Source organism: Nocardioides conyzicola, assembly GCF_039543825.1.
Classification (GTDB): domain Bacteria; phylum Actinomycetota; class Actinomycetes; order Propionibacteriales; family Nocardioidaceae; genus Nocardioides; species Nocardioides conyzicola.
Window position 1 is genome coordinate 404,133 of record NZ_BAABKM010000002.1, and the last position, 108,926, is coordinate 513,058.

The following is a 108,926-nucleotide window of genomic DNA, read 5'->3' on the forward strand; positions in this document are numbered from 1 at the left end:
GTGAAAACTGGCGCCGACTGGACCGAAAACTGGCGCCGACTCGGCGTTTCAGTCGGCGTGCAGGGTCTCCGGCGCGCGGGCGTGGTCGGCGAGCATCTGGATGCCGTGACGGAGCCCGCCGACGAGGTCGCCCGAGGAGAAGTACGACTGCATCTGCAGCGTCGTCAGCTCGACCTCCTGGTCGGTGATGTTGCGGCGCACGGTGCCGCCGGTGACGATCTCGAGGACCCGTGAGGCGGGGTCGAGCATGATCAGCACGCTGCGCGAGGGTGCGACCAGGGAGTTGTGCAGCTGCGTGGCGAAGGCGCGGGCGTCCGTGCCCGAGCGACCGACGAAGACGCTGAACTCGAAGCGCGAGGTCTGCTCGGCCGCGCGGATCGCCTCGTCGATCTGGAACCGCTCGGCGCTGTTGAACTCACCAACGGCCACTTGCTCCACCAGCCTTCGACTCGTCGTTGTCCGGTGCGGGCAGCGCGGTGGTGCCCTTGCTCGGGCCGCCGAACCACTGGTCCTCGGTGGCCTGGCCGCCCGGCGTGAACCGCTCGCCCTTGATGACCCCGGGGATCACGACGAGCGCCGTGATGACCAGGAAGAGCAGGATCGGGATGCCGGCCAGGACCAGCACGGCCTCCCACGGGTCGACCGCGGACGGGTTGCTCCAGCCCTCCGGCACGTCCGCGCCGGCCGGGCCGCCGGCGGCGACGACGAGCGCCACCCCCACGAGCAGGACGACGGCGGTACGACGGGCGCGGCGGGCGAGCTTCGTGGTCACGGGGGAATCGTATCGGGTCGGATAGGTCACACGCCCCACGGGGACGGGCCGGTGCGGCTCGTGCGGCGTCGTCCGGTGCGGTAGACATGGGGCCCATGTTGGGCTTCGACGACACGTCCTGCGACACCTCCGATGCACTCTGCAAGACCGTCTTCAGCTGGACCGACAACCAGAAGCTCGCCAACGTCTCCGACATCGTCATCGGCAAGCCGCTGGCGCTCCTCTGGCTGCTGGTCCTCTTCTTCGTCGTCCGGTGGGTGCTCCACCGCCTGATCGACCGGCTCTCCTCGCGGGCCGAGGACGGCGTGCTGCCCGACCGGATGAGCAGGTTCGGGTCCCGCGGCAAGGCCGCCGAGGCCCGCGACCTCGCGACCGCGACCCGGCGGGTCCAGCGCGCGAAGACGATGGGCGACCTCCTCAAGAGCGTCATCACCGGTCTGCTGATCGCCGTCTTCGGGACCATGGCGCTCAGCGAGCTCGGCGTCAACATCGCCCCGATCATCGCGTCCGCCGGCATCATCGGCCTCGCCCTCGGCTTCGGCGCCCAGTCGCTGGTCAAGGACTTCCTGTCCGGCATCTTCATGATCTTCGAGGACCAGTACGGCGTGGGCGACGTCGTCGACGTCGGCGAGGCCAGCGGCACCGTGGAGGCGGTCAGCCTGCGGGTCACCCGACTGCGCGACCTCAACGGCACCGTCTGGTACGTCCCCAACGGCGAGATCCTCCGCGTCGGCAACATGAGCCAGAACTGGTCCCGCGCGGTCGTCGACATCACCGTCGGCTACCAGGAGGACCTCGCCCGCGCCGAGCGCGTGCTGCGCGAGGTCGCCCACGACCTGTGGGACGACGACGAGTACCGCGGGATCATCATCGAGGAGCCCGAGGTCACCGGCGTCGAGATGTTCACCGCCGACGGCGTGACGCTGCGGGTGCTGATCAAGACCGCCCCGATGGAGCAGTGGGGCGTCGCCCGCACCCTGCGGCAGCGGATCAAGGCCCGCCTCGACCACGAGGGCATCGAGATCGCGCTCCCCCAGCGGGTCGTCTGGCACCGCGAGGAGCCGACCCCGGACGCCCCGGAGACGCCGACGGGCTCCTCCCCCGAAGAGGAAGAGCCCGTCAGCGGTGGGTGAGCTCAGGCGAGCGACGCCTCGAGCTTGATCGGTACGGCGGCCAGCGCCTGGCTGACCGGGCACCCGACCTTCGCGGCCTCGGCGGCGGCGACGAAGTCCTCGTTGCTGAGGCCCTCGACGACGGCCTTGACCGTCAGGCGGATCTCGGTGATGCCGGTGCCGGGCACGAAGTCGACGGCGGCGTTGGTGTCCAGCGAGGTCGCCGGCGTGCCGGCCTTGGCGAGGCCGTTCGAGAGCGCCATGGAGAAGCACGACGAGTGGGCGGCCGCGATCAGCTCCTCGGGGCTGGTCTTGCCGTTGGCCTCCTCGGCCCGCGAGGCCCAGGAGACGTCGTACGTGCCGGTGCCGGATGACTCCAGCGTGACCTTGCCGGCGCCCTCGAAGAGGGTGCCTTCCCAGTGCGTGCTGGCGTTGCGGGTCGTAGCCATGTGCGGATCACTCCTCGTGCGTTGCTCGAAAAGATGCGGTGTCCGCGAGTCTGGCACGCCGGTGTCGGACGGTCACCGGGGCCTCGTCACAATGGGACGGTGACGACCTTCTACGACGAGATCGGTGGCTTCGAGACGTTCCGGCGGATCGTCGCGAAGTTCTACGAGGGCGTCGGTGAGGACCCGGTGCTGCGCCCGTTGTACCCCGAGGAGGACCTCGGCCCGGCTGAGGAGCGCTTCCTCCTCTTCCTGGTGCAGTACTGGGGCGGACCCACGACGTACTCCGATACCCGCGGCCACCCGCGCCTGCGGATGCGGCACGCGCCGTTCGCGGTCACGCCGGAGGCCAAGGAGCACTGGCTCAGCCACTTCCGCGCGGGGCTCGACGAGGTCGCCCTGACGCCGGAGCAGGACCAGCAGTTCTGGGACTACGTCACGCACGCCGCGCAGTTCATGGTCAACTCGTTCGAGTGAGCTCGAGCGTGCGCAGCCGGTCCAGGTAGACCTCCGGCGGCACCGTCGACCGCTGGGTCTCCTGGTCGAAGAAGACGATCGTCACCCGGGCGCGGGCGAGCGTGGTGTCGCCGTCGCAGATGACGGACTCGATGGTCGCGGACCGTTGGCCCACGCGGGCGACCCACGACCACGCGTCGTACGGCTCCGGGCGGAAGAGGATCGGCACGCGGTAGTCCACGTCCGTCTGCGCGACGACGAGGGCGGCCTGGTCGAGGCCCTCCCACAGCTGGGCGATGCCCGAGATGCGGGCCTCCTGGAAGTACTCGAAGTACTTGACGTTGTTGACGTGACCGTAGACGTCGACGTCGGAGAACCGCACGTGGACGGGGTAGTGCAGCGTCGCGGCCGGCCGCTCCCGGGGGAACGGCGCCGGGCGGACGACGTCCTCCGGCTCGAGGAAGAGGCCGAGCATCTCGCGCTCCTCGTCGGTGATCCGACGGGGCTGCTCGGTGGTGAAGACGTACGGCGTCAGGACGGTCTTGGCCCGCAGGTAGACCTGGCGCAGGCCGTCGGGGTCCTCGTGGAAGACCTCGTAGGCGACGGTGAACGACGCGGCGCGGACCTGGGTGACCCAGCACTCGATGCTGACGGGCCGGTAGCCGAAGTGGAGGGGGGCGGCGTAGGTCACCTCGTGGCGGACCACGACCGTGCCCTCGGCCAGCTGGCCCGTCCGGGCCGCGGCCGGGCCGTGCGTGCGAAGCATGTCCACGCGGGCCTCTTGGAGGTAGTCCACGTAGACGACGTTGTTGATGTGCCCGAGCAGGTCCATGTCGGCCCACCGCATCGGGCACTCGTAGAGGTGCCGCACTCCCCTGATGCTGCCAGACGCCGGTCGGTCGGGCGGACCGGCGTCCGCGTCAGGGATGGATCAGTGGGTGAGCACGAAGCCGCGGTAGTAGCTGCGGATCGACTCGTGGCGGGCCAGGCGGGCGCGGCGGTTGCTGACGACGAGCTCGCCGACGGTGGCGATCGAGGCGACGGCTGCGATGGCGGCGACGACCAGGAAGGCGATGGCGAGGGCGAAGATCGTGGTGCTGACGATGGTCATTACGACTCCTTCTACGTTTGTAGGATCTCTACTTCTGTAGAATCTACGCTTGTAGAAGCACCGCGGCAAGCCCTCGTTGTAGTGTCTCCAGTCACAGCCCATCGAAGGACTCCATGCCGCACGCCCCGACCGACGCAGCGCCCGACGCAGCGACCGCGACACCGCTCTCGCCGCGCCGCCGCACGCTCCTCGACGCGGCCCTGCACGTCATCGCCGACGAGGGCCTCAAGGGCCTCACCCACCGGGCGGTCGACCGTCGCGCGGGCCTGCCGGAGGGCAGCTGCTCGGCGTACTGGCGCACCCGCAACGCGCTCCAGGCCGCCCTGACGGAGTACGTCGCGGGTGCCCTGCTCACCGACGTCGACGAGCTCACGGCGCGGATCACGCAGTGCGACGGGGACGCCCGCAAGGTGGAGGAGACGCTGGCCCTCTTCCTGCGCTGGCTCGACCAGCGCGAGCTCCTCGTCGCCCGGCTCGAGCTGACCATGGCGGCGACCCGGGACGAGGAGCTCCGCCTGCTCCTGGTCGACCACCGCTCCCGGCTGGTCGACATCGTCGACGGCATCATGACCGCGGCCGGCAAGGAGCACGGGGGCGCGCGCGCGGAGGCGCTGGTGGCGTCGTACGACGGCATCCTGCTGGCCGGGCTGCTCCAGCCGGCCGAGGGCCGACGCGACTTCCTGATCCGCTCGCTCGAGCTGCTGAGCGCCTCCCTCACGGCGCCCGACGGAGAGTGACGTACGCCGCACCGACCGGCACTAGAACACGGTCTACTGTGGCTCTCGCAGCAGCACCGACCCCTTGAAACGGAGTTCCACCATGCCCGAGGCAGTCATCGTTTCCGCAGCCCGCACCCCGATCGGTCGGGCCAACAAGGGGTCCATGACCGAGTTCCGGCCCGATGACCTGACCGCGTTCATCGTGAGGACCGCCCTGGACAAGATCCCGGCGCTGGACCCGAGCACGATCGACGACCACTACCTCGGTTGTGGTCTGCCGGGCGGCGAGTCCGGCAACAACATGGCCCGCGTGGTCAACGTGCTCAACGGTCTCGACGACGTGCCCGGTGCGACCATCACCCGCTACTGCTCCTCCTCGGTCCAGACCACCCGGATGGCCTTCCACGCGATCAAGGCCGGCGAGGGCGACGTCTTCATCTCCTCGGGCGTCGAGACCGTGTCGCGGTTCGCCAAGGGCACCTCCGACCACTGGCCCGACACCCACAACCACGAGTTCGACGAGGCCAAGGCGCGCACCGACAAGACCGCGGAGGGCGGCCAGGGTTGGCACGACCCGCGCGAGGACGGGCAGCTGCCCGACGTCTACATCGCGATGGGCCAGACCGCCGAGAACGTCGCCAAGCTCCGCGGCCTGAGCCGCCAGGAGCTCGACGAGTTCGGCGTGCGCTCGCAGAACCTCGCCGAGAAGGCGATCAACGACGGCTTCTGGGCTCGGGAGATCACGCCCGTCACCACCCCGAGCGGCACGGTCGTCAGCACCGACGACGGTCCCCGCGCCGGCGTGACGTACGACGGGATCAAGGACCTCAAGCCGGTCTTCCGCCCCGACGGCGTGGTCACGGCCGGCAATTGCTGCGCGCTCAACGACGGCGCTGCCGCCGTCATCATCATGTCCGACACGAAGGCCGCTGAGCTGGGCCTGAAGCCGCTGGCGCGCATCGTCTCCACCGGCGTCTCCGGCCTGTCCCCCGAGATCATGGGCCTCGGCCCGGTCGAGGCGACCAAGAACGCCCTCAAGTACGCCGGCATGAGCATCGGCGACATCGACCTGGTCGAGATCAACGAGGCGTTCGCGGCGCAGGTCGTGCCGTCCTACCAGGACCTCGGCATCGACCTGGACCGCCTCAACGTCAACGGCGGCGCGATCGCGGTCGGCCACCCGTTCGGCATGACCGGCGCCCGGCTGCAGAACACGATGCTCAACTCCCTCGACTGGCACGACAAGACCACGGGCCTGATCACCATGTGTGTCGGTGGCGGCCAGGGCATGGCGCTGATCCTCGAGCGGCTCTGACCCTTACACTGCCCGGGTGACGGACTCGGGAGACGGCCAAACGGTGTGGCTGGACGCAGATGAGCAACGTTCGTGGCGCGCGCTCATCATGGGGATGACGCTCCTGCTCGACCGCCTGGACGACGACCTGCGCCGCAGCTGCGACCTCTCGCTCGTCGAGTACGAGATCCTCGTCCGGCTCTCCGAGAGCGAGGGCCGGCGGATGCGGATGGCGCAGCTGGCCGACGCGCTCGCCCACAGCCGCAGCCGGGTGACCCACACGATCACCCGGATGGAGCGCTCCGGCCTGGTGGTCCGGAGCAGCTCCCCCGAAGACGGTCGCGGGGTCATCGCGAGCATGACCGACAAGGGCTACGAGCTGCTGACGCGGATGGCGCCGATGCACGTCGCCGGGGTGCGCGAGCACCTCGTGGACCTGGCCAGCCGCGAGGACTTCGCCGCGGTCGGTCGGGTGATGGACGCCGTCTCGGACAACCTGATCGCCGGCCACCCCGAGATGGAGATCCGCCGGAGCTGAGACGCGTCAGCGGCTCAGTCTCTGGTGAGCCGCCGGTGGGTGACCCGGTGCGGGCGGGCGGCCTCGATGCCGAGACGCTCGACCTTGTTCTCCTCGTACGCGGCGAAGTTGCCCTCGAACCAGAACCACTTCGCGTCGTCCTCGTCGTCGCCCTCCCAGGCGAGGATGTGGGTGGCGACGCGGTCGAGGAACCACCGGTCGTGCGAGGTGACCACGGCGCAGCCCGGGAAGTCGAGGATCGCGTCCTCGAGCGAGGACAGGGTCTCGACGTCCAGGTCGTTGGTCGGCTCGTCGAGCAGCAGCAGGTTGCCGCCCATCTTCAGGGTCAGCGCCAGGTTGAGACGGTTGCGCTCACCACCGGAGAGCACGCCGGCCTTCTTCTGCTGGTCGGGACCCTTGAAGCCGAACGACGCGACGTACGCGCGTGAGTTCATCTCGAAGTTGGCGACCTTGATGAAGTCGAGCCCGTCGGAGACGACCTCCCACACGTTCTTGTTGGGGTCGATGCCGCCGCGGCTCTGGTCGACGTACGACAGCTTCACCGTCGTACCGACCTTGAGCTCCCCCGCGTCGGGCTGCTCGCCGCCGGTGATCATGCGGAAGAGCGTGGTCTTGCCGACGCCGTTGGGGCCGATGACGCCCACGATGCCGGCGCGGGGCAGGCTGAACGACAGGTCGTGCATGAGGGTGCGACCCTCGAAGCCCTTCGTCAGGCCGTTGGCCTCGAGGACGATGTCACCGAGTCGCGGACCGGCCGGGATGTTGATCTCGGAGGTGTCGATCTTGCGCATCCGGTCGGCCTCGGCCGCCATCTCCTCGTAGCGCGCGAGACGCGAGCGGCTCTTGGTCTGCCGGGCCTTGGCGTTGGAGCGGACCCACTCCAGCTCCTTCTCCAGCATCTTGGCGCGCTTGGCGTCCTTCTGCCCCTCGATCTTGAGGCGGTCCCGCTTGGTCTCGAGGTACGTCGAGTAGTTGCCCTCGTAGGGGTGGGTCTGGCCGCGGTCGAGCTCGAGGATCCACTCGGCGACGTTGTCGAGGAAGTACCGGTCGTGGGTGATCGCCAGGACGGCGCCCGGGTAGTCCTTGAGGTGGCCCTCGAGCCACTGCACCGACTCCGCATCGAGGTGGTTGGTGGGCTCGTCGAGCAGCAGCAGGTCGGGCTGCTGGAGCAGCAGCTTGCACAGCGCGACCCGGCGGCGCTCACCACCGGAGAGGTTGTCGACGATCGCGTCCGGCGGCGGGCAGCGCAGGGCGTCCATCGCCTGGTCGAGGCGGCTGTCCAGGTCCCAGACGTTGGCGGCGTCGAGCTCGGTCTGGAGATCGCCGGCCTCGGTCGCGACCTTGTCCTGGTCGGCGTCCGGGTCACCCATCAGCATGTAGAGCTCGTCGAGCCGGGCCATCTTGGCCTTGATCTCGGAGACGGCCTCCTCGACGTTCTCGAGGACCGTCTTGCCCTCGGTCAGCGGGGGCTCCTGCTGGAGCATCCCGACCGTGGCCTCCGGGTCAAGGATCGCGTCGCCGTTATTGGGCTTGTCGAGCCCGGCCATGATCTTGAAGAGCGAGGACTTGCCGGTGCCGTTGGGGCCCACGACACCGATCTTCGCCCCGTGCAGGAACGAGAGAGTCACGTTGTCGAGGACGACCTTGTCGCCGTGGGCCTTGCGCACATTGCGCAGGGTGAACACATATTCCGCCATGATCCGAGCCTAGTTGGCGAACGGGGTTGAGACCTGATCGGGGGCCGTCCGCGTCTGTAGGGTGACGGCCTCCACCGGGGAGTCCGGTGACGCGATGGAGGGCACGTGCGTCGATCCGACCGCACCGACGACGAGTTCGCGGAGTTCGTGGCCGCGCGCTCGGGCCAGCTGTACCGGAGCGCCTACCTGCTCACGACCTCCCCGCATGCCGCGGAGGACCTGGTGCAGACGGCGCTGGCCAAGACGTACGCCGCCTGGTGGCGGGTGCGCGCGACCGACGACCCGGTGGCCTACGTGCACGGCGTGCTCGTGAAGTCGTTCCTCTCGGAACGCCGTCGCAAGAGCTCGCGCGAGCTGCCGGTCCCCGAGACGCCCGACCTGGCCGTCACCGATGCGGACCCGACCGAACGAGCGGCACTGGTGGCGGCGCTCGCCGAACTGGCCCCGCTCGACCGTGCCGTCGTGGTGCTCCGGTTCTGGGAGGACCACAGCGTCAGCCACACCGCGAGCCAGCTCCACCTCACCGAGGCAGCCGTCAAGAACCGCAGCCTCCGGGCCCTGCGCTCGCTGCGCGGGCTCCTCTCCGAAACCTCCTCTCACTCGAACGGAAGCGCACGATGACCGACCTCGACTCCGGCGCCGACCTGCACGACCTGATGGACCGCGCTCTCACCGACCTGCCCACCCCCACCGCCCGCCTGCGGGAAGGCGCGTTGCGCCAGGGCCGACCGCTGCGCCGCCGCCGGCGGGTGGTCACCGGACTCGCGGGCTTCGCCGTCGTGGCCGCCACGGCCGCCGTGCTGGTCCCGATCGTGGGGAGTGACGGTCCGACAACCGGCGGCGTCGCCACGGAGACCCCGCCGACGCCCCAGCCGAAGCAGCCGGACGACTTCGTCGCACACCCCGGCTGGTGGGACATGCCGGTCGGCGAGATGCGCACGCGGCTGCTCGCCCTGCTCCCCAACGACGTGGAGATCTCGTCGTACGCCAAGATCAGCACCGACCACGCTCCGGGTGAGTCCTCGGTCTTGTCCGGCGTCTTCAGGGGCACCCTCCGGGACGCCTCCGGCGACGGGCCCGGCAGCATCGAGATCTTCCTCACCGAGCTGCCCCAGGACCCCACGGCGCTGGCCGACGTCCGCGCCCAGCACCTGAGCTGCGACCTGAGCGACTGGGAACTCGACGACCTGGCGGCCCCGGTGCAGTGCGAGCTCGGCGACCGGCACGACGGCAGCCCTCACCAGCGGACGATCACCTTCACGAACAACGGGATCACCTATACCGAGGTGCGGCGCTGGTCCGGTGCCGGCGAGATCTATGCGGCCACCGCCAACTCGACGCAGCGCAAGTGGGGACCGCCCGCGTCCGCGGCCCGACCGCCGTTGACGCTGTCGGAGCTGACCGCGGTCGTCGACAGCCCGTCCTGGGTCACCGAGTAGGTCACTGGGCAGCTAGGCCGCCTCCTCGGACGCCACCTCCTCGACCATCGGCGCCTGCGTCTCGCGCTGCCTGCGGGTGAATGCGCTCGTGCCGCGGCTGAGGTCGTGGCCGACGTGCAGCGCGTCGATCTCGAAGCTGAGCACCTCGACGTTGTTGCCGTTGACGTAGGTGCGGGTCTCGAGCCGGCCGTGCACCACGACGGGGTCGCCGCGGTGCAGCGAACCCGCGCAGTTCTCCGCCAGGGCCCGCCAGGCGGTCACGCTGTACCACTGCGTCATGCCGTCCGACCACGTGTCGGTCCGGCGGTTGTACTTCCGCGGGGTGCAGGCGAGCCGGAAGCTCGCGACCGGCACGTCGCCGGCCTCGCGCAGTGCGACGTCGCCGCCGAGGTAGCCGCGCACGGTGATGGTGCTGTCGGACATGTCTGTCTCCTTGTCTCGATCCGGTAGGACGAGACGAGACTCCGCGCCGGCACCGACAGCAGGACGGTGTGCCGAGGACGGCTGGGGACAACGCAGTGGGAGGCCGCCCTGTGGACGGAAGGTGGGCCGGAAGGGGTCAGGCCTGAGCGCGGGCCAGGCCGTCGCGCACGGCGGCGTACGCCGCGAGCTCGGCCTCCACGGGCTCGATGACGAGCTCGTGGGTCACCGTGTTCACGCCCTCGCGCAGCCGCTCGTCGGCGCGGGCGGCGCGCGTGCGCGCCGCGCTCCCCACCAGCAGCCGGCAGACGAGCGCGAGCACCAGGCCGCCCACGACCCCACCGACCAGCAGCACGACCGCGAGCGCGACGCCGCCGACCGAGATGGTGTCCGGGTCCGAGAGACGACCGAGGCCGGCCAGCGCAGCGGTCCACCCGAGGCCGACGACGGCCGCCAGCAGCAGGAGCCACTGGAGCACGCGCACGATGCCCACCCAGGCGGGCAGCCGGGCGACCCCGAGGTCGGTGTCGGCGAGCGCCTGGTCGAGGCGGTCGCCGAGCTGGTCGAGCCGAGAGCCAGCGGCTCGGCGTACGGCCGTGACCCAGCCCGGCGTCATGCCGCTCGTCAGCCTGTCCGCGAAGGACCGCACCTCGTCGTCCACCTGCGCGCGCTGCACCTGGGTGGCCTCGGGCAGGGCCGCACGGGTGCGCCCGCTCAGCCGGCGCCCGTCCTCCCCGAGGTCGAGGTCGAGCCGCTTCAGCGGGTCGGACTTGATGCCGGCGAGCAGGCCCAGGACGGGCCAGGTGGTGGCCCGGTTGCCCCGGACCCGGACGGAGCGTTCGAGCGCCTCGACGACGACCGGCACGCCGGCCGCCTCGGCGAAGGCCTCGTCGAGATCGGCCACCTGGGCCGGCTCGACGACGCGCGTCTGCACGTCGCCGTTGGCCTCGGCCAGCTTGTCCGTCACCTCGCGGATGTCGGCGTCGAGCCGCCCTCGCGTCGCCTGCTTCTCGGCCGACCTGCGCGCGATCTCCGCGCGCAGCTCGGGGATCCCGGTGCCGAGCCGGGCGCTGACGGCGAGCACCGGCACCCGGTCGAGGCCGTCCTCGTCGAGCAACCGGCGTACGTCGTCGAGCATCGACTGACGACGCTCCTCCGGCACCGTGTCGATGTGGTTGAGCACCACGAGCATGACGTCCTGCTGCTCCACGTACGGCTTCAGGTAGCGGTCGTGGATCGCGGCGTCGGCGTACTTCTGCGGGTCCACCACCCACACCAGCAGGTCGGCCAGCGACACCAGGCGGTCGACCTCGAGGTGGTGGGCGACCTCGGTGGAGTCGTGGTCGGGCAGGTCCAGGAGCACGACGCCGTCGAGCTCCGCCTGCTGGTCGCTGCGCCCGAGGTCGAGCATGGAGTCACGCGTCGTCTGGTGCCGGGGCGCGATGCCGAGCCACTCGAGGAGCTCTTCTGCTCCCTCGCGTCCCCACACGCAGGCGGTCGCCCACGACGTGGTCGGACGGCGTACGCCGACGGCCGAGAGCTCCAGGCCGGTCAGCGCGTTGAAGGTCGAGGACTTGCCGGACCCGGTCGCCCCGGCGATGCCGACGACGGTGTGGTCGGCGGACAGGCGGAGCCGCCCGGCGGCGCGCTCGACCACCGCGGCGGCAGCGTCGACCAGCCCGTCATCCAGGCGTCCACGGGCGGCCTGGGCAGCGCCGTCGAGGCCGTCGATGCGGGCACCGATCTCGGTACCGCGGGTGACCAACCGGTCAGTCCCCTCGAGCAAGGACGTCATCTTCTCCCTCGACTGCCCGGAGCAGGGCGCGTCTTCGTACAGTGCACCTCCCACCCTAGGGCCTGAGCCGGGCGAGGACGGGATCAGGGCAGGGGTGCGTCGTCGACGCGGCTCTGCTCGTAGCGCCGGTCGTCGACCCGGCGGGCCGCCGCGCGCACCTGACGCCCGACCTCGGCATCGAGCCCGAGACCGTCCAGGATCCCCAGCGCGCGGGCCCGCTCACCGCCCAGCAGCGTGCCGATGCGGCGCCGGAGGTCGGCCCGGCCGCGCGCGACGAGGGTGGCGGTGTGCTCGGCGCCGAAGACCGCGTCGAGCAGGGTGCGGCCGACCTCGGCGCCGCTCTCGGTGTCGTCGGGCGCCGCGTCCGCGAGCACGCACACCGCGAGGGTGACGGCGAGCCCGCGCGCGCCGTACGCCAGGTAGCGAGAGGTACGGCGCTCCGCGTCGTCGGCCTTCACCAGGTCGGTGAGCTGCTGCTGCCAGGCCCGGACCTCGCCCTCGACGCTGCGGCGCAGGCTGCCGGACGCGCGGCCGAGGTCGTCGGCGTCGCCGAGGAGGGGGCCGGCCGTGCCGAGCTCCGCCCACGCGGCGGCGGTGGCGGTGGCGGCGTCCTCCGCGTGGTCGACCACCATCAGCTCGACCGCCGACTCGATCGCCACCGAGACCCGCTCGGCCTGCTGGCCGGAGCCCTTGACGGCGTTGACGAGGCGGTCGCGGATCAGGCCGACGCGCCCCTCGAGCGAGCGCAGCAGCTCGCCGTTGCCCGCGAACTCGCGCCAGCGCACGGCGACCTCACCGCGCAGCAGGGACCCGTCGGTCGCCGCGACCACGGCCCGCTCCCCCGCGTCGGCGTACGCCGTGACGGCCGCCTGCCGGAGCGCGTCCGCGGCTTCGAGCTGCTGGGCGAGGGCGTCGGCGAGACCGTGCGCCTGGCGGGCCAGGGAGCGCACCGTGCCGTCGAGGGTCTGGCGGACGACGGCCGAGCGCGCGCCCGGGTCCTCGGCCAGCGAGACGAGCCAGGCACGCACGTCGGCGACCACGCGCGCATCGAGCAGGCCCTCCTCGGACACGGGCGCCTCGGCGACGGTGAAGAGCGGCGAGTCCTTCAGGCCGCGGCTCGCGAGCATCCGGGCGAGGTGCGCTGCCACGGTGCGTACGGCGTCGGCGGGGGTGCGGTCGAGGACGATCGCGACCGAGGTGGAGCGCTCGGCGGCCACCTTGAGGTGCTGCCACGGGACCTGGTCGGAGTAGCGCGCCGCGGAGGTGACGAACAGCCACAGGTCGGCGGCCGCGAGCAGCTGGGCCGCGAGGAGGCGGTTGCCCTCCTCCACCGAGTCGACGTCGGGGGCGTCCAGCAGGGCCAGGCCCGGCGGGATCGTGTCCGAGGGCACGAGCTGGAGCGAGTGCCGGTCGTCGGTCGCCTCGGTGACCCGGACCAGGTCGGGCAGCAGCCGGTCCTGGCCGAACCACTTCGCGTCGTCGGGGTGGTGGACCAGGACGGCCGACCGGGTCGTCGGGCGGAGCAGGCCGGGAGCGGTCACCCGGCGGCCGACGATCGAGTTGACCAGGGTCGACTTGCCCGAGCCGGTCGAGCCCCCGACCACCGCGAGCAGCGGCGCCTCCACCGTCATCTGACGGGGCAGCACGTAGTCCTCGAGCTGGCTGATCAGCTGCTGCCGGGCCGCACGGAGCTCGACCGCACCCGGGACGTCCAGCGTCAGCGGCGCGGCCCGCAGCGCGTCGTGCAGCTGCACGAGCGCCGTGAGCATCCGCGAGTCGTGGTCGGGAGCGACCGTCATCTTGTCGGAACCACCTGTCCGGGGAACGCGATCGACGGACGGAGCGCGTCGATCCTCTGGAGGAACTGTTGGCCGCGGGCCGCGTAGTCGGGCGGCGGCGTGCCTCGCAGGTAACGGTAGTGGAGGAACCCGAGCTCGATGGTCGCCTGCTGGTAGTCGCGCATGGCGCGTTCGCCGGCGCGGCCCCCGAGCTGGCGGGCGTAGGCACGGCTGCGCCGACGCGCGGAGAGGTCCACGACCCATCCGATGTCGGTCGCCGGGACCAGTCCGCGGGAGGCCGCGTCGGAGAGGGCGGAGGCCAGCATCCGGCGCTCGGAGCGCCGCGACCAGACCGCCAGGCTGACCACCGCGACGAGGGCGGGCGCCATGATCACGCCGTACGCGAGCGCGAAGTGCCCGAAGCCGTACGCCGTCGACGCGTTCCACACGGCGTGGGCGGTCACGGCGCAGGCGTAGCCCGCGAGCGGCCACAGCACGCGACCGAGCCCGCTGCGCGCACTGACCGCGAGTCCGACCCCGATGCCGGTGAACGTCGTGAAGAGCGGGTGCGCGAACGGGCTGATCAGGCAGCGCAGCACGAAGGTCGACGTCACGGCCTCGGTGCCGCCGGGGCCTAGACCGTCGGTGCCGTTGTACGCCGCGGCCAGGTAGAAGATGTTCTCGGTGAACGCGAAGCCGACGCCGACCATCCCGGCGTACACGATGCCGTCGAGGACGCCGTCGAGCTCGGCGCGGCGCCACCACAGGAGCAGCAGCAGGAAGAGCCCCTTGCAGGCCTCCTCCGTCACCGGGGCGACCACCTCGAGCGTCTGGCGCTCCGTGAAGCCCGCGACCACGCCGCCGATGCCCTGCAGCAGGATCGCCGCGGCGGTGGCGACGAAGCCGCCCCACAGCAGGCCGGACGCCAGCAGCATCCGTGGCTCCGGCTCGTAGCGGTCCAGCCACAGGTAGCACGCGACGATCGGGCCGACCGGTACGGCGGCGAGCAGGGTCGCCAGCGCGATGCTGGTGGGGGCGCCGGAGAAGGCGACGATCGCGAGGATGACGAGCGCTCCGACGAGCACCAGGACCGTCACCACGACCGTGAACGCGACCGACGATGCGGCGCTGACGCGGCGGGTTCCGGGCATGGGCGGCAGCCTATCGGGGCTCGCCGGGCAGGCCGGAAACGCGGCGTACAGTGGCCGTGTGAGCGAGAACGAGACCGGCACCGAGCCCAAGATCGAGTCGCACGACCCGGCCGTCCCGGCGGCGTACGCCGCTTTCATGCGCGAGGGCTGGGGCGAGCGGGAGCTCGACCTCCCCGTCGCCCCGGTCGCCGGTCCGGCCGCCCGGCGACGGGCCCGGCTCGCCGAGGCGTTCCCGGGCGAGCGGCTGGTGCTGCCGGCCGGCGGCTTCAAGGTCCGCGCCTACGACACCGACTACCGCTTCCGTCCCGACACCGCCCACACCTACTTCTCCGGCAACCAGACGAGCGACGCCGTCCTGGTCATCGACGACGGCGAGGCCGTCCTCTACGCACGGCCGCGCTCGTCGCGTGACACCGACGAGTTCTTCCGCGACCGGCAGTACGGCGAGCTCTGGGCCGGCCGCCGCCCGTCGCTGAAGGAGATGTCGGACTCGCTCGGCCTGGAGGTCCGCCACCTCGACGACCTCCCGTCCGCCGACGGTGACCGCAAGACCCGCGACCTCACCACCGACCCCGAGCTCGCGCGCGTCGCGTCCGAGCTCCGGCTGATCAAGGACCCGTGGGAGGTCGCGCAGCTGCAGGAGGCGTGCGACATCACCACGCTCGGCTTCGAGGACGTGGTCCGCGAGTGGGACCGCGCGCTGGAGTACGGCGAGCGCTGGGTCGAGGGCACCTTCTTCCGCCGGGCCCGCGCGATGGGCAACGACATCGGCTACGACTCGATCGTCGGCGGCGGCAAGCACGCCACCACGCTGCACTGGATCGACAACACCGGTCCGATCACCCCGGGCGAGCTCGTGCTGCTCGACATGGGCGTCGAGAACACCTCGCTCTACACCGCCGACGTCACCCGCACGCTGCCCGTCGACGGCACCTTCACCGCGCTGCAGCGTGAGCTCTACGACCTCGTGTACGCCGCCCAGCAGGCCGGCATCGAGGCGCTCAAGCCGGGCGAGATCTTCCGGGCGGGCCACAACGCGGCGATGGAGGTGCTCGCCCACGGGCTCGAGGACCTCAAGCTGCTGCCCGTCTCCGCCGAGGAGGCCCTCGACCCGGAGAGCCGCGTCTACGCGCGCTGGACCCTGCACGGCACCAGCCACATGCTCGGCATGGACGTGCACGACTGCGGCCAGGCCGCACCCGAGTCGTACGCCGAGGGCACGCTGGCCGAGGGCATGGTGCTCACGGTCGAGCCCGGCCTGTACTTCCAGGAGGACGACCTCCTGGTGCCGGAGGAGCTGCGCGGCATCGGCATCCGGATCGAGGACGACCTCCTCGTCACGGCCGACGGGTCGACCAACCTCTCGGCCGCGCTGCCCCGCACCTCCACCGAGGTGGAGGAGTGGATGGCCCGCCTGCGCGGTTGAGCGCAGGCGGACCGACCTCGCTCAGGCGCAGCTGGGCCAGGCGCCCCAGCCCTGGCCGTTCTTGATCCGCTCGGCGACGCGGATCTGCTCCCGCTTGGTCGCGCCGTGCGGGTAGCGGGCGAACTTCCGGCCGCCGTACGCGTTCCAGGTGCTCTTGCTGATCTGCAGGCCGCCGAAGTAGCCGTTGCCGGTGTTGATGTGCCAGCGGCCGCCGGACTCGCAGTGGGCGATCCGGTCCCACTTCCGCATGGGCGCCGCGTGGGCGGGACCGTCCATCGCGACGACCGGGACGAGGGTGGCCGCCGTCAGGGCAGCCGTGGACACGAGAGTGCGCATGCGCATGGTTTCTCCTCGACGCCTGCGGAGTTAGCTGTCGGGTTCGGGCGGAGACTGCCCGGCCGCACGTGGCGGCTGCACCCCGAGGGACGTCGTACGACGACCCGGAGACCTGGGTCCCCCGTCCCCGTCCTCGGTGTTCGTGTCACTCGCGACCGGACGGGGCTCGGCGTGGCCTGCGGGTGGCCCCGGGGTGCCGGGACCCGACGACCGTAGGCGGCGACGCGGCTCGACTCAAGCTCGCTCAGTCGGCTCTCAGACCGGGCTGGGACCCTGAGGCGTGACCGATCACTCTCTCTCGCCGCGTGCCCACGCTCTGCTGACCCGCATCGAGGCGTGGTCGGACGCCGGTCCCGTCCGGGCCGTTGTGGTGAAGGTCATGGTGACGGTGGGCGGTCCGCTGGTCATCGCCGCCGGCGTCGCGATGCTGGTGCTGCCCGGTCCCGGGCTCGTCGTGATCGCGCTCGGCTTCGCCCTGCTCGCGCTCGAGTACGACTGGGCGCGGCACGCGCTCGGCCTCCTGGGCCGCGGGCTCTCCCGGGTCCGCGCCGTGGTCTTCCCCCGCGACGGATCCCGCGCGCGCCGACTGGTCGGCCTCGTCGCCACCGCGGGCTTCATCGTCGCCACGACCGTGCTGACCTCGGCGGTCACCGCCCTGGTCGGGACGCAGGCCATCGCCTGAGTCGCGAGCTCAGGGCACCGTGATCAGCGGTCCCGGGTACGGCGTCGACCTGGCCATCGTGAGCGCCCGCTTCAGCACGAAGGGGTCCGCCTGGTTGTAGAGCCAGGGGCGCCCGAACCACACGAACCCGTCGACGTACCTCCTCGCCAGCGCCCGGTCGTCGGACGACAGCAGCCACTTCGGATCGGCCGTGCGGACGGTCGGCGGGATGCCGAGCGTGACGCAGCGGGTCTGGACCTGGGTCTTGCAGACCCGGGCGTTGTCCTTGAGGTCCTTCTTGGTCGCGGGGACCATGTCCTCCCACATCGTCGGACGGCCGCTCTTGGCGGTGTCGATGATGAAGTGCTTGACGCCGTACCCGTCACGCTGGAGGGCGGCCGCGATCCTCGCCCCGTGCTCGATGTTGTCGGCCGGCCCCGTGTAGTGGGTCGAGTCGAGCGCGAAGCCGCGGGCGTACTCGATGCCGGTCCGCTCGAGGATCTGGGCACAGCGCTCGGGGTCGGCGCCGGCGCCGTTCTCGCACCAGTCCGCGGCCCCGGCATCGATGTAGACGCTGGTGCGGGACAGCGCCGACAGCTTCTGCGTGGCCCACGTCAGCAGCTTCGACTTCGCCCCCTTGTCCGGCGTGCACCACAGGAACGGCCCGTCCGGCTGCATCACGACGAGCATCGGGGTGCCCGCGATCCCGGCGGCCAGCTGGTTGATCCAACGCCGGTAGCTGCGCTTCTCCGCCGGCGTCGAGCGCCGCTCGCACGCCTCCTGCTCCCACGGCTTCATCCGGAAGACCGCGATCTGGACGAGCTTGTCCGGGTCGCCCGCCTGAGACGTCGCGATGTAGCTCTGGACGGTGGAGCGGATCCTGTCGTCAGCGACGAACGCGCCGTACCACTTGGTCCTCGGCCGGAGCCCGATCTTGGAGAGCAGCGCCTGCCGGGTCCCGTGCGACGAGAGGAACGGCCCGGAGACCTGGTCCTGCGGGCCCTGGTAGACGCCCCACACGCGGTCGGCCAGCGGGTTCGACGGGTTCTCGTCGTACGCGTGCTCCGCCTTCTGCCACACCTCGGTGACCGACGTCAGCGGTCCCCGCGCGTGCGGTGTCGCGGACTGCGAGGCGCCGGCGAGCAGGCCGATGCAGGTGAGCGTGAGCGCGCAGGTCGCGGCACGTCGTACGCCGAGTCGCATGGTCCGTCCTCCCGAGACAGCGTGGTGAGGGCCGAGGGTTCCGTCACAGACTCCCTCCCGGACCCCGCCCGTGTTCACCGATCGGCAGAAGTCGGCTCCCTCGACCCGGCGACCAGGGACCAGCAACGCCGACGACTTCAAGCGGACCACGACCCTGCTCGGCCTCACTCTCACTTCACGACGAAGCGCACCGCCTTGGCCTTGTCACGGCTGACGGTCGAGCTGCCCAGGAAGGCGACGTGCACGCTGTGCTTGCCCGCCTTCAGCTTCGGGAGCTTGATGCTGATCCGGCCGTGCTCGAAGGCTCCGATGTGACGCGTGACCGTCTTGCCTCCAACGCGCACCTGCACCTTGCCGGTCACGTTGGTGACGAAGGGGCTCGTGACGCGTACGCGCAAGGTGCCGCGCTTGCCTGCCGCCACCCGTCGCTTCGCGGCCTTCGCGGTGATGGTCGAGGCGACCCGTCCCTGGCGAGCCAGCTGGACGGTGCCCAGCTCCAGGGTGCGTCCGGGGACCGCGAGCAGCGCCTGGCGGGAGCCGGTGCGCGCCATGATCGGCGCGCCGCCACCGATGGACGACATCCGGAACTGGTCGCCGTCCTCGCGACCACCGACGGTGGAGATGGTGATGCGGTACGCCCTGCCGGAGGGCACCTCGACCCTGAAGACGCCGCTCTGGTGGGCGACATCTGCCGGGGTGCCGGCGTAGCTGAGGTTCGACGCGACCGGCGTGGCGGCGTTCGGGTCGTTCGGCCACACCTCGACGTTGACGTTGTTGAGCGGGTTGCCGGCCTGGTCGGTGAGGACCCCCTGGATCCAGGAGGACCCGGCAGCCGGCTGGAGGGCGGTGAGCGCCCCTGCCCGCGCCGCGTGGGGAGAGGAGTCGGCGAAGGCCGGCAGCACCTCCGGCGCGAGCACGAGGCTGCCGATCGCGGCGCTGGCGATGACGATCGTGGTGCGGCGACGCCAGTGCCGGCGGGCTGCAGGGGCGGGACGGGGAGAGGGGGACATCAGACTTTCCTTTCGTGCTGACAACGAGCGGGTCAGCCGGCGACGGCCGACACGAGATGGCGGACAAGGGCGATCATCAGGAGCGCGGTGAGCGTGCTGACGGCCACGACGAAGCGCGTCTCAGGTGCGGTCAGCCGCTGCTTCGGCGTCCCCCGGTGACGGTGAACGGTTGAGGACACTTGCCTTCTCCTTGGGTTCTGCTTCGGTGTGTTCTGGTGAGGTCAACGGTGTCGCTGGACCCGACTCCCGGGCTACGCGGGTAGCGGCCATCCCGGCACCCGGCCAGCCACCATCAGCGGTGGCCGTCGGCCCCCGCCGTGACCCGACGGGCGGCGCCGACGAGCACGACGAGCTCGACCGCGAACGGCGCGAGCGGCGCAACGCCGTGCGCGTCGTCGATCACCTCGGCCCCGACGAGCGCACCGAGCACGACCGCCACGAGCACGAGGGCGAGACGTAGGGGCATTCCGGCCGGCTGGCGCTGCCCACCGGCGCGGCCGGCGAGCAACGCGAGCGTCGCGGTGAAGGCGGTCGTCGAGACGCCGGCCACGTCCAGCGCGCGTACGGCACTCATCTGGAGCCCCATCGACAGCGCACCCAGGGCGACCAGGACGCCGATGCGCTCGTCGGGCTGCGACGTCGTGGTCCAGGTCAGCACGAAGACCACCTGGACGGCGAGGCCCAGCGCGAGGGTCGTGACCACCCGCGTCGGCCAGCGGCGGCCCGCCGGGGCCGCACCGCGCAGAAGCGGTACGGCCACGACGCAGCCCACGACGAACCCGACCAGAGACACGAGCACGGTCTGGGGCTCGGGGCCGGCCGGGGGTCGGGTGCCGGCGGCACCCAGACCGAGGAAGACCAGGTTGCCGGTCTGGAAGGCCGTGAACACCTTGCCGAAGGTCAGGAACGCGATCGCCTCGTAGGCGCCGGCCGAGAAGGACAACCCGGCGAGCAGCCAGTCCGAGCCCGCCAGCGACCTGCCTGGCCGGCGTACGACGAGGTCGGCCGACCCCGGCGCGTCGGCGGTCATCGAGCCGTCGCGGCGCCGAACTCAGCCCGCAGCCGGTCGCTGTGCTCGCCGAGCGCGGGAGAGGGGAGCATGGTGCCCATCGAGTTCCAGGTGCCCCACTTCATCGGCGAGCCGGGCACGTCGAAGCCACCCACCTGCTTGACCATGCCGCGAGCCTTGATCTGGCCGAGCTTGCGGGTGTCGTCGATGTTGAGGACGAGGCTCGACGGGATGCCCGCGTCCTGCAGACGCTGGTGCCACGTCTCGGCGGGCTCGGTGCGCAGCTTTGCCTGGAGCTCGTCCTTCAGCTCGGCCTGGTTGTCGGTGCGGTCGACGTTGCTGGAGAAGCGTGGGTCGTCGGACAGCCCGGGCAGGTCGAGCGTCTTCGCGAGGATGCCGAAGAGGTGGTCGTTGCCGCAGCAGATCGCGATCGGCTGGTCCTGGCAGTCGAACGTGTCGAACGGTGCCATCGAGGGGTGTCGGTTGCCGATCCGGGTGGGCCGCTCCCCTGTGCCCAGTGCCTCCATCAGGCTCTGCTCCATGACCGAGAACGTCGCGTCGAGCATCGAGATGTCGACGGTGCTCCCCCGGCCGGTGCGCTCCCGCGCACAGAGGGCGGTGACCACGCCGCAGTAGCCGAAGATGCCACCCAGGATGTCGGCGATCGAGGTGCCGACCCGTGTGGGTCCGCGGTCCGGCTCCCCGGTGCCGTCCATCATCCCGGAGATCGCCTGGATGACGGTGTCGTACGCCGCCTCCTGGTGGAGCGGTCCGTACTGGCCGAAGCCGGAGACCGAGCAGACGACCAGGTGCGGGAACTCCTCGACGAGCTCGGCCGGGTCCAGGCCGAGCCGGGCCATCACGCCGGGCCGGAAGTTCTCGACGACCACATCGGCCCGCGCGATCACCTGCTTGACGAACGCGCGGTCGTCCGGGTCCTTGAGGTCCAGGCAGATGCTCTCCTTGCCGAGGTTGGCGAACCGGTAGTACTCGGACGACCCGTCCTGGGCGAACGGCCCCATCAGGCGCGTGTCGTCGCCGGTGTCAGGTCGCTCCACCTTGATCACCCGGGCCCCCGCATCCGCGAGCATCCGCCCGCAGGTGGGGCCGGCGAGGACCCGGCTGAAGTCGACCACGGTGATCCCCTCCAGCGGGTAGGGCTGGTCGGGGTTGAGGTGGTCGAGCTGCTCGGTCATGGCTTCTCCTCAGGGTGGGTGGGTCAGGACGCGGCGGACGCCGCGCGCTGGGGGTTGAGGCCGCCGATGTGGCCGCTCTCGGTGCCGGCGGTGGGATCGATGACGCAGTTGACGACGGCCGGACGCCCCTCGGCGTACGCCGCCTCGAGCGCCTTGGTGAGCTCCGTCGGGGTCTCGACGTGGTAGCCGCTCCCCCCGAACGCCTCGGCGAGCTGGTCGTAGCGCGCCGACGGGCTCAGCGCGGTGGGAGCCGGCTGCGGTGGCGCCTGGCTCGGGTCGTCCCCGCGGTAGATGCCGCCGTTGTTGAGGACGACAGTCGTGACGGGCAGGCCGTAGCGGCAGATCGTCTCGACCTCCATGCCGCTGAACCCGAAGGCGCTGTCGCCCTCGATCGCGAGGACCGGCAGCCCGGTCTCCACGGCGGCGGCGACCGCGTAGCCCAGTCCGACGCCCATCACGCCCCACGTCCCACAGTCCAGGCGACGTCGCGGCATCGTCATCGGCAGGATGTCGCGGGCGAAGTCGAGCGCGTTCGCGCCCTCGTTGACGAGGATGGTCCCCGGGTGCGCCGCCAGCACGTCGCGGACGGCACCGAGCGCCGTCGAGAAGTTCATGGGGCTCACGTCGGCCGCGAGCCGCGCTGCCATCTTCGCCGCGTTCCGCGCGGCGTGCTCCGACAGACGGTCGAGCCAGCCCTGGTCGATCCTGATGCCGCCGGGGCGCAGCGCCGTCGCCAGCTGGCCGACCACCGACACCAGGTCACCGACCAGGGGCGCGGCGATCGGCCGGTTGCTGTCCAGCTCCTCGGGCTCGACCTCGACCTGCACGAAGCGGGCGTCCTCGGCCCACTGCGGCGAGCGTCCGTGGCCGAGCAGCCAGTTGAGCCGAGCGCCGAGCAGGACCACGACGTCCGCCTCGGCGATCGCCATCGACCGCGCCGCCGCCACCGACTGCGGGTGGCCGTCGGGCAGCACGCCCTTGGCCATGGACATCGGCAGGAACGGCATGCCGGTGCGCTCCACGAGCTCGGTGACGACGTGCTCGGCGCGCGCCTGGGCGACGCCCTTGCCGATGACGACGAGAGGCCGACGGGCACTCTCGATGACCTCGACCGCCCGGTTCAACGCATCGAGCGAGACGAGCTGGCGTGGCGCCGGATCGACCACGGTGATGACGGAGCGGGCGGCCTCGTCGGCCGCGATCGCAGCGCCGAGGGTCGTCGACGGGAGGTCGAGGTAGACACCTCCGGGGCGACCGGACATCGCGGTGCGCACCGCGCGGGCGACCCCGAGACCGACGTCCTCGACCCGCTCGACGCGGAAGGCCGCCTTGACCAGGGGGCGCGCCGTCGCGAGCTGGTCCAGCTCCTCGTAGCCGCCCCGCTGGAGGTCGACCACGGCCCGGTCGCTCGATCCGCTGATCTGGATCATCGGGAAGCAGTTCGTCGTGGCGTTCGCCGTGGCCACCAGCCCGTTGAGGAAGCCGGGCGCCGAGACCGTGAGACACACACCCGGGCGGCCGCCGAGGAAGCCGGCGGCAGCCGCGGCGTGCCCGGCCGACTGCTCGTGGCGGAATCCGATGTACCGCATGCCCCTGGCCTGGGCGACCCGGGCCACGTCGGTGACCGGGATCCCGACCACGCCGTACACCGTGTCGATGCCGTTCGCGACCAGCGCGTCGACGACGAGCTCGATGCCGTCGCTGAGCGGTGCCTGCGTCTCCGAGACTGTCATGGGTTCCTCCGTCACACGGTGGGTGGCGTTGCCTGGGCCACCGAGTCTCCTGAGACCTGCGGACGATGTCGTTGCCGCTGACCGCCGTTGCCGCTGGCGGGTAACGGGTAGTCCCGGGGGTAGTGAGCCCAACCAGTCATCTGACGGATGCAGGTGCTCGACCGAGCGCGGAGGATGAGCCGGACGGAGGTCGAGCAGGTCCTCGTGCGGGAGAGGGAGGCATGTCGTGTCCGTCGACGACAAGGTCGTGGTCACACCACGAGAACACACCACACGCATCGTCATCGCTGACGGCGACGTCCTGACGCGCACCGGCCTCGCGGGCCTGCTCGAGCAGCGCCACGGGCACCAGGTCGTGGGGACGGCCAGCGACGCCGACGGGGTCATGGAGCTCGTCAGCCGCCACGGCCCGGACCTCGTGGTCCTGGACGCGGGACTGCGGCCCACGCGCACCGTCGAAGGTCTCGAGGCCGCCGCGCGGATCAGGGCCGAGCGGCCGGAGACGGCGATCATGGTGCTCGCCGCACATGTGGAGATCGAGTCGTCAGCCGAGCTCCTGGCGAGTGGACGAGGGGTCGGCTACCTCCTCAAGCACCGGGTCGTCGACGTCGACGACTTCATCGATGCTCTGCACCGGGTCGTCCGCGGCGGATGCGTGCTCGACCCCGTGCTCGTGCACGAGCTGATGGTCGCGCGCGACCGGGACGACCCGTTCTCCCAGCTGAGCAGGCGGGAGCACGACGTGCTCGCCCTGATGGCCCAGGGCCGTTCGAACCTCGGGATCGCCCACGAGCTGTGGGTCGCCGAGGGCACCGTCGAGAAGCACGTCCGGAGCATCCTCACGAAGCTCGGGCTCGGCGACAGTCCCGCCGACCATCGCCGCGTGCTCGCTGTGATCGCGTTCCTCGCCGGCACGGCCGGCGATGCTGGGGGCACCCACGACCATCCCCGACTGGCGGCTGCGTCGGCGTGACCTAGGCGACCTCCACCGGCGCCCGACGGACGCCGCGCGGCGTGGCCAGGCCACGGAGCTGGACGCTCGGGGGGACGTAGAAGAGCCCCCCGCTCACCGCCGTCGAGAAGTCGAGCAGGGGGTCGTAGGTGCCGAGCGGTACGCCGACGAACCGCCTCCGCACACTCGCCTCGAGGACGTCGGGCGACGCGGCGTACGCGACGGACACGGTGCCGAACTCCCCCAGCGCCGGCGAGCCGAACGCCATGTCGTGCCGCAGCGGCTGCGTCCCCTGGTGACGGGTCAGCCGGTGCCGGTCGACGTCCTGGGCCGGGATCGGGGTGTTGGTGAGCTTGTCGCGCCCCATGACCCGCTCCTGCTCGCACACGTGCAGCCGTTCCCACGCCGTCAGGTCGTGCAGGAAGGTCTGCACGAGCGCGAAGCTGCCGCCGGCGTGCTCGGGATCGTCCGCACCGATGAGCGCGGCCACCTCAGCGGCCGCGCCGGTGGGGTTGTCGACGTCCTCGACGAAGCCCAGGAGGCTGCGGTTGTCGAAGGAGCGGAACGCCTGCACCTCGAGCTCGACCCGGACCGCGTCGCGGAGCTCGGCGACCACCCGGGTCACGAGCTCGAAGCAGAGCCCCCTGCTTGCGGTCCGGACGTGGACGAGGAGGTCGCCGGGTGACGCCGGTGCGGTCTGGGTGACGCCGTGGACCGGCTCGAACGGTCGCATCCCTGACGGTGCGGTCCGGCCCGCGACCCGCAGCCATCCGTCGTACGAGAAGCCGATGACGCACGCCAGCTCCGCGTCCGGTGCGCGCGCCCCTACCGCTCGCACCAAGAGGGGAAGCGCGCAGGCGAGGCCACGCACGACGGCCTCGGCGCCGGGACGTATCGAGACCACGAGCACGTGCGACACCCGACCGGGCGCCGCCAGCACGGCCTGCGCCTCGCTGCCGACGTCGGAGGGAACGATGGTCACGCACCGACCGTCTCAGGGCGACGCGTCCCGGCGCCATGCCGCCAGCACCCCCTGACGATGGCGGATCTCCCACCCGCTCGAGGGAGGTCAGCATGCCCGTCAGTTCGCGGTGCCCGACCGGCCGAGGTCCTCCGACGTCTCCAGCCCGGCGAGTGCAGCGCCGAGCTGGCCCCGCGACGAGATCCCGAGCTTCGGGAAGATGTGGTAGAGGTGCGAGCTCACCGTGCGATGCGAGAGGAACAACCGCTCGCCGATCTGGCGGTTGGTCAGACCGGCGGCGGCGAGCGCGGCGATCTGGATCTCCTGGGCGGTCAGGTGCTCCCACGCAGCCGTGACCTGCTCGGGGGGCAGGTCCCCCGCGGCGCGGAGCTCGACCGCCGCGCGCTCGGCCCACGGCACCGCGCCGAGTCCGGCGAAGGTCTCGTGCGCCAGGCGCAGAGGCCCGCGAGCCTCGGCGATGCGCCGGCCGCGGCGCAGCCACGCCCCGTAGTGGAGCTGCACCCGCGCGCGATGCATCGGCCACGCCGCCAGCCCGTCGCGCAGCGCCTCCTCGAAGAGGTCCGCCTTGGCGCTCTCCTCCGCGAGCAGCGGCCTGGCGACCAGCGCGCCTGCCGCCAGGACCGGCGACCCGGTGCGTAGTCGTCGGTCGAGCACCGCGTCGATCGCCTCGCGGGCGGCCTCGGCCCGGGTGCCGAGCGCCCCCGCCTCGGCCAGCTCGGCGACCAGGAACGTGCAGTGGTGCTGGTGGAAGGCGACGTCGTGCGGGTCGAAGACGGCGTACAGCTGGGTGAACGCCTCGTCGTACTGGCCCCGGGCCAGCGCCGCGTAGCCGCGGACGGTCCGCACGAGGGCGAGCATCGGGTCGGCGCCGACCGCCAGGAACACCTCCTCGGCGCGATCGGCGTCCATCAGCGCTGTCTCGACGTCACCGCGCAGGCTGCGCGACGCCGCCACCGCCAGCGAGGAGGTGGCCTCCCAGAGCGGCTGCATCGTCTCGAGCGCGAGCCGTCGGCCCTCCTCGCCAGCCACCTCGGCCCGGCGCAGCCGGCCGAGATGCAGCTCGCACCAGGCCGACCCGGCCAGGGCCTGGGTGAGGCTGCTCAGCCGCCCCTGCCGCCGGCCGTCGGCCACGGCAAGCGCATAGAGCTGGCGTCCCCTGGGGTGGTCACCGAGCCCGGCGGCCCCCAGCCCGAGCCCGAGCATGACCTCGGCGTTGCGATCGGCGAGGGAGAGGTCGAGCCGGTCGTACGCCGCCAGCGACTTCGCTCCGCGTTCCTCGGGCGCCGCGAGCGAGGTCACGATCAGGTGCACCGCGCTGTCGGCCGCCGTGACCTCGTCGGCCGACTCGGCCAGCAGCCGCGACGTGTCCGCGTCGACGTTGGACCACCACGACCGCAGCGCGATGCCGACCAGCATCGCTGTCGCCCTGCGGGTGTCGCCATCGGCGTGCATTCGGCGGGCGATCTGCGCGAACAGGCGCACGCGGTCGCCACCGCTCCACGCGCCGGTGGTCAGCAGCTCGTGCATCCAGTTGAGGCGGGTCCGCTCCCCCGCGTCAAGGACGGCCGGGTCGAGGAGCTCGAGCACGGTCAGCGCTCGGTCGCGCTGGCCCATCTCGTCGAGCATCTCGAGGAGGAGCAGCTGTCGGGTAGCGCGCCGACGCGGGTCGGCACTGAGCCGTGCTGCCTCCTCGTACGCCCGGGCCGCTGTCTCCAGCGCTCCTCCCTGCAGCGCCGCGACGGCAGCCTGGTCGAGCTGGTCGGCCACCGCCTCGTCCGGGGCCTCGGCCGCCGCGGCCGCGTGCCACACCCGCCGATCGGGCGAGCGCGCCGTCCGGGCGAGGACGCGGTGCGCTTCCTGGCGCGTCGCCGGGCCGGCGTCCTGGGAGACGGCCGAGCGCACCAGCGGGTGCCCGAACCGCACCTTGTCGCGGTCGATCTCCACGAGGCCGACCTCGACGGCGGGCTCGAAGTCGCGCAGGGACACCGCCATCCCGGTCAGCACCCGACCGGCCGCCAGCACCTCGCCCACCGCGTCGCTGTCGTGGAGCGCCGCCAGCAGCACCAGCCGCCGCGTGCGCTCGGGCAGCACCGCCATCCGGGACGCGAACGCCGACTCCAACCGGCGGCTGACGGGCAGCAGGTCGCCGCCATCGATGTACGCCGCATCGGTGATGGTCTTCGGGAGCTCCTTGATCGCCAACGGGTTGCCCGCCGCCTCGTCGAGCACTCGCCGTCGGGCGTCGGCGGGCAGGTCGGGTGCGACCCGGTCGAGCAGCGCCGCCGCCGCGACGTCGTCGAGCCGGCTCAGGCGCACGGTGTGCCATCCCTGGCCGAGGGCGACCTCCTCCAACGGGTCCGGCTGCTCGTCGCGTCCCGCCAGCGCCAGGCGCACCGGCTCCGGACCGAGCCGTCGGGCGACGAACGTCAGCACGTCGCGGGTCGGGCCGTCGACCCACTGGACGTCGTCGACGGCCACGAAGAGTCCCGTCTCCCGGGCCACGTCGGTGAGCAGCTCGAGCACGCTCATCGCCGTGCCGACCATCGCCGCGCCGGCGGCCTCCGGCGCGTCCAGGGCATTCAGGGCGTCCGCCACCGCCCGGCGCCACCGCGGTGTCTTCTCGTCGGTGCCGAGCGGGTGGAGCAGCTGGTGCAGCGTCGCGAAGGGAAGTCCTCGCTCTGTCGGCGTGCCCGCGGCGCTCAACGTGACCATCCCGCGCGAGGCAGCCACGTCGCGCGCCCACGCGACCAGCGAGGTCTTGCCGATCCCGGGCTCGCCGCGCACCAGCACCACCGGCGAGGCGGAGGCGCCCGTGACGAGGTCGTCCATGAGCCCGCACTCGGCCCGGCGCCCGGTGAGCGCGTCGACGGAACCCATCCCCTCCACCCGTCCGATCCGGGCAGGAAGCAACCAGCCCCGATCTCCCTCTCCGGCGATCGTACGGCGGGGGAACGACGTGCGGCCTCCCCAATTCGGGTGATGGGGAGCACCCTCCCGCTGGCGGGTAGTCGAGTTGGCGGCTGGCGGCGAGGTGCGGACCGGCCCTCGCGGACGACAGTGCAGGTAGTCGCAGATCACCCCACCGAGGACGAAGCCATGAACACCCACTCCCTCCCCCACCGCACCAGCCGCCCCGTCCGTCGTGCCGCCGTTGTCGGAGGCGTCGTGCTGGCGGTCGCCCTGAGCGGGCTGGTCGCGCCGACCACGTCGGCCGCAGACAGCCCGCGCCGAGCCACGCCGCCCACGACCTCCTCGCGCGCCGCTGCTGCGGCCACCCCCCTCTCCCGCGCGACGGCGGCGCTCACGCTCGCCCTCGCCGAGCTGCACAAGGGTCACCCGGGGAAGGCCGCGGCCGCGTTCAACGCGCTGGCGCGCCGGACCGACCGTGCGCACGCCGCGGCCGTCGGGCTCATCGGCAAGCCGCCCGCCGACCCCGAGAGCGACGAGCCTCCGGGCCCGGGCGCGGTGCTGAAGATGCTGGGCTTCGACCACAAGGTCACGACGACCCTGGTGCCGCTGCTGAACCGCCAGAAGGGGACGCGGGTGGTCCGCTCGATGGCCAACGCCCTGAACCGCACCCACGTCCGCCGCAACGGCATGATCTCGCGGGTCGTCGCGCTTCCCCCGGAGGGGGCCGGCGACGACTACACGGACGGCATGTCGGACATCCTCGGGACCTTCCCCGCCGAGATCAAGCTGATCGACACCGCGCTGTCGACGTACGTGCTCACGACCGCCGGGCGCAGCTCACTCACCAGCACCCGTGCGCGGGTCGTGGTGGCGAACCGGCTCATGAACGGCGCGTACGGCGGTGGCGAGTGACCCTGCACCGCCCCGGCGCTCCACGCACCCACCGCCGCCGGGGCAGCAGGGTCGTCCTGCTGGGCGTGGCCCTGGTGACGCTGGCCGCGGCGGCGTACCTCGCGGTCGTGCCCGGCGTCGCGTGGACCAACGTCACCCGGGTCGACGCCGAGCCCGACGGGCCCCGGCCGGCGGACCAGCCCGGCACGACGTACCTCCTGGTCGGCCTCGACAGCCGGTCCGACCTGTCGTCGGCCGATCGGCGACGGCTCGGCACCGGCAACGGCGACGGGGGGAACAGGGCCGACACGGTGATGCTCCTCCACGTCGGCGCCGGCCCGGCCCTCCTGCTGTCGGTGCCGCGCGCATCGCTCGTCGACGTGCCGGGGCACGGCACGTCGATGATCAACGCCGCCTACGCGTACGGCGGTGCGCCGCTGCTGGTGCAGACCGTCGAGGCGGCCACGGGAGTCCGGGTCGACCACTACGTCGAGGTCGGCCTGGGCGGCGTGGTGAGGAGCGTCGACGCCGTTGGCGGCATCGTCATCTGTCCGGAGACCCGGATGGACGACGCACGCGCCGGCCTGCACGTCGACGCCGGGTGCGCGCGGGCCGACGGCCCGACCGCGTTGGCCTACGCGCGTTCGCGGCACGCACAGCGGCTCGATGACCTGGACCGCGCCGCCCACCAGCGCGAGGTCGTCTCCGCACTCGCCGACGCGGCCCTGTCCCCGCGCACGTTCGTCAGCCCCCGGCGCTACTGGCGGGTCGCCTCCGGCGCCGTGGCGTCGGTCCGGGTGGGCGACGACGTCGGTCCGGTGGCGATGGCGCGGCTCGCCTGGGCACTGCGCCACGTCGACGGTGACGGCGGCCTGACCTGCGGGGTGCCGATCACCGACGCGGATGTCGCGGTCGTGCACTGGGACCGCGAGCGGGCCGCCGAGATGTTCGCCCTCGTCCAGGAGGACCGGGTGGCTGACCTCGACGAGTCGCTGTGTCGGCGGTCGGGTCTCGCGACGGTCACGGCCGGTGGGGCGCACCCGGCGCCGTCGCGGCAGCAGCGTTGACCAGGCCCCAGCCGTAGAGCGGATCGGGGCCCGGGGCGCCCAGGTCGCGGGCGGTCGCCCGCAGTCGGTCGGCGACGGCGTCCGGCGACGGGTGTTCGCCGAGGACGCCGCTGGCGATCACGAGGGCCGCCGTGGCGGCGACGTGCGGAGCGGCCATCGAGGTGCCCTGGTAGCCGGCCAGGTCGAAGCCGACGTACGGCGCCGCCGCGCGCGTCACCTGGAAGACCCGCGCACCGATCCGTCCCAGCCCGCAGTGCGGGTCGTCCGCGTGTGCGTCGCCTCCCCCGCCCGGGGCCACGAGGTCAAGACCCTCGCCGTAGTCGGAGTAGCTGGCCAGGCAACCGGAGTCGGTCGTCGCGCCCACGGCGAGGACGTCGGGCGCCGACGCCGGGTACGCCACCGAGTCCTCGCCACGGTTGCCGGCGCCGACCACCACGAGCGTGCCGCGGTCGTGCGCCTCGGCGAGCGCGTCGGCCAGGTCGTGCACCGAGGCCGGGCGCGGGTCGGAGACGAAGTTCAGGCTGAGGTTGATGACCTGGGCGCCGTGGTCGACCGCGTACCGCACCCCGCGCGCGATGGCGCCGGGCTCGCCCTCACCGTAGTTGTCGAGCACCCGCACCGGCATCAGCCGCACGCCGTACGCGAGGCCGGTCAGGCCCACGCCGTTGCCGGTCCGCTCCGCGATGGTGGACGCGACGTGGGTGCCGTGGCCGTTGCGGTCGAAGGGATCATCGTCGTCCCCGACGAAGTCGTAGCCCGGCACCAGCAGATCCGGGTCGAGGTCGGGCGAGCCCGGCTCCGACTCGTCGCCGCCCGGGTACGCCACTCCGGTGTCGAGGACCGCGACGGTGACGCCCTGCCCACCCGGGGCGCCGGCAGCCACGAGGTTCCCCCACGCGTCGGGTGCGTCGACGCCGTACGGGCCGGCGAAGTTCCACTGGAGCTCGGCCCAGCCGCCGGCGCTCCCGCTGCGGCCGGGGTCGTCGGGCACCAGCGGACGAGCGACGGCGCCGGTGCCGGCGCCGGACGTCGCGGTGAGCACGGCGGCGACTCCCGCACCCAGGGCCAGGCACGCACCGAGGCACCCCAGCAGGCCGGGCCCGTGCGTCGCACGCCGGCCGCTCATGGCTGCGGGAGCTCCACGCGGAGGATCCGGTCGTCGCCCGGGCGCGGCTCGCCGCGCCCGTCGCGGTTGCTGGTCAGCACGTACAGGCTCCCGTCGGGAGCCTCCCTCACCGTGCGCAATCGACCGTAGGTGCCTTCGAGCATCGGCTCGTCGACGACGACGCGGCCGTCCTCGAACTGGAGACGACGCAGCTCCTGGCCACGCAGCGCGGCCAGCACGTAGTCGCCCTGCCACGCGGACCGCCCGGTGAGGAAGACGCCTCCGGACGGCGCGATCGCGTCGAGGTAGATCCGACCCGGCGTGCGGAACCGACCGCCGCCGGTGTCGTCGCCGATCGCGGCGGGCCACCCGTAGTTGCCACCGGGCTCGATCACGTCGACCTCGTCGTAGCCCTCCGGCCCGTCGAAGCCGGTCGGCCCGTGGTCGTTCGCCACGAGCATCCCCGACTTCGGCTGCCAGTCGAAGCCCTGGGAGTTCCGCAGCCCGCTCGCGACGATCTCGGGTCGCGCCGGGCCGCCTCCGCGGTACTGCTCGGGCGTCAGCGCGAGCATCTTCCCGTTCAGCGACGCGGGATCCTGCGCGAGATCGGGCTTGCCGGCGTCCCCCGTGGCAAGGAAGAGCCGCCCGTCTGGCGCGAAGCCGAGACGACCCGAGTCGTGGACGTCGCCGGACCGGATGTCGTCGACGAGGGTGGCGTCGGGCACGAGCCGCCTACCCGTCCACCGCCACCGCTCCAGCCGCATCGAGTCGGCCGCGGTCCAGTAGAGGTAGACGAAGTCTTTCTTCGCGAACTCGGGGTCGACGACCACGCCCAGCAGACCGCCCTCGCCGCGCGGTGAGACCGGCACCCGCGCGACCGGCGCCGGGTCGAGCCGGCCAGCCGGCGTGAGGCGCCGGACGCGGCCGGCCCGTTCGGTGATGAGCGCCGAGCCATCGGGCATGAAGGCGAGGTCCCACGGCACCTCCAGGCCGGTGGCGACGGTCGTCACCGTCGGCTGCTGGTCGCACCGGTCGGTGTCCGGGCAGCTCTGCAGGACCGTGACATCGGGCGCTCCGTCTCGCCAGCGGAGGTCGATGAGGAGCGAGGCTGCATTGTTGGCGTAGGTCAGCTCGTGCAGCGAGCCGTCGGCGTTGACGTGGTGCACCAGGACGTACGTGCCGTCGGTGAGCCCGGAGAGGTCGAGCTCCTGGTACTCGAGGTTCGCTGCGTACTTGTCGCCGTACCCCACCGAGATGCCCTCCACGAGGTGCGTGAGCTCGGCATCACCGAGGCCGCACTCCTCGGTGTAGACCGCGGTCGGCGCGGCCGCCGTCACGACGCGGCTGTCGACGGCGTAGCGGTCGCCGAGGCAGAAGCCCGACTTGCGGTCGCGCACGACCACCTCGCCGCCGCCGGGTCGCCGCAGCTCGTACCTGTCGAAGCCGACGTAGTGCCAGTGTCGGTGGTCGGGCGAGACCACGAAGGTCAGGTTGCCGACCTCGGGGACGACCGCCCGTCCGCCGTCCTGCATGGCGAGCACCTGGTTGACCGGCATCGGTTCCGACGCGCCACCCGTGGTGCGGTTGCCCTCGAGGACCATCGGGCCGTCGCCGATGTTGCGGATGGCGGATGCGAACCCGAGCACCCACGCGCCGTCGCCGCCGCGACGCACCACGAGCTGGCTGGGCGTCTCCTGATCCAGGTCGGGCAGGAGCGCACCGCTCGGAGGCCCGGCGTCAGCGGTGCGTCCGGACTGGCTGCCCAGGAGAACGGCACCACCCAACAGCAGGCTCGCGGCGGCCACGGCCGCCGCGAGCCGCACCCTGGCTGCGTGCGTCTCACCCACCCCTAGTCGTCGGCCGGAAGCGGCGGCCAGTAGGTGTTGATCTTCGTCTCGGTCGCCTTGGCCTTGGTGATCAACGACCGCAGGGCGGTGACGACGTCGGCCGGCAGGACCTTCTTGTTGGTGGCGATCGTGCCCTTCAGAGCGACGATCTCGTCATCGAGGTACACCACTACCGTCGGCATCACGCTCCCGATGGTGGTGGCGACGGGCGCACCGCCTGCGCTCGCGCTGTCGTCGGCCGGTGGCGGAGCCGGAGGCTCCGTGGTGTGGATGTACTCGATCGCCCGGTCACGGAGGGTCGCGTTCGCCTGGAGGGCGGCGACCAGCTTGGCGTTCAGCACCGGACGAGCGCTGAGGAGACCGGCCGACGCAGCGGCGAGGTCGTGCTGGATCGAGAAGAACTGCTGCGCGGTCGCGGGTGGTGCCGCGTAGCCCGCACCGCCTCCGTCACCGCCGGCTCCAGCGCGGTCCGCCGGAGGAGGCGGCGGCGGCGTGGTCCGGATCAGGTAGCGCGTCCCCGCCCAGGAGGCCTTGATCTGGGCGCGGGCCGCCTGCACGCTGCGGCCGGCACCGGTCACGTCGCCGATGTCGGCCTTGGTCGACGCCGCAGCCAGGGCGGCAGCGGTCCGGTCGAAGTGAACGCTCACCAGACCTGGGTAGAGAGTGGCGCCGCCGCCGTCGCCGCCTGCGACTGCGAGCGGGGCGCTCTGCGAGACGCCGGGGCGGGAGGGCTGCTCCGCCTCCGAGGCGGTGACGACGGCGGCCGCTGCGGTCAGTCCGACCAGGCCGGCTGCTAGGCCCGCGAGCATGGTGAGTCTGTGGGAACGCATCTCGGACTCCTCCGGGTGGCACGAGTAGGGAACCCCACCAAGACTTCGGCACGGCCCCGGAACCAGCCACCCCGGCAGCGGCCCACTTCTGCTGCGGGTGTCCCCCACTCCGAATACCGGTCAACAGGTGGGTGTCACGGCGCTGCGACGTCCATACTCAGGTTCATGTCGCATGCCCCGAACGACGCGGACCGGAACCTCCGGGTCGTCGTCGCCGATGATGACGTCCTGCTGCGGGCCGGACTCGCCAGCCTCCTCAGCAGGCCCGGCTTCGAGGTGGTCGGCGAGGCGGGTGACGCCGTCACCCTGCTCGACCTCGTACGGGAGCGCGTGCCCGACCTGGTGCTCACCGACATCCGGATGCCGCCGACGCAGACGGTCGAGGGCCTGGACGCGGCCCGCACCATCCGTGAGGAGCTGCCCGACGTCGCCGTGCTCGTGCTGTCGGCGCACGTCGAGGTCGAGCACGCGATGACGCTGCTCGCCGGCGGCCAGGGCATCGGCTACCTCCTGAAGACCCGGGTCGTCGATGTCGACGACTTCCTGGACTCCGCACGACGCGTCGCACGAGGCGGGTCGATCGTCGACCCGGCCCTCGTGCAGGAGCTCGTCTCCGCGCAGCGGCGTGACGACCCGTTGGACGCGCTCAGCCCGCGCGAGCGGGAGGTGCTCGCGCTGATGGCCGAGGGCCGCTCGAACGCGGGCATCGGCCAGGTGCTCTGGGTGACGCCCGGCACCGTCGAGAAGCACGTCAAGAGCATCATGCACAAGCTCGACCTCCAGGAGGACGTCGCCGACCACCGCCGGGTGCTCGCCGTCGTCGCCTACCTCCAGGCGCTCTGAGGTCCGACCCTCTTCCCGATAGCCGGTAGTCCCACCGGCCCGCCGTCGGGAACCACGGTTGGTCGCTGTCCGCGACGCGGTGAGACCCCCGTCGTCGCGATGCTGGAACGGTCCACACAGCAACGGCGACCAGAGGACCGGTCATGGCGATCTCAGCGGCGACAGCCACCTCCACCCGGGTGTGGGACGTCCTGCGCGAGCGCGAGCTCACCGTGGCCGGTGTCCTCGCCACGACGGTCAAGGTCACGGCGCAGCAGGCCCTCAGCCAGGCCGCCGGCGACGCCGCGCGGACGCTGGCGTCGGTGGCGGACGCGCTGCCGCTGCCCGCCGGTGGGAGTCTCGACTGGCTGTCCGGCGGGCTGGTCGCCGCAGCGGCCCTCGCGAACGCGTGGACCTTCGGGTTGGCCGGTGTCGTCCTCCTGCTCCTGCTCCCCGTGGGTGGGCCGGTGTGGGCCGGACTCGTCCCCGTCGGTACGACGGCGTCGGGCCTGCGGAGCTGCGCCGACTGGGCGAGAGTTCGGGTTATCCGCAATGCGCGGGACGAGGCGACCGCGGATGATGGAGGTGTGAGCATGAGCATCTTGATCGTCGACGACAGCGCACCCTTCCGCGAGCTGGCCCGGCGGATTCTGGCGAGGGACGGCTTCGACGTCGTGGGAACGGCATCCAGCAGCGCGGAGGCCCTCTCCAGCGTGGCGGTGCTCCACCCGCAGGTCGCGCTCGTCGACATCAACCTCGGCACCGACAGCGGCTTCGATCTCGCCCGCCGACTCGATGCCGGCCAGCCGCACCGCCCCTCGGTCGTGCTGATGTCCACGCACTCGGCGGACGAGTTCGCCGACCTCATCGAGGCGAGCCCCGCGAACGGCTTCGTGCCGAAGGAACGCCTGTCAGGCGACGCCGTCCGTCTCCTGGTCGCCGATGCCGGGTGACTCGTCCCGCGGAAGCGGGAGCACGGCGACGATCGTGGTGCCCACCCCTGGCGGGCTGCTGACCTCGAGGCGTCCCCCGAGCGCGTGCACGCGGTCCTCGAGACCAGTCAGTCCCGACCCTCGGTCACGATCGGCCCCACCGACACCGTCGTCCGCGACGGTGAGGCGTACGTCGGTCTCGGTCACCTCGAGCGCGACCCGGACCACCGACGCCCCAGCGTGCTTCGCGATGTTGGTCAGCGCCTCCGAGGTCACGTAGTAGACGCCGACCTCGACGGGTGCAGCGAGACGCCCCACGGCGCCGATGTCCAGCTCCACAGGCACGCCCGACCGACGACCCAGCACTCCCAGTGCGGGTCGGAGACCGCCCTCCGTCAGGATCGCGGGGTGGATGCCGTGGGAGAGCTCGCGGAGCTCGTCCACCGCGCTGACCAGGCTCGTCTCCACCTCGGTGAGCTGCGGCGTGATGTCCGTGCCGTCGCGGGCCATCTCCCGGGTGAGACGCACGTTCAGGGCGAGGCCCACCAGGCGCTGCTGGACACCGTCGTGCAGGTCGCGCTCGATGCGCCGGCGGGACTCGTCGGCAGCCCTCACAAGCCGGGACCGGGAGGAGATGAGGTCGGTGCGCGCCTGCGCGTTGGCCACGGCCGTCGCGACGAGCTCGGTGAACTCCCCGAGACGCGTCTCGATGCCCTCGGGGACCGGTAGGTCCGACCGCGACGAGACGACCATGACGCCCCACACGGTCCCGTCAACCGTGATCGGGCTTCCCGCACTGGAGCGCACACCGAGCTCACGCAGCGAGGCCGCCCACGGTCCGCGTGCGTGCTCGAAGCTGTCCATGCGCGCCGGGCGCCGGGTGCGGTGCACCATCTCGGCGACGTTGTCGCCCTCGAGGCTCAGTCGGGTCCCCGGCGTCGCCCTGGCCCCGGACGTCGACCACGCCGCGACGACGGTCGCCGTGCCGTCGGTGTGGTAGCGGACCATCGTCGCGAGATCGGCACGCAGGTGTCGCCCGACCTCCTCGGTCACGACGGCGAAGACCTCGTCCGGAGCGGTCTGCCGCGCCACCAGTGTCGCCACCCGGCGCAGCGCGGCCTGCTCGTCGGCCAGCGCGCTCCGCGCGACCTCGGCACGGACGGCGAGGCGCCGGGCCCGGACCGCCAGCTCGCCCAGCAGGGACGCCATGAGCAGATAGCTCACCAACGCGAGCATGTTGCGTGCGTCGGGGAGCTCGACGTCGTGGGTCGGCGGGATGAAGTACCAGTCGAGGGCTACGACGCTCGCAACGCCGATCGTCACGGCGTACGCGATGTCCCAGACCCGGGCGACCACGACGACGAGGCCGACATCGAACGCGATCATCGCAAGGGACACCGCGAGCGACTCGGGCAAGGGCTTCGCGAGCAGCACCGTCGTGGTCGCGAACCAGGCCGCGCCGACCAGGAAGGCGAGCGTCATCTCGACGCCCCTCGGCGGCGGCGTGCCCAGCCTGGTCATGGCGGCAGGCTAGCGGAGCGCGCGGCTACGGTCGTGCGCTCTGGCGGCGGCCCCAGACGGCACGGAGCATCGGTCGGACGGTACGGCGACGGTGGACCAGCAGGTCGATGGCGAAGACGAACAGGACGAACGTCGCCGCCACACGCAGCACGACGACCGGGTAGACGACCTGAGCCACGAAGATCGTGGTCACCATGAGCGCGTCGATGCGTTGCGGCTGCATGGTGGCCAGGGCTGCGACCACGAAGAGGGTCATCGCGATGGTGAACGCCAGCTCTACCTGCTCCCTCGGCGCGAGCGGCATCACCGGACCGCCGCCGCCCGCGAGGTAGGCGACGGGCAGCGCGCCGAGCCCGAGCGTCCACTGGCTGACGGACGACGCGAGGAAGAGCGCCATGCCCTGCGCCGGGCGGTGGTTGGCGATGAGGACCGCGACGACGACGAACTCCGGGGACTCGGTCGCGATCGGCACCACCGACTGGATCAGGAGGTAAGGGTCGATGCCGACCGAGGCCCCGGTCGCCAGCAGAGCGTCGGCGAACGGGTTGGCGACCAGGAGGACGACCAGACCGGGCCCCACGATCAGCCCGATGATCGCGAGCTGTCGTCGCCGCCCGGACAGGGCCACGAGACCGGCGGCGACTCCGACGGCGCCTGCCTCCTCGCCGTGCGTGCCCTGCACCCGCCGCGTGTAGAGCACGTAGAGCGTGATGAGCACGACCGACTCGAAGACGGACAGGTTGCCCCGGATCGTGAACTGGATGGCGAACACAGCGGTGACCAGCAGCACGCCGAGCTCGAGCCGGCGGTTGTCCGCGAGTCGCACCGGAGCCGCCTCGTCGCCACGGGCGTGCGCCAGCATGAGCACCACCAGCGGCAGCGACACCGCCCCCGCCAGCAGGAGCCGGGTGGCGCCGGTGAGGTTGGCGGTCACCAGCTCGGCGGCCTGGATGAAGGCGAAGCGGATCTCGATCACGAACTCCGGCAGCACCGTGACCAGCGCGACGACCGCGAGCACGAGCCCGCCGGAGAACACAGCCTCCCCGGCGTCGGCGGCCCACGCGAGCATGAAGGCCGCACCGATGAGACCGATCCCCAGGAAGATGACGGCCAGCTGCACCGGCACCACCGGGCCGAGGAAGTGGACGACGACACCGACGAGCGAGCACATCGACGCGACCAGGATCGACCGGTGCCACGAACGATCGACCGCAGCTCCAGGCTCCGCCCCGCTCACACCGGCTCCAGCACGGTCACGGGGACCGACATCTGGCTGGAGGCTCCGCCGCCGCGGGCGATCACCGTGAAGGTGAAGTCACCAGGCGCCGCCGGCGTCCAGACAACTCGGGCGGCGTCGGCGGGACACGCGAACCGCCATTCCTGGAGGACCGTCCCGTCGTCGTCGGAGAGCTGCGCGAGCACGCTCTGGCAACCGCTGGCGCGGACATCGAAGCGCGCCGCCTCTCCGACCGTCGCGCTCCGCGGGGCCTTCGTGATCGTGACGGTCGGCGGCATCACCGCCGTGCTCGGCCCGACCTCGATGCGGAGCTTCTGGCGCACGACCTGTCCCTCCGTGCCGCGCACCCGGACGACCAGCGTCGAGGCCCCGGTCGCGTCCGGCACCCAGGCGACGACGCCACGCCCGTCGCGCACCTCGTACTTCCGCTGGAACACGATGCCCGCGCGCGTCGAGACCTCGGCGACCTCGGTCACGCCGTTCGCGACCTCGAACCGCACCCGCACCGGCTTGCCGACCTCGCCTGTCGTCGGCAGGTCGAGGAGCTGCAGGCGCGGCGCCGGCCCGAGCACCTCGACCGTGATGACGTCGGAGGTGCGGGTGCCGTCGAGCCCGACGACCGAGATCCGGACGCGCGTCTCGCCCGGCTCGGTCGGCAGCCAGCGCACCGAGCCGGTGCCCGACGCCACCTTCAGCCTCGCCCGGACCCGCCCGGTCGCCGAGGTGATCGTCACGTCCTCTTGACGGGCGTTGACGACCCGGAAGTCGAGGTCGGTCCACTCCCCCACGACCGGTGGATCGTCCGGGGCGGCGAGCTCGACCTCCGGCGGCTCGTTGAGCGCCTGCCGGACGGCGCTCTCGACATCGGGGCCGAGACCCGCCCGTCCGTTGACGTACGCCGTGACCCCGAGCAGCCGTGCGGCTCCCGGGCCACGCGATCCCTCGTAGAGGTTCTGCACCTGCACCAGCCCGCCCCGGAGGAGCATGATCCGAGGACGGCCGAGCAGCACGGCGTCGATGGACGACTTGTCGAGGTCGCGGATCTCGAGGTTGCGCAGGCCCAGCAGGTTGCTCACCCGCGGCGTGGCGAACACGAGCCGACTGACCTGGGCCGGGCCGAGCGTGACCGGGTCGCGTGGCAGACCCCGTGCGATCAGCCGCGCTTGACCGTCGTCGTCGATCCATCCGTTGAGCGAGCCGACCAGGTTCTGCCCCTGGCTCGGCGTGTAGTACGTCGCCAGCACCACCCGGGCCCCTTGGCCACTCGTGGGCGGGATCCAGATGTAGACGGGCGGCATGGTGAGCCGCAGGTCGTCCTCGTCGGACTCGTCGAAGTCGACGTCGCCCGCGACCTCGATCGGGCCGGACAGGGCCAGCGGACGGGCCCACGTGTCGGCCCCGCTGACGAAGACGTCAGCGCGCGTGGTGTGGTAGCGCTCGTACGCCGTCGACTGCGCGTTGAAGAGCTCCGCCGGGTAGCGCAGCCGGCCGCGCAGCTTGTCGGGCAGCGAGGAGAACGGCTTGAAGAGGCTCGGGAAGATCTCCCGCCACGCCCGCAGCACCGGCTCGTCGTCGTCGGTCACGTACAGCGACACCTTGCCGTCGAAAGCGTCGACCGTGGCGACCACCGAGGCACGTGCGTAGTTGACCTGGCTGTGACCCAGGGCGACCTTCTGGGCATAGGGATAGCTGGTGCTGGTGGTGTAGCCGTCGACGACGAAGACGACGTGTCCGTTCGCGGTCAGCGGCATGGCCTCGGAGTCCCAGTGGATGAAAGGTGCGAGGGTCTTGAGCCGGTCGTGCACGTCCCGGTGCAGCAGCAGCCGCGAGTCGGGCGTGATCTCCTCGGACAGCAGCAGCTCCTTGCTGCCGAGCGCGAGGGCGAACACAGCGCGACGAGCAGAGCTGGACAGCTTGATGCCGCCAGAGCCGTCGTAGTGGTAGGTCGAGCTGCCGGCAGCGCCCTGGGTCGCGGGGATGTCGACCTCCGGCCGGCGGGTGTTGGCGACGACCCACTGGGAGTCGGCGACGTCCTCGTCGAGGGTCGGCTTCAGCAGCCGGACCTGTGTCTCGGGCGCGTCGTCGTCGGACGCGAGCCGGGGCAGGTTGCCGAAGTAGATGCGGGGCTGGGTGACACCGAGCCCGGAGTCGAGGAGGCGCGGCTCCCGGTCGTCGCCGACGTCGGTGCTGGAGAAGCGGATCAGCCCCAGCCCGTGCGTGTAGGACAGCCGGTTGCTGACCCAGGTGTCCCCCTCGCTGGGCACCTTGTTGAGGTCGAGCTCGCGCGCACTCACCGCGGTCAGCTGTCGCTTGCCCTTCGACCTCACGACGTCGATCTGCGGGTCGTCCGGGCTGAAGTACGGCGGCTCCGTGACGAGCTGACGCATCCGGGCACCCAGGATGTAGGTGTCCCAGGTCGGCACCCGGGAGAAGCGCTGCCGTGAGTCGGCGAAGTCGGCGGCGTTGAAGGTGCCCTCGGGCTCGTAGGACCGGACGTCGATCTCGTCGAGCCCCAGGGCGGCCTGGGTGCTCCGGAGGGAGCTCGCCAGGTAGGGCTTCTCGGTGACCAACGGGTTCGGGTCGACGACGTAGCGCTGCACGATGATCGGTGCGACGGCCCCGATCAGTGCCCCCAGGGCCGTGAACCCGACGACGGAGCCGAGCACGAACAGCCGACCGGCACGGGCGAACCGGGTCCGAGCCACCACCGGTGCCAGGAGGCAGAGGACGGCGAGGACCAGCGCGGTGGCGGCCAACGCACGCAGGATCGGGATCGTGACGTTGACGTCGACGTAGCCGGCGCCGGCGAACGAGTGGCTGTCCTTCGACGAGGGCTGCCCGAGCTCGAGCACGTACTGCTGGAGCTGCAGGCGCCACGCCACGACCAGGAGGACGGCCGCGGCCAGGCCGGCGAGGTGTATCCGCGCCTCGGGCCGCACCCGCAACGGCCGGAGCCCGACGCGCCCCCGCGCCACGTAGACGACGAGCACGATCACCGAGGTGACCCCGAGCAGCGACAGGAGCCACACCGCGACGTCGAGGTAGAACGGCAGCGAGAAGACGAAGAAGCTGACGTCACGGCCGTGCAACGGATCCACCTCGCCGAACGACTGCCGGTGGCGCCAGAGGAGGTACGTCGATAGCCGGCTGGTCGCCGCCGACGCGAACAGGTTCCCGAGCGCCAGCGAGATCGCGACGATCGCGAGCCGGCCCGCGAACCGCCGCACGAGGCGCGTCCCGTGACAGGCGCCGAACAGGTTGACGGCGACGACGGCGGCGGCCACCAGCATGACCCGGAGATGGAAGTCGACCCGTGCCTCGATCAACCGGCGGAAGACCTCGCCCTGGCCGAGCTCCTCGAACCACAGCGCACCCGGGATCACCCGGGCGTAGAGGTAGGCGATGAGCGCCGGGAGACCGACCACCAGCACGACCACGGTCGCTCGACCGCGAACACGGAGGAAGAACGGCAACCGGCGTCGCCGGCGCTCGACCGGCGGGAGCTGCTCGACGACCGGCTCCGGAAGCTGCTCGTGGACGGGCGTCGGGTCCGGGTCGGAAACCGAGTCGGAAACGGGGTCGGAAACCGAGTCGGAAACGAGCTCAGGAGCCGACTCCGGGGCGGGGTCCGGGTCCGGTTCCGGAACGGCTTCCGAGCGGACGACCACCTCCCGGGGCGCGCGGCGTCGACCCTCGAGCCGACCGTGCTCGGCCAGGAACGCGTCCACCGCCTGACGCGGCACCACCCACACGAAACGGGAGCCCCACGGCTTCCGCTCGCCGCCGAGCTCCCCCTTGCGCAACAACGTCCGGACCGTCTGCGGGCTGGTCCCGAGAGCCTCCGCCGCTTCGGCTACGGAGAACTCGTCCTCCACCGTGCGAAAGTACCGTCAGGAGCGCCGGGGAGCGACGCTTTCGCAGAAACATGCACCATCCGGAGGACACACCGGTCCTTTCGGACCCGTGGCGAGCCGGGGCGACTCAGCTGTCGTCGCCGTCCTCGTTCTCGTCGGGCTCGTCCTCGTTCTCGTCGCCCTCGTTCTCGTCGGGCTCGTCCTCGTTCTCGTCGGGCTCGTTCTCGTCGGGCTCGTTCTCGTCGGGCTCGTTCTCGTCCTCGTCCGGCTCGCCGCCCTCGTTCTCGTCGACCTCGTCCTCGTCCGGCTCGTTCTCGTTCTCGTTCTCCGGCGGATCAGCCGGGTCGGAGTCGGAGTCACCGCACCCGGAGACACCTACGGCGGCCAGGCCGGTGGCGACGAAGAGCCGCAGCACGGTGCGTCGATTCATGCCGGAAATCTAGGGACCTCCCCCGCGAACCGCAACCGTCAGTTGACTGACGAATGCTGCCCCCGTGGGGAGCGATCGGCCACCGAACCGAGCGGTCCTCGGCGACCGCTCTCGTCGGGAACTCGATCGAGGAAGGGGCATGCGTCCAGCAGGGCGCGGTAGTCGAAGGAGATGGGACGGGCATCGAACGTCAGCTCATCGCGCAACCGTTGCGTCGTCACGGGAGTGGACAGGTCCAGACGCTGTGCGGTGCGCAGCTTGTCCACCGTGGCGAAGTAGTCGAAGAACTTGAACATCCCTCCATATGCCGTGCGGTGCAGCACCCAGGCACTGGGGATCCCGTAGGCGTCTGCGATGACCAGCCCGTGCAGGGATCCGGTGACGATCCGCCGGCACGACAGCATGGCCTCGATCACGCCCTCGACATCGGTGGTCTCCAGGTGGATCAGCCGGACCCCTGGCCCGATCTCCGCGTCGTGCCACCGTCGCTCCAACCAGCGGGCCACGATCCCGTACTCGTACTGCTTCGGCACGTCGGGCGCGAAGTACGCCGGCGCCAGGAGCGCGGGGTCGCCGTACACCTCCGGGCACTCGATCCCGGCCGTGACCAGCCTTGCCCGCGACAGGGGGCCCCGCACCGCGGTGTAGGTCGCCTCTCTGTCGAGGCGTGCTGCCTCCTCGACGCCGAAGGAACCTGCTCCCCACACGATCGAGTGCCGGTTCGCCCGGTACAGGATCGACCCCACCGCGACGTAGTGCGGCCGGGAGCGATCGAAGAAGGTGGTCTCGCGGCCCGTCATCTTGGAGATCAGCCAGGGCGACAGGAGATCTCCGAAGTTGTCGGCATCGGCCCACCAACGGACGGGGACCCGACCGTCGTTCAGCACCAACGACCCGACCTCGTACTGCTCGACGATCTGTCGCAGTCGCTCAGGGCGCTGCCGCCGTGCGGCGACCCGGCGGCCGAACGCCGCCTTGGCGAGGCGTCGGACCCGCCTCGTCGAAGACCGGAAAAGTCCCTTCACACGCGCTCCTTCCACGCGGCCGCCCGACCCAGCTCCGAACCGATCGGGTGCGGGCACCTTAGCGGCACCCAGACGTCAGGTCAGGTGACGAGCGACCGCCGGTATGCCCCGGAGGACTGACCTCAGGCATACTGACCGCGGTCGGATCTCAGTTGGCACCACCCCGACGGTCGTCCCTAGGGTCTGTCCGATTGCCTTCCGATCCCGGCCCCTGTAGCTCAGCTGGATAGAGCAAGAGCCTTCTAATCTCTAGGTCGCAGGTTCGAGTCCTGCCGGGGGCGCCATCTGGTACGCCGTACTCAGGCGTCCGGTGGATCGCCCGTGGGTCAATCAGCCCATGGCCCGGTACGCAGACCCGTTCTCCTGTCCCTCGTGCAGCGCACGGCTCCCTGTCGCCGTCTCCCGCTGCCCCTCCTGCCGACTCGATCTCGGCCATCCGCTCGCGGCCCAGCTGCTCCAGACGCTGACGACCGCCGACGACCTGCTCGTCCGGTTGCAGGTCGCGTCCGCGGAGCAGCCGACTGCCACAGCGGTGCCGGTCGAACGGGCGACCTACCCCGCCCAGACGCCCGCTCCCCGCCAGCCGCGCGGCCTCAGCGGCGCGTCGGTGCCGCGCATCCTCCTGTCGCTCGGCGCCCTGTGCCTGCTCGTCGCGGCCGTCATCTTCCTGGCGGTCGCGTGGACCTGGCTCGGCATCGGCGGGCGTACGGCGGTCCTCGTCGGCCTGACCCTCGTCAGCGGAGAACTCGGGGTCGTCCTCGCCAGGCGCGGCCTGCGAGTCGCGGGCGAGGCACTCACGACCGTCTCCCTGGGCCTGCTGGCGCTCGACGTGATCGGGGCCGACAACGCCGGCTGGCTCGGCCATCTCTCCGACCCCGCCCTGCTCGCCGTCACCAGCGGCGCCGTGCTGGCCGCGGCCGTGGCGCTCGCCGCGACCACCCGCCTCGGGGCACCGCAGCTCGTCGCGGCGTTCGCACTCACCGGCCTCGGCACCGGCCTGCTGGTCGTGACCGAGCGGTGGCAGCTCGTCGCGGCCCTGGTCGTGGTGGCGTACGCCGTCCTCGCGGCCGCCGGGCGCACGCTGCATCTCACCGTCCTGCCCGTCGCGGCGATCGCCGGCGGCGCACTCTGGTGGGCGGGACTGGCCGTCGGTGGCCTCGAGGAGGCCACCGACCACGCGACGTGGAGCGAGCTGTGGCTCGACGGTCACGTCTGTGCGCTGCTGGCCGCAGCGCTCCTGGCGCTGCTTCCGCTCGCGGTCGACCGCAGCCAGGGCCTGGTGGTCCGGGGCCTCGTCGCCTGCTCCACCGCGATGCTGACGGTCACGGTCGCGCTGCCGGCCGTCGACGAGACCGCGACGACCCTGGCGGTCGCCGGTCTGGCGGTGCTCGCCTCGTGGACAGTGGTCACGCGTCTGGTCCCCGCGGACTGGCGGGTCGTCCCGGGGGTCTCGATGGCACTCGGCGCCCTCCCGGTGGCGGCGACCGTCCTCGGCCTCGCCGCTCAGGCCGCCGCCAACGCGCTCGACACCGCCGCGCCCTTCTCGGGCTCGCTCGGCCAGCGGCTCGCCGACCCCGGCCCGCTCGCAGCGCCCGTCCTCCTGGCGGCGGGTACGACGTCCCTGGTCGCCGCGGTCCTGACCCTCGTGCCGCGATCTGTTACCCGTCTCCTCGCCGGCGGTGGAGTCGTGGCGGTCAGCCTGGTCGGCACGCTGGCGCTCCACCCGGTCCCGATCTGGACCGTCACCGCCGCCCTCGCCGTCCTGGGCGCGGCCCTGGTCGCGGACGCCGTACGGCGATCCGACCAGCTCGGGTCCGCAGAGGCGGCGGCGGGCGGTACGGCGTACCTCGCCGCGACCGCGGTCGGGTTGCCGAGCGCGACCCTGACGGCGGTGGTCGCGGCCCTGGTCGTGCTGGCCGCGACCGTGGTCCGCTGGCGGGGCGCCTTCCCCGGCGCCCGGGAGGCCGGCGGCCTGGTGCTGCCGGTCGCCGCGGGCGGGTTCGTCTGGACGGCGCTCACGGCCGCCGACGTCGCGACGGAGTGGCGTGCTCTGCCCGTGCTGGCCGTCGTCGGCCTGCTCGCCATCGCGCTGCCGCAGCTGGAGCTGGAGCTCGGCGGCGCGCTGACGGCGGCGCTCGCCGCCGGGGTCGCGGTGCCCGAGGCGGTCGACGGCCCGACCTCGCTGGCCGTCCACCTGACCGTCGCCGGCGCCCTGGTCACCGCCAGCGCCCTGGTGCACCCGGGTCGACGGGTCCTGGGCTGGCCCGGCGGGGTGCTGCTGGCGGCCGCGACCTGGGTCCGGCTCGCCGACCTCGGGGTGCAGGCGCCCGAGGGCTACACGCTGCCGAGCGCGGCCGCGCTGCTGGTCCTCGGACTCGTGCGCCTCCACCACGACCCGACGGCGACCTCGACCGCTCGGGCTCTCGGACCGGGCCTGACCCTGGCGACGGTCCCGTCACTGCTGTGGGTCCTCCTCGACCCGGTGTCGCCGCGCGCGGTGCTGCTCGGCGCCGGCTGCCTCGTCCTCGTGCTGCTCGGTGCCCGGCTCCGCTGGAGCGCGCCGATCGTCGTGGGTGCGACGGCGGGGCTGCTGCTGGTGCTGCGCGAGCTGACGCCGTACGCCGCCGACGTCCCGCAGTGGGTGCTGATCGGGATCGCCGGCACCCTGCTCACGGTCGTCGGCATCACCTGGGAGCACCGGATGCGCGACGTGCGGTACGCAGCGGGCTACCTGCGCCAGCTCCAGTGACGGGTCAGCGCTGGGCGCCGGGCACGACGCTGCGCATCCGGTCGGGCTCGAAGCCGTGCCGCATGCCCCAGGCGACCGCCTGCGAACGCCGGGTGACCTCGACCTTGCGGTACGCCGTCCGGATGTAGGTCTTCACCGAGTTGATCGACAGGTAGGTGCGATCGGCGATCTCCTGGTTGCTCAGGCCCTGGGTGATCAGCGCGAGCACCTCCGACTCGCGCGCGCTCAGCCCGAACTCACGACCCGGCCACTCGCCCGCGGCATCGCGCTCCGTCACCAGGACCTCGGAGGGCGTGACGGTCTCGCCCCGGTGCACCGCCTCGATGCCGGACACGACCTGCTCGGCGTCCGATCCCTTGGACAGGTAGCCGGTGGCCCCGCGCTCGATCGCCTTGCGGACCAGCTCGTCGTCGACGTTCCACGAGAAGATCACCACGCGAGCGTTCCCGCCGCGCACCAGGTCGTCGAGGTCGACGCCATCGCCCTGCACCGCCGCGAACGTGTCGTAGAGGATCACGTCGACGTCACTGATCACGGGCAGGCTGGAGTCGAGCTCCACCACACGGACGCGTTCGCGGTACGGCGAGAGCATGGCGGCGACACCAGCGACCACGATCTCGTAGTCGTTGACGACTGCGATACGGATCGGTCCTGACGGCATGTCGCAAGACTAGTGCCCAGACACGCGCGCCAATCCCCGGATCGGCCCACGCAGGACGATACAAAGGACATGGCCCCGCTTGGTATGAGCTCGCGGGGCCACAATCATTTCCCGGCGTACTCGTCGATCTCCCCGAGGATCCGGGACTTCACGTCCTCCTCGGCGAACGAGGCCCGTACGGCGGTCCGCGCCAGGTCGGCGACCCCGGTCTCGTCGAGACCGAGCAGGTCGGCCGCGATCTCGTACTCGCGGTTGAGCGTCGTGTTGAACATCGGCGGGTCGTCCGAGTTCACCGTGATGGTGACGCCGGCGTCGCGGAAGGCCCGGATCGGGTGCTCCTCGAGCCGCGCGACCGCCCGGGTCGCGATGTTGGACGACGGGCAGACCTCCAGCGGCACGCCGGTCTCGGCGAGGTGGGCCAGCAGCGCCGGGTCCTGGGCCGACGACGTGCCGTGGCCGATCCGCTCGGCGCCGAGCAGGCGCAGGGCGTGCCAGACGGTCTCCGGGCCGGTCGTCTCGCCGGCGTGCGGGACGCTGTGCAGCCCCGCAGCGCGGGCGGCGTCGAAGTGCGGCTGGAACTGCGGCCGCGGCACCCCGACCTCGGGCCCACCGAGGCCGAAGCCGACCAGCGCGTCCGGGCGGTGCTTGAGCGCGTACTCCAGCGTGGCGTCGGCCGCCGGCAGGCCCGACTCCCCCGGGATGTCGTAGATCCAGCGCAGCACCAGTCCGAAGTCCCGCTCGACGGCGATCCGCGCGTCCTCGATCGCCTCGGTGTACGCCTCGATCGGCATGCCCAGCTCGTCGCTGTCCGGGCGCACCGACGTGTACGGCGTGCACGTGAGCTCGGCGTACCGCAGCCCCTGCTCGGTGGCCATCTCGCGACCGACCTCGTGGGTCAGGTAGCGGATGTCCTCCGGCGTCCGGATCAGGCCGACGACGGCGAGGTAGACCTCGATGAAGTGCCCGAAGTCGCGGAACTCGAAGAAGCGGCGCAGCTCCTCCGGGTCGCTCGGCACCGAGCCGGGGTGCCTCTCGGCGAGCTCGGACACGATCCGGGGCGAGGCGGAGCCGACGTGGTGGACGTGCAGCTCCGCCTTGGGCAGGCGGGCGATGAAGTCGGACAGCATCCGAGGATCTTCGCAGGTCCTCGCTCAGGACACCTTGTCGACGAGGTTGGCGGCCAGGTCCTTCATGTCCGTGTAGTCCGTGAAGACCTTGCCGTTGAGCAGCACCGTCGGAGTGCCCTGCACCCCGGCGTCGTCGGCGGCCTTGGTCGCCTTGGTGACCCAGGCGACGCCCTGGTCGGCCTCGATCGCCGAGCGTACGGCGGACTCGTCCGCCCCGGCCTCGACGGCGAGGTCGGCGAGCTCCGAGCTCTTCGGGAAGCTCGACGCGGTCTCCTCGGGCTGGTTCTCGAAGAGGAGGTCGTGGAACTTCTTGGTGATCTCGGGGGTGGACTTGTCCTTGACGATCGAGAAGGCGCTGGCCGACCGGACGGAGTAGCTCGACGCGTCGCCCCCGCCGAGCAGGTCGAACGGCCGGTACTCGACCTGGACCTTGCCGGCGTCGGCGAGCTCGGCCAGGTCGTTGCGCGACGCGGCCTCGAGCTGACCGCAGTAGGGGCAGAGGAAGTCCTCGTAGATCACGATCTTGTTGGGGGCGTCGTCGGGCCCGATGGTGACGCCGAACTGGCTGGTCGAGCTCGATGCGTCCGCGTTGACGTCGGTGGTGGTGTCGAGGGCGCGCTGCACGAAGAAGCCGGCCAGCACGATCACCAGGATCACGCCGACGACTCCCCCGATCATCAGGTTGCGGCGGCGACGCTCCTCCCGCTCCTGAGCGGCGAGCGCGGCGGCGGCGCGGGCCGCGCGGTCGGTGTCACGGTTCTTCTTCGACATCAGGATCCTTCGGACAGGGACGTACGGCGGAACAGGACGGAGTCCAGGGACAGCCTGGTGGACGGCAGCCAGGCGAGGACGAGGGACGCGGCCAGCAGGCCGACGTCTCGGGCGATCTCCCACGGGTACTTGGCGGCCGCATCGGGGTCGATGCCACCGCCGCCGAAGCAGCCGCAGTCGATGGTGATGCCGCGCGCCCAGACCGAGGCGATGCCGATGATGAAGGCGACGAAGAGGACCGCGGAGATCACCGCGGCGCCGCGGGTCAGCAGGCCGATCACCAGCATCACTCCGACGACGATCTCGACGACGGGGAGCAGCTGGCCGACCGGCGTCACCAGGCTCCCGGGAAGCAGCTGGTAGGCGCGGACGGCGGCGACGCTCTGCGCCGGGTCCGGCAGCTTGATGGCCGCCGCGAAGATCCAGACCCCTCCCACCACGAGGCGCAGCAGCAGGCCGACCCATTCCTTCACGCACCTGACCCTAGAGCCCCAGGCTGAGTCGGGACTGAGAGTGCCGAGCCCCTCCGCGTAAGGTGACGTCTCGTGAACGACCGACTCGTGTGGATCGACTGTGAGATGACCGGGCTCGACCTCGGCGCCGATGCGCTCATCGAGGTCGCGGCCCTGGTCACCGACTTCGACCTCAACGTGCTCGGCGAGGGCATCGACATCATCGTGAAGCCGCCTCCCGAGGCGATCGAGCAGATGAACGACTTCGTGCGCGACATGCACGAGAAGTCCGGCCTCTCCCGCGAGCTCGACCACGGCGTCACCCTCGAGGAGGCGGAGGAGCGGGTGCTCGCCTACATCAAGGAGCACTGCCCCGACGGAAGCCGGCCGCCGCTCGCGGGCAACACGGTCGCGACCGACCGGGCCTTCCTGGCCCGCGACATGCCGACGCTGGAGACCTTCCTGCACTACCGGATCGTCGACGTCTCGTCGATCAAGGAGCTCTCGCGGCGGTGGTTCCCCCGCGCCTACTTCCAGGCTCCGGCCAAGCGCGGCAACCACCGCGCCCTGGCCGACATCCAGGAGAGCATCGAGGAGCTGCGCTACTACCGCGAGGCCGTCTTCGTGCCCTCTCCGGGCCCGGAGAGCGAGGCCGCCCGCGCCATCGCGGCGCGCCACGGCGGGGCCCTCACCGGGCTGACCGGCGACGAGAGTCCGGCCGCCGAGGTCGATTCCACGAACGGCGAGTAGTTCCCCTACACTTTCTCCTCGGTCCTCCGGGACCGACCTGGTGGGTATAGCTCAGCTGGTAGAGCGCCGCCTTGTGGTGGCGGATGTCGCGGGTTCGAGTCCCGTTACTCACCCCAGCCTGAAGGCCCTCTGGCTCGCGAGAAGCGAGCCAGAGGGCCTTTCTGCTGCTCAGCGGACGAAGGACGTGACGACGTCGCCGTTCTGCGGGTCGATGGAGGTGTCGTCACCCAGGAGGCTGCCCACCAGGAACATCACCCCGAGGACGACGAGGATGCCGAGCACGACGAGGAGGAGCGAGCGGCGATTGCGGATAGCGGACATGTCTGGTCGGTACCCGGCGCTGGTCCGGAGATGCAACGCACCTGGCGCTCCCGTTATCCTCTGACTAAGGTCAGAGAATGCCGTCTCCCGAGACCGACACCCTGCGCCGCTTCAACCGGACGTACACGCAGCGCATCGGCGCCCTGGAGGAGTCGTTCCTCGGCACGGGCCGGCCGCTCGGCGTGTCCCGGTTGCTCTTCGAGATCGGGCCCGACGGCGCCGGCGTACGCGAGCTGCGCGAGCGTCTGGGCATCGACTCCGGCTACCTGACCCGCCTGCTGCGACGGCTCGACGACGACGGCCTGGTCGACCTCTCCCCCGACCCGGACGACCGACGGCGCCGGGTGGCGACCCTGACGGCTGCCGGTCGGCGCGCCCGGCGCCAGCTCGACGACCGGTCCGAGGAGCTCGCCCAACGGCTGGTGGCGCCGCTGACCGACCGGCAGCGGGCCCGACTGGTCGACGCCCTGGCCACCGCCGACCTGCTCGTGCGCGCGGCCACGATCCGGCTGCGCGAGGTCGAGCCGACCGACCCGGCCGCCATCGACGCCGCCGGGCGCTACTTCGCGGAGCTGGACCGCCGGTTCCCGGGCGGGTTCGACCCCGGCGAGCCCGACCACGCGGGCACGTTCCTGCTCGCGACAAGCGACGGTCGTCCGGTGGCGTACGGCGGCGTCCGCGCACTGTCGGCGGACACCGGCGAGATCAAGCGGATGTGGGTCCACGAGGACTGGCGCGGCGCCGGCCTCGGCTCGCGGATGCTCCGGGAGCTCGAGGCGCTGGCCGCTCGGCTCGGCCACCGACGGGTCGTCCTCGACACCAACGGCACGCTGACGGAGGCGATCGCGATGTACGGCCGCGCCGGCTACCGGCCGATCGAGCGCTACAACGACAACCCGTACGCCGAGGCGTTCTTCGCGAAGGACCTAGTCAGCGGGGGCTAGCACCGGCAGCACCACGGTGAAGGTCGTGCCCTCGCCCTGCTCGGACTCCACCGACATCGAGCCACCGTGCTGCTCGACGATCGCGTGCGCGATGGACAGCCCCAGGCCGCTGCCCGGGATCGCGCGCTCCTGCGCGAGCGACGAGCGGAAGAACCGCGTGAACAGCTGCTCCTGCTCCTGCCGCGGGATGCCGATCCCGGTGTCGGCGACCTCGAGCACGACCGACTCGGGGCCGACCCTGAGCCGTACGTCGACCCGCCCACCCTCGGGCGTGAACTTCACGGCGTTGCCGACCAGGTTGATCACGACGCGCTCGAGCATGTCCCGGTCGCCGAGGAACGGCACCGGGTCGTCGGGGAGGTCCACCTCGAGCTGGAGGGACCGGCGTTCGAGCGAGGGCGCGACGACCGCGCACGCGGCCGAGACGATCTTGCGCAGGTCGACGATCCGGTCGACCATGCCGAGCCCGCCGTCCTGGATGCGCGACAGGGTGAGGAGGTCGTCGATGAGGGACAGCAGCCGGGAGCTGTTGGTCGAGACGCGCCGTACGGCGTCGAGCTGCTCGGGCCCGAGCTGCCCGTAGGCACCCTCCTGGAGCATCTCGATGTAGCCCAGGATGCTGGTGATCGGGGTGCGCAGCTCGTGGCTGACGCTGGACACGAAGGCGTCCTTGACCCGGTCGACCTCGCGCAGCCGCTCGACCGCCTTCCGCTCGGTGTCGAGGGCCTCGACCAGGCGGTTCTCCGCCTCGACCCGCTCGGTGATGTCCTCGGACGTGCTGACGTAGCCGATGATCGCGCCGCGGTCGTCGACGATCCGGCTGAGCGACATCGAGTGGCTGCGCTCCTCGCCGTCCTTGCGGACGAACTTCATGTCGCTCGGCCCCTGGCCCATGATGGCCGTCGCGACGTGCGAGAAGTCGTCGTCGACCCCCAGCTCGGCGGCCTTCTCGGCGATCCCCTCGTCGCTGTGCAGCATCCGGGTCAGCTGGCCCTGCACCTCGTCGGAGGAGTAGCCCAGCAGCCGCTCGGCCCCGGGGTTGAACAACGTGATCCGGCCGAGCTCGTCGGTGCCGATGATGGCGACGCCGGTGGTGCCGCGGACGATGTTCTGCACCTTGTCGCGCTCGGCGGCGACCTGGCGGGCGTTCTCGAGCTGCTCGCCGACGCTCAGCACGAACGGCACCACGACGAGGGCGCAGTCGATGATGAAGATCGAGAGCAGGATCCCCTGCACGTCCGCCGGCAGCCCGTAGCGATCGTCGACGTGGGCGAAGGGACCGTGGCCACGCGTGGTCAGCGCGATCGCGAACCCCAGCACCACGAAGAGCTGGGCGATCGACTCGTACGCACCGCTGCGCAGCGCCCCCCACGCGAGCACCGGCATGATCATGAAGACCAGCGCCGGGAAGTCGTTGAGCAGGAAGACCACCGGGCTGACCGTCAGGATCAGCGCCCACTGGGCGGACCGCTCGATGGTCGGTGCCAGCCCGCGATGCGGGCGCATCTTGCAGAAGAACGGCGTGACCGACAGCTGCGACGCGAGGCTCGACGCGCCGATCGCGAGACCCATCAGCCAGGGATTGCCCCATCCGGTCGCAAAGCTGGTGATCACCGCCGCCACGGCGACCACGGCGTGACCGATGGTGGCCGAGCCGATGTAACGGCCGAGGTCGGCGTTCGTGTAGAGCATCGGGCGGGTCCGGACCCCACCGGTCAGGATCCACCAGACCGTCCAGCTCTCGGCCGTGAGTCCGAGGGCGAGGCCGAACGCGACGCCCACCGGCCGGTCGGTCCAGATCGTGCCGAACGCGACCAGGAAGACCAGTGCGAGCACGACGGGGGTCGGGGGGCGCCTCGACACCAGGAGCGTCGAGGACGCGAGCGCGGCCGGCCAGATGCCGATCGCGTCACCGCCGTTGGGGGCGCCGTACACGGCGAGCAGGCCGAAGACCGCTGTGAGCGCGACCATGCCGAGGGCGGGCAACATCGACGGTTTACCCTCCACGCCCACCTCCCGAGCGGTCTGCCCCTCACGACACGGTCGGCTCATCCTCTCGTGAGTCGGGCAGTCTGGCATGCGACTTGCCGGTACCTAGAGGGTGAGGTGCCGTGCCTTAAGTTGATCGGATGACCCCGGAGCGCACGACGTACGACGTCATCGTGGTCGGCGGTGGCCACAACGGCCTCGTCGCCGCCGCCTACCTTGCCCGGGCCGGGCTCTCGGTGCTGGTGCTGGAGCGCCTCGACCACACCGGAGGCGCCGCGGTGTCCGCACCGGCGTTCCCCGGCCACCCGGCCCGCCTGTCGCGCTACTCCTACCTGGTCTCGCTGCTGCCCCAGCAGCTGGTGGACGACCTGGGTCTCGAGCTGCGGCTCGCGTCCCGGTCGGTGGCGTCGTACACCCCGACCCTGCGCGGGGGGCGTGCCGGCGGCCTGCTGGTCGAGCGGCCGGAGGGTCCGCGCACGGAGGCCTCGTTCCGCGAGCTGACCGGAGGCGACGACGAGTTCGCCGCCTGGCAGCGCTTCTACGGCGAGGTCGCCGGCCTGGCCGAGGTGGTCGCGCCGACGCTGCTCCAGCCGCTCCCGCTCGAGCGGGAGATCCGCGAGCGTGTCGATGCCGACCTGTGGCGCGACATCGTCACCAACCCGCTCGGCCAGACCATCGAGGCGCGCTTCACCGACGACACGGTCCGAGGTGTGGTGGCGACCGACGCCCTCATCGGCACCTTCGCGTCGATGAACGACCCGTCGCTGCTGCAGAACCGCTGCTTCCTCTACCACCTGATCGGCAACGGCACCGGCGAGTGGCGGGTGCCGATCGGCGGGATGGGCGCCGTCACGGACGCGCTCGCCCGCGCGGCGACCGAGGCCGGGGCCGAGATCCTCACGTCGGCCGGCGTCAGCCACATCGACGCCTCCGACGACTCGGCGGAGGTCACCTGGGACGACGCGTCGGGCACCCACCGGGCGAGCGCCAGGTGCGTGCTCGCCAACGTCGCTCCGTGGGTGCTCCGCATCCTGCTCGGTGGCCCCGAGGACGCCGAGTCGAAGCCGGTCGGCTCCCAGCTGAAGATCAACATGCTGCTCGACCACCTCCCGCAGCTCCGCTCGGGTCTCGACCCCGCGGTCGCCTTCGCCGGCACCCTCCACCTCGAGGAGGACTACAGCCAGCTGGCCGAGGCGTACGACGACGCCGCCAACCACCACGTCCCGCGGGTGCTGCCCGGCGAGATCTACTGCCACTCCCTCACCGACCCGTCGATCCTCGGCGACGCGAAGCCGGGCACCCACACCCTGACCTACTTCGGCGTCCACACCCCGGCGACGCTCTTCGACCGCGACCCCGAGGGGGCCAAGCGCATGGCCGTCGCCCGGGCGCTCGAATCGCTCAACCTGCACCTCGCCGAGCCGATCGAGTCCTGTCTCGCCACCGACTCCGACGGCCGGCCCTGCCTGGAGGCGAAGATCCCGCAGGACATCGAGCGCGACCTGGCGATGCCCGGTGGCCACATCTTCCACGGCGACCTCGAGTGGCCCTGGGCCCCCAACCGCGCCCGCCTGGACACCCCCGCGCAGCAGTGGGGCGTCCAGACCGACGTCGGCTCGGTCCTCGTCTGCGGCTCCGGATCCCGTCGCGGCGGCGCCGTCTCGGGCCTCGGCGGGCACAGCGCCGCCCAGGCCGTGCTGGCCTCGCTCTGACCGGCGCCCCTCGATTTTTCTCGATGGACCCCCGCTGGTATCGTTCATGTCGCTTCACCACGCGCGGCATTAGCTCAATTGGCAGAGCAGCTGACTCTTAATCAGCGGGTTCGGGGTTCGAGTCCCTGATGCCGTACCACCACCCACGAAGGGCCGGGAACCACCAGGTTCCCGGCCCTTCGTGCGTTCCGACGGACTCAGTGCAGGGCGACCAGCTGGTTGAGGTCGTCGGTCGGCAGCCCGTCGTCGGCGACCGCCGTGACAGAGGACCAGTCGAGGTTGACGTTGCCGGTGACCGTGGTCATGAAGGCCGTGTCCGCGGCGTCGCGGCCGGTGGCGATCCGCACCAGCGAGGTGCGCGGCGCGAGGGCGGTCGCGTCGACGACGTACCAGGCGCCGGAGACGAAGGCCTCGACGACCGCGTGGAAGTCCATCGGGTCGCACCCCGGCGCGTAGACGGCGGTGAGGCGCGCCGGGACCCGGATCGCGCGCAGCAGCGCGATCACCAGGTGGGCGTAGTCCCGGCAGACGCCGGCGCCGCTCAGTAGAGTGTCGGTCGCGCCGGTCGTCGGCCCGCTGCTGCCCGGGACGTAGACCAGGCGGGTGCCGACCCATGACGAGACGGCGGCGAGCAGGTCGCCGTCGCTGACGTTGCCGAACTCGGAGACCGCGAAGCCACCGAACGTGTCGGACTCGATGTAGCGGCTGGGCCGGCGGTAGAGCGACAGGTCCGCCAGCGAGGGCTCCGGCAGCTCGGCGCTGCCCCGCACCTGGGCCTGGTAGGTGACCCGCGAGAAGCCGGGAGGCAGGGTCACGAGGTGGAGCCGACCGTCGTGCGGCACGGCCACCTCGACGGGGGTGATCTCGGCGCCGCTCTCGTGCACGACCGAGAACTGCTCGGTGACGTCCAGCCCGGGAGTCCGGGCGACGGCGATCTGCAGCTCCAGCTGGCACTCGCCGAAGGCGGTGATGCCCAGCTCGGCGCCCACGGTCCTGTCCATAGGCGGATCGTCACACGCTTTCGCCGGTCCCACGACATCGCGACGACAACAGGACGGTGACGTTCTACGCTGATGGCGTGGAGAGTCGGCTGTCGTTCCAGTCCCGCAACAGCATCCTGTCGCTCTGGTCGCACGGATCGGTGCTGAGCATCGGGTCGGTGGGGTCGGCGCTGTCGATCGGCAGCGTCGGCTCGTTCGCGTCGTTCCTCTCGATCGGCTCCTCGCAGAGCACCCTGTCCGTGCTGTCGCACCAGAGCTCCGGCTCGGTGCTGTCCCACCAGTCCAAGCAGGGCATCCTCGTGTCCCAGCGCAACGGCGGTCGGGCGCTCGCACCGACCCTGGTCGTCCTGACGGCGCTGACGGCGTACGCCGTCGTGCGGCGCAGCCGCGGTTGACACCGACGAGCATCCTGGAGACATGGAGATCCAGCAGGCCCTCGATGCCGTCCGCGCCAACAAGCAGGCGATCCTCACCACCATCAAGCGGGACGGCCGACCGCAGCTGTCCAACGTCCTGGCCGCCGTCGGCGACGACGGCCTGATCCGGGTCTCGACCACCGCCGACCGGGCGAAGCACGCCAACCTGCGCCGTACGCCGTGGGCGGCGATCCACGTCAACGGCGGGGACTTCTGGTCGTACGCCGTCGTCGAGGGCGACGTCACGCTCTCGGACGTCGTCGCGGACGCCCACGACGAGGCCGCCGAGGAGCTGGTCGAGCTCTACCGCGCCCTGGCGGGCGAGCACGAGGACTGGGACGACTACCGGGCCGCGCTGGTCCGCGACCGCCGCGTGGTGGTCCGGGTCGTCCCGACCCACGCCTACGGCATGCTCCGCTGACCCCGCGTCGTAACCCCGACCGAGTCGGTCTCGTTGGCCAGGCATGTGGAGAAGCCGGCACGTCGTCCTGGCCATCGCTCTCGCCACCGGTCTGGGCCTTGCGCTCACCGGTCCGGCGGACGCCAAGCCGAAGCCGGTCCGCTGGGCTGCCGCCGCCGAGGCCAGGATCCACCCCGGCACGATGATGTACACGCAGGGCGCCCAGTGCACCGCCAACTTCGTCTACCGCGACCGGGCCGGGCGCGTGTACGTCGGGTACGCCGCCCACTGCGCCGGCCTCGGTGAGGCCACCGACACCAACGGCTGCCAGGCGAAGTCCGTGCTGCTCGGCACGAAGGTGACCTTCGTCGAGGGCGGCAGCGTCGTCGACGGCGGCACCCGCATCGCCACCGGCACCCTCGTCTACTCGTCCTGGCGCACCATGCACCGCCTGGGCACCAAGAACGCCAACACCTGCGCCTACAACGACCTGGCGCTGGTCCGGGTCAAGCCGCGTGACGTCGCCAAGGTGAACCCGTCGATCCCCTTCTGGGGCGGCCCGACCGGCATCGACACCGACGGCACCGCCGCCGGCGACCGCGTCTACACCTACGGCAACTCCAGCCTCCGCGCCGGCATCGCGCTGCTCTCGCCGCACACCGGCGTCAGCCTCGGTGACGACGCCGCCGACGGCGGCTGGTCGCACCCGCTCTACACCGTGTCCCCGGGCGTCCCCGGCGACTCCGGCTCGGCGTTCGTGAGCGCCGACGGCAAGGCCATCGGCGTCCTGTCCACCCTCGGCCTGGCCCCGCTCCCGGCGTCGAACAACATCGGCGACCTCGGCAAGGAGCTCGCCTACGCCAAGGCGCACTCCGGCATCAAGGGCCTGCGTCTGGTGAGGGGCACCGAGCCGTTCAACCCGGTGCTCTGAGGGTCGGCGCGCGCTCCCTCGCGGCCCGTTCCTCAAGGCACCTGCAAGGTTGGTCCACCGGTCGGCCAAGGCTCGTCCACATCCGGCGACGGGGCGCATTCCCCGTGTGAACCTTCTCGGGCAAGCCGTTCACAGCCTTGGGAGCAACTCGGATGAAGACCCACCTCGTCAGCACCGCCGCCGCCGTCCTGGTGCCGGTCGTCCTCACGCTCGGCGCGGCCCCGGCCGTCGCCGCAGCCGACCCGGGCGGCAACAACGGCACGATCAAGCTGAGCGAGGTCGGCGGTCCCGAGGACCAGAGCAACGACCCGAAGCTGTCGTGCTCCTTCGAGGTGCAGTGGTACGGCTTCGACAAGGGCAACCTCTACTCGACGGTCTCCTTCGAGGGCCAGGGCGCGGACGCGAAGGTCGGCGTCACCGCCAACCACCTCAGCCCCGTCTTCATCGGCGAGGACGCCGCTGGCGGCGGCACCGACCACGACGCCACCCAGGTGTACACCCTCGCGTTCGACGCCCCGCCCGCGAACGCGAAGGCCGGCTACCACGTCAAGATCACGACCCGCAACGACGGGGCGAAGGGCGCCGACACCAAGTTCAAGGTGTTCCACGTCGAGCCCTGCGCCGTCGTCACCCCGCCGGTCGTCACCCCGCCCGTCGTCACCCCGCCGGTCGTCACCCCGCCCGTGGTCGACCCGCCCGTCGTCACCCCGCCCGTGGTCGACCCCCCCGTCGTCACCCCGCCCGTGGTCGACCCGCCCACCGACCCTGTGACCAGCGACCCCGGTGTCCCGACGCCGGCCGTCGTGCCGTGGGACTGGAACTGGCAGTACGCCGCGCCCGCCTGTGACGCGCTGACGGTCGACTACCCGTCCAACATCCCGTCGGGCCAGGCCAACGACGTCAACATCCGCTTCGCCACGTCGACCGGCCAGTTCTCGCTCAACTTCCACGACAACACCGGCACGTGGGACGGCCGCACGGTCTTCACCTACGCCAACCACGCGCAGTGGCCGGCCGGCCTCACGGCGTACGACGTCGTCTGGGTCCAGGTCGGCGGCACCAACTACCACTGGCAGGGCACGGTCGCCTGCGGCACCTCGGCCCCGACGCCGGCCACGCCGGCGCCGGCCACCCCGGCGCCCGCCGCCGCGGTCGCCGAGGTCCTCGGCTTCAGCACGACCACCACCGTCGTCCGCCGGGGCACGGCGCCGCAGGCCGACTGGATCACCGTGAGCGCGACCGACGCCGACGTGGTGCAGGTGCAGCAGCTGAACAAGGGCACGTGGACGTCGAGCCGCACCGCCGCGGTCCGCGCGGACGGCACCGCCAAGGTGACGTTCCCGCGGCTCGCCAAGCGCGGCACCTACAAGTTCCGCGTCGTCGTCGACGGCACCGCCACCAAGACGCTGAAGGTCAAGGTCCGCTGACCACGACCCGGCGCACCAGGTCGGCGGGAAGCGCACCGACGCGGGTCATGCGCTAGAGGTAGAGACCGGTGGCCTGGTCGCCGACCCGCTCGGCGGCGACGGCGTGCACGTCCCGCTCGCGCATCACGACGTAGAGCTCGCCGTGGACCTCGACCTCGGACTTGTCCTCGGCGTCGAAGAGCACCTTGTCGCCGACCTCGACGGCCCGCGCCTGCGGCCCGACCGCGACCACCTTGGACCAGGCGAGGCGGCGCGCGCCCATGGCGGCGGTGGCGGGGATGACGATCCCGCCCGAGGAGCGGCGTTCGCCGGCCTCACGGTCGACCTCGACGAGGACCCGGTCGTGGAGCATCTTGATCGGGGTCTTGCTGCCCAGCGAGTCACTCACGGCGTCAGTTGACGACCTTGCGGATGACCACGAACAGCGCGACCACGCCGACGACGCCACCGACGACCTTGAGGATGTTGTCGGTGCGCGGCGCGCCGGTCTCGGCGTCCACGAAGTGCGCCTTGATGCTGCTGACCTCGCGGCTCACGATCGTCTTCGGGTGCGCGCGGTAGAGGAGCTGGTCGATCGTCGTCGCCAGTTGCTCCCTGGTCTGCTCGATCTCGCGCTCGAGAGCGGACAACGAATCGTCCTTGCTCACAGGTTCTCCTCCGTCGACGGGTTCGGGGTGAGGCTATCAACCACGCGGTACCCAGGTCAGGGCCGGGGCATCGCCGTACGCGGGTCGAATCCGAAGGGCAGCTCGAGGCGGTGGGCTCGCATCAGCTCCTCGTCGGTGAGCACGTCGTACGTCGCCCCGTCGGCCACGACCGTGCCGCCGCTGAGCACGACGGAGCGCGGGCAGAGCTCGAGGGCGTACGGCAGGTCGTGGGTCACCATCAGCACGGTGACGTCGAGCGAGCGCAGGATGTCGGCGAGCTCACGCCGCGAGGCGGGATCGAGGTTGGAGGAGGGCTCGTCCAGCACCAGGATCTCCGGCTCCATCACGAGCACGGTCGCGACCGCGACCCGGCGGCGCTGCCCGAAGGACAGGTGGTGCGGCGGGCGGTCGACGTGCTCCGCCATCCCGACCTGCTCCAGTGCGTGCATGACGCGGCGGTCCAGCTCGGCACCCTTGATGCCGAGGTTGGCGGGCCCGAAGGCGACGTCGGCGCGGACGGTGCCCATGAAGAGCTGGTCGTCGGGGTCCTGGAAGACGATGCCGACGCGGCGGCGGATCTCCGCCAGGTTGGCCTTCTCGACCGGGAGGCCGCTCACGGAGACGGTGCCGGCACCCGCGGTGTGGATCCCGTTGAGGTGCAGCACGAGTGTCGTCTTGCCGGCGCCGTTGGGCCCGAGCAGCGCGACCCGCTCGCCGCGGTGGACGTGCAGGTCGACGCCGAAGAGCGCCTGGTGGCCGTCGGGGTAGGCGTAGGCCAGGCCGCGGACGTCGAGGACGGGGGTGGTCACGTCGTCACCGTGGCATCTTGCCGGTGTAGCCGCGCGACAGCATCGCCAGGTGGACCCGCTCGCCGCGCTCGTAGGACCGGATGAAGAGCGCGCCGGCCGACCGGGCCAGCACCGGCCAGTGCCGCGGGTTGCGCGCCGTGAAGCCGCGCGACTCCCGGGCGACCTTCATCCGCTGCATCTCACCGGTGACGACGTCGAGGTAGCGGACCATGAACGCCATGATCTGGACGAGCTGCTGCGGCAGCCGCAGGCGCTCCAGGCCGTGCAGCAGCTCGGTCGGCTCCGTGGTGGCGGCCAGGGTCAGGCTGGCGAGGACGCCGAGCGTGCCCTTCACGAGCAGCGCGATCCCGGCCTCGAGCCCGTGCTGGCTGACGCTCACCCCGAGCACCTCGGTCTGCGGGCCGGTGGCGACGAAGGGCAGCAGCACGGCGAAGAAGACGAAGGGGACCTCCACGACGGTGCGCTTGAGCAGGTACGTCGGGGGCACCCGCGAGACGCCGATGACCACGGCGATCGCGAGGGCGTAGACCGCGAACGCGGCGTACCAGTCCCGCGGCGTCGCGACCACGACGATCATGAACGCGAGCAGCGTGAGGATCTTCAGGTGCGCGGGGACGCGGTGGATCGCCGAGTGGCCGTGGAAGTGCAGCTTGTGACCGTGCCCGGCGCCCACGTCAGGGACGCTCGTCCCGCGACCGGCGCCGGCGAGCCAGGTAGGCGAGGCCGCCCGCCAGCGCCAGCACGACGAGCACGCCGATGACGCCGGACACGCTGCCGTAGCCCCCGAAGACGCTGTCGTGGGTGCGCTCGCTGCCGGCGAAGCCGTGGTCCTGGGAGACCTTGGAGAGACCGTCGGGGCTGCCGCTCGCGAACCGGCTGACGACCCCCGCCAGGACCAGTGCCACCAGCAGGACGCCGAGCAGCACCGCCTTGGTGCTGGGCCGCCTCACGCCGCCGCCTCCGTCTCCGAGGCGGTGGTGCGGATCTCGAGCTCCCGGCGCTCCAGCACCGGGCGCGCGCCGTACACGAGGTCGGGCCGTACGGCGAGGATCGCGCTGACCGCCAGGAACGTGATGACGCCCTCGCCGATGCCGATGAGGACGTGGACGCCCACCATCGCGGTCGCGAGCTTGTCGAGGTCCAGGTGGGTGGCACCACCGACGGCGTACAGGGCGACGAAGAGGAAGGCCGCGACCGGGACCGACACGAACGCGCCGACGCCCGCCTGCAGCGGCACCAGCGAGAGCCGCTTCGGCAGGACGGCCTGCATCAGCTTGAACACCAGGTAGCCGACCGCCACCGTGGTGAGGCCCATCAGCGTGATGTTGGTGCCCAGGGCGGTGATCCCGCCGTCGGCGAAGAAGAGGCACTGGACGAGGAAGACCACGCTCATGCACAGCACCGCCGTCCACGGACCTACGAGCACGGCCGCGAGCGCCCCGCCCATCAGGTGACCGCTGGTGCCGACCCCCACCGGGAAGTTGAGCATCTGGACCGCGAAGACGAACGCCGCGACGAGCCCCGCCATCGGTGCGGTCTTGTCGTCCAGCTCCTTGCGCGCCCGGACGAGGGCGGTGCCGACGCAGACGGCGGCGAACGCGCCGGTGGCGGCCGAGGTCGGCGCGTCGAGGAAGCCGTCGGGGACGTGCATGCGCTCTCCTGTCGGCGTGCCGGGGTCGGGCGATAGGTTGGGCGTGCCCGAGACTGCTCAGCCTACGTTATTGCACATTGTTTGCGACAAGGAGTCCACCCCTGTGAGCCAGCGCCTCTCCCCCGGTGACACCGCTCCCGAGTTCACGCTCACCAACGACGCCGGCGAGGAGGTGGGTCTCAGCGACTTCCTCGGTCGCAAGGTGATCGTGTACTTCTACCCCGCCGCGATGACGCCCGGCTGCACCAAGCAGGCCTGCGACTTCACCGACTCCCTCGACTCGCTGCAGGCCGCGGGCTACGAGGTCGTCGGCATCTCCCCCGACAAGCCGGCCAAGCTGGCGAAGTTCCGCGAGCGCGACGGCCTCACCATCACGCTGCTCTCGGACCCGGACAAGATGGTCCTCACCGAGTACGGCGCGTTCGGCGAGAAGAAGCTCTACGGCAAGGTCGTCGAGGGCGTCATCCGCTCCACGGTGGTCGTCGACGAGGACGGCAAGGTCTTCCTGGCGCAGTACAACGTCAAGGCCACCGGCCACGTCGCCAAGCTGCGGCGCGACCTCGAGCTCAACAACGCGGACGAGGAGCCGCGCTGAGCGGAGTTCGCGGTCTGAGAGACTGCCGTCGCGCGCCCGTAGCCCAACGGCAGAGGCACCACGTTTAGGTCGTGGCCAGTGAGAGTTCGAATCTCTCCGGGCGCACCACATCGGCCAACCCGCCCCGAGATGTGACGGCGGTCACTAGAGTCCGCGCATGGACTCCGCCCTCACCACGGTCGCGCTGCCCCTGGCGCTCGGCATCATCATGTTCGGTCTCGGGCTCTCGCTCACCCCGGACGACTTCCGGCGGGTGGCCTCCGCGCCCCGCGCGGTGGCGGTCGCGCTGGGCTGCCAGCTCATCCTGCTGCCGGTGGTCTGCTTCGGCCTGGTGAAGCTGCTCGACCTGTCGCCGCTGCTGGCCGTCGGCATGATGCTGCTCGCGGCGTCGCCGGGCGGCACCAGCGCCAACCTGTTCAGCCACCTCTTCCGCGGCGACGTGGCGCTCAACGTCACCCTGACCGCGATCAACTCGATCGTCTCGATCATCTCGCTGCCGCTCATCACCAACTTCGCGATCAACCACTACGACCTGGGCGACACGGTCTCCCTGCAGTTCGGCAAGGTCGTGGAGGTGTTCGCGATCGTCCTGGTGCCGGTGCTGCTCGGCATGCTGGTGCGCGCGAAGGCGGCCGCGTTCGCGGCGCGGATGGACAGGCCGGTCCGGATCGGGTCCGCGGTGATCCTGGCCGTCCTGGTCCTCGGCATCCTGGTCGACCAGCGGGAGGACGCGGCCGGCTACCTCGCCGACGTCGGCCTGGCCGCCGGCCTCTTCTGCGCGATCTCGCTCGTGACCGGGTACGTCGTGCCGCGCGCCGCCGGCGTACGCGAGTCCCAGGCGGTGGCCTCGTCGATGGAGATCGGCGTCCACAACGCGACCCTGGCGATCTACGTCGCCGTCGAGGTCCTCGACAGCACCGAGATCTCGATCCCGGCCGCGGTCTACTCGATCTTCATGTTCGCGCTTGCGACGCTGTGGGGCTTCGTGCTCACCAAGCGGCTGGCCCGGACGCCCCAGCCGGTCTGACGGGCCCTACCGGTCTTCCTCGCGCAGGCGGGGCTCGGTCGTGCCCTCGGGCTTGATGCCGGTCTTGTCGGCGAAGAAAGCACGGATCCGGTCCATGTCGGCGGAGACGTCGCCGGTCACCGGGAAGGTCGGACCCCAGCCGACCGTGCGCGAGGGTGCGTCGAGGAACGCGAGCGTGATCGGCAGCCCGGTCTGCTGGGAGATCCGGTAGAAGCCGGACTTCCAGTAGTCGCTCTTGCTCCGGGTGCCCTCGGCGGCGATGCCGAGCAGGAACGTCTCGTCGGTCTCGGCGTCGGCCAGCAGGGCCTTGATCGTGGCACCCGGGTTGGCCCGGTCGAGCTCGACGGCTCCGCTGGCCCGCATGATCGGCGCGAGCGGTCCCTTGAAGAACGAGTCCTTGACCAGCAGCCGGATCTGCACGTCGTTGTCCCACGCCAGCAGCATCGTGAGCACCCAGTCCCAGTTGGACGTGTGCGGGGCGCCGACCAGGATGCCCTTGCGCGGCACCTCGCCGACGGTCTTCCAGCGAGACAGCTTCAGCAGCAGGCGCGCCAGGTTGCGGCGGACGAAGAAGTGCCGCTTCATCGCAGGATCCGGGCGACGATCGGGGACATCCGCCGCAGCGCCCACCCCCGGTGCGAGATCGCGTCCTTGTCCTCGATGCTGAGCTCCGCGGTCGTGAGGCCCGGACGGGCCTCGGCCTCGAAGAGCACGTCGTACCCGAACCCCCCGTTCCCGCGGACCTCGCGGACGACCCGGCCGGGCATGGTGCCGCTGGTCAGCTCCTCGCCGCCCGGGTGGCAGAACGCGACGGCACAGTGGAAGTGGGCCGTACGCCGCTCGTCGGGCACGTCCTCGAGCTGGGCCAGCAGCAGCTGGTTGTTGCGGGCGTCGTCCTTGGGCGGGCCGGACCAGCGCGCGGACAGCACGCCGGGCATCCCGTTGAGCGCGTCCACGCAGAGCCCGCTGTCGTCGGCCAGCGACGGGAGCCCGGTCGCGAGCACGCCGGCCCGCGCCTTGAGCAGCGCGTTGCCCTCGAACGTCGACTGGTCCTCGACCGGCTCGTCGTAGCCGTCGACCTGGTCGATGCCGAGGACCTCGACGTCGGGGAGGTGCTCGCGGAGGATCCGCTCCATCTCCGCGATCTTCTTGAGGTTGCGCGAGGCGAGGAAGACCCTCATCGGGCCAGCGCCTCCTGCTGGAGCCGGGAGAGGTCGACGCAGCCCTTCTCGGCCAGCGCCAGCAGCGCGTCGAGCTCGGCGCGGTCGAACGCGGCCCCCTCGGCGGTGCCCTGCACCTCGACGAACTTGCCCTCGCCGGTCATCACGACGTTCATGTCGGTCTCGGCGCGGACGTCCTCGACGTACGGCAGGTCGAGGCGCGGGACGCCGTCGATGATGCCGACGCTGATCGCCGCGACGCTCCCCGTCAGCGGCTCGCCCGTGAGCGCACCGGTCGAGCGCAGGTGCGCGACCGCGTCGGCCAGGGCGACGTACGCCCCGGTGATGGCCGCCGTGCGGGTGCCGCCGTCGGCCTGGAGAACGTCGCAGTCGAGCTGGATGGTGTTCTCACCGAGCGCCTCGTAGTCGATGACGGCGCGCAGCGAGCGACCGATCAGCCGGCTGATCTCGTGCGTGCGCCCGCCGATCCGGCCCTTGACCGACTCGCGGTCCGAGCGGGTGTTGGTCGAGGCGGGCAGCATCGCGTACTCCGCCGTCACCCAGCCCAGGCCCGAGCCCTTGCGCCACCGCGGCACGCCGGGCGACGCCGAGGCGGCACACAGCACCTTGGTCTTGCCGAACTCGATCAGGACCGAGCCCGCCGCGTGGTCGAGCCAGTTGCGGGTGATCGTCACCGGTCGCAGCTCGTCGTCAGCCCGGCCGTCTTCGCGTGCACTCATGCACCGACCCTAGTGCGCGCTACTTGACCTCGGCGCGGAGGATCCGCCAGACGCCGATCACGAGGGGCACCACCAGCCAGATGAAGCCGGAGACCACGAGGTGGGCCCACTGGTCGCCGGTCAGCGGCCAGTCGTAGAGCTCGTTCTGGGCCGACAGGAAGTCGATCCACGGCGCCAGGCGGTCGAACCATCCCATCAGGGCGGCACCGATCCCGATCAGGATCGGCAGCACCCACTTGTAGATGAAGAAGACGACGATCGCGCCGGCCGTGTTGAGCAGCAGCGCGGCCAGGGCGAAGCCGCCGAGCATGGCGAAGGTCTGGTTGACGATGAACGCGAAGAAGCCCGCCCACCCGAAGGTCCAGTCGGCCTGGCCCTGGATCGCGCCGTACAGCAGGTTGCACACCAGGCCGAGCACGATCGCCACCACGACGGTGCCCAGCGTCAGCAGCACCCCGACGACCGCCTTGGCGGCGATCACCCTCGGCCGCCGCGGCTCCAGCGCGAAGGTCACCATCGCCGTGCGCTGGCCCCACTCGCTGGTGACCAGCATGATCCCGAGCACCGGCAGCAGGAACGACGTCATGAACGCCGCCGCCCCGATGAAGTCGCCGAACTGGATCGACTCGTCGTTGACCGTCGTGACGATCAGGACGATGACCTCGGTCGCCAGCACGATCAGCGCGATCACCATCAGCAGCCAGAAGCTGGCCCGGGTGTCGTAGGACTTGCGCAGCTCCACCCGGACGAGCCGGTGGAAGGGCGTGGGCTGGGTGGTGGAGATGTCCAGCGCGTGCCCGAGGGGCGCCGTGGTGCTCACTCTATTTCACCTCCGCGCGCAGGACCCGCGAGACGCCGATGGTCAAGGGGACGACGAGCCAGATGAGGCCCGAGACCGCGAAGTGCGTCCACTCGGACCCGGACATCCCGGTGCCGTCGAAGAGGCCGGTCTGGGCGTCGTTGAAGTCGATCCACGGCCGGATGTCCTCGAACCAGCCGATCAGCGCAGCGCCGAGACCGAAGATCGTCGGGATGACGAACGAGTAGACCATGTAGAGCACGATCGCGGCCGGCGAGTTGAGCAGCAGCGCCGCGAAGGCGAAGCCGGTCAGCATGCCGATCACCTGCAGGAGCACGAAGTACGCCGTCTGCTGGACGCTCTGGTCCCAGACGACCGTGTCGCCGGAGAGGGCGCCGTACAGGGCGTTGCAGATCGCCGCGAGCACCAGCGCGATGACGACGGCCACGACCGCCAGCGCGATGCCGACGACGAACTTGGCGGCGATCACGTGCGGACGGCGGGGCTCGAGCGAGAACGTGACCATCGCCGTGCGCTGGCTCCACTCGCTGGTCAGCAGCAGGATGCCGATGACCGGGAGCAGGAGCCCGATGGAGAAGTTCGTGGAGGTCAGGAAGTCGTTGTAGGAGACCTGGAGGTCCTGGGCGACCACGACCGCCAGCTGGATCGCCATCACGAGCCCGGTGAGGATCGCCGTCGAGATCAGCAGCCACAGCCCGGCCCGGGTGTCCCAGGTCTTGCGCAGCTCGACGAGCACGAGTCGGCCGAAGGGCGTCGGGGAGGTCGAGGAGATGTCGAGCGCGTGGCCGAGCCCGGGGGCGGTGGCACTCATGACAGTCCCTCCCGCTGCGTGTCGGAGGTGAGCGCGAGGAACAGGTCCTCGAGCCCGCCGTCCGCGGCTCGCAGGTCGGTCAGCACGATCGCCCTCTCCGCGGCGGTGCGGCCCACCTCGACCGGCTCCGTCTCCACGCGCAGACCGTCGCCCGCGCAGGCGACCACGAAGCCCTTGGCCGTCAGCGCCTCGCCGAGCGCGTGGTTGTCGAGCGCGGTGACGAACGTCGAGCCCGATCCGGCAGCGCCGGCCAGCAGCGACTTCTTGTCGCCCTGCGCGACGATCTTGCCGTGGCCGATGAGGATCATCTCGTCGGCGATCAGCTCGACCTCGTTGAGCAGGTGGCTGGACAGCAGGACCGTGCCGCCGCGCTCTGCGTACCCCCGGAGGAGGCCGCGCATCCAGCGGATGCCGGCGGGGTCGAGGCCGTTGGCCGGCTCGTCGAGGATCAGCACGGACGGGTCACCGAGGAGCGCGTGGGCGATGCCGAGGCGCTGCTTCATGCCGAGCGAGTAGTTGCGGAGCCGGCGCTTGGCCTCGCCCGGGGTGAGCGAGACGAGCTCGAGCATCTCGTCGACCCGGGAGCGCTCGAGTCCCATGGTCCGGGCCCCGAGCTCGAGGATCTCGCGGCCGGTGCGGCCGGCGTGCTGGGCGGAGGCGTCGAGCAGGACGCCGACGTGCCGGCCCGGGTTGGGGATGTCCTGGTAGAGGTGACCGCCGATGGTCACCCGCCCGGAGGTCGGCGACGTGAGCCCGACCATGATGCGCATCGTGGTCGTCTTGCCGGCGCCGTTGGGACCGAGGAAGCCGGTCACCCTGCCCGGCTGGCAGACGAAGCTGACGTTGTCCACGGCGGTGAAGCTGCCGTACTTCCGAGTGAGTCCTTCGACCGTGATCATGCGCCCAGCCTGCCCTACCGCGCCGACCGTGACATCCACCGTCAGGCGCGAGTCGCCACAACCAAAGTAGGGGGCCCCGGGGACCGAGGTCCGGTCCAGGAGGCGCGTGGGCCGCCTAGCCTTGCGGCGTGGACCGACCCGCCCCCGAGGAGTACCAGCCGCCGCTGCGGTGGTGGAGCCACGCCTGGCGGGTGGCGGTCATGCTGGTCATCAGCGCGATCGGCTGGGTCCCTGTCGCCGAGAGGCAGTCGGACGACCACCCCTACCTCTTCGTCGCCGACATCCTCATCGGGCTGGCCGGGTACGTCGCCGTCTTCTACCGCCGCCGCTGGCCGGTGCCGATCGCGCTGGCCCTCACCCTGGCGAGCGCGGTCTCCGGCTGCGTCGCGGGTCCGGCCGTCCTCGCGGTCACGTCCCTGGCGACGCGGCGTCGCTGGCGCGAGCTGGCCGTCATCGGCTCGGTCTCCTTCGCCGCGGCCCAGCTCTTCACGACGATGAACCCCACCAACAACGGCGAGCCCGCCTGGGTCACCGTTCTCGTGAACGCGATCTTCACGGCTGCGATCCTCGCCTGGGGCATGTACATCGGCTCCCGGCGTGAGCTGATCTGGACGCTGCGCCACCGGGCGGAACGCGCCGAGGCCGAGCAGGAGCTGCGGATCGCCCAGGCGCGCAGCACCGAGCGCGCCCGGATCGCCCGCGAGATGCACGACGTGCTGGCGCACCGGATCTCGCAGGTCTCCATGCACGCCGGGGCGCTGACCTTCCGCGTCGACCTGACCGCCGACGAGATGCGCGCCAGCGCAGGCGTGATCCAGCAGCAGGCGCACGAGGCGCTGACCGACCTGCGCGGCGTCCTCGGGGTGCTCCGCGACCGCACCGGCGAGATCGCGAGCGCTCCGCAGCCGACGTACGCCGACCTCGCCGACCTGGTCGACGACGCGACGGCCGCCGGCGCCCGGATCGAGCTCGAGGACCTGGTGTCCGACCGCTCGGTGCCCGACGCCGTCGGGCGCACCGTCTACCGGATGGTCCAGGAGGGCATCACCAACGCCCGCAAGCACGCCCCGGGCGCGCTGCTGACGGTGCGGGTCAGCGGCTCCCCCGAGGAGGGCATCGACCTGCTGCTCCGCAACCCGGTCGGCTTCGGCCCCACCAGCACCCCTGGCGCGGGCCTCGGGCTGATCGGTCTCACCGAGCGCGCGGAGCTGCGCGGTGGCAGCCTCAGCGCCGGCCGCGACGGATCGACGTTCGTCCTCCACGGCTGGATACCGTGGTCGGCATGAACACCCCGCCGACGACCGTGCTCGTCGTCGATGACGACCCACTGGTGCGCTCCGCCCTGCGGCTGATGCTGGGTGGGCAGCCCGAGCTCGAGGTGATCGGTGAGGCGGCGGACGGCCAGGAGGCGATGCGGCTGAGCGACCTGCTGCACCCCGACGTGGTCCTGATGGACATCCGGATGCCGCGCCTGGACGGCCTCGGCGCCACCCGCGAGCTGCACACCCGGCCGCAGCCGCCCCGAGTCATCGTGCTGACCACCTTCGACGCCGACGAGTACGTCGTGGAGGCGTTGGCGGCGGGAGCCGACGGGTTCCTGCTCAAGGACACCCCACCGGCGCAGATCATCGATGCGATCCGCAAGGTCGTCGACGACGAGCCGATGCTCTCCCCGTCGGTGACCCGGACCCTGATCCGGCGGCTGCGTGACGTCCCCGACGGTGCCGAGGACTCGGCCGCCGCCCGCGTCGTCTCGGCCGAGGCCCGGCTGTCGCTGCTCACCGACCGTGAGCGCGACGTCGCCCTGGCCGTGGGCCGGGGGCTGAGCAACGCCGACATCGCGGCCGACCTCTACCTCTCGGTCCCGACCGTCAAGGCCCACGTCTCCCGGCTCTTCGACAAGCTGCAGGTGACCAACCGCGTCCAGATCGCGATCTGCGTCCACGACGCTGGTCTCGCGTGAGGCTCAGAGCTTGGCGAACGTGAAGTAGCGGTCGGTGGCCGTGCCGGCGCTGTTGTAGGTGTGCACGGCCATGTAGTAGCCGGTGCCGTTGCAGGCGCTCCCCCAGAAGTAGGGGTTGACCACGACCGACCCGGCGTCGCTGGTGGACCCGATCAGGGTGGCCGCGAAGGGACCGCCCTGGTCGCCCCAGCCGTCGCCCACGATGCAGTAGACACCGGTCGCCGGGTGGGTCACCGTCGGTGCGGCGAGCGCGCCGCCGGAGCGGTAGATCGTGCCGCTCGGGGTGACGGTGACGAAGCCCTTGATCGAGCCGGCGTCGCCCTTCGCGCCCTTCTCTCCCTGCTCACCGGCAGGTCCCTGCGGACCCTGGGCTCCCTGCGGACCCTGAGCACCCTGGGCGCCCGTGGGGAGTGCCCCCTGGTGGAAGTCCTGGGCCTTGAGGGATCCGTTCTTCACCTTCGCGGAGGTGACGGTGTTCGACTTCAGCTGGGACGTGCCCACGCTGTTCTTGGGCAGCACGCCCGAGGCGTACGCCGTACCGCTGAGCGCCACACCGAGTGCGACGACGCTGACGACGAAGGACGGGGTGACCCGGGGAGTGCGCATGGTGGCTCCTGGCAGACCGGCCGGACCTCGATGATCCGGCTCGTCGGTCCAGGAGCCGCGCGCCCCGAGCCACGGCGTGGCCCGATCGGGCCATTCGCCGGGCAGCTGTCAGAGGTCGTACGTCGCGCCGGCCCGCGCCAGGGAGACGGGGCCGTCGTACGCCGTGCGCGCCTCGGCCAGCGCGACCTCGGGGTCGTGCCACGGCGGCACGTGGGTGAGCACGAGCTGCCGCGACCCGCCCCGGCTCGCCGCAGCACCGGCGTCGACGCCGGTGAGGTGCAGGTCGGGCGGGTTCGGCTCCCCCGACACGAACGACGCCTCCGCGAGGAGCAGGTCGGCATCGCGCGCGACCTCGTCCAGGGCGGCGCACGGCCCGGTGTCGCCGGTGTAGCCGAGCGTCACCCCGTCGGCGCTGATCCGCAGCCCGAAGGCCGGCACCGGGTGGGTCACCGGCACCGGCGTCACGGTGAACGGGCCGATGCCCACCGGGTCGCCCCACACCCGGAAGTCGAACTCCGCGGTCATCCCGGGGTCGACCGGCAGGTCGTAGGCGCGCGCCATCCGGTCGGCGGTGTCGGGCGGGCCCCAGACGGGGATCCGCGGCTGCGGGCCGGTCGGGTGGTACTTGCGCATCACGTAGAAGCCGCAGAGGTCGAGGCAGTGGTCGGCGTGCAGGTGGCTGACGAGCACCGCGTCGATGCTGAGCGGGTCGGCGTACCTCTGGAGCGCACCGAGCGCGCCGTTGCCGAGGTCGACGAGGACCCGCCACGTGCGCCCCTCGTGCTCGGCCTCGAGCAGGTAGCAGCTCGCCGGGGAGTCCGGGCCGGGGTAGCTGCCGGAGCAGCCGACGACGGTGACCTTCACGGGGCGTCCCGGAGGTCGGCCCGGAGGGCGGCGGAGGCGAGGTCGTGCACGGACGCAAGGCTAGAGCGTCGGGCCCCCACCAGGGAGCGCACGCGACCCACGTCACTGGAGATGCCGGTCACGCGGCGCGGGCGGGTAGCGTCACGGCATGGCTTCGCGTCTCGGCCCCCTGGTCTGCGTCCTCACCCTGACCCTGCTCGTCCCAACCGGGGCGGCGAGCGGTCAGACGTCCGCCCCACCGCTCGAACGAGAGCCGGTCCCGAGCGCGATGCGGGTGCTGGCCATCTCGGTCGACGGCCTCAACACCGACGCGATCCGGCGCCTCGGCACGAAGGACGCCCCGACGTTCCACCGGCTGCTCCGCGAGGGCGCCGGCACGCTCAACGCGCGCACGGAGTACGAGCAGAACGTCACGCTGCCCAACCACACCGGCATGATGACCGGCCGCCGGGTCGACCGGAAGCACGGCGGGCACGGCGTGACCTGGGACGACGACCGCCCGCGGATGACCGTCGGGAAGGCGGCCGGACACTCGGTCGAGTCGGTCTTCAGCGTGGTCCACGCCGCCGGCGGCACCACCGCGCTCTTCTCGACCAAGGAGAAGTTCGCGCTCTACCAGCGCTCGTGGCCGCGCAGCATCGACCGGTACTCGATGACCGAGGACCAGGCCCAGCTGGTGCGCTGGGCGACCTCGGACCTGGTCTCCACCGACCGGCCGTTCACCTTCCTGCACGTCTCGCTGCCCGACCGCTTCGGCCATGCGTACGGCGGGATGTCGAAGCAGTACCTCGCCGCCGTGCACCGGACCGACCGGCAGCTCGGCGCCCTCCTCCGGGCCGTCGACGGCGACCCCGACCTGGCCGACCACCTCACGGTCATCCTCACCGCGGACCACGGCTTCATGCCCGGCCGCACCACGCACAGCCCCAAGGTGCTCGCCAACTACCGGATCCCGTTCGTGGCCTGGGGCGCCGGCGTGAGCCACGGCGACCTCTACGCCCTCAACCCGGACTACCGCGACCCGGGCACGACGCGCCCGACGTACGCCGCCCGGCGGCAGCCGGTCCGCAACGGCGACCAGGGCAACCTGGCGCTCGACCTGCTCGGGCTGCGGGCGATCAAGGGCAGCGAGCTCGACGCCCGGCAGAACCTCGACGTGAGCTGAATCATGCCCAGAGCTGGCCGTCGAGCCGGCTCTCGGCGTCGTCGATGGTGCCTTCGTAGGCGCCGGTCGACAGGTACTTCCAGCCGCCGTCGCACACGACGAACGCGATGTCGGCCGTCTCCCCGGCCTTGACCGCCTTGGCGGCCTGGCCGAGCGCGGCGTGCAGGATCGCGCCGGTGGAGATGCCGGCGAAGATGCCCTCGAGCTCGAGCAGCTCCCGAACGCGGCGTACGGCGTCGCGCGGGCCGACCGAGAAGCGGGTGTCGATCAGGTCGGCGTCGTACAGCTCGGGGACGAAGCCCTCGTCGAGGTTGCGCAGGCCGTAGACGAGCTCGCCGTACCGCGGCTCGGCGGCGACGATCCGGACGTCCGGCTTGGTGGCGCGGAAGAAGCGGCTCACGCCCATCAGCGTGCCGGTGGTGCCGAGCCCGGCGACGAAGTGGGTGATCGACGGGAGGTCGGCGAGCAGCTCGGGCCCGGTGCTCTCCTCGTGGGAGAGCGCGTTGGCGGCGTTGCCGTACTGGTAGAGCATCACCCAGTCGGGGTGCTCCGCGGCGACCTTCTTGGCCACCCGCACGGCCTCGTTGGAGCCCCCGGCGGCCGGGGAGGAGACGATCTCGGCGCCCCACATCCGGAGCAGCTGGCGGCGCTCCTCGGAGGTGTTCTCGGGCATCACGCAGACGATCCGGTAGCCCTTGAGCTTGGCGGCCATCGCGAGCGAGATGCCGGTGTTGCCCGACGTCGGCTCGAGGATGGTGCAGCCCGGGCGGAGCGTGCCGTCCTTCTCCGCCTCCTCGATCATCTTCAGGGCCGGGCGGTCCTTGATCGAGCCGGTCGGGTTGCGGTCCTCGAGCTTGGCCCAGAGGCGTACGTCGGGGCTGGGCGACAGCCGCGGCAGCCCGACGAGCGGCGTACCGCCGACGGAGGCGAGGAGGTTGTCGTAGCGCGTCATCGCAGGAACTTCTCCGGGTCGAACTCGGCCAGCGGGATGATCCGCACCCGCGGCAGCGGCTGGGTGAACGCGTTGACGTCGTCCTCGAGGTCGAAGAGCGGGACGCCGAGACCGGTGAGGTGGGTGCTCATGAACTCGCGCAGCCCGATCAGGCCGAGCTTGCGGTCTCCACCCAGCAGGTCGCCGAGGTGCTCGGCGAAGTCGGCGTCGTGGCTGGCGAGCAGCACGTCCGCGTCGTCGTGGGTGAGCAGCGCCGACAGGGTGCGCTGGATGCCGACGTCGACGACCTTCTGGTCGGACCCGCCCGCGAGCGGGATCGGCCGGTAGTCCATCGCGAGGAGCGCCTGCACGAACGACGACGGCAGGTTGCCGTTGCTGGCGTTGAGGAAGAACAGTCCGGTGACCGGCTGGCCCCAGGTGCGTTCGGCGAACTCCGTCACCCGCTCCCAGCGGGGCCGCTCCTCGGGTGCGGGGCGGCGTCCCAGCAGGGAGTTGCCGAGCGTCGCGTCGATGTTCTCGCCGTCGACGAGGACATAGGTACGACGCGCGCTCACGAGGTCACCCGCCGGCGACGGCGGGGAGGACGACGACCTGGTCGCCGTCGCTGAGCACGGCCTCGAGCCCGCCGATGAAGCGCACGTCCTCGTCGTTGACGTAGACGTTGACGAACCGGCGCAGGTCGCCGTTCTCGAGGAGGCGGTCCTTGATGCCGGGGTGGCTGGCCTCGAGGTCGTCGATGAGCGCGCTCAGGCTGGCGCCGTCGGCGTTGACCGCCTTCTCGCCGCCCGTGTAGTTGCGCAGGATGGTCGGGATCCGGACCTCGATGGCCATGGTGTGCTCCTCAGTTCTTTGCTGGCAGGTCGTCCACGACGGTGACCTCTTCCTCGGTCACCTCGCCGTCGACGATTCTGTAGGACCTGAACTCCACGGGACCGTCGTTATTCCCGTGGTCGCGCGTGCTGACCAGCACGTAGTGGGCGTTGGGCTCGCTCGCGAGGCCGATGTCCGTGCGGCTGGGATAGGCCTCGGTGGCCGTGTGCGAGTGGTAGACGACGACCGGCTCCTCGTCGTTCTGGTCCATCTCCTTGTAGAGCTGGAGCAGGTCGGTGGAGTCGAACTCGTAGAACGTGGGCGACCCGGCGGCGTTCACCATCTCGACCAGCCGCTCGGGGCGGTCGCTGCCCTCGGGACCGGCGACGACGCCGCAGGCCTCGTCGGGGTGGTCACGCTTGGCGTGGGCGACGATGCCGTCGTACGTCGCTCGGTCGATGGTCAGCACCGCTCCAGCGTAGGGGCAGCCGTCTGCTCGTCGGCCACGAGCCCGCCTCCCGGACCCGTGCCCAGCAGCGTCGTGGCGAGCGTGGCACCGGCCGCGAGCACCGCCGCCGCGACCAGGAGACCGGCGCCCAGACCGGCACCGTCGGCGACCACGCTGACCACGGCGAGACCGACCACCCCGCCCACCTGCTGGGTGGTGGTGACGAACCCGGACGCCGCTCCGCTGTGCTCGGTCGGCGCGTCCGCCATCGCCAGCGTCGTCACCTGGGGCATCGCCAGGCCGAAGCCGGTGCCCATGATCGCGAACGCGGGAGCGACGTCGGTCCAGAAGCTCCCCTCGACGGGAGTACGGGCGAGCAGCAGCAACCCGCCGACGAACAGGACGAGTCCGGCGACGAGCACGCGCGCCGCGCCGTACCTCTCCGCGAGGCGTCCGCTCAGCACCAGGGAGGAGACGGCGATGGCGAGGGTCACCGGCAGGTAGGACAGGCCGGTCTCCATCGGGTCGAGGCCGAGCACGTCCTGCAGGTAGAGCGCGCTGAGGAACTGGAAGCTGAACCCCGCCATCGTCATGGTCAGCAGGACGCCGTTGGCGACGAGGAAGCGACGGGCGCGGAACAACGCGGCCGGGACGAGACCGCTGGTGCCGGCCCCGCTCCCCCGAGTGCTGCGCGCCGGGTCCAGGTGGCGGAGGGCGACGAGGAACGTGAGCAACCCGATCGGGAGGTTGACGAGGAAGACCAACCGCCACGACGCCAGGTCGACCAGCAGCCCGCCGGCCACGACGCCGATCGAGGCCCCGGCGGCTCCGACGAACGCGAGCAGCCCGAACGCCTGGGTGCGCCGCCGCTCGTCGTCGTCGAAGAGGCGGGCGATCATGCCGAGCACGACCGCCGACGCGAGCGCACCACCGACGCCCTGGAGGAAGCGGGCGCCGACCAGGAGCTCAGGACCGGGGGCGATGCCGCACAGCGCCGAGGCGGCGGTGAAGACGGCCAGCCCGGCGAGGAACACCCGTCGCGCGCCGACCAGGTCGGAGAGCCGACCGGCCGGGAGGAGCAGCAGGGCGAACGCGACGAAGAACGCGTTGACGACCCACGCCAGTCCGGTGCCGGAGAACCCGAGGTCGGCGCGGATCGTCGGCAGCGCGACGTTCACGATCGTGCCGTCGAGGATCACCATCAGCTGGGTGGCAGTGAGCGCGGCGAGCGCCCAGGTGCGTGAGCGGGATGAGTCGGTCATAGAAACGACCGTAGCAAATCGTCCCGTATAAAACCATTCTTTGCAGACCTATGCCGGTGCGGAAGGAACTCTGCGGCGTCGTTGCGGTGCGGTGTGGGAGGGCGTCGAGAGCACGCCCTGGGTGAGGAGCTCCAGCGCGTCGACCAGGGCGGCCCGCCGGACCTCGCTGAGCTCGCCCAGCACCCGATCGATGAGCTCCCCCGCGACAGCGTGCGCCTGGTGCAGCACCCGCCGCCCCTCGGGGGTCAGCCCCACCACCCGCGCCCGGCGGTCCGTGGACGACACCCGCCGCTCGGCGTACCCAGCCCGCTCCAGCGCGTCGAGGGTGACGACCATGGTGGTCTTGTCGAGGCCCGCCAGCTCGGCGATCTCGGTCTGCGACCGCTCCTCGTCCTCGGCCTTCCAGAGCACGCAGTACTCGCGCACGGTGACGCCGACGCCGTCGAGGGCGGCGCCGAGCTGGGCGGCGAGGGCGTACGCGGCCTGGTTCAGCAGGAACGACAGGTCGACGGGAGGCGGGGTGGAGGACGGGCGGGGCATGGTTCGACTGTAGCCAGAACCTTCCGATGCGGGACGATCTGTCAACAGACCATCCCGGCAGAACAGGTCAGCGGTGGAACCGGGCGGCGGTCTCGCCCGCGAGCACGTCGTCGATCCGCCGCAGCAGCCAGTCGGTCATCGGCGGCAGGGCGTCGACCGGCCACCACCGCACCTCGACGTTCTCGTCGTCGGCCACCCGCGCCTCTCCCGAGACCCACGCGCAGTCGAAGGTGAGGTCGAGGTAGACCCCGAGGTCACCGTTGCCGTGGACGACCTGCGGGCTGGCGCTGACGGCCGCCAGCCGGTCGACCGCGACGACGACGCCGGTCTCCTCGAGCGCCTCCCGGGCAGCCCCGACGGCGGGCTCCTCGCCCGGGTCCAGGATGCCGGTGATCGGCGCCCACTCGCCGTTGTCGGCACGCAGCGTCAGCAGGATCTCCGTGTCGGCGCCGCGGCCGCGCCGTACGACGGCGGTCACGGCGGGGAGCCAGAGCTCACGCGTGCCGACGAGCGCGCGCAGCTCGGCGACGAAGGGCGGAATGGGCATCAGGCGCTCAGTGCTCCCACCAGGGTCTCCTGCAGGTAGCCGACCCACTCGTAGATGTCGTGCGCCTGGGAGCGGGGGTCCTCCTCGGGCAGCGCGTCCCAGTAGGCCTCGTCGCCCTCCTCGACCCCGAGCCGGGTGGCGAGCGCGAGCCGCAGGTCGGTGAACGACCGCATCCAGGTCTCCGCGGTCGGCGCGTCGAGCTCGACGTCGATCATCAGGCCGTCCTCGGTCAGCTCCTGCGGGAGCCCGGCCTCCTCCAGCCCGTCGATGATCGCGATCGCGGCCGCCGCCTTGCCGTCGCGCAGGCCGCCCTCGGTGAACCGGCGGAACTCCGAGGCCGCCTCCTCGTCCTTGGGGTACGCCGTCGGGAAGAGGCGCGCGAGCACCGGGTCCTCCGGCTCCTGGGTCGGACCGGAGAAGTCCATCAGGGCCTCGAAGGGATCCACGTCGTCTCGTGGGACCGCGGCCTCGTTGCGCAGCAGCTCGACCAGCTGGCCCGCGAGGGAGCGCAGCAGGTCGGCCTCGAAACCGGAGAAGTTGGCGATGATGAGCTTGCTGCGGCGGTGTCGGTGGAACCCGGACATCAGTCCTGCTTGTCCATCGTCGCCCACAGCCCGTACTCGTGCATCGCCTGCACGTCGCGCTCCATCTCCTCGCGGCTGCCGTGGCTGACCACGGACTTGCCGTCCTCGTGGACCTCGATCATCAGCTTCTCCGCCTTCTTCTTGGAGTACCCGAAGTACTTCTGGAAGACGTAGGTCACGTAGGACATCAGGTTGACCGGATCGTTCCAGACGATCGTCACCCAGGGCTTGGCCGTCTGGACGATCTCGTCTGCTGTGGTGGTCGGTTCGACCCCGACGGGCGCGGTCACGTGCCCCATGTTGGCACACTGTCGGTCGTGGCTACTCCCCCGACGCAGGGCACCGCACTGTTGACCGATCACTACGAGCTGACGATGCTGCAGGCCGCCCTGCAGTCCGGCACCGCCCACCGGCGCTCGGTCTTCGAGCTCTTCCCCCGGCGGCTCCCCGAGGGCCGTCGGTACGGCGTCGTCGCCGGCGTCGGCCGGGCCCTCGACGCCATCGAGCGGTTCGCCTTCGACGCGCCGACCCTCGCCTTCCTGGAGGAGATCGTCGACGGTCCCACCCTGGAGTGGCTGGCGTCCTACCGCTTCTCCGGCGACGTGTGGGGCTACGGCGAGGGCGAGGCGTACTTCCCGTTCTCGCCGCTGCTGGTGGTCGAGTCGACCTTCGCCGAGGCGGTGCTGCTCGAGACCGTGCTGCTCTCGATCTACAACCACGACTCGGCGGTCGCCTCGGCCGCGTCGCGGATGACCCTGGCCGCCGGCGACCGGCCGTGCATCGAGATGGGCTCGCGTCGCACCCACGAGGAGGCGGCGGTCGCGGCCGCGCGGGCGGCGTACGTCGCCGGCTTCGCCGCGAGCTCCAACCTGGCCGCCCGGCAGCGGTACGGCGTACCGACGACCGGCACCAGCGCGCACAGCTTCACCCTGCTGCACGACTCCGAGGCCGACGCGTTCCGGGCGCAGGTCGACGCGCTCGGCAAGGACACGACCCTCCTGGTCGACACGTACGACGTGGCCGCGGCGGTGCGGCTGGCGGTCGAGACCGCCGGGCCCGGCCTCGGCGCCGTCCGCCTCGACTCGGGCGACCTCGCCGTCCTCGCCACCCAGGTCCGCGCCCAGCTCGACGCGCTCGGCGCGACCGGCACCCGCATCATCGTGACCAGCGACCTCGACGAGCACGCGATCGCAGCACTCGCTGCCGCACCGGTCGACGGGTACGGCGTCGGCACCGAGCTCGTCACCGGCAGCGGTCACCCGACGTGCGGGTTCGTCTACAAGCTGGTCGCCCACGAGTCCGCCTCGGGCGAGATGATGTCGGTGGCCAAGAAGAGCGTCGACAAGATCTCGGTCGGCGGGCGCAAGTACGCCCTGCGCCGGCGTACGGCGTCGGGAGTGGCGGAGGCCGAGGTCGTCGGGATCGGTCACCGCCCCGTCGACGACGGCGACGACCGCGCGCTGCTCGTGCCGCTGGTCCGGGACGGCGAGGTCGTCGGCCGTGAGTCGCTCGACGACGCCCGCGCACGGCACCTCGCCTCCCGGGCGGAGCTGCCGGTCGCCAGCCAGCAGATGTCGCGGGGCGAGCCGGTCATCCCGACCGTCCACGAGTGACCGCTAGCCTCGACCCATGAAGCACGCGCTGATCGTGACCGACGTGCAGAACGACTTCTGCGAGGGCGGTTCGCTGCCCGTCGCGGGCGGGGCGCGGGTGGCCGCCGACATCGGCGCGGTGCTGCGGGCGTGGGCGGCGAAGGGTGCCGGCGCCCCGGCGTACGACCACGTCGTCGCGACCAAGGACCACCACGTCGACCCGGGCAGCCACTGGTCGCGGGAGCCCGACTTCGCGGAGTCGTGGCCGGTGCACTGCCGGGTCGGCACGGACGGCGAGGCGTTCCACCCCAACCTCGACCCGCAGCCCTTCGACGCGATCTTCCTCAAGGGCGAGGAGGCGGCGGCGTACTCCGGCTTCGAGGGCCGCACCGTCGACGGCGTCGGGCTGACCGAGTGGCTGCGCGAGCACGGGGTGACGTCGGTGGACGTCTGCGGCATCGCGACCGACTACTGCGTGCGGGCGACGGCACTGGACGCCGCCGGGGCGGGCTTCAGCACCCGGCTGCTGAGCGACCTGTGCGCCGGTGTCGCGCCGGACACGAGCGAGGCGGCCCTGGCCGAGATGCGCGCCGCGGGAGTGACCGTTGTCTGAGCACCTCCAGGTCCGGCTCGCCGACGAGGTGCTGTGGCTGACCTTCGACCGGCCCGAGGTCCTCAACGCCGTCGACGGCGAGATGATGGTCGCGCTGGCCGAGCAGCTCGAGGGCGCCCGCGCCCGCGACGACGTACGCGTCGTGGTGATCACGGGCACCGGTGCCGGCTTCAGCGCCGGCGCCGACATGGCGTCGTTGCGGCTCGCGCCGGAGCACCCGGTCGAGACGATGGACGGTGCCAACCGGGTGATCCGGGCGGTCGTCGGGCTCGACAAGCCGGTCCTCGCGGCCGTCAACGGGATCGCCGCCGGGGTCGCCTGCTCGGCGGCGCTGGTCTCGGACATCATCGTGGCCGCCGAGTCCGCGGCCTTCCTGCTGCCCTTCACCCGCATCGGGCTGATGACCGACGGCGGCTCGTCGGCGACGGTGGCCGCCTCCATCGGCCGCGCCCGGGCCATGCGGATGGCCCTGCTCGGTGAGCCGATGCCGGCGACCGAGGCGCTCGCCTGCGGGCTGATCACCCACGTTGCGACCGACGACGACTTCCCCGACCTGGTCGCCAAGCTGGCTCGCCGGCTGGCCGCCGGCCCGGCCATCGCCCAGAGCGGCGTCAAGAAGGCGATCAACGCCGCCACGCTCCCCCACCTCGAGGACGCGCTCGACCGCGAGCACACCGGTCAGCGCGCCCTCTTCCGCACGCACGACTTCACCGAGGGCCTCGATGCGTTTGCGGCCGGCCGCAAGCCGGTCTTCCGCGGGGAGTAGCGACCTCAGCCCACCGTGATCGGCGCGCCACCGGAGACGAGCCGCCAGTCGACGGAGGCGAAGCTGGCGGGGTCGATGGTGCCGTGCGCGATGACCCAGTCGATGAGCAGCTGGCGGATCTCGTTCTGGCGGTTGTAGACGACCGGAGCGGTCGCGACGGCCGGGAAGCCGCCACCGCCGGACTGGCGGTAGTTGTTGACCGCGAGCACGAACTGCTGCGCAGCGGTCACCGGCACGCCGCCGTACGCGAGCCCGACGATCCGCGAGCCGGGTGCGGCCGCGATGTCGATGTCGTACGTCAGCGGCGCGTCGAGGCCGGCGACGGAGTCGAAGTTGTAGTCCGGGGTGCCGGTGGGTGCCGTCGGCGTGACGGCGTTCGTCACCTGGTCGAGGGCGAACGGCCCGGTGCCCGAGACCTGCTTGAAGTACCGGGCGGAGTACTCCAGGTAGGCCTTCACGTCGGCGCCGGTGACGCGCACGCCGAGCAGCGTGTTGTCGTAGATGTAGAGGCCGGCGACGTCGCGGATGGTGACCTGCCCGGCCGGGAACGACGCCGCCCGGTTGAACGGCGCCGCGATCGACAGCACCGGCAGCGCCGCGTCGGCGCCGGTGAGGCCGGCCTTGACGGCGTCGGCCTGCACGTAGTTGACGAAGTCGATGATCGGCACGTCCTCGACGACCGCGCGGGCCGCGGACAGCGCCGCGGCCGAGGTGCCGACCGGCGAGTTCACGTAGGTGACCACGGTGTCGTGCTGCTCGCGCACCGCCCGCGCCACCCGTGCGTCCTCGGCGACCGCGTTGGAGTTGAGCACCTGCGACGTCGCGGCGACGAGGCGCCAGCCGCGACCGCGCCGCGAGCGCGTCTGCTCCACCACGAAGTCCATGACCGCGAGCCGGCGACCCCAGTAGGACGGCTCGCACAGCAGCACCTGCTGGCCGGTCGTCTCGTTCGCGACGTACTTCTGCGCGATCTCCTGGTGGGCGTGCCCGACGAGGATCGCGTCGACGTGCGGCACCTGGGCCGCGACCAGCGAGGCCGCGTTCTCCGGGTAGGGCAGCGCGTCGCCGTACGACGACGAGGTGGCCGCCCCCGAGTGTGCCGAGATCACGACCAGGTCGCAGCCGCGCCGCTTGAGCTCGGGCACGAACTTCTTGGCCTGCTCGACCAGCCCGGGGAACTCCATCTTCCCCTCGACGTTGGCCTTGTCCCAGATCGCGATGCCCGGGTTGGTGAGCCCGAGGATGCCGACCTTCAGGGTGCGCCCGCGGCCGACGCGGTAGTGCTTGATCAGGTACGGCGGGAAGGCCGGCCGCTTGGTCACCGGGTCGACCGCGTTGGCGCCCAGCAGCGGGAAGTCCAGCTGCTCCTCGAAGGTGCGCAGCGTGTCGAGCCCGTAGTTGAACTCGTGGTTGCCGAGCGCGGCCGCGTCGTACCCGACCGCGTTCATCGCCCGCGCCATCGGGTGCACCGCGCCGCCGGTGATCGGGTCGATCTTGGCGTAGTAGTACGCCAGCGGGGTGCCCTGGATGGTGTCGCCCGCGTCGAGGGTGAGGAGCGGCTCGCCGCGACGCTCGTGCCGCACCGCCTTGATCAGGGTCGCGACCTTCGAGAGCCCGATGTCGTTGTGGGTCACCTTGTCGATCGGGTCGATCTCGTCGAACTCGGCGTTCTTGAAGTAGTCCCAGTTGAAGACGTTGCCGTGCAGGTCGGTCGTGCCGAGCACGGTCAGCCGCACCCGGTCCGGGTGGTGGTGGCCGTGGCCCCGCCCTCCGGCGTACGACGGGGCGGTGTAGCCGGACGCGGCCAGCGCGGCCGCTCCCGTGACTCCACCGGCGATGACGGCACGGCGCGAAGGCAGGCTTTCAGGCACTGACGATTCCTCCCGAGAACGGATCAGAGGTCTGCAGTTCTATCCCGTGGGGGTGCCCGACACAAGTGATGGCATCATCGGCCACGAGATGTTCACCTCAGCCCTCGCCCCGCTCCGAGAGGCGCGGTTCCGGTGGTACTTCTCCTCGCGGCTGGTCAACCTGGCCGGTACGACGATGGCGCCGGTCGTCGTGGTCGCGCTGCTGACGCTCTCGTCCCGGTCCGTGCGCGACCTCCGGCGGGTCAGCACCACCTCTGCGCCAGCGCACTGAGCACCGTCAGGTTGCGGTTGGTGGCGACGCCCAGGTGCTTCTCGACGGCGGCGTTGGTCAGCTTGGCCTCGTGGTAGTTCTCGCCCAGCAGCAGGTGCACCGCGCGGCCGCCGACCCGCGCCACCTCGTCCGCCGTACCCACCGCCTCGACGGCCTTGATCCCCGCGGCCGTCGGCGCGTCCTTCAGCAGGGAGACGTAGTGCTTGCCGCCGTGCCCGAAGGACGCCGCATCGTCCGCGATCGCGACGAGCTCCTTCTGCGTGAAGACGACCGTCGGCACGGGGAAGCCGGCCTCCGCCTCGAAGGCCTTCTCCAGCGCCGTCTCGATCTTCGCCCGTGAGCGCAGCGTCGTGTCGAAGCGGACGTTGCCGGTGTTGATGTAGGTCTCCACGTCGGTGAACCCGGCCTTCTCGACCGCCGCGACGATCGCGGCCTTGGGGAACTTCCGCTTCGCGCCCAGGTTGATCGCCCGCAGGAACCCGATGTACGTCGCCATGCCCGCATCATGCCGTGTGGGCCGGCTCACGTAGATTTACATAGGTTCCCTATGTAACGTGGTCAGCGTGACCGACACCGAGCTCGCCAGCGACCTGGTCGTCCACGCGGCCCGCCTCGTGCGCGCCGTACGACGTGAGCTCGAGCTGCCCGCGGGCACGCGGATCATCTCGCTCCTCGACGAGCACGGCCAGCTGGGCATCACCCAGCTCGCCGACCTCGACCGGTGCTCGCAGCCGACCATGTCGGCCGCGGTCGCCCAGCTCGTCGAGAGCGGTTGGGTGAGCAAGGCGCCCAACCCCGCCGACGCCCGCGGCACCGTCGTCACGCTGTCCGACTCGGGTCGCGCCGAGCTCGGCCGCGTCCGCCGTCTCCACGGCGAACGCGTCGCCGCGCTCGTCGACGCGCACCCCGACCTCACCACCGAGGACCTCGCCACGGCCGTCGCCGTGCTCCGCGGCATCCTCCAGGAAGGCACCCCGTGAACCACCCCGCCACCACCGACACCGCCGCCACCGGGTCGTTCCTCAAGCAGCCGCGGGCCGTGTGGGCCGTCGCGTTCGCCTGCGTGATCGCCTTCATGGGCATCGGGCTCGTGGACCCGATCCTCAAGGAGATCGCCGCCAAGCTCGAGGCGACCCCGAGCCAGGTCTCGCTGCTGTTCACCAGCTACATGGCGATCATGGGCATCGCGATGCTGGTCACCGGTGTGGTGTCGAGCCGCATCGGTCCGAAGCGCACGCTGCTGACCGGCCTGGTGCTGATCATCGTCTTCGCGGCGCTCGCCGGCTCCTCCAACAGCGTCGGCGCCGTGATCGGCTTCCGCGCCGGCTGGGGACTGGGCAACGCGCTCTTCGTCGCGACCGCCCTCTCGACCATCGTCAGCGCGTCCAAGGGCTCGGTCGCGCAGGCCATCATCCTGTTCGAGGCGGCCCTCGGCCTCGGCATCGCCTCCGGCCCGCTCATCGGCGGGCTGCTCGGCGAGCAGTCCTGGCGCGGCCCCTTCTTCGGCGTCTCCGTCCTGATGACGATCGCGCTGGTCGCGACCGCGTTCTTCCTGCCGACCACGCCGCCGCAGGGACGCCGTACGTCCCTCGCCGACCCGTTCCGAGCCCTCCGTCACCCCGCCCTGCTGCTGCTCGCGCTGGTCGCGATCTGCTACAACCTGGGCTTCTTCACCCTGCTGGCCGCCGGCCCGTTCGCCCTGCCGAGCTTCGACATCATGCAGATCGGGTGGACGTTCTTCGGCTGGGGCGTCCTGCTGGCCCTCACCTCGGTCGTGGTCGCGCCGCGGCTGCAGCGCGTCTTCGGCACCCTGCCGACCCTGCTCGCCATGCTGGTCCTCTTCGGCCTCGACCTGGTCGCGATGGCCGTCCTCACCGAGCACGAGGCCGCCGTCGCCACGGCGATCATCGTCGCCGGCGCGTTCCTCGGCGTGATCAACACCCTGGTCACCGAGGCGGTGATGGGTGCCGCGCCGGTGGAGCGGCCGGTCGCGTCCGCGGCGTACTCCTTCGTGCGCTTCACCGGCGGCGCCATGGGCCCGTACGTCGCGCTCAAGCTGGCCGAGCGCGTCGGCGTGCACGCACCCTTCTGGTTCGGCGCGATCGCCGTCGGCGTCGGCGTGGTCATCCTGGCCGCGGGCACGGCGACCATCGGGCGCGCCCTGCATGCCGACGCCCCCTCGTCGCACTCCCCCGCCGAGGCCGAGGCCGAGCTGGTCGGCGACCTGGCCTGACCGGGCACAATCGGTCCATGGCCGAGACCGTGATCACCGTCCAGGGCAGCTACGACTCGTTCCACCCGGCCGAGCGCGCCACCGTCACGGTGACGGTCGGGTTCGAGGGACCGGAGCGGTCATCGGTCGTCGCCGGCACCACGCAGGGCACGACCGCGCTGGTCGCCGGCATCGCCGCCCGCCACGACCCGTCGCACGGGCCGGTCACCTGGTACTCCACCGACCGCATCCGCGTCTGGTCCAACCGCCCGTTCAACGACAAGGGCGAGCAGAAGCCGCTGGTGCACCACGCCTCGACGACGACCCGCGTCAAGTTCCGCGACTTCGACGACCTCGCGGTCTGGGTCGAGCGCGCGGCGGCCCACCGCGGCGTACGCATCGACGGCATCGAGTGGGCGCTCACCGCGCAGACCAAGCAGGGCGCGATCGGCGCCGCCCGCACTCGGGCGGTCGAGGAGGCGCGCCGCAAGGCGGAGACGTACGCCGGGGCGCTCGGCCTCGGCGACCTCCGGTGCGTCGCGGTCGCGGACCCCGGGATGCTCGGCGACAACACCACCAGCACGTCCGGCGGCGGTCAGGCGATGTTCTCCCGAGCAGCCAAGGCCGAAGCCGGCGGTCTTGCCTTCACCCCCGAGGACATCGCGGTCTCGGCGACCGTGGACGCCCGGTTCGTCGCAGGCTAGAGGTTGCCCCGGGCATCCTGCTCGCGCTCGATCGCCTCGAAGAGCGCCTTGAAGTTGCCCTTGCCGAAGCCGAGCGAGCCGTGCCGCTCGATCAGCTCGAAGAAGACCGTCGGCCGGTCCCCCAGCGGCTTGGTGAAGATCTGCAGCAGGTAGCCGTCCTCGTCGCGGTCGACCAGGATGCCGCGCTTCTGCAGCTCCTCGATGGGCGCGCGCACGTTGCCGATGCGGGCCCGGAGCTCGGGGTCCTCGTAGTAGGAGTCGGGCGTGCTGAGGAACTCCACGCCGTTGGCGCGTAGGGCGTCGACCGAGGCGAGGATGTCGTTGGTCGCCACGGCGAGGTGCTGGGCGCCGGCACCGCGGTAGAAGTCGAGGTACTCGTCGATCTGCGACCTCTTCTTCGCGACGGCCGGCTCGTTGAGGGGGAACTTCACCCGGTGGTTGCCGTTGGCGACGACCTTGCTCATCAGCGCGGAGTAGTCGGTGGCGATGTCGTCGCCGATGAACTCCGCCATGTTGGTGAAGCCCATGACCCGGTTGTAGAAGTCGACCCACTCGTCCATGTGGCCGAGCTCGACGTTGCCGACGATGTGGTCGAGCGCCTGGAAGAGCCGCGTGGGCTGGCCCACCGGCTTCTGGTACGTCGAGGTCTGGGCGACGTAGCCGGGCAGGTACGGGCCGTCGTACCGGCTGCGGTCGACGAGGGTGTGCACGGTCTCGCCGTACGTCGCGATCGCGGCGATCCGGACGGTGCCGTGCTCGTCGGTGACGTCCTCGGGCTCGCGGACGACGCGGGCGCCGGCGCGTCGCGCCTGGGCGATGCACTTGTCGACGTCCGGGACCTCCAGCGCGATGTCGACCACGCCGTCGCCGTGGCGGCGGTGGTGGTCGGCGAGCGCGCTGTCCGGGTCGACGGCGCCGTTGAGGACGAACTTGATCGAGCCGGACCGCAGCACGAACGACTTGTGGTCGCGGTTGCCGTGCTCGGGGCCGGAGTAGGCGACCAGCTCCATGCCCCACGCGGACTGGTAGTAGTGCGCCGCCTGGGTCGCGTTGCCGACCACGAAGACGATCGCGTCCCACCCGGTCACCGGGAAGACGTCGCCCTCCTCGTCGTACTCCACCAGTCCGACCAGCTGCTGGAGCTGCTCCAGCGTGAGGTCGGCCTTGAGCTCGTCAGCGGTCAGCGCGTGATGGGTGGTCGTCATGACCCGGAGCCTGACGGGATAGCGCAGAGTGTGCAATCGTTGCCCGAAACACTGCACAACCTGCCCAGCGACGGAGGAGACAGTGGACGATCTCGACCGCAGATTGATCGATCTCTTCGCCGACGACCCGCGAGTCGGGGTCCTGGAGGCGTCCCGCCGGCTCGGCGTCGCGCGCGGGACCGTGCAGGCCCGGCTCGACAAGCTCGCGGCGACGGGTGTGATCACCGGGTGGGGACCGGACCTGTCCCCCGAGGCGCTCGGCTACCCGGTGACGGCCTTCCTGACGCTCGAGATCCGGCAGGACACCCGGCAGGGCGGGCACGACACCGTCGGCACCCACCTCGCGGGCATCCCCGAGGTGCTCGAGGTGCACACGATCACCGGGGCCGGCGACCTGTGGGCGCGCGTCGTCGCGCGCTCCAACACCGACCTCCAGCGCGTCATCGACCGCGTCCTCGAGACGCCGGCGATCGTGCGCTCCTCGACCGTGATCGCGCTCGCGACCCAGGTGCCCTACCGGGTGCGGCCGTTAGCGGGAGAGGCCACCGGCTAGGACCTGACCGGCCTCGGCAGCGGCCTCCTCGGCGACCTTCTTCATCACGGCGGCCGGCTCGATGAAGTCGTCCAGGGCCGGGTTGACGCCGACCAGGGTGAACTCGCGCTCGACCACGGTCAGGTCGGCCTGCCACACGTCGACGAGGATCCGGCGCAGGTAGTCGGTGTTGTGGTCCCAGCCCTCGCGGGGGGTGCCCGGTGCGTACGAGCCGCCGCGGGTGGTGAGCAGCACGACCGGCTTGCCGGTGAGCAGCGGCGTGCCTGCACCGGCCCCGGCCAGCACCAGGTCGATCCAGGTCTTCACGTGCTGCGAGATGCCGAAGTTGTAGAGCGGCAGCGCCAGCACGACGGCGTCGGCGGCCTGGAGCTCGGCGGCGAGCGAGGCTGCGAGGGCGAGCGCCTCGACCTGGGCCGGCGTCCGCTGGTCCTCGGGCGTGAACGAGCCGTGGATCGCGTTGGCCCAGGCGTCGGACGGCAGCGGGTCGGCGCCCAGGTGGCGGGTCACGACCTGCTCGTCGGGGCGGGCGGCGAGGAACTCCTCCAGCACGAGGTCGGCAAGGGCGGCGCTGGACGAGGCCGGCCCCTGGATGGACGAGTCGATGCGGAGCAGGGTCATGGCGGGTCTCCTGGAAAGGGTGGGGTTGAATGTTCAACACGACGGTACGACGTTCGAGTTGAATGTTCAAGTCGCCTTATATGCTGGATCCGTGCCCGACCGACCCGCCTCCGACGACGTGCCCTGGCTCGACGACGACCAGCTCCCCGACTGGGCGTCCCTGGTCGGGCTGGTGATGACGCTGCCCGCCGCCCTCGACGCCCAGCTCAAGCGCGACTCCGGGCTCAACAGCTTCGAGTACCACGTGCTCGCGTCGCTCTCGGAGGCACCGACGGGCGCGTTGCCGATGAGCGAGCTGGCGACCATGGCCCAGGGCTCCCGCTCCCGCCTCTCCCACGCGGTGTCGCGCCTCGAGGGGGCCGGCTGGGTCGAGCGGCACGAGTGCAACGAGGCCGGCCGCCGTACGGCGGCCCACCTGACCGCGGCCGGACGGCGCAAGCTGGAGGAGGCGGCGCCCGGGCACGTGCGGGAGGCCCGGCGGCTGGTCGTCGACGTCCTCACGCCCGAGCAGCTCATGGCCCTCGGTGACGCGGCCCGCGCGGTCGTCCGGGCCACCGACCCCGAGATGTCCGAACGCCTGCAGAGGCGCATCGCCGCCCGGCGGTGACTCAGGCCATCCGCTCCGCGAGCTCGGCCGCCGCGCGCTCGACCAGCGGCCCGATCGTGGCGGCGTCGACGCCGGGGTCGACGGTGACGATGCCGACGCTGGCCTCCAGGCCGGGTACGCCGCGCACCGGCGCGGCCAGCCCCCGGGCCCCGGACTGGAGCTCGCCGATCGTGAGCACGTAGGGCGCCGGGTCGGCCGAGCGGACCAGGATGATCGCCTTGCCCGCCGCGCCCTGCGTGAGCGGGTGCCGCGACCCGACCCGGTAGCTGACGTGGAAGTCGGTCCACGACGGCTCGACCACCGCGAGCGCGAGCGCCTCGTCGCCGTCGGCGACCGTGAGGTGGGCGGTGCAGCCGACGGCCTCGGCGAGGTCGCGCAGCACGGGTACGGCGAGCTCGCGCAGCACGGGCTGCACCGCGGCGCCCAGCCGCAGCACCCCGAGGCCGACCCGCAGCCGACCGTGCGCGTCGCGGCGGACCATCCCGCGGGCCTCGAGCGTCGCGACCAGGCGGTGCACGATGGTGCGGTTGACCTCCATCCGCGCGGCCAGCTCCGTCATCGTCAGGCCGTCCGGGGTCGACGCGAGCACGTCGAGGACCCGCAACCCGCGGTCCAGCGTCTGGGAGATCTCGGCCGGCACGTTCGCGAGTCTAGGGAGGTCAGGAGCTCTTGCGGGTCGCCCAGTCGCGGATCCGGTCGATCCGTGCGTGCAGCTGGTCGGCCGTGGCGACCGCGGCGGCCGGGCCGCCGCACTCCTTGCGCAGCGCGGCGTGGGTGATGCCGTGCGCCTGGCCGGTCCGGTGGTGCCACGCGGCCACGAGCCCGTTGAGCTCGCGGCGCAGGACGGCCAGCTGCTCGTGGGTGCTCACCTCGGCGACCGAGTCACCGGCCCGGGGCTCCTGCTTCGGCGCGGCCTTCTGCTTCCTGGCCCGGTCGGTCTGCCGCTGCTGGAGCAGCTCGCGCATCTGGCCCGGCTCGAGGAGCCCCGGGATGCCGAGGAAGTCCATCTCCTCCTCCGACCCGACGTGCACCTCGCCCGCATGGCCGAACTCGCCGCCGTCGAAGAGCACCCGGTCGAACCGCGCCTCCGACCCGAGCGCCTCGAAGGACATCTCCAGCTCGTCGGACGCGCCCTCACCGGCGTTGGCCTCGGCGAGCAGGTCGTTCTCGGCGGCGAAGATGTCGCCCTCGTCGGTGACCTTGCGGCCCAGCACGTGGTCGCGCTCGACCTCCATCTCGGAGGCGAAGCCCAGCAGGGACGGCACGGACGGCAGGAAGACCGACGCCGTCTCCCCCCGGCTGCGCGCGCGCACGAAACGGCCCACGGCCTGGGCGAAGAAGAGCGGCGTGGAGGTGCGGGTCGCGTAGACCCCGACGGCGAGCCGGGGCACGTCGACACCCTCGGAGACCATGCGGACGGCGACCATCCAGCGCCGGTCGCTGTCGGTGAACTCGGTGATCTTCTTCGACGACGCCTTCTCGTCGGAGAGCACCACGGTCGCGGGCTCCCCCGTGATCTGCTTCAGGGTCTTGGCATAGGACCGCGCGGTGTCCTGGTCGGAGGCGATCACCAGGCCGCCCGCGTCCGGGACGTGCCGGCGCACCTCGGTCAGGCGGCTGTCCGCGGCCGCGAGCACCGAGGGGATCCAGGACCCGCTCGGGTCGAGCGCGGTGCGCAGGGCCTGCGCGGTGAGGTCCTTGGTGAGCGGCTCGCCCAGCCGGGCGGCGATCTCGTCGCCGGCCCGGGTCCGCCACGTCATCTCACCGGAGTAGGCCATGAAGAGCACCGGGCGGACCACGTGGTCGGCGAGCGCGTGGGCGTAGCCGTAGGTGTAGTCGGCGACCGAGCGCGGCACGCCGTCGGCACCAGGTGCGTAGGTGACGAACGGGATCGGGTTGATGTCGGAGCGGAACGGCGTACCGGTCAGCGCGAGCCGGCGGGTGGCGGGCTCGAACGCCTCACGCACCCCCTCGCCCCACGACAGCGCGTCGCCGGCGTGGTGGACCTCGTCGAGGATCACCAGGGTCTTGAAGCGCTCGGTGCGGATCCGCATGGCGAGCGGGTTGACGGCCACGCCGGCGTACGTCACGGCGATCCCGACGAAGTCCTGCGACGTCTTGCCCTTGCCGGCCGAGTACGTCGGGTCGATCGGGATGCCCGCGCGGGCGGCCGCCTCGGCCCACTGGAGCTTGAGGTGCTCGGTCGGCGCGACGACGGTGATCCGGTCCACGATCCGCCGGCCCAGCAGCTCGGCCGCGACCGACAGCGCGAAGGTCGTCTTGCCGGCGCCGGGCGTCGCGACGGCGAGGAAGTCGCGCGGTTGCTCCTCGAAGTACTGCCGCATCGCGGTCGTCTGCCACGCACGCAGCGACGGCGCCGTACCCCAGGCCGCGCGCTCCGGCCAGGCCGGGGTGAGTGCGATCGGCAGTGAGTCGGCCTCGGGCCGACCCGTCACTCCTTCGGGCCCGAGTCGTCGTTGAGGCTGTCCCAGGCGTCCTTGCACTCGGGGCACACCGGGAACTTCTCCGGCGCCCGGCTGGGCACCCACACCTTGCCGCACAGGGCCACGACGGGAGTCCCCATCACCATGGCCTCGGTGAGCTTGTCCTTCTCCACGTAGTGCGAGAACCGCTCGTGGTCGCCCTCATCGGTGGGGACGGTACGGCGGTCCTCCCGGACATCCGTGTCTGTCGAGAATCCGATGGTGGTCACGGGCTCCACTCTAATCGAGGACGCGGACAGGCCAAGCAGGCATGACGTGCGCGCCTAGTTGAGCTCGGGGTCGGCGGGCCGGGTCGAGTGCCAGGCCATCTCCCCGGGCTGGCGGCGCAGCACCTCGCGCCACAGGTCGGAGGTGTCGGTGCGGAACGCGTCCCCGATCTCGCCGGGCACGACGTACCAGCTGCCCTCCTCGATCTCGCCGTCGAGCTGGGCGGCCCCCCAGCCGGCGTACCCGGCGAAGATGCGCAGCCCGGCGAGGCTGCCCTCGAGGAGCTCGACCGGGGCGTCCAGGTCGACCAGCCCGAGCCGGCCGTTGACGGACCGGAAGCCGACCGGCACGTCCTCGGGGTCGCGGAGCAGGGCCACGGCGAGGGCGCCGTCCGCACCGACGGGGCCACCCTGGAAGAGCACCTCGGGCTCGGCGACGACCGGTGCCCAGCCGTCGAGCACCGCGTCGACGGGCACGCCCGACGGGCGGTTGAGCACGACGCCGAGGGCGCCGTTCTCGTCGACGTCGAGGAGCAGCACGACGGAGTCGGCGAAGTTGGGATCGACCAGGGCAGGCGTCGCCACCAGCAGCATCCCGGCGATCGGCGCACTCATGGGTCCATCATCGCGCAGACCCGGACCGGACGGCGCCCGGACAGGCGACAGCCCCGGGACCGACGGGGAGCGCGGTGGGAGGACCGCTGGGGAGGGAGGGTGTCGACCCCGGGGCTGCCGAGCTGGGTCAGGCCGCAACCACGGCCTTGAGGCGGTGGAGGAAGCCGCTGGGCTCCGCCACCGGGACCGGAGCGACGACGTACGTCGCCCGCGCCCGGTCCTCGATCTCGGCTCCGATGCGCGCGGCGGTGGCGTCCGGGGTGCTGACGCGGCCGGACATCATCGCGAGGAGGGTGTGCTCCTTGGCGGCGGCCTTGGCCAGCGCCTCGGAGATCTCGGGGGTGCTGGGGGCGGTCCGCTCGCGATCGAGGATCGCGAGGACGCCGGGCAGCTCGTCCGCCGTCGTGTGCCAGGCGGCGACGACGGCGTCCTCGAGCTCCATGGGCTCGGCCAGGAGCTCGCGCTCGATCCGGCCGGCGAGGCGGGTGTGCCAGCGCAGCTGCAGGGCGGCGAGCAGGGTGAGCTCGTCGCCGAAGGTCTCGGCGACACCGGTCAGCTCCATGGGGAGGTGACCGTCGCGGCGGCGGTTGGCGCTGGCGGTGACGTCGCGGAGGACCTCTCCGCGGCGGTGGAAGGACGTCCAGGTCATGGTGTCTCTCCTTCAGGAGGACGGTCGTCTCGGTCGAGACATACCGTAAGTACGTACTCAAGGTATGTCGCCATACCGCCGGTATGCAACCTTCCCGCCCGGTGATCCGAGTCACGCATACCGACCGTCGGTATTAGGCTCCGGTGACCATGAGCAAGTCCTCGGTCTCCAAGCTCGTCCCCCGCGTGCCCGGCGTCCCCGGCGCCGGCCGCCGGCAGCAGTACTCCGCCTCCACCAAGCGGGCGCTGGTGGACGTGGCCGAGCAGCTCTTCACCGAGAGCGGGTACGCCGCGACCTCGCTGGACTCGATCGTGGCCGGCGCCGACGTCACCAAGGGCGCGCTCTACCACCACTTCAGCGGCAAGCAGGCGCTCTTCGAGGCCGTCTTCGAGCGGGTCGAGGACGACGCCGCCCGCGCGATCCAGAAGGCCCTCAAGGGGCACCGCGACCCCTGGGAGAAGGCCACGGCCGGTCTGCGCGCCTTCCTCAACGTCGTCCAGGAGGCGAGGTACCGGCGGATCGTGATCCAGGAGGGCCCGTCGGTCCTCGGCTACGAGCGCTACCGCGAGCAGGAGGAGCGCTCGACCTTCGCGAACGTCCTCGAGATCGTGCGCTCGGTCCTCAACGCCGGTGAGTGGCAGCTGGACGAGGACCTCCAGCAGACCTTCGCCCGGATCTTCTTCGGCGCCATGTCGTCGGCCGGCGAGTCGGTCTCGAGCGCGCCCGACCCGATCCAGGCCGCGACCAACGTGGAGACCGCGATCAGCTTCATCCTCGCCGGCTTCCGCGCGCTGGCTGAGAGCGGCGTGGAGCTGCCGGCCGGCGAGCTCGCCGACGAGGGCTGAGCCCGCCCCGCCTACTGCTTGGTGAAGGTGACGTTGCCGGTCGCGGCCGGGACCAGCTCGATCCAGGTGTGACCGGCCGGCACCGTGAGGTCGCCGGCCCGGGTCGACAGCGTCAGCGGCGACTTCAGGTCCGTCTTCGACCAGGTCCCCCGGACGAGCTTGCCGTCGTGGAAGATCATGGCCTGGCCCTTGCCGGTGAACTTGGTCTCCGGCACCGGGTTGCCCGCCGGGTCGAGGTAGCCGGCGTCGCCGACCTTCACGCGCAGCACGAGAACCGTGTCGGCCGGGAAGTGGTCGCCGTCCGCGGCGAAGGTGTTCTCGTTGGTGTAGCCCTTGCCGTCGTACGTCCAGTTCGTGGTGTGCCCACCGCCGAAGGTGGCCGCGATCTTGACGGCCTTCTGACCGCCGGGGAAGTCCTTCTCGTCGCCCCAGGGCAGGTAGTCCTCGGGCCGGCTGGCGTCCTTCTCGGCCGACTTCGCGACCGTGGTGAGGTCGGCGAAGACGTTGTACGGCGCGCTGCGGCTGGTGTCGCGCGAGATGCCGGCGGCCCCCTCCTGGAAGAACTGGATGCCTGCGCCCTTGATCCGCGCGATCGTGCGACCGGCGGCGCCGCTGGTCACGACCGAGGCCTTGACCGGGGAGACGATCCCGATGTCGCTGGCTCGCATCGACCGGACCGGGCCGACCGTGGTCGGCAGCTCGGAGTAGAAGAACGCCGCGAGGCGGGTCAGCCCACCCTCGACCAGCTCCTCGACCACCATGTCGGCCTTGCTCAGGCCGAGCTGGGGGGCGCTGGAGTAGGTGTTGTCGATCTTGGTGACGAGCACCGGGTAGGTCTTCTCGGCGGCCTCGTCTCCGGTGACCGGGAGGCCGGTCAGCGGCCAGGTCGACGCGACCTCCTCGCTGTTGGCGACCTGCTGCGAGGCCGGCTTCTTGTCCCCGTCGGAGGAGTCGCCCCCTCCCCCGCAGCCGGCGAGCAGGAGGCCCGTCACGGCGATGAGGGCGGTGGTCAGCTGGGCACGGCGCACGAGACGCTCCGTTCGTGAAACTCTTGCGATCTGGTGGACTTCAGTGTGCAGGCGCGATCGTGCCACGTGGGGAGGCGCGCCTACGCACCCAGGGGGTCGACGGACCCGGAGCTAGCCGAGCTTGGCGCCGCCGTCGACGTACAGCGTCTGGCCGGTGATGTACGACGCCTCGTCGCTGCAGAGGAACGCGACCGCGGCGGCGATGTCCTCGGGGTAGCCGACCCGCTTGACCGGGTTGAGCTCGGCCGCGGCGGCGCGGAAGTCCTCGACGCTGACGCCCACCCGGGCGGCGGTGGCGTCGGTCATCTCGGTGGCGATGAAGCCGGGGGCGATCGCGTTGGCGTTCACGCCGTACCGGCCGAGCTCGATGCCCAGCGTGCGGGTGAAGCCCTGGATGCCCATCTTGGCGGCCGAGTAGTTGGCCTGACCGCGGTTGCCGAGGGCGGAGACGCTGGAGAGGTTGACGATCTTCCCGTACTTCTGGGCCACGAAGTGCGTCTGGGCCGCACGGGTCATCAGGAACGCACCGCGCAGGTGGACGTTCATGACCAGGTCCCAGTCGTCGTCGGTCATCTTGAAGAGCAGGTTGTCGCGGGTGACGCCGGCGTTGTTGACGAGGATGTGGATCCCGCCGAGCTCGGCCACGACCCGGTCGACGGCCGCGTTGGCGGACTCGGTGTCGCTCACGTCGGTGCCGATGCCCACGGCCTTGGCGCCGTCGACCAGCGGCAGCTTAGCCGCGGCCTCGGCGGCACTGGCCTCGTCGAGGTCGAGGATCGCGACGGACGCGCCCTCCTCGGCGAAGCGCGTCGCGGTGCCGAAGCCGATCCCGCGTGCTGCTCCGGTGACGACCGCGACCCGTCCGTCAAAACGACCCATCGCTGCTGCTCCTCAGTGCTCGGTGGCTGGTGCTGCCCCACATTAGGGCAGCCCCGACGGCCTCGACGCCCGGGGTCAGAGCACGGCACGGAGGCGGGCGGCGTAGTCGGCGGCCTCCCCCTCGGCGTACGACGTGCGCGGCCAGAAGAAGCCGCGCAGGCCGTCACCCTTGGTGCGCGGGACGACGTGCAGGTGCAGGTGGGCGACGGACTGGCTGACGGTGTTGTTCATCGCGACGAAGCTGCCCTGGGCGCCGAGCCCCTCCACGACCGCGGTGGCCAGGCGCTGACCGGCCGCCAGGAACGGGTCCCGGAGGGCCGCCGGGAGGTCGGGCAGCGTGACGATGTGCTCGCGGGGCACCAGGAGCACGTGGCCCTTGAAGACCGGTCGACGGTCGAGGAACGCCACGACGTCCTCCTCGTCCAGCACGAGGTCGGCCGGGAGGTCGCCCGCGGCGATGGAGCAGAAGACGCAGTCCGGGTCGGTCATGCCGGCACGCTAGTCGCAGTACTGCGTGCAGGCCGGGGGCCCGGAGACCATCCGCTTGCCGCCGCCTCCGACGTAGTCGAAGTGCTGGGTGTCGCCGTTGCCGTAGGTCCAGCGCAGGCCGTGGCGCGCCATGATCCGGACGACGGCGTGGGAGCTGGAGCGCCACGCGACCCGCTTGTGCGACCGCGGCTGCCACCAGGTGTTGGGGACGGTGCCGCGGGCCGAGCGGTAGGGGTTCTCCCACGTGTTGACGTCGAGCGACCCTCCCCACGAGTGCGGCGACCGGTTGCCCGGGCGGCCGGTCACGTCGCGGCAGTTGAAGGCCGAGGTGTTGCCGGCGGCCATCGAGGCGTAGTCGTCGCCTCCGCGCGACCGTCCGCTCCAACCGAACCGGTCGACGCGGTACATCGCCCGGATCGGCAGCTGGTGGCGGTACATGTCGGCCAGGGCCGCGCCCATCGCGCCGGCCGCAGCCGCGCTGGCGACGAGCTCGCCGCGGCGGCGGTAGCCGTGGTAATCCCAGTAGTTCACACGCACGATCCGCAGGCCGGAGCGGCCCACCGGGCACCCGCTGTGCCACGAGACGCCCACCATCTGGCGCCAGACCGCGTTGCTGATCGCGCCGATCCGCACGTTGGCGCCGGCCCCCGCGGCGTGCGGCTGGGCGGGCAGCTTGATCCGTGGCGCCGGCGCCCCCTTCGGCAGCTTGACGGGCTCGCCGGGCGGCCGGTTGTCGATGCCCAGCACCGTGCTGCGGTCGGCCTGCACCCAGGAGAGCCGGGGTGCCCGCACCTGCCAGTGCGTGTCGGTGCGCGGCGTCACCCTGAGGGAGCCGCGCCCGTCGGCATCGGTGGGGACCACGGCGTACGCCCGCCACGGCTTGCCGGGGAGCTTGCGGTAGAGCCGCACGTCGCCCGAGACCGGCTGGCCGGCAGTCGTCAGCCACCGCACCCGCAGGACGACCGACTTCTCGTCGACCACCTTGGCCGGTCCGCTGAGGGAGGCCTTCGCCGCGCGGAGCCTGATCGGGAGGCTGCCCTCCTGGGTGATCGGCGGGTGCTCCGCGTCGCCGGCGTACGTCGCACGCACGGCGTTGTCGTCCGGCACCCGGGAGACGGTCAGGGCGGCGGAGGCACGGCCCTCGGCGTCGGTCGTGAGCGTGCCGACCGGCTGCCAGGCTCCCCCGGTGCGGCGCTCGAGCACCACCTGGGCGCCGGCGAGGGGGCTGCCCGCGTCGTCGGCGAGGACGAGGCCGAGGGTCGTCGCGGTGTCGGCGTACGCCGCGGGCGCCGAGAGGGTCAGGATCGTGCTGTCCGCGGCACCGGCCGCCGGCATCAGACCCACGGCGAGCGCGATCGCGCACACCACAACACCGACCCGCGACCCGAGAGACATGGCCACTACTTTCCCACGCGCCCCACGTCCGAACCCCTCGGGGCGCGCGGGCTAGTCCCGTTGAGCCACCAGGATCGTCACGTCGTCGCGCTGGGAGACGGCGTGGTCGCGCACCGCCGAGCGCATCCGGTTGACCACCCTCGCGGGCGACTGCCCGGCGCTGGCGGCGAGCACCGACTGGACGCCCTGCATGCCGAACTCGACCCCGGCGGCGTCCCGCGCCTCGATCACGCCGTCCGAGAAGACGACGAGCGCGTCGCCGGGTGCGAACGGCCGGCTCTCGACCTCCCAGAAGGCGTCCGTCAGCACCCCGCTCACGAGCGGACCGGTCGGCTCCAGCTCCATCAGGTCGCCGTCGACGACCAGGAGCGGCGGCGGGTGACCGGCGTTCACGTAGGACAGCTGGTCCGCGACCGTGTCGACCACGGCGACGAAGACCGTGGCAAACAGCTCGGCCTCTCCCTCGAGCCCCGCCCGTACGGCGGCGAGCACGTCGGGCGCGGCCGACTGGCGGAGCATCGCCGACAGCGCGCTCTTGAGCCGCAGGCCGACCACCGCCGCCTCCGGGCCGTGGCCGGACACGTCACCGAGGACCACCGCGACCTGGCCGCGCCCCAGGTCGACGATGTCGAGGAAGTCTCCGGCCAGCACGCCCTCGGCCGAGTCGATCTGCGAGCCGACCTCGATGCCCTCGGCGAGGGGAGGCAGCTGCGACAGGGCGGTCTGCAGCGCGCGGACGGCCGGCTGACCCAGCACCAGCGCCTCGGAGGCGCGGCGGGTCGCGTCGAGCTCGTCGAGGAGGTGGCGCCGCATCGTGTCGACGTCCTCGCCCACCTCGGCGACCTCCCGCGGGCCGGTGCCGCGCACCGCGACCTGCAGCTCGCCACCGGCGACGGCCCGGCTGCTGCGGCCGAGGTCGGCGAGCGGCCCCAGGACCCGGCGGCTGAAGGCGCCGGCGCCCAGCAGCACCGTGGCGAGGAACGCCAGGATCGTGAAGCCGAGGAGGATCGACAACCGCCGGAGCAGCGTGTCGGCACGGAGGGTGGCCTCGTGCTGCTCGGCGGCGATCGCCTGGTCGGCCGCCTTCTGGGCGCTCCGGACCTGGTCGAAGAGCCTCTTGCCGTCGCCGGCCGCGACCAGCTCCTCGGCCCGCGTGGGGTCGCCGCCCCGCATGGCGGCGAGCTCCAGCTCCACGGCCTCGGCGAGCCACTTCCGGTGGGCCTCGTCCATCTCCGAGATGCGCTCGTCGACCGTCCCCGTCACCTGTCGACGGAGCTGTTCGAGCAGGGCCTCGATCTGCGGGCCGGCCGCGTCGTACGGCTCCAGGAAGTCGGGCCGCCCGGTCAGGATGTAGCCCCGCTCGGCGGTCTCCTGGTCGACGTACAGCGCCAGGACCGTGCCGAGCTCGACGCGCGCCGGGTTGAGCTCGTCCTCGAGCCTGTCCTGGGCCGAGGCGAACTGCACCACCGTCACCGCCAGGAGTGCGCCGATCGCCAGCGACAGCACGACGACCAGGGTCGCGACCGCGCGCACCACCGTGCGCGCGGAGTACGACGCGCGGGGTCCGGACACGTCGGCATTCAATCAGCCCGGTCCGCACCCGATCCACGGAACCTCCACTCCCGAGGTAGGAGCGGCCCGGCGGCTGGGGCGCGCTCCGCAGGCCGTCAGCGGGCCACCGGCTGGTCGGCGTACGCCATGCCGTTGATCTCGACGACCCGGGCCGGCGCCGTACCGCCCGCGACGACGACGGTGACCTGGGTGCCGACGAGACCGGTGATCTCCTCGCGGTTGCTCTCGACGACGCCGTCCGCGTCGAGGTCGGCGAGCGCCGGTGCGGCCAGGTGGGCCGCGTCGCCGAGGTCGACCGTGTCGTCACCGACGCACCACGCGTCGGCGTCGCCGACGCACGGGGCGAGCAGACCAGCCAGCACGACCGGCTCCGGGGTCGGCTCCGGGGTCGGCTCGGCGGGCGCCGGCTCGAAGGGCGGCGGTTGCGGGGTGGGCGGCTTCGCCGGCTTCGCACCACCCGCGGGGTGCTCGACCGCGAACACAGCCGTGTCGGGATGGGCGTGCCGAGGGGGGCGGTCCGACGTCTCTGACGGGTGCTGACGGGCGGCCGTCGTCTCGACCGGCGTGACCGTCGGGACCGGGGCCCTCCCCTGCTCGTACGCGTGCGCCACCTCGAGCACCCGGGTCGCGTACGCCGCGGAGGGGTTGTAGCGGAGCAGCGCGGACCGCGCGCCGTCCGCGGTCGCCAGGTCCTCCGAGCCCGCGCAGAGGTAGACCGCTGCCCCCAGCGCGGCGTCGTCGAGGTCGTCGGCCGACCGAGCGCCGTCGCCGTCCGCGTCGACGCCCACCACGGTCCAGGTCGAGGGCAGGAACTGCATCGGCCCGACGGCCCGGTCCCACCGGTCGTTGCCGTCGACCCCGCCCGCGTCGCTGTCGGTCACCGCAGCCAGCGGCCCGGTGCCGTCCAGGACAGGGCCGCGGATCCGCGGGCTGCTCGTGCCGTCCGCGCCGAGCGTCGACCCACCGGTCCGCCCGTGGTCGGACTCGACCCGACCGACTGCGGCGAGGAGCTCCCACGTGAGGCCGCACGATGCGTCGACCTGGGACACGACCGTCACTGCTCGCTGGTACGCCGCGAGCGCGGTCAACGGGATGTCGGCCGCGTCGACGGCACCGCTCTCTGCCAGCGGCGTTCGCCGCATGGCGGCCAGCGCGCTGGGCGCGACCGTCGGCGGCGGGGTCGCCCCCAGGGTGGCCGGAGCCGCGGGAGCGGCGACCGGAGGGTCGGACACGACGGGTGCCGCGACCGGCGCCGGCGGGGCACCGGATCCGGTGGCGACGGCGATCGGGACGAGGACAGCAGCCGTGGTCAGTGCCAGGCGGGCGGGTCGGAGCACGCTGCGGATGCTTGATGGCGAAGGTGAACCGATGGGGCACCCACCGCGACCTGACGGCGACCCGCCGATGACGTCACCGATCGGGCGACCGACGGAGCGCATGGCGAAGCGTGGTCGTTCCGACTCACCTGGTGAGTCGGAACAACCACGCTTCTTCAAGAGGGCGGAACGAGTGGAGCTGCGGGGAATCGAACCCCGGTCCTCGAGCGCCGATCCAGGTCTTCTCCGGGTGCAGTCCGTGATGTCGCTTTTCTCGGCCTCGGGGCTCGCACGGACACGTCCCCGACAGGCTCAGTCACGGAATAGTCCCGCTCACCCTCCGCGACACGGAGTGAGCAGCAAGTCTCCTAGATGACGTCAGGACCCGGGACGGAGACGGGTGCCCGGACTGACGCTTCGATCACTGCTCAGGCAGCGAGAGCGAAGGAACTGCGATTGGTGTTGGCAGTTATAGGTTTCCAACGATCGTTTACGAGATGACGTTGGCTTCTCGACCCGCTTCCCCTGGAACTAACGTCCCAAGTCGAAACCGATCAGCCCCTCTTGAGTTGTGGGACCAGTCTACGGGTCGGAGCACGCGAGTCCTAAGCAGTTGCGACCTTGACCAGGATCCAGTTCTTCGCGTTCCCGCCCATGTGGGTGCGGGTGAGCGCGAAGACGCCGTTGAGCCGGGTGCCGTGCAGCTCGAACTTCAGGTGCCCGGCGGCGATCGCGGTCGCGGCGTCCGGCGCGGTCAGGCTGTCGTAGGTGCCGTGGTCCCAGATCGACTTGTGGTCGTCCTCGTACGTCGCGTGCTCGAGCTCGTGGTCGCCGACCTGGACCGCGAGCCGCTTCACCCGCGGGTCCAGCGACGGCTCCTTGGGCACCGCCCAGGACGCCAGCACGCCGTCGACCTCGAGGCGCAGGTCGTAGTGCAGCGTCGTCGCCTGGTGCAGCTGCACGACGAAGATCATCGCGTCTCCCCCAGCAGCCGGTGGCCGTTGTGCCAGCAGACGTCGCGCAGCCAGGCGCCACCGAGGTCGAGCCGGGCGAGACCCTCGAGCTGGTGGGCGTAGGGGTAGGGGATCGTCGGGAAGTCCGAGCCGAGCAGCACCCGGTCCTGCAGGTCGAGCAGGCGGGCGCCGAGCTCCGCCGGATAGCTCGTCTCCCAGAAGTCGGTGAAGACCATCGTGGTGTCGAGGTGCACCCGCTCGAACCGGTCCGCGAGGTCGCAGAACGCCAGGTAGTCGGGCGCGCCGAGGTGGGCGACGACCGCCGTGAGCAGCGGGTGCCGGTGCAGCACGCGCTCCAACGGCGCGGGTCCGGTGAAGGCGTTGCCGACCGGCGCGGCACTGGCATGGATCACCACCGGGGTGCCGGACTCGGCAAGGGTGCCCCAGACCGGGTGGAGGAGCGGGTCGTCGAGGCGGAACTCCCCCACCTGGACGTGCACCTTGAAGACCTCGACGCCGTCGGCCACCAGCGCCTCCACGTACGCCGGCGCCTCGGGCTCGGGGTAGAACGTCGCCGACCACAGGGATTCAGGCACGTCCATGGCGAAGCCGCGCGCCCAGTCGTTCAGGTACGTCGCGATGCCGGGCTTGTGGGCGTAGGGCAGCGACGAGAAGCGGCGTACGCCGAAGCTGCGCAGCAGGTCGACCCGGTCCGCGACCGGCTGCCGGTAGCGGATCGGCCACGGGCGGCCGATCTTCGGGCCGGCCTCGTCGAACTGCGCCCAGACCTTGCGCTCGATGTTGGGCGGGAGGAAGTGGGTGTGGACGTCGAAGAGCCCGGGCAGGCCGAGCCCCTGCCAGAACGCCCGGACGTCGAGGACGTCGGCGTCGGACGACCCGTCAGTCACGCATGCCCTTCGCGCGTCGACCGATGTCCTGCTGGATCTCGCGGTCGGCCTGCCGCTCGGCGAGGGCATGCCGCTTGTCCCACGACTTCTTGCCCTTGGCGAGGGCGATCTCGACCTTCGCGCGGCCGTCCTTGAAGTACAGCGAGAGCGGGATGACGGTCAGGCCCTTCTCGTTGACGCGCCGCTCGATCTTGTCGATCTCGTCGCGGTTGAGGAGGAGCTTGCGCTTGCGGCGGGCGGAGTGGTTGGTCCAGGTGCCCTGGGTGTACTCCGGGATGTGCACGCCGTGCAGCCAGGCCTCGTGGCCGTCGATGTCGACGAACCCGTCCACCAGCGAGGCACGGCCCTGGCGCAGCGACTTCACCTCGGTGCCCATGAGGACGAGCCCCGCCTCATAGGTGTCCTCGATGAGGTAGTCGTGCCGCGCCTTCTTGTTCTGCGCGACCGGCTTGTGTCCCTGCTCCTTGGCCATTCGACCATTCTCTCAGCAGCGAGCAACCCGAATCACGGCAGCCACTTCATCGGGTCCACGGCGGTGCCGTTGACCAGGATCGTGAAGTGCAGGTGGCAGCCGGTGGACCAGCCGGTCGAGCCGACGTACCCGACGGTCTCGCCCTGGCTGACGTGGTCGCCGACGCCGACCCGGTAGCCGGTCGCGTGGTTGTAGACGGCGGTGATGTTCTTGCCGTTGATGTTGCCCAGCGAGAGGTAGAGCCGGTTGCCGTAGACGTTGGACCAGAACTTCGCGATCACGGTGCCCCCGGCGATCGCGCGCATGTTCTCGCCGCACGAGACGCCGAAGTCGGTGCCGTCGTGGAGGCCCCAGTAGTGATAGATCGGGTGCTCGCGGTAGCCGAACGGCGAGGTGATCGCGCCCGGCACCGGTCGGATGAACAGCCCGTTGGTCGGGCCGTTGTAGCCACCGCGTGAGCGACGGGCCGCGGCGAGGATCAGCTGCCGGACGTGCTGCTCGCGCTTCTTGGCCTCGCGCAGGTCGCGCAGGTCGCGCTGCCGGGCCTTCGTGGCCGCCTCGCCCGCGGCGATCCGGCTGACGACGAGCGCCTCGACCTTCTCGAGCGCCGCGCGGCTGTCCTCGCGCAGGCCCTGCATCGTCACGAGGTGCTCGGCGGCCTCGGCACGCTGGGCCTCGACGTCGTCGCGCGCCGTCTGGACCTGGTGCTCGCGCACCTGGAGGAGCACCTCGGCCGCGTGCAGGTCGGCGTACGCGTTGGACTGGCGGTTGACGACGACGTCGTTGAACGCCTGCTGCCGGGTGAGGTCGGCGGTCGAGCGGGACTTCATCAGGCTCGAGAACCCGAGCAGTGCCGGGTCGTCGCCCTCGTAGATGTCGGTGATCGTGTCGGTCAGGGTCAGGCGCTGCGCGGCGAGCGCCGCGGTGCCGTCGGCCAGGTCCTGCTGGGCGGTCTGGAGCCGGGCCTCGGCCTCCTCGAGCCGCTGCTGCATCTGGTCGTCGCGCACCTGGGCCGCCGCGAGCTTGGCCTTGGCGACCTTCAGGTCCGACCGGGCGCTGTGCAGCGCCGTCCGGGCCCGCTCGACCGCCTGGTGGGCGCGGCGCAGCCGCGAGCTGGACTCGTCGAGGTCCTGCTCGGCGGCCTTGACCTGGTGCTGGGCGTCCTTCTGACGGTCCTTGAGGTCCTTGCCGTCGTCGGCGAGCGCCAGGGGTACGGCGAGCGCACCGAGCGCCAGGGTGCACGCGGCCGTGGCCGCGACCAGGCGACGGCGTGCGGTACGGGGGAAGAGACGCACCGGTCTGCCTTCACGTGTTCGGGGAAGTGAACGGCTCGACCGTAACGTGCGGGGATCAGACTTTGAGGGATTTGCGGCTCACCAAGAGTGTCGGGACCAGGGTAAGGATGGGCGCGAGGATCGCGATCCAGGTCAGGGCCCTCCACAGGTTCGACCAGTCGATCCACGGGATGAAGCCCACCGACTGCTGCAGCCGCTGCTCGACACCGAAGTACATGATCGCCGCGAGCGTCGATCCGACCAGCACGACGGAGATCGCTGCGGTCACCAGGGCCTCGAGCAGGAAGGGAAGCCGGATGTAGAGCGTCGAGGCTCCGACCAGCCGCATGATGCCGATCTCGCGGCGTCTCGCGAACACGGCGAGCCGGATCGTGTTGGCCACCAGCAGCAGGGCCGCGAAGATCAGGACGATGGCCACCGTGGCGGCCCCGAACTGCAGCAGCCTCATGCTCTTGAGGATCGGCCCGACCACCTCGCGCTGGTCGCGCACGCTGCTGACGCCGTCGAGACCGACGATGGCGCTGGTGATCCCCTTGTACTCGTCCGGGTCGTTGAGCGTGATCCAGATCGACTGGGGCATGTCCTCGGCGGTCGCGGCCGGGTTGGGGCCCTCGAACTTCTCCGGACCGAGCAGCTCCTTGACCTTGTCGAAGGCCTCCTGCTTGGACTCGAACCGGTACTTGTCGACCTCGGAGCTCTTGTCCACGACGTCGGCGATCGCCTGCTTCTGCGTGTCGGTGACCTCACCGGTGCAGGCCGGGTTGTCGTCGCGCGCCTTGCACAGGAAGACCGTGATCTGGAGCTCCGAGCCCCACTGGTCGGTGGCCTTGACCGACTGCTCCCGCATCAGGATGCCGAAGCCGACCAGCGTCAACGACACGAAGAGCGTGAGGATGACGGCGATGTGCATCGACAGGTTGCGCCGGAGGCTCTGCCGGAGCTCGGAGAAGACGTAACGGAGCTGCATGGGGGGTGAGGTTTCCTTCGGGGTGCTCGGGACGGACGTCAGTGCTGGAAGCCGTAGACGCCCTGCGCCTGGTCACGGATGACGCGGCCGTGGTCGAGCTCGATGACGCGCTTGCGCATCTGGTCGACGATGCCGGCGTCGTGGGTCGCCATCACCACGGTGGTGCCGGTGCGGTTGATCCGGTCGAGCAGCTTCATGATCCCGACCGACGTGGTCGGGTCCAGGTTGCCGGTGGGCTCGTCGCAGATCAGGATCTGCGGCCGGTTGACGAACGCGCGCGCGATCGCGACCCGCTGCTGCTCGCCGCCGGAGAGCTCGTCGGGCATCCGGTCGCCCTTGCCCTCGAGGCCGACCATCTCGAGCGTCTCCGGCACGACCTTCTTGATCTCCGAGCGGGACCGGCCGATGACCTGCAGCGCGAACGCCACGTTCTCGTCGACGGTCTTGTTGTTGAGCAGCCGGAAGTCCTGGAAGACGGTGCCGATCTGGCGGCGCATCCGCGGGACCTTCCAGCTGGCCAGCCGGTTGATCTCCTTGCCGCCGACGTAGATCCGGCCCGCGGTGGGGCGGTACTCCCGCAGCACGAGGCGCAGGAACGTCGACTTGCCGGACCCCGACGTACCGACGAGGAAGACGAACTCCCCCTTCTCGACATCGACGGAGACGGTGTCGAGCGCGGCGTTCGCCTGACCTGGGTAGGCCTTGGAGACCTTCTCGAAACGGATCACGGGAATCGAGCGTAACTGCTGATCCTGAGCGTCTCCGGCCCGGCATCCTGCCGGGCGCGTCGGCCGGCCGCCCGACCGTTAGGTTTGCGGTCGTGCCCGTCGTACGTCGAACCGCCGTCCTGATCGCCGCCGCGACCCTCGCGCTGGCGCTGGCGGGCTGCACCAGCGACGACAGCGACCCCCCGGCGCAGCCCCGGGCGTCGAGCACGCCGCTGGCCGACTTCGCGACCGACGACGTCAGCGTGGCACGGGCCGCGTTCTGCCCGCGCATCGCGCCCGAGGCCGTCGCGGAGGCACTGGGAGCCGAGCCGGACGGCAGCGAGGCCTGGGCGAACGGCGACCGGGCCCGGCTGGCGGACGGCCTGCGCGACGTCGCCCACGAGTACGGCTGCTCCTGGACGGCCGCTGACGGCACCGTCGCCCGCGCCTGGGTCTTCGCGCCGCCGGTCACGAGCGCCCGGGCGGCCGTCCTCGCCCGTCAGGCCCGCCGCGCGGAGGGCTGCCAGTCGCTCGCCGACGCGCCGGCGTACGGCGCGCCGTCGACCGCGGTGCGCTGCGGCCGCGGGCTCGCCTTCCAGGGACTCTTCGGGGACGCCTGGCTGACCTGCTCCCTGCAGACCGCGGCGACGCCGCCCGACCTCGACCGGACCGGTCGCTGGTGCGTCTCCGTCGCCCAGGCCGCGTCGGAGTAGGTCACGCCTCGCCGACGCCGGCCCCGGTGTCGTGGCGGACCGGGCAGCCGGCGACGCCGGGCACCGGGAAGGTGCCGAGCCGTTCGAGGTCGTAGCCATCGGGGTAGCTGCGGATCTGCGGCAGGTCCTCGATCAGCTTGGGGTCCTTGCGCGGCGGGAAGGCGCGCAGCAGCAGGCCACGCGCCTTGAGCGCGCCCCGGGAGAGCGCGACGGCGGCGGCGGGCGGGTCGTCGTAGCGGAACGCCTTGCGCAGCGGCGGGTCCATCAGGGCGCGGCTGAAGACGCCCATCACCGGCCGGGCGACCCGGGGCTGGAAGCCGACCATGAGCGCGAGGGTCGAGTCGGCGACGCGGCGGCCGCCCTCGTCATACGCGAAGTGCTCGGCCTCGTAGGAGTCCATCAGCTCCTCGAAGCCGGCGTACGTCTCCGGGACGTCCTTGATGTTCATGTGCCGGCCGAGCGTCCGGTAGTAGTGCACCGACGCCTCGACCTCGTTGGCGGTCAGCGGGCGCTTGCCGTAGTCGTCGAGCCACCGCTTGGGTACGACGACGAACGTACTCAGCACGTAGCGGAACTCGTGGTCGGGGATGTCGTAGGCCCGGTGCATCTGGTTGATCCGCCGGATCGCCGTCCTGGCCTGCGGATCCTCGAAGCCCAGCCGGGTCGGGGGCTCGAGGAGCAGCGCGGTGTCGTCGTACCGCTTCTGCGTCGCCTTCGTGAACTGGCCGGTCTCGTCGAGGAGGCGGCCGATGCCGGGCACGGCGTACGTGCGGAAGAGCGCGAAGCCGAGCGCCTGGTTCATGTCCCAGGGGAACTCGTGGCCGACGACGGCGGCGTAGATCTCGACGAAGTCGGTGGCCGGGTCCAGGGCGTCGTTGCGCCGCTTCCAGTGGTCGCGCCTCATGCTGGCGACCTTAGAACAGGTTCTTGCTCGGCGGGAGGGCTGGCGCCGCTAGTTCGACTCGGCCTTCTCGGAGCCGCGGCGCCAGCGGATGCCGGCCTCGAGGAAGCCGTCCAGGTCCCCGTCGAAGACCGCCGTGGGGTTGCCCTGCTCGTAGCCGGTCCGCAGGTCCTTGACGATCTGGTAGGGGTTCAGCACGTAGTTGCGCATCTGGTCGCCCCAGCTCGCCTGCACGTCGCCGCGCAGCCCGTCGAGGTGCGCCTTCTCCTCGGCCTTCTTGAGCGCGAGGAGCTTGGCCTTGAGCACGACCATGGCGCTGGCCTTGTTCTGCAGCTGCGACTTCTCGTTCTGGCAGCTGACGACCGTGCCGGTCGGGATGTGGGTGAGGCGGACGGCGGAGTCGGTGGTGTTGACCGACTGGCCGCCCGGGCCGCCGGAGCGGTAGACGTCGACGCGGATGTCCTCGTCGGGGATGTCGATCTCGTCCGTCTGCTCGAGCACGGGCACGACCTCGACCGCGGCGAAGCTGGTCTGGCGGCGGCCCTGGTTGTCGAACGGGCTGATCCGCACCAGGCGGTGCGTGCCGGCCTCGACCGAGAGCGTGCCGTAGGTGTACGGCGCGTGGATCGCGAAGGTGGCCGACTTGAGACCGGCCTCCTCGGCGTACGACGTCTCGTAGACCTCGACCGGGTAGCCGTGCTGCTCGGCCCAGCGGACGTACATCCGCATCAGGGTCTCGGCGAAGTCGGCGGCGTCGACGCCACCGGCGCCGGCGCGGATCGAGACGAGCGCCTCGCGAGCGTCGTACTCGCCGTTGAGGAGGGTGCGCACCTCGAGGCCCTCGACGACCTTCTGGACCCGGCGCAGCTCGACCTCGGCGTCGGCGAGCGCGCCCTCGTCCCCCTCGTCACGGCCGAGCTCGACCATGATCTCGAGGTCCTCGATGCGGCTCCCGAGCGCGGACACCCGGTCGAGCTCACCCTGGAGCGCGGAGAGCCGCCCGGTCACGCGGGTGGCGTTCTCCTGGTCGTCCCACAGGTCGGGTGCGGCCACCTGCTCGCTGAGGTCGGCGATGTCGCGACGCATCGCGTCGACGTCGAGCACCTGCTCGATCGTGTGCATGGTCGCCTGGAGCTGCTTGATCTCTGCGTCGAAGTCTGGGCCTGCCACAAGGATCAAGGTTACGGGTCGACGGGCGAGCGGCCTACTCGACAGCCTGCGCGGAGAGCGGGAGCTCCGCCC

The 108,926-nt window shown here is 71.6% G+C and carries 119 protein-coding genes, 4 tRNA genes, 1 other RNA gene and 1 riboswitch (1 of these 125 only partly in view); of the genes, 42 read left to right on the forward strand and 82 right to left on the reverse strand.

Going from position 1 to position 108,926, the window contains the following annotated elements; genetic code table 11:
- Positions 1–48 precede the first annotated feature (48 nt).
- Both ABEA34_RS04900 and ABEA34_RS04905 read right to left on the reverse strand, forming a co-directional pair.
- A complete protein-coding gene (locus tag ABEA34_RS04900) occupies positions 49–438 on the reverse strand; it encodes a DUF5130 family protein (protein ID WP_345519827.1) in 390 nt (129 codons plus the stop codon).
- A complete protein-coding gene (locus tag ABEA34_RS04905; protein WP_345519829.1) occupies positions 416–772 on the reverse strand; it encodes a hypothetical protein in 357 nt (118 codons plus the stop codon). Before ABEA34_RS04905 ends, ABEA34_RS04900 begins: the two co-directional genes overlap by 23 nt.
- Before the next feature lie 95 nt (positions 773–867).
- Here ABEA34_RS04905 and ABEA34_RS04910 point away from each other — a divergent pair, with 95 nt between their 5' ends.
- Positions 868–1,905, forward strand: a complete 1,038-nt coding sequence (locus ABEA34_RS04910) for a mechanosensitive ion channel family protein (protein WP_345519831.1) — start codon at positions 868–870, stop codon at positions 1,903–1,905.
- 2 nt (positions 1,906–1,907) lie between these two features.
- Here the strand turns inward: ABEA34_RS04910 and ABEA34_RS04915 are convergent, their stop codons facing one another.
- Positions 1,908–2,333 (reverse strand): OsmC family peroxiredoxin, encoded by a 426-nt coding sequence (locus ABEA34_RS04915; RefSeq protein WP_345519833.1) that lies wholly within the window; start codon positions 2,331–2,333, stop codon positions 1,908–1,910.
- 99 nt (positions 2,334–2,432) lie between these two features.
- Here ABEA34_RS04915 and ABEA34_RS04920 point away from each other — a divergent pair, with 99 nt between their 5' ends.
- Positions 2,433–2,807: a globin gene (locus tag ABEA34_RS04920; protein ID WP_345519835.1), complete on the forward strand. Its 375-nt coding sequence runs from the start codon at positions 2,433–2,435 to the stop codon at positions 2,805–2,807.
- Here ABEA34_RS04920 and ABEA34_RS04925 read toward each other — a convergent pair.
- Together ABEA34_RS04925 and ABEA34_RS04930 are read right to left on the reverse strand one after the other, a co-directional pair.
- Positions 2,791–3,657 carry an acyl-CoA thioesterase gene (locus ABEA34_RS04925; RefSeq protein ID WP_345519837.1) on the reverse strand — a complete coding sequence of 289 codons (867 nt, stop codon included), beginning with the start codon at positions 3,655–3,657 and terminating at the stop codon, positions 2,791–2,793. The genes ABEA34_RS04920 and ABEA34_RS04925 overlap by 17 nt on opposite strands.
- Before the next feature lie 60 nt (positions 3,658–3,717).
- Complete coding sequence (locus tag ABEA34_RS04930) at positions 3,718–3,897, reverse strand: hypothetical protein (protein WP_345519839.1); 180 nt, start codon at positions 3,895–3,897, stop codon at positions 3,718–3,720.
- Positions 3,898–4,010: 113 nt separating this feature from the next.
- Between ABEA34_RS04930 and ABEA34_RS04935 the strand changes: the two genes are divergently transcribed.
- From ABEA34_RS04935 to ABEA34_RS04945, 3 genes are all read left to right on the forward strand, one after another.
- Positions 4,011–4,634 (forward strand): TetR/AcrR family transcriptional regulator, encoded by a 624-nt coding sequence (locus tag ABEA34_RS04935; protein ID WP_345519841.1) that lies wholly within the window; start codon positions 4,011–4,013, stop codon positions 4,632–4,634.
- A gap of 82 nt (positions 4,635–4,716) precedes the next feature.
- Positions 4,717–5,931 carry an acetyl-CoA C-acetyltransferase gene (locus ABEA34_RS04940; RefSeq protein ID WP_345519843.1) on the forward strand — a complete coding sequence of 405 codons (1,215 nt, stop codon included), beginning with the start codon at positions 4,717–4,719 and terminating at the stop codon, positions 5,929–5,931.
- A 16-nt stretch (positions 5,932–5,947) separates the two neighbouring features.
- Positions 5,948–6,448, forward strand: a complete 501-nt coding sequence (locus tag ABEA34_RS04945) for a MarR family winged helix-turn-helix transcriptional regulator (RefSeq protein ID WP_345519845.1) — start codon at positions 5,948–5,950, stop codon at positions 6,446–6,448.
- 14 nt (positions 6,449–6,462) lie between these two features.
- Here the strand turns inward: ABEA34_RS04945 and ettA are convergent, their stop codons facing one another.
- Positions 6,463–8,145 carry an energy-dependent translational throttle protein EttA gene (gene ettA / locus ABEA34_RS04950; protein ID WP_345519847.1) on the reverse strand — a complete coding sequence of 561 codons (1,683 nt, stop codon included), beginning with the start codon at positions 8,143–8,145 and terminating at the stop codon, positions 6,463–6,465.
- Positions 8,146–8,250: 105 nt separating this feature from the next.
- Here ettA and ABEA34_RS04955 point away from each other — a divergent pair, with 105 nt between their 5' ends.
- Positions 8,251–8,766, forward strand: a complete 516-nt coding sequence (locus ABEA34_RS04955) for a SigE family RNA polymerase sigma factor (protein ID WP_345519849.1) — start codon at positions 8,251–8,253, stop codon at positions 8,764–8,766.
- Positions 8,763–9,584: a hypothetical protein gene (locus ABEA34_RS04960; protein ID WP_345519851.1), complete on the forward strand. Its 822-nt coding sequence runs from the start codon at positions 8,763–8,765 to the stop codon at positions 9,582–9,584. Before ABEA34_RS04955 ends, ABEA34_RS04960 begins: the two co-directional genes overlap by 4 nt.
- Before the next feature lie 12 nt (positions 9,585–9,596).
- Here ABEA34_RS04960 and ABEA34_RS04965 read toward each other — a convergent pair whose 3' ends face one another.
- The 4 genes from ABEA34_RS04965 to ABEA34_RS04980 form a co-directional block, all read right to left on the reverse strand.
- On the reverse strand, positions 9,597–10,007 hold the full coding sequence (locus ABEA34_RS04965) for a single-stranded DNA-binding protein (protein ID WP_345519853.1): 411 nt from the start codon (positions 10,005–10,007) through the stop codon (positions 9,597–9,599).
- Between the two features lie 136 nt (positions 10,008–10,143).
- The gene (locus ABEA34_RS04970; RefSeq protein ID WP_345519855.1) at positions 10,144–11,799 is read right to left on the reverse strand and encodes a GTPase; all 1,656 of its coding nucleotides are present in this window, start codon (positions 11,797–11,799) and stop codon (positions 10,144–10,146) included.
- An 83-nt stretch (positions 11,800–11,882) separates the two neighbouring features.
- Entirely contained in the window at positions 11,883–13,598 is a 1,716-nt protein-coding gene (locus ABEA34_RS04975) for a dynamin family protein (protein ID WP_345519857.1), read from the reverse strand.
- Positions 13,595–14,728 (reverse strand): PrsW family intramembrane metalloprotease, encoded by a 1,134-nt coding sequence (locus ABEA34_RS04980; protein WP_345519859.1) that lies wholly within the window; start codon positions 14,726–14,728, stop codon positions 13,595–13,597. The genes ABEA34_RS04975 and ABEA34_RS04980 overlap by 4 nt, the downstream gene beginning before the upstream one ends.
- A 58-nt stretch (positions 14,729–14,786) precedes the next feature.
- Here ABEA34_RS04980 and ABEA34_RS04985 point away from each other — a divergent pair, with 58 nt between their 5' ends.
- Entirely contained in the window at positions 14,787–16,154 is a 1,368-nt protein-coding gene (locus ABEA34_RS04985; RefSeq protein ID WP_345519861.1) for an aminopeptidase P family protein, read from the forward strand.
- A 21-nt stretch (positions 16,155–16,175) separates the two neighbouring features.
- On the opposite strand, the gene ABEA34_RS04990 is transcribed toward ABEA34_RS04985, so the two are convergent.
- Positions 16,176–16,496: a transglycosylase family protein gene (locus tag ABEA34_RS04990; protein WP_345519863.1), complete on the reverse strand. Its 321-nt coding sequence runs from the start codon at positions 16,494–16,496 to the stop codon at positions 16,176–16,178.
- A riboswitch (cyclic di-AMP (ydaO/yuaA leader) is annotated at positions 16,495–16,639 on the reverse strand. It overlaps the preceding gene by 2 nt.
- A 131-nt stretch (positions 16,640–16,770) precedes the next feature.
- On the opposite strand from ABEA34_RS04990, the gene ABEA34_RS04995 reads away from it, so the two are divergent.
- Positions 16,771–17,172, forward strand: a complete 402-nt coding sequence (locus ABEA34_RS04995) for a PGPGW domain-containing protein (protein ID WP_345519865.1) — start codon at positions 16,771–16,773, stop codon at positions 17,170–17,172.
- A 9-nt stretch (positions 17,173–17,181) separates the two neighbouring features.
- Here the strand turns inward: ABEA34_RS04995 and ABEA34_RS05000 are convergent, their stop codons facing one another.
- From ABEA34_RS05000 to oxc, 6 genes are all read right to left on the reverse strand, one after another.
- Positions 17,182–18,354, reverse strand: a complete 1,173-nt coding sequence (locus ABEA34_RS05000; RefSeq protein ID WP_345519867.1) for a glycoside hydrolase family 6 protein — start codon at positions 18,352–18,354, stop codon at positions 17,182–17,184.
- 170 nt (positions 18,355–18,524) lie between these two features.
- Positions 18,525–19,364: an Ig-like domain-containing protein gene (locus ABEA34_RS05005; RefSeq protein ID WP_345519869.1), complete on the reverse strand. Its 840-nt coding sequence runs from the start codon at positions 19,362–19,364 to the stop codon at positions 18,525–18,527.
- 32 nt (positions 19,365–19,396) lie between these two features.
- Positions 19,397–19,543 (reverse strand): hypothetical protein, encoded by a 147-nt coding sequence (locus ABEA34_RS05010; protein ID WP_345519871.1) that lies wholly within the window; start codon positions 19,541–19,543, stop codon positions 19,397–19,399.
- Positions 19,544–19,656: 113 nt separating this feature from the next.
- Positions 19,657–20,394, reverse strand: coding sequence for a YoaK family protein (locus ABEA34_RS05015; RefSeq protein ID WP_345519873.1), 738 nt, complete (start codon positions 20,392–20,394; stop codon positions 19,657–19,659).
- A complete protein-coding gene (locus ABEA34_RS05020; RefSeq protein ID WP_345519875.1) occupies positions 20,391–21,569 on the reverse strand; it encodes a CaiB/BaiF CoA transferase family protein in 1,179 nt (392 codons plus the stop codon). The genes ABEA34_RS05015 and ABEA34_RS05020 overlap by 4 nt, the downstream gene beginning before the upstream one ends.
- Positions 21,570–21,592: 23 nt before the next feature.
- Positions 21,593–23,302 (reverse strand): oxalyl-CoA decarboxylase, encoded by a 1,710-nt coding sequence (gene oxc / locus ABEA34_RS05025; RefSeq protein WP_345519877.1) that lies wholly within the window; start codon positions 23,300–23,302, stop codon positions 21,593–21,595.
- A 226-nt stretch (positions 23,303–23,528) separates the two neighbouring features.
- Here oxc and ABEA34_RS05030 point away from each other — a divergent pair, with 226 nt between their 5' ends.
- Positions 23,529–24,275, forward strand: coding sequence for a response regulator (locus tag ABEA34_RS05030; protein ID WP_345519879.1), 747 nt, complete (start codon positions 23,529–23,531; stop codon positions 24,273–24,275).
- A 1-nt stretch (position 24,276) separates the two neighbouring features.
- On the opposite strand, the gene ABEA34_RS05035 is transcribed toward ABEA34_RS05030, so the two are convergent.
- Both ABEA34_RS05035 and ABEA34_RS05040 read right to left on the reverse strand, forming a co-directional pair.
- The gene (locus ABEA34_RS05035; protein WP_345519881.1) at positions 24,277–25,236 is read right to left on the reverse strand and encodes a Dyp-type peroxidase; all 960 of its coding nucleotides are present in this window, start codon (positions 25,234–25,236) and stop codon (positions 24,277–24,279) included.
- A 99-nt stretch (positions 25,237–25,335) separates the two neighbouring features.
- Positions 25,336–28,113, reverse strand: coding sequence for a helix-turn-helix transcriptional regulator (locus ABEA34_RS05040; protein ID WP_345519883.1), 2,778 nt, complete (start codon positions 28,111–28,113; stop codon positions 25,336–25,338).
- A 219-nt stretch (positions 28,114–28,332) separates the two neighbouring features.
- Here ABEA34_RS05040 and ABEA34_RS05045 point away from each other — a divergent pair, with 219 nt between their 5' ends.
- Positions 28,333–29,058 (forward strand): hypothetical protein, encoded by a 726-nt coding sequence (locus ABEA34_RS05045; protein ID WP_345519885.1) that lies wholly within the window; start codon positions 28,333–28,335, stop codon positions 29,056–29,058.
- Positions 29,055–30,104, forward strand: a complete 1,050-nt coding sequence (locus ABEA34_RS05050) for an LCP family protein (protein ID WP_345519887.1) — start codon at positions 29,055–29,057, stop codon at positions 30,102–30,104. The genes ABEA34_RS05045 and ABEA34_RS05050 overlap by 4 nt, the downstream gene beginning before the upstream one ends.
- Here the strand turns inward: ABEA34_RS05050 and ABEA34_RS05055 are convergent.
- Genes ABEA34_RS05055 through ABEA34_RS05065 form a run of 3 tightly spaced genes read right to left on the reverse strand, consistent with a single transcriptional unit; the run spans position 30,058 to position 33,886 of the window.
- A complete protein-coding gene (locus tag ABEA34_RS05055) occupies positions 30,058–31,230 on the reverse strand; it encodes a S8 family serine peptidase (RefSeq protein ID WP_345519889.1) in 1,173 nt (390 codons plus the stop codon). The genes ABEA34_RS05050 and ABEA34_RS05055 overlap by 47 nt on opposite strands.
- Positions 31,227–33,056, reverse strand: a complete 1,830-nt coding sequence (locus ABEA34_RS05060) for a PQQ-dependent sugar dehydrogenase (RefSeq protein ID WP_345519891.1) — start codon at positions 33,054–33,056, stop codon at positions 31,227–31,229. The genes ABEA34_RS05055 and ABEA34_RS05060 overlap by 4 nt, the downstream gene beginning before the upstream one ends.
- A gap of 2 nt (positions 33,057–33,058) precedes the next feature.
- The gene (locus ABEA34_RS05065) at positions 33,059–33,886 is read right to left on the reverse strand and encodes a hypothetical protein (RefSeq protein ID WP_345519893.1); all 828 of its coding nucleotides are present in this window, start codon (positions 33,884–33,886) and stop codon (positions 33,059–33,061) included.
- Between the two features lie 165 nt (positions 33,887–34,051).
- Here ABEA34_RS05065 and ABEA34_RS05070 point away from each other — a divergent pair, with 165 nt between their 5' ends.
- Together ABEA34_RS05070 and ABEA34_RS05075 are read left to right on the forward strand one after the other, a co-directional pair.
- Positions 34,052–34,729: a response regulator gene (locus ABEA34_RS05070; protein WP_345519895.1), complete on the forward strand. Its 678-nt coding sequence runs from the start codon at positions 34,052–34,054 to the stop codon at positions 34,727–34,729.
- 143 nt (positions 34,730–34,872) lie between these two features.
- The gene (locus ABEA34_RS05075) at positions 34,873–35,661 is read left to right on the forward strand and encodes a response regulator (RefSeq protein ID WP_345519897.1); all 789 of its coding nucleotides are present in this window, start codon (positions 34,873–34,875) and stop codon (positions 35,659–35,661) included.
- Here the strand turns inward: ABEA34_RS05075 and ABEA34_RS05080 are convergent.
- The 5 genes from ABEA34_RS05080 to ABEA34_RS05100 form a co-directional block, all read right to left on the reverse strand.
- Positions 35,620–37,161, reverse strand: a complete 1,542-nt coding sequence (locus ABEA34_RS05080; RefSeq protein WP_345519899.1) for a GAF domain-containing sensor histidine kinase — start codon at positions 37,159–37,161, stop codon at positions 35,620–35,622. The genes ABEA34_RS05075 and ABEA34_RS05080 overlap by 42 nt on opposite strands.
- 25 nt (positions 37,162–37,186) lie before the next feature.
- The gene (locus ABEA34_RS05085; RefSeq protein WP_345519901.1) at positions 37,187–38,332 is read right to left on the reverse strand and encodes a hypothetical protein; all 1,146 of its coding nucleotides are present in this window, start codon (positions 38,330–38,332) and stop codon (positions 37,187–37,189) included.
- Positions 38,333–38,394: 62 nt separating this feature from the next.
- On the reverse strand, positions 38,395–42,273 hold the full coding sequence (locus ABEA34_RS05090) for a UPF0182 family protein (protein ID WP_345519903.1): 3,879 nt from the start codon (positions 42,271–42,273) through the stop codon (positions 38,395–38,397).
- A gap of 106 nt (positions 42,274–42,379) precedes the next feature.
- Positions 42,380–42,682: a hypothetical protein gene (locus ABEA34_RS05095; protein WP_345519905.1), complete on the reverse strand. Its 303-nt coding sequence runs from the start codon at positions 42,680–42,682 to the stop codon at positions 42,380–42,382.
- Between the two features lie 38 nt (positions 42,683–42,720).
- Positions 42,721–43,569, reverse strand: a complete 849-nt coding sequence (locus ABEA34_RS05100) for a polysaccharide pyruvyl transferase family protein (RefSeq protein ID WP_345522759.1) — start codon at positions 43,567–43,569, stop codon at positions 42,721–42,723.
- Between the two features lie 345 nt (positions 43,570–43,914).
- Here ABEA34_RS05100 and ABEA34_RS05105 point away from each other — a divergent pair.
- Positions 43,915–43,991 (forward strand) — tRNA-Arg (locus ABEA34_RS05105).
- A gap of 53 nt (positions 43,992–44,044) precedes the next feature.
- Positions 44,045–46,456, forward strand: coding sequence for an SCO7613 C-terminal domain-containing membrane protein (locus tag ABEA34_RS05110; protein WP_345519907.1), 2,412 nt, complete (start codon positions 44,045–44,047; stop codon positions 46,454–46,456).
- A gap of 4 nt (positions 46,457–46,460) precedes the next feature.
- Here the strand turns inward: ABEA34_RS05110 and ABEA34_RS05115 are convergent, their stop codons facing one another.
- The 4 genes from ABEA34_RS05115 to ABEA34_RS05130 all read right to left on the reverse strand — a co-directional run bounded on the left by ABEA34_RS05115 (position 46,461) and on the right by ABEA34_RS05130 (position 49,488).
- The gene (locus ABEA34_RS05115; RefSeq protein WP_345519909.1) at positions 46,461–47,117 is read right to left on the reverse strand and encodes a response regulator transcription factor; all 657 of its coding nucleotides are present in this window, start codon (positions 47,115–47,117) and stop codon (positions 46,461–46,463) included.
- A 104-nt stretch (positions 47,118–47,221) separates the two neighbouring features.
- Complete coding sequence (locus ABEA34_RS05120; RefSeq protein ID WP_345519911.1) at positions 47,222–48,244, reverse strand: adenosine deaminase; 1,023 nt, start codon at positions 48,242–48,244, stop codon at positions 47,222–47,224.
- Positions 48,245–48,268: 24 nt separating this feature from the next.
- Positions 48,269–49,015, reverse strand: a complete 747-nt coding sequence (locus tag ABEA34_RS05125; RefSeq protein ID WP_345519913.1) for a DsbA family protein — start codon at positions 49,013–49,015, stop codon at positions 48,269–48,271.
- Positions 49,015–49,488: a MauE/DoxX family redox-associated membrane protein gene (locus ABEA34_RS05130; RefSeq protein WP_345519915.1), complete on the reverse strand. Its 474-nt coding sequence runs from the start codon at positions 49,486–49,488 to the stop codon at positions 49,015–49,017. Before ABEA34_RS05130 ends, ABEA34_RS05125 begins: the two co-directional genes overlap by 1 nt.
- 72 nt (positions 49,489–49,560) lie before the next feature.
- Here ABEA34_RS05130 and orn point away from each other — a divergent pair, with 72 nt between their 5' ends.
- Entirely contained in the window at positions 49,561–50,217 is a 657-nt protein-coding gene (gene orn / locus ABEA34_RS05135) for an oligoribonuclease (RefSeq protein WP_345519917.1), read from the forward strand.
- A gap of 40 nt (positions 50,218–50,257) precedes the next feature.
- Positions 50,258–50,333 (forward strand) — tRNA-His (locus ABEA34_RS05140).
- 52 nt (positions 50,334–50,385) lie between these two features.
- Here ABEA34_RS05140 and ABEA34_RS05145 read toward each other — a convergent pair.
- The gene (locus ABEA34_RS05145; protein ID WP_345519919.1) at positions 50,386–50,538 is read right to left on the reverse strand and encodes a hypothetical protein; all 153 of its coding nucleotides are present in this window, start codon (positions 50,536–50,538) and stop codon (positions 50,386–50,388) included.
- Between the two features lie 77 nt (positions 50,539–50,615).
- Between ABEA34_RS05145 and ABEA34_RS05150 the strand changes: the two genes are divergently transcribed.
- A complete protein-coding gene (locus ABEA34_RS05150) occupies positions 50,616–51,482 on the forward strand; it encodes a bifunctional helix-turn-helix transcriptional regulator/GNAT family N-acetyltransferase (protein WP_345519921.1) in 867 nt (288 codons plus the stop codon).
- Here the strand turns inward: ABEA34_RS05150 and ABEA34_RS05155 are convergent.
- Positions 51,465–53,471, reverse strand: a complete 2,007-nt coding sequence (locus ABEA34_RS05155; protein WP_345519923.1) for an ATP-binding protein — start codon at positions 53,469–53,471, stop codon at positions 51,465–51,467. The two genes, ABEA34_RS05150 and ABEA34_RS05155, sit on opposite strands and share 18 nt — an antisense overlap.
- A gap of 140 nt (positions 53,472–53,611) precedes the next feature.
- Between ABEA34_RS05155 and ABEA34_RS05160 the strand changes: the two genes are divergently transcribed.
- Complete coding sequence (locus tag ABEA34_RS05160; protein ID WP_345519925.1) at positions 53,612–55,183, forward strand: phytoene desaturase family protein; 1,572 nt, start codon at positions 53,612–53,614, stop codon at positions 55,181–55,183.
- A gap of 63 nt (positions 55,184–55,246) precedes the next feature.
- Positions 55,247–55,322 (forward strand) — tRNA-Lys (locus ABEA34_RS05165).
- A gap of 58 nt (positions 55,323–55,380) precedes the next feature.
- On the opposite strand, the gene ABEA34_RS05170 is transcribed toward ABEA34_RS05165, so the two are convergent.
- Positions 55,381–56,184: a transglutaminase-like domain-containing protein gene (locus ABEA34_RS05170; RefSeq protein ID WP_345519927.1), complete on the reverse strand. Its 804-nt coding sequence runs from the start codon at positions 56,182–56,184 to the stop codon at positions 55,381–55,383.
- 77 nt (positions 56,185–56,261) lie between these two features.
- Between ABEA34_RS05170 and ABEA34_RS05175 the strand changes: the two genes are divergently transcribed.
- The 4 genes from ABEA34_RS05175 (at position 56,262) to ABEA34_RS05190 (ending at position 59,358) form a co-directional block, all read left to right on the forward strand.
- Positions 56,262–56,579, forward strand: a complete 318-nt coding sequence (locus ABEA34_RS05175) for a hypothetical protein (protein ID WP_345519929.1) — start codon at positions 56,262–56,264, stop codon at positions 56,577–56,579.
- A gap of 22 nt (positions 56,580–56,601) precedes the next feature.
- Positions 56,602–57,021 carry a PPOX class F420-dependent oxidoreductase gene (locus ABEA34_RS05180; RefSeq protein ID WP_345519931.1) on the forward strand — a complete coding sequence of 140 codons (420 nt, stop codon included), beginning with the start codon at positions 56,602–56,604 and terminating at the stop codon, positions 57,019–57,021.
- Between the two features lie 43 nt (positions 57,022–57,064).
- Entirely contained in the window at positions 57,065–57,931 is an 867-nt protein-coding gene (locus ABEA34_RS05185) for a hypothetical protein (protein ID WP_345519933.1), read from the forward strand.
- Between the two features lie 152 nt (positions 57,932–58,083).
- A complete protein-coding gene (locus ABEA34_RS05190; protein WP_345519935.1) occupies positions 58,084–59,358 on the forward strand; it encodes a hypothetical protein in 1,275 nt (424 codons plus the stop codon).
- Between the two features lie 52 nt (positions 59,359–59,410).
- Here ABEA34_RS05190 and ABEA34_RS05195 read toward each other — a convergent pair whose 3' ends face one another.
- The 6 genes from ABEA34_RS05195 to ABEA34_RS05220 are packed head-to-tail and all read right to left on the reverse strand — an operon-like array spanning position 59,411 to position 62,465.
- Entirely contained in the window at positions 59,411–59,710 is a 300-nt protein-coding gene (locus ABEA34_RS05195) for a GroES family chaperonin (RefSeq protein WP_345522760.1), read from the reverse strand.
- A gap of 40 nt (positions 59,711–59,750) precedes the next feature.
- On the reverse strand, positions 59,751–60,005 hold the full coding sequence (locus ABEA34_RS05200) for a DUF3618 domain-containing protein (protein WP_345519937.1): 255 nt from the start codon (positions 60,003–60,005) through the stop codon (positions 59,751–59,753).
- A gap of 56 nt (positions 60,006–60,061) precedes the next feature.
- Positions 60,062–60,814, reverse strand: coding sequence for an energy-coupling factor ABC transporter ATP-binding protein (locus ABEA34_RS05205; protein WP_345519939.1), 753 nt, complete (start codon positions 60,812–60,814; stop codon positions 60,062–60,064).
- Positions 60,815–60,818: 4 nt separating this feature from the next.
- Positions 60,819–61,487: a cobalt ECF transporter T component CbiQ gene (gene cbiQ / locus ABEA34_RS05210; RefSeq protein WP_345519941.1), complete on the reverse strand. Its 669-nt coding sequence runs from the start codon at positions 61,485–61,487 to the stop codon at positions 60,819–60,821.
- Position 61,488: 1 nt separating this feature from the next.
- Complete coding sequence (locus ABEA34_RS05215) at positions 61,489–61,764, reverse strand: PDGLE domain-containing protein (RefSeq protein ID WP_345519943.1); 276 nt, start codon at positions 61,762–61,764, stop codon at positions 61,489–61,491.
- The gene (locus ABEA34_RS05220; protein WP_345519945.1) at positions 61,761–62,465 is read right to left on the reverse strand and encodes an energy-coupling factor ABC transporter permease; all 705 of its coding nucleotides are present in this window, start codon (positions 62,463–62,465) and stop codon (positions 61,761–61,763) included. The genes ABEA34_RS05215 and ABEA34_RS05220 overlap by 4 nt, the downstream gene beginning before the upstream one ends.
- Before the next feature lie 103 nt (positions 62,466–62,568).
- On the opposite strand from ABEA34_RS05220, the gene bcp reads away from it, so the two are divergent.
- The 3 genes from bcp (at position 62,569) to ABEA34_RS05235 (ending at position 64,087) form a co-directional block, all read left to right on the forward strand.
- Entirely contained in the window at positions 62,569–63,060 is a 492-nt protein-coding gene (bcp, locus tag ABEA34_RS05225; protein WP_345519947.1) for a thioredoxin-dependent thiol peroxidase, read from the forward strand.
- Positions 63,061–63,092: 32 nt separating this feature from the next.
- A tRNA-Leu gene (locus ABEA34_RS05230) sits at positions 63,093–63,168 on the forward strand.
- Between the two features lie 49 nt (positions 63,169–63,217).
- Complete coding sequence (locus tag ABEA34_RS05235) at positions 63,218–64,087, forward strand: bile acid:sodium symporter family protein (RefSeq protein WP_345519949.1); 870 nt, start codon at positions 63,218–63,220, stop codon at positions 64,085–64,087.
- Between the two features lie 6 nt (positions 64,088–64,093).
- Here ABEA34_RS05235 and ABEA34_RS05240 read toward each other — a convergent pair whose 3' ends face one another.
- From ABEA34_RS05240 to ABEA34_RS05265, 6 genes are read right to left on the reverse strand one after another with little or no spacing between them, the layout of a single operon-like run.
- Positions 64,094–64,672 carry a lysophospholipid acyltransferase family protein gene (locus ABEA34_RS05240; protein WP_345519951.1) on the reverse strand — a complete coding sequence of 193 codons (579 nt, stop codon included), beginning with the start codon at positions 64,670–64,672 and terminating at the stop codon, positions 64,094–64,096.
- Positions 64,669–65,268 carry an RdgB/HAM1 family non-canonical purine NTP pyrophosphatase gene (gene rdgB / locus ABEA34_RS05245; protein ID WP_345519953.1) on the reverse strand — a complete coding sequence of 200 codons (600 nt, stop codon included), beginning with the start codon at positions 65,266–65,268 and terminating at the stop codon, positions 64,669–64,671. The genes ABEA34_RS05240 and rdgB overlap by 4 nt, the downstream gene beginning before the upstream one ends.
- Positions 65,265–65,987: a ribonuclease PH gene (gene rph / locus ABEA34_RS05250; protein ID WP_345519955.1), complete on the reverse strand. Its 723-nt coding sequence runs from the start codon at positions 65,985–65,987 to the stop codon at positions 65,265–65,267. Before rph ends, rdgB begins: the two co-directional genes overlap by 4 nt.
- 19 nt (positions 65,988–66,006) lie before the next feature.
- Positions 66,007–66,807, reverse strand: a complete 801-nt coding sequence (locus ABEA34_RS05255; RefSeq protein WP_345519957.1) for an ABC transporter permease — start codon at positions 66,805–66,807, stop codon at positions 66,007–66,009.
- Between the two features lies 1 nt (position 66,808).
- Entirely contained in the window at positions 66,809–67,618 is an 810-nt protein-coding gene (locus ABEA34_RS05260) for an ABC transporter permease (protein ID WP_345519959.1), read from the reverse strand.
- Entirely contained in the window at positions 67,615–68,517 is a 903-nt protein-coding gene (locus ABEA34_RS05265) for an ABC transporter ATP-binding protein (protein WP_345519960.1), read from the reverse strand. Before ABEA34_RS05265 ends, ABEA34_RS05260 begins: the two co-directional genes overlap by 4 nt.
- Positions 68,518–68,645: 128 nt before the next feature.
- On the opposite strand from ABEA34_RS05265, the gene ABEA34_RS05270 reads away from it, so the two are divergent.
- Positions 68,646–69,803 (forward strand): sensor histidine kinase, encoded by a 1,158-nt coding sequence (locus ABEA34_RS05270; protein WP_345519962.1) that lies wholly within the window; start codon positions 68,646–68,648, stop codon positions 69,801–69,803.
- Entirely contained in the window at positions 69,800–70,480 is a 681-nt protein-coding gene (locus ABEA34_RS05275) for a response regulator (protein ID WP_345519964.1), read from the forward strand. The genes ABEA34_RS05270 and ABEA34_RS05275 overlap by 4 nt, the downstream gene beginning before the upstream one ends.
- Positions 70,481–70,483: 3 nt before the next feature.
- Here ABEA34_RS05275 and ABEA34_RS05280 read toward each other — a convergent pair whose 3' ends face one another.
- Both ABEA34_RS05280 and ABEA34_RS05285 read right to left on the reverse strand, forming a co-directional pair.
- Entirely contained in the window at positions 70,484–71,086 is a 603-nt protein-coding gene (locus ABEA34_RS05280; protein ID WP_345519966.1) for a hypothetical protein, read from the reverse strand.
- Between the two features lie 108 nt (positions 71,087–71,194).
- A complete protein-coding gene (locus ABEA34_RS05285; RefSeq protein WP_345519968.1) occupies positions 71,195–71,950 on the reverse strand; it encodes an MBL fold metallo-hydrolase in 756 nt (251 codons plus the stop codon).
- A 148-nt stretch (positions 71,951–72,098) separates the two neighbouring features.
- Here ABEA34_RS05285 and ABEA34_RS05290 point away from each other — a divergent pair, with 148 nt between their 5' ends.
- Positions 72,099–73,115 (forward strand): alkaline phosphatase family protein, encoded by a 1,017-nt coding sequence (locus ABEA34_RS05290; RefSeq protein WP_345519970.1) that lies wholly within the window; start codon positions 72,099–72,101, stop codon positions 73,113–73,115.
- A gap of 1 nt (position 73,116) precedes the next feature.
- Here ABEA34_RS05290 and ABEA34_RS05295 read toward each other — a convergent pair whose 3' ends face one another.
- From ABEA34_RS05295 to clpS, 9 genes are all read right to left on the reverse strand, one after another.
- A complete protein-coding gene (locus ABEA34_RS05295) occupies positions 73,117–74,067 on the reverse strand; it encodes a PLP-dependent cysteine synthase family protein (protein WP_345519972.1) in 951 nt (316 codons plus the stop codon).
- Positions 74,064–74,621, reverse strand: coding sequence for an NYN domain-containing protein (locus ABEA34_RS05300; protein ID WP_345519974.1), 558 nt, complete (start codon positions 74,619–74,621; stop codon positions 74,064–74,066). The genes ABEA34_RS05295 and ABEA34_RS05300 overlap by 4 nt, the downstream gene beginning before the upstream one ends.
- A 4-nt stretch (positions 74,622–74,625) precedes the next feature.
- A complete protein-coding gene (locus ABEA34_RS05305; protein ID WP_345519976.1) occupies positions 74,626–74,898 on the reverse strand; it encodes a MoaD family protein in 273 nt (90 codons plus the stop codon).
- A gap of 10 nt (positions 74,899–74,908) precedes the next feature.
- Positions 74,909–75,346 (reverse strand): M67 family metallopeptidase, encoded by a 438-nt coding sequence (locus ABEA34_RS05310; RefSeq protein WP_345519978.1) that lies wholly within the window; start codon positions 75,344–75,346, stop codon positions 74,909–74,911.
- On the reverse strand, positions 75,340–76,587 hold the full coding sequence (locus tag ABEA34_RS05315) for an MFS transporter (RefSeq protein WP_345519980.1): 1,248 nt from the start codon (positions 76,585–76,587) through the stop codon (positions 75,340–75,342). Before ABEA34_RS05315 ends, ABEA34_RS05310 begins: the two co-directional genes overlap by 7 nt.
- A 48-nt stretch (positions 76,588–76,635) precedes the next feature.
- Positions 76,636–77,127, reverse strand: a complete 492-nt coding sequence (locus ABEA34_RS05320; protein ID WP_345519982.1) for a MarR family winged helix-turn-helix transcriptional regulator — start codon at positions 77,125–77,127, stop codon at positions 76,636–76,638.
- Between the two features lie 67 nt (positions 77,128–77,194).
- A complete protein-coding gene (locus ABEA34_RS05325) occupies positions 77,195–77,674 on the reverse strand; it encodes an NUDIX hydrolase (protein ID WP_345519984.1) in 480 nt (159 codons plus the stop codon).
- On the reverse strand, positions 77,674–78,258 hold the full coding sequence (locus tag ABEA34_RS05330; RefSeq protein WP_345519986.1) for a DUF2017 domain-containing protein: 585 nt from the start codon (positions 78,256–78,258) through the stop codon (positions 77,674–77,676). The genes ABEA34_RS05325 and ABEA34_RS05330 overlap by 1 nt, the downstream gene beginning before the upstream one ends.
- Positions 78,258–78,557 (reverse strand): ATP-dependent Clp protease adapter ClpS, encoded by a 300-nt coding sequence (gene clpS / locus ABEA34_RS05335; protein WP_345519988.1) that lies wholly within the window; start codon positions 78,555–78,557, stop codon positions 78,258–78,260. The genes ABEA34_RS05330 and clpS overlap by 1 nt, the downstream gene beginning before the upstream one ends.
- An 18-nt stretch (positions 78,558–78,575) precedes the next feature.
- Here clpS and ABEA34_RS05340 point away from each other — a divergent pair, with 18 nt between their 5' ends.
- The 3 genes from ABEA34_RS05340 to ABEA34_RS05350 are packed head-to-tail and all read left to right on the forward strand — an operon-like array spanning position 78,576 to position 81,229.
- On the forward strand, positions 78,576–79,871 hold the full coding sequence (locus ABEA34_RS05340; protein ID WP_425576858.1) for a nicotinate phosphoribosyltransferase: 1,296 nt from the start codon (positions 78,576–78,578) through the stop codon (positions 79,869–79,871).
- Between the two features lie 16 nt (positions 79,872–79,887).
- Entirely contained in the window at positions 79,888–80,463 is a 576-nt protein-coding gene (locus tag ABEA34_RS05345) for an isochorismatase family protein (RefSeq protein ID WP_345519990.1), read from the forward strand.
- Positions 80,456–81,229 (forward strand): enoyl-CoA hydratase, encoded by a 774-nt coding sequence (locus ABEA34_RS05350; RefSeq protein WP_345519992.1) that lies wholly within the window; start codon positions 80,456–80,458, stop codon positions 81,227–81,229. The genes ABEA34_RS05345 and ABEA34_RS05350 overlap by 8 nt, the downstream gene beginning before the upstream one ends.
- 5 nt (positions 81,230–81,234) lie before the next feature.
- On the opposite strand, the gene ABEA34_RS05355 is transcribed toward ABEA34_RS05350, so the two are convergent.
- The gene (locus ABEA34_RS05355) at positions 81,235–83,100 is read right to left on the reverse strand and encodes a bifunctional metallophosphatase/5'-nucleotidase (protein ID WP_345519994.1); all 1,866 of its coding nucleotides are present in this window, start codon (positions 83,098–83,100) and stop codon (positions 81,235–81,237) included.
- A 52-nt stretch (positions 83,101–83,152) separates the two neighbouring features.
- Here ABEA34_RS05355 and ABEA34_RS05360 point away from each other — a divergent pair, with 52 nt between their 5' ends.
- A complete protein-coding gene (locus tag ABEA34_RS05360) occupies positions 83,153–83,371 on the forward strand; it encodes a hypothetical protein (RefSeq protein WP_345519997.1) in 219 nt (72 codons plus the stop codon).
- Here the strand turns inward: ABEA34_RS05360 and ABEA34_RS05365 are convergent.
- Positions 83,343–83,867: a DUF1697 domain-containing protein gene (locus ABEA34_RS05365; protein WP_345519999.1), complete on the reverse strand. Its 525-nt coding sequence runs from the start codon at positions 83,865–83,867 to the stop codon at positions 83,343–83,345. The genes ABEA34_RS05360 and ABEA34_RS05365 overlap by 29 nt on opposite strands.
- 67 nt (positions 83,868–83,934) lie before the next feature.
- On the opposite strand from ABEA34_RS05365, the gene ABEA34_RS05370 reads away from it, so the two are divergent.
- The 3 genes from ABEA34_RS05370 to ABEA34_RS05380 are packed head-to-tail and all read left to right on the forward strand — an operon-like array spanning position 83,935 to position 86,287.
- Positions 83,935–84,351 carry a MarR family winged helix-turn-helix transcriptional regulator gene (locus ABEA34_RS05370; RefSeq protein ID WP_345520001.1) on the forward strand — a complete coding sequence of 139 codons (417 nt, stop codon included), beginning with the start codon at positions 83,935–83,937 and terminating at the stop codon, positions 84,349–84,351.
- Positions 84,348–85,604: an MFS transporter gene (locus tag ABEA34_RS05375; protein ID WP_345520003.1), complete on the forward strand. Its 1,257-nt coding sequence runs from the start codon at positions 84,348–84,350 to the stop codon at positions 85,602–85,604. The genes ABEA34_RS05370 and ABEA34_RS05375 overlap by 4 nt, the downstream gene beginning before the upstream one ends.
- A gap of 17 nt (positions 85,605–85,621) precedes the next feature.
- Positions 85,622–86,287: an SIMPL domain-containing protein gene (locus ABEA34_RS05380; RefSeq protein ID WP_345520005.1), complete on the forward strand. Its 666-nt coding sequence runs from the start codon at positions 85,622–85,624 to the stop codon at positions 86,285–86,287.
- On the opposite strand, the gene hppD is transcribed toward ABEA34_RS05380, so the two are convergent.
- Positions 86,284–87,492: a 4-hydroxyphenylpyruvate dioxygenase gene (hppD, locus tag ABEA34_RS05385; RefSeq protein ID WP_345520007.1), complete on the reverse strand. Its 1,209-nt coding sequence runs from the start codon at positions 87,490–87,492 to the stop codon at positions 86,284–86,286. The genes ABEA34_RS05380 and hppD overlap by 4 nt on opposite strands.
- An 82-nt stretch (positions 87,493–87,574) precedes the next feature.
- On the opposite strand from hppD, the gene ABEA34_RS05390 reads away from it, so the two are divergent.
- A complete protein-coding gene (locus tag ABEA34_RS05390) occupies positions 87,575–88,045 on the forward strand; it encodes an Lrp/AsnC family transcriptional regulator (protein WP_345520009.1) in 471 nt (156 codons plus the stop codon).
- Here ABEA34_RS05390 and ABEA34_RS05395 read toward each other — a convergent pair.
- The gene (locus tag ABEA34_RS05395; protein WP_345520011.1) at positions 88,022–88,663 is read right to left on the reverse strand and encodes an FMN-dependent NADH-azoreductase; all 642 of its coding nucleotides are present in this window, start codon (positions 88,661–88,663) and stop codon (positions 88,022–88,024) included. The genes ABEA34_RS05390 and ABEA34_RS05395 overlap by 24 nt on opposite strands.
- A 91-nt stretch (positions 88,664–88,754) precedes the next feature.
- Here ABEA34_RS05395 and ABEA34_RS05400 point away from each other — a divergent pair, with 91 nt between their 5' ends.
- A complete protein-coding gene (locus ABEA34_RS05400; protein ID WP_345520013.1) occupies positions 88,755–89,270 on the forward strand; it encodes a MarR family winged helix-turn-helix transcriptional regulator in 516 nt (171 codons plus the stop codon).
- 1 nt (position 89,271) lies between these two features.
- On the opposite strand, the gene ABEA34_RS05405 is transcribed toward ABEA34_RS05400, so the two are convergent.
- From ABEA34_RS05405 to ABEA34_RS05425, 5 genes are all read right to left on the reverse strand, one after another.
- Positions 89,272–89,910 (reverse strand): IclR family transcriptional regulator, encoded by a 639-nt coding sequence (locus ABEA34_RS05405; RefSeq protein WP_345520015.1) that lies wholly within the window; start codon positions 89,908–89,910, stop codon positions 89,272–89,274.
- A 19-nt stretch (positions 89,911–89,929) separates the two neighbouring features.
- Positions 89,930–91,726, reverse strand: a complete 1,797-nt coding sequence (locus ABEA34_RS05410; RefSeq protein ID WP_345520017.1) for a DEAD/DEAH box helicase — start codon at positions 91,724–91,726, stop codon at positions 89,930–89,932.
- Positions 91,723–91,983: a DUF3039 domain-containing protein gene (locus ABEA34_RS05415; RefSeq protein ID WP_425576859.1), complete on the reverse strand. Its 261-nt coding sequence runs from the start codon at positions 91,981–91,983 to the stop codon at positions 91,723–91,725. The genes ABEA34_RS05410 and ABEA34_RS05415 overlap by 4 nt, the downstream gene beginning before the upstream one ends.
- 54 nt (positions 91,984–92,037) lie before the next feature.
- Positions 92,038–92,595: a YqgE/AlgH family protein gene (locus ABEA34_RS05420; RefSeq protein WP_345520019.1), complete on the reverse strand. Its 558-nt coding sequence runs from the start codon at positions 92,593–92,595 to the stop codon at positions 92,038–92,040.
- Positions 92,596–92,722: 127 nt separating this feature from the next.
- Positions 92,723–93,244 (reverse strand): hypothetical protein, encoded by a 522-nt coding sequence (locus ABEA34_RS05425; protein WP_345520021.1) that lies wholly within the window; start codon positions 93,242–93,244, stop codon positions 92,723–92,725.
- Between the two features lie 149 nt (positions 93,245–93,393).
- On the opposite strand from ABEA34_RS05425, the gene ABEA34_RS05430 reads away from it, so the two are divergent.
- Positions 93,394–94,089, forward strand: a complete 696-nt coding sequence (locus ABEA34_RS05430; RefSeq protein ID WP_345520023.1) for a TetR/AcrR family transcriptional regulator — start codon at positions 93,394–93,396, stop codon at positions 94,087–94,089.
- 11 nt (positions 94,090–94,100) lie between these two features.
- Here the strand turns inward: ABEA34_RS05430 and ABEA34_RS05435 are convergent, their stop codons facing one another.
- From ABEA34_RS05435 to ftsE, 13 genes are all read right to left on the reverse strand, one after another.
- Positions 94,101–95,117, reverse strand: a complete 1,017-nt coding sequence (locus ABEA34_RS05435) for a DUF3048 domain-containing protein (protein WP_345520025.1) — start codon at positions 95,115–95,117, stop codon at positions 94,101–94,103.
- A gap of 111 nt (positions 95,118–95,228) precedes the next feature.
- Complete coding sequence (locus tag ABEA34_RS05440; RefSeq protein ID WP_345520027.1) at positions 95,229–95,996, reverse strand: SDR family NAD(P)-dependent oxidoreductase; 768 nt, start codon at positions 95,994–95,996, stop codon at positions 95,229–95,231.
- Between the two features lie 75 nt (positions 95,997–96,071).
- Positions 96,072–96,485 carry an HIT family protein gene (locus ABEA34_RS05445; protein ID WP_345520029.1) on the reverse strand — a complete coding sequence of 138 codons (414 nt, stop codon included), beginning with the start codon at positions 96,483–96,485 and terminating at the stop codon, positions 96,072–96,074.
- Positions 96,486–96,494: 9 nt separating this feature from the next.
- Positions 96,495–97,880 carry a M15 family metallopeptidase gene (locus ABEA34_RS05450; RefSeq protein WP_345520031.1) on the reverse strand — a complete coding sequence of 462 codons (1,386 nt, stop codon included), beginning with the start codon at positions 97,878–97,880 and terminating at the stop codon, positions 96,495–96,497.
- Positions 97,881–97,931: 51 nt separating this feature from the next.
- The gene (locus tag ABEA34_RS05455) at positions 97,932–99,452 is read right to left on the reverse strand and encodes a PP2C family protein-serine/threonine phosphatase (RefSeq protein ID WP_345520033.1); all 1,521 of its coding nucleotides are present in this window, start codon (positions 99,450–99,452) and stop codon (positions 97,932–97,934) included.
- 95 nt (positions 99,453–99,547) lie between these two features.
- Positions 99,548–100,789 (reverse strand): lytic transglycosylase domain-containing protein, encoded by a 1,242-nt coding sequence (locus ABEA34_RS05460; protein ID WP_345520035.1) that lies wholly within the window; start codon positions 100,787–100,789, stop codon positions 99,548–99,550.
- A 170-nt stretch (positions 100,790–100,959) separates the two neighbouring features.
- Positions 100,960–101,330: a transfer-messenger RNA gene (gene ssrA / locus ABEA34_RS05465) on the reverse strand.
- Positions 101,331–101,373: 43 nt separating this feature from the next.
- Positions 101,374–101,742 carry a DNA polymerase ligase N-terminal domain-containing protein gene (locus ABEA34_RS05470; RefSeq protein ID WP_345520038.1) on the reverse strand — a complete coding sequence of 123 codons (369 nt, stop codon included), beginning with the start codon at positions 101,740–101,742 and terminating at the stop codon, positions 101,374–101,376.
- The gene (locus ABEA34_RS05475; protein WP_345520040.1) at positions 101,739–102,629 is read right to left on the reverse strand and encodes an amidohydrolase family protein; all 891 of its coding nucleotides are present in this window, start codon (positions 102,627–102,629) and stop codon (positions 101,739–101,741) included. The genes ABEA34_RS05470 and ABEA34_RS05475 overlap by 4 nt, the downstream gene beginning before the upstream one ends.
- Complete coding sequence (gene smpB / locus ABEA34_RS05480; RefSeq protein WP_345520042.1) at positions 102,622–103,101, reverse strand: SsrA-binding protein SmpB; 480 nt, start codon at positions 103,099–103,101, stop codon at positions 102,622–102,624. The genes ABEA34_RS05475 and smpB overlap by 8 nt, the downstream gene beginning before the upstream one ends.
- Positions 103,102–103,133: 32 nt before the next feature.
- Entirely contained in the window at positions 103,134–104,396 is a 1,263-nt protein-coding gene (locus ABEA34_RS05485; RefSeq protein ID WP_345520044.1) for a peptidoglycan DD-metalloendopeptidase family protein, read from the reverse strand.
- Positions 104,397–104,451: 55 nt separating this feature from the next.
- Positions 104,452–105,363, reverse strand: coding sequence for a permease-like cell division protein FtsX (ftsX, locus tag ABEA34_RS05490; protein ID WP_345520046.1), 912 nt, complete (start codon positions 105,361–105,363; stop codon positions 104,452–104,454).
- A 38-nt stretch (positions 105,364–105,401) separates the two neighbouring features.
- On the reverse strand, positions 105,402–106,091 hold the full coding sequence (gene ftsE / locus ABEA34_RS05495) for a cell division ATP-binding protein FtsE (protein WP_345520048.1): 690 nt from the start codon (positions 106,089–106,091) through the stop codon (positions 105,402–105,404).
- A gap of 92 nt (positions 106,092–106,183) precedes the next feature.
- On the opposite strand from ftsE, the gene ABEA34_RS05500 reads away from it, so the two are divergent.
- Complete coding sequence (locus tag ABEA34_RS05500) at positions 106,184–106,783, forward strand: hypothetical protein (RefSeq protein WP_345520050.1); 600 nt, start codon at positions 106,184–106,186, stop codon at positions 106,781–106,783.
- 1 nt (position 106,784) lies between these two features.
- Here the strand turns inward: ABEA34_RS05500 and ABEA34_RS05505 are convergent, their stop codons facing one another.
- The 3 genes in view from ABEA34_RS05505 to ABEA34_RS05515 are tightly spaced (at most 48 nt apart) and all read right to left on the reverse strand, a layout consistent with a single transcriptional unit that may run on beyond the window.
- A complete protein-coding gene (locus ABEA34_RS05505; protein ID WP_345520053.1) occupies positions 106,785–107,687 on the reverse strand; it encodes an oxygenase MpaB family protein in 903 nt (300 codons plus the stop codon).
- A gap of 48 nt (positions 107,688–107,735) precedes the next feature.
- Positions 107,736–108,854 (reverse strand): peptide chain release factor 2, encoded by a 1,119-nt coding sequence (gene prfB / locus ABEA34_RS05510; RefSeq protein ID WP_345520055.1) that lies wholly within the window; start codon positions 108,852–108,854, stop codon positions 107,736–107,738.
- Between the two features lie 34 nt (positions 108,855–108,888).
- Positions 108,889–108,926 carry the end of a response regulator gene (locus ABEA34_RS05515; protein WP_345520057.1) on the reverse strand. Its footprint extends 715 nt past the window's final position, so 38 of the gene's 753 nt are visible here — the last part of the coding sequence; its start codon lies beyond the right edge, outside the window; the stop codon is at positions 108,889–108,891.

Excerpts from the sequence above, each read along its gene's own strand:
- ABEA34_RS04910 (WP_345519831.1), top strand. The coding sequence starts at position 868 with ATGTTGGGCTTCGACGACACGTCCTGCGACACCTCCGATGCACTCTGC.
- ABEA34_RS04915 (WP_345519833.1), bottom strand. The coding sequence starts at position 2,333 with ATGGCTACGACCCGCAACGCCAGCACGCACTGGGAAGGCACCCTCTTC.
- ABEA34_RS04930 (WP_345519839.1), bottom strand. The coding sequence starts at position 3,897 with ATGACCATCGTCAGCACCACGATCTTCGCCCTCGCCATCGCCTTCCTG.
- ABEA34_RS04935 (WP_345519841.1), top strand. The coding sequence starts at position 4,011 with ATGCCGCACGCCCCGACCGACGCAGCGCCCGACGCAGCGACCGCGACA.
- ABEA34_RS04940 (WP_345519843.1), top strand. The coding sequence starts at position 4,717 with ATGCCCGAGGCAGTCATCGTTTCCGCAGCCCGCACCCCGATCGGTCGG.
- ettA (WP_345519847.1), bottom strand. The coding sequence starts at position 8,145 with ATGGCGGAATATGTGTTCACCCTGCGCAATGTGCGCAAGGCCCACGGC.
- ABEA34_RS04960 (WP_345519851.1), top strand. The coding sequence starts at position 8,763 with ATGACCGACCTCGACTCCGGCGCCGACCTGCACGACCTGATGGACCGC.
- ABEA34_RS04965 (WP_345519853.1), bottom strand. The coding sequence starts at position 10,007 with ATGTCCGACAGCACCATCACCGTGCGCGGCTACCTCGGCGGCGACGTC.
- ABEA34_RS04970 (WP_345519855.1), bottom strand. The coding sequence starts at position 11,799 with ATGACGTCCTTGCTCGAGGGGACTGACCGGTTGGTCACCCGCGGTACC.
- ABEA34_RS04975 (WP_345519857.1), bottom strand. The coding sequence starts at position 13,598 with ATGACGGTCGCTCCCGACCACGACTCGCGGATGCTCACGGCGCTCGTG.
- ABEA34_RS04980 (WP_345519859.1), bottom strand. The coding sequence starts at position 14,728 with ATGCCCGGAACCCGCCGCGTCAGCGCCGCATCGTCGGTCGCGTTCACG.
- ABEA34_RS04990 (WP_345519863.1), bottom strand. The coding sequence starts at position 16,496 with ATGCGCATGCGCACTCTCGTGTCCACGGCTGCCCTGACGGCGGCCACC.
- ABEA34_RS05000 (WP_345519867.1), bottom strand. The coding sequence starts at position 18,354 with ATGCGACTCGGCGTACGACGTGCCGCGACCTGCGCGCTCACGCTCACC.
- ABEA34_RS05005 (WP_345519869.1), bottom strand. The coding sequence starts at position 19,364 with ATGTCCCCCTCTCCCCGTCCCGCCCCTGCAGCCCGCCGGCACTGGCGT.
- ABEA34_RS05015 (WP_345519873.1), bottom strand. The coding sequence starts at position 20,394 with ATGACCGCCGACGCGCCGGGGTCGGCCGACCTCGTCGTACGCCGGCCA.
- ABEA34_RS05020 (WP_345519875.1), bottom strand. The coding sequence starts at position 21,569 with ATGACCGAGCAGCTCGACCACCTCAACCCCGACCAGCCCTACCCGCTG.
- oxc (WP_345519877.1), bottom strand. The coding sequence starts at position 23,302 with ATGACAGTCTCGGAGACGCAGGCACCGCTCAGCGACGGCATCGAGCTC.
- ABEA34_RS05040 (WP_345519883.1), bottom strand. The coding sequence starts at position 28,113 with ATGGGTTCCGTCGACGCGCTCACCGGGCGCCGGGCCGAGTGCGGGCTC.
- ABEA34_RS05045 (WP_345519885.1), top strand. The coding sequence starts at position 28,333 with ATGAACACCCACTCCCTCCCCCACCGCACCAGCCGCCCCGTCCGTCGT.
- ABEA34_RS05055 (WP_345519889.1), bottom strand. The coding sequence starts at position 31,230 with ATGAGCGGCCGGCGTGCGACGCACGGGCCCGGCCTGCTGGGGTGCCTC.
- ABEA34_RS05065 (WP_345519893.1), bottom strand. The coding sequence starts at position 33,886 with ATGCGTTCCCACAGACTCACCATGCTCGCGGGCCTAGCAGCCGGCCTG.
- ABEA34_RS05070 (WP_345519895.1), top strand. The coding sequence starts at position 34,052 with ATGTCGCATGCCCCGAACGACGCGGACCGGAACCTCCGGGTCGTCGTC.
- ABEA34_RS05075 (WP_345519897.1), top strand. The coding sequence starts at position 34,873 with ATGGCGATCTCAGCGGCGACAGCCACCTCCACCCGGGTGTGGGACGTC.
- ABEA34_RS05080 (WP_345519899.1), bottom strand. The coding sequence starts at position 37,161 with ATGACCAGGCTGGGCACGCCGCCGCCGAGGGGCGTCGAGATGACGCTC.
- ABEA34_RS05085 (WP_345519901.1), bottom strand. The coding sequence starts at position 38,332 with ATGTGCTCGCTCGTCGGTGTCGTCGTCCACTTCCTCGGCCCGGTGGTG.
- ABEA34_RS05095 (WP_345519905.1), bottom strand. The coding sequence starts at position 42,682 with ATGAATCGACGCACCGTGCTGCGGCTCTTCGTCGCCACCGGCCTGGCC.
- ABEA34_RS05110 (WP_345519907.1), top strand. The coding sequence starts at position 44,045 with ATGGCCCGGTACGCAGACCCGTTCTCCTGTCCCTCGTGCAGCGCACGG.
- ABEA34_RS05115 (WP_345519909.1), bottom strand. The coding sequence starts at position 47,117 with ATGCCGTCAGGACCGATCCGTATCGCAGTCGTCAACGACTACGAGATC.
- ABEA34_RS05120 (WP_345519911.1), bottom strand. The coding sequence starts at position 48,244 with ATGCTGTCCGACTTCATCGCCCGCCTGCCCAAGGCGGAGCTGCACGTC.
- ABEA34_RS05125 (WP_345519913.1), bottom strand. The coding sequence starts at position 49,015 with ATGTCGAAGAAGAACCGTGACACCGACCGCGCGGCCCGCGCCGCCGCC.
- ABEA34_RS05145 (WP_345519919.1), bottom strand. The coding sequence starts at position 50,538 with ATGTCCGCTATCCGCAATCGCCGCTCGCTCCTCCTCGTCGTGCTCGGC.
- ABEA34_RS05150 (WP_345519921.1), top strand. The coding sequence starts at position 50,616 with ATGCCGTCTCCCGAGACCGACACCCTGCGCCGCTTCAACCGGACGTAC.
- ABEA34_RS05155 (WP_345519923.1), bottom strand. The coding sequence starts at position 53,471 with ATGTTGCCCGCCCTCGGCATGGTCGCGCTCACAGCGGTCTTCGGCCTG.
- ABEA34_RS05160 (WP_345519925.1), top strand. The coding sequence starts at position 53,612 with ATGACCCCGGAGCGCACGACGTACGACGTCATCGTGGTCGGCGGTGGC.
- ABEA34_RS05170 (WP_345519927.1), bottom strand. The coding sequence starts at position 56,184 with ATGGACAGGACCGTGGGCGCCGAGCTGGGCATCACCGCCTTCGGCGAG.
- ABEA34_RS05180 (WP_345519931.1), top strand. The coding sequence starts at position 56,602 with ATGGAGATCCAGCAGGCCCTCGATGCCGTCCGCGCCAACAAGCAGGCG.
- ABEA34_RS05185 (WP_345519933.1), top strand. The coding sequence starts at position 57,065 with ATGTGGAGAAGCCGGCACGTCGTCCTGGCCATCGCTCTCGCCACCGGT.
- ABEA34_RS05190 (WP_345519935.1), top strand. The coding sequence starts at position 58,084 with ATGAAGACCCACCTCGTCAGCACCGCCGCCGCCGTCCTGGTGCCGGTC.
- ABEA34_RS05195 (WP_345522760.1), bottom strand. The coding sequence starts at position 59,710 with ATGCTCCACGACCGGGTCCTCGTCGAGGTCGACCGTGAGGCCGGCGAA.
- ABEA34_RS05220 (WP_345519945.1), bottom strand. The coding sequence starts at position 62,465 with ATGCACGTCCCCGACGGCTTCCTCGACGCGCCGACCTCGGCCGCCACC.
- ABEA34_RS05235 (WP_345519949.1), top strand. The coding sequence starts at position 63,218 with ATGGACTCCGCCCTCACCACGGTCGCGCTGCCCCTGGCGCTCGGCATC.
- ABEA34_RS05240 (WP_345519951.1), bottom strand. The coding sequence starts at position 64,672 with ATGAAGCGGCACTTCTTCGTCCGCCGCAACCTGGCGCGCCTGCTGCTG.
- rdgB (WP_345519953.1), bottom strand. The coding sequence starts at position 65,268 with ATGAGGGTCTTCCTCGCCTCGCGCAACCTCAAGAAGATCGCGGAGATG.
- rph (WP_345519955.1), bottom strand. The coding sequence starts at position 65,987 with ATGAGTGCACGCGAAGACGGCCGGGCTGACGACGAGCTGCGACCGGTG.
- ABEA34_RS05260 (WP_345519959.1), bottom strand. The coding sequence starts at position 67,618 with ATGAGTGCCACCGCCCCCGGGCTCGGCCACGCGCTCGACATCTCCTCG.
- ABEA34_RS05265 (WP_345519960.1), bottom strand. The coding sequence starts at position 68,517 with ATGATCACGGTCGAAGGACTCACTCGGAAGTACGGCAGCTTCACCGCC.
- ABEA34_RS05275 (WP_345519964.1), top strand. The coding sequence starts at position 69,800 with ATGAACACCCCGCCGACGACCGTGCTCGTCGTCGATGACGACCCACTG.
- ABEA34_RS05280 (WP_345519966.1), bottom strand. The coding sequence starts at position 71,086 with ATGCGCACTCCCCGGGTCACCCCGTCCTTCGTCGTCAGCGTCGTCGCA.
- ABEA34_RS05290 (WP_345519970.1), top strand. The coding sequence starts at position 72,099 with ATGGCTTCGCGTCTCGGCCCCCTGGTCTGCGTCCTCACCCTGACCCTG.
- ABEA34_RS05295 (WP_345519972.1), bottom strand. The coding sequence starts at position 74,067 with ATGACGCGCTACGACAACCTCCTCGCCTCCGTCGGCGGTACGCCGCTC.
- ABEA34_RS05305 (WP_345519976.1), bottom strand. The coding sequence starts at position 74,898 with ATGGCCATCGAGGTCCGGATCCCGACCATCCTGCGCAACTACACGGGC.
- ABEA34_RS05315 (WP_345519980.1), bottom strand. The coding sequence starts at position 76,587 with ATGACCGACTCATCCCGCTCACGCACCTGGGCGCTCGCCGCGCTCACT.
- ABEA34_RS05320 (WP_345519982.1), bottom strand. The coding sequence starts at position 77,127 with ATGCCCCGCCCGTCCTCCACCCCGCCTCCCGTCGACCTGTCGTTCCTG.
- ABEA34_RS05325 (WP_345519984.1), bottom strand. The coding sequence starts at position 77,674 with ATGCCCATTCCGCCCTTCGTCGCCGAGCTGCGCGCGCTCGTCGGCACG.
- ABEA34_RS05330 (WP_345519986.1), bottom strand. The coding sequence starts at position 78,258 with ATGTCCGGGTTCCACCGACACCGCCGCAGCAAGCTCATCATCGCCAAC.
- clpS (WP_345519988.1), bottom strand. The coding sequence starts at position 78,557 with ATGGGGCACGTGACCGCGCCCGTCGGGGTCGAACCGACCACCACAGCA.
- ABEA34_RS05345 (WP_345519990.1), top strand. The coding sequence starts at position 79,888 with ATGAAGCACGCGCTGATCGTGACCGACGTGCAGAACGACTTCTGCGAG.
- ABEA34_RS05365 (WP_345519999.1), bottom strand. The coding sequence starts at position 83,867 with ATGGCGACGTACATCGGGTTCCTGCGGGCGATCAACCTGGGCGCGAAG.
- ABEA34_RS05380 (WP_345520005.1), top strand. The coding sequence starts at position 85,622 with ATGGCCGAGACCGTGATCACCGTCCAGGGCAGCTACGACTCGTTCCAC.
- hppD (WP_345520007.1), bottom strand. The coding sequence starts at position 87,492 with ATGACGACCACCCATCACGCGCTGACCGCTGACGAGCTCAAGGCCGAC.
- ABEA34_RS05395 (WP_345520011.1), bottom strand. The coding sequence starts at position 88,663 with ATGACCCTGCTCCGCATCGACTCGTCCATCCAGGGGCCGGCCTCGTCC.
- ABEA34_RS05420 (WP_345520019.1), bottom strand. The coding sequence starts at position 92,595 with ATGAGTGCGCCGATCGCCGGGATGCTGCTGGTGGCGACGCCTGCCCTG.
- ABEA34_RS05425 (WP_345520021.1), bottom strand. The coding sequence starts at position 93,244 with ATGACCTGGACGTCCTTCCACCGCCGCGGAGAGGTCCTCCGCGACGTC.
- ABEA34_RS05430 (WP_345520023.1), top strand. The coding sequence starts at position 93,394 with ATGAGCAAGTCCTCGGTCTCCAAGCTCGTCCCCCGCGTGCCCGGCGTC.
- ABEA34_RS05440 (WP_345520027.1), bottom strand. The coding sequence starts at position 95,996 with ATGGGTCGTTTTGACGGACGGGTCGCGGTCGTCACCGGAGCAGCACGC.
- ABEA34_RS05445 (WP_345520029.1), bottom strand. The coding sequence starts at position 96,485 with ATGACCGACCCGGACTGCGTCTTCTGCTCCATCGCCGCGGGCGACCTC.
- ABEA34_RS05450 (WP_345520031.1), bottom strand. The coding sequence starts at position 97,880 with ATGTCTCTCGGGTCGCGGGTCGGTGTTGTGGTGTGCGCGATCGCGCTC.
- ABEA34_RS05470 (WP_345520038.1), bottom strand. The coding sequence starts at position 101,742 with ATGATCTTCGTCGTGCAGCTGCACCAGGCGACGACGCTGCACTACGAC.
- smpB (WP_345520042.1), bottom strand. The coding sequence starts at position 103,101 with ATGGCCAAGGAGCAGGGACACAAGCCGGTCGCGCAGAACAAGAAGGCG.
- ftsX (WP_345520046.1), bottom strand. The coding sequence starts at position 105,363 with ATGCAGCTCCGTTACGTCTTCTCCGAGCTCCGGCAGAGCCTCCGGCGC.
- ABEA34_RS05505 (WP_345520053.1), bottom strand. The coding sequence starts at position 107,687 with ATGAGGCGCGACCACTGGAAGCGGCGCAACGACGCCCTGGACCCGGCC.